Source organism: Flavobacterium caeni, from assembly GCF_900101895.1.
Lineage (GTDB): Bacteria > Bacteroidota > Bacteroidia > Flavobacteriales > Flavobacteriaceae > Flavobacterium > Flavobacterium caeni.
In genome coordinates this window covers 121,764-237,106 of sequence record NZ_FMVF01000005.1, presented here as the reverse complement: position 1 = coordinate 237,106, position 115,343 = coordinate 121,764, and the positions used below count along the sequence as shown (strand labels likewise).

General features: G+C 49.4%; 111 protein-coding genes and 1 tRNA gene (2 of these 112 cut by a window edge). 30 read left to right on the top strand and 82 right to left on the bottom strand.

Annotated elements, in window-relative coordinates; translation table 11 throughout:
- The 3 genes from BLP55_RS06680 to BLP55_RS17395 form a co-directional block, all read right to left on the bottom strand.
- Window positions 1-856, bottom strand: partial view of a PAS domain-containing sensor histidine kinase gene (locus BLP55_RS06680; protein ID WP_091141551.1) — the 5' end (the start) only. Its footprint begins 1,064 nt before the window's first position; only the first 856 of its 1,920 coding nucleotides appear in the window; it begins with the start codon at window positions 854-856; the stop codon falls past the left edge of the window.
- A gap of 89 nt (window positions 857-945) precedes the next feature.
- A complete protein-coding gene (locus BLP55_RS06675; RefSeq protein ID WP_091141550.1) occupies window positions 946-1,488 on the bottom strand; it encodes a DUF4199 domain-containing protein in 543 nt (180 codons plus the stop codon).
- A 108-nt stretch (window positions 1,489-1,596) separates the two neighbouring features.
- Window positions 1,597-2,052: a response regulator transcription factor gene (locus BLP55_RS17395; RefSeq protein WP_091141549.1), complete on the bottom strand. Its 456-nt coding sequence runs from the start codon at window positions 2,050-2,052 to the stop codon at window positions 1,597-1,599.
- Between the two features lie 586 nt (window positions 2,053-2,638).
- On the opposite strand from BLP55_RS17395, the gene BLP55_RS16970 reads away from it, so the two are divergent.
- The 14 genes from BLP55_RS16970 to BLP55_RS06605 all read left to right on the top strand — a co-directional run bounded on the left by BLP55_RS16970 (window position 2,639) and on the right by BLP55_RS06605 (window position 14,367).
- Complete coding sequence (locus tag BLP55_RS16970) at window positions 2,639-2,794, top strand: hypothetical protein (protein WP_170826806.1); 156 nt, start codon at window positions 2,639-2,641, stop codon at window positions 2,792-2,794.
- 57 nt (window positions 2,795-2,851) lie between these two features.
- On the top strand, window positions 2,852-3,316 hold the full coding sequence (locus BLP55_RS06665; protein ID WP_091141548.1) for a DinB family protein: 465 nt from the start codon (window positions 2,852-2,854) through the stop codon (window positions 3,314-3,316).
- On the top strand, window positions 3,313-3,819 hold the full coding sequence (locus BLP55_RS06660; RefSeq protein WP_091141547.1) for a DUF6438 domain-containing protein: 507 nt from the start codon (window positions 3,313-3,315) through the stop codon (window positions 3,817-3,819). Before BLP55_RS06665 ends, BLP55_RS06660 begins: the two co-directional genes overlap by 4 nt.
- Before the next feature lie 84 nt (window positions 3,820-3,903).
- Window positions 3,904-4,341 carry a hypothetical protein gene (locus tag BLP55_RS06655; protein WP_091141546.1) on the top strand — a complete coding sequence of 146 codons (438 nt, stop codon included), beginning with the start codon at window positions 3,904-3,906 and terminating at the stop codon, window positions 4,339-4,341.
- A gap of 3 nt (window positions 4,342-4,344) precedes the next feature.
- Window positions 4,345-5,067, top strand: coding sequence for an alpha/beta fold hydrolase (locus tag BLP55_RS06650; protein ID WP_091141545.1), 723 nt, complete (start codon window positions 4,345-4,347; stop codon window positions 5,065-5,067).
- A 273-nt stretch (window positions 5,068-5,340) separates the two neighbouring features.
- A complete protein-coding gene (locus BLP55_RS06645) occupies window positions 5,341-6,249 on the top strand; it encodes an EamA family transporter (RefSeq protein WP_091141544.1) in 909 nt (302 codons plus the stop codon).
- 118 nt (window positions 6,250-6,367) lie between these two features.
- A complete protein-coding gene (locus tag BLP55_RS06640; RefSeq protein WP_091141543.1) occupies window positions 6,368-7,717 on the top strand; it encodes a sensor histidine kinase in 1,350 nt (449 codons plus the stop codon).
- 81 nt (window positions 7,718-7,798) lie between these two features.
- Complete coding sequence (aqpZ, locus tag BLP55_RS06635) at window positions 7,799-8,545, top strand: aquaporin Z (protein ID WP_262494177.1); 747 nt, start codon at window positions 7,799-7,801, stop codon at window positions 8,543-8,545.
- 61 nt (window positions 8,546-8,606) lie between these two features.
- Window positions 8,607-9,206, top strand: coding sequence for an alpha-ketoglutarate-dependent dioxygenase AlkB family protein (locus tag BLP55_RS06630; RefSeq protein WP_091141541.1), 600 nt, complete (start codon window positions 8,607-8,609; stop codon window positions 9,204-9,206).
- A 36-nt stretch (window positions 9,207-9,242) separates the two neighbouring features.
- Window positions 9,243-10,079: a sterol desaturase family protein gene (locus BLP55_RS06625; protein ID WP_091141540.1), complete on the top strand. Its 837-nt coding sequence runs from the start codon at window positions 9,243-9,245 to the stop codon at window positions 10,077-10,079.
- Between the two features lie 98 nt (window positions 10,080-10,177).
- Window positions 10,178-10,456: a TIGR03643 family protein gene (locus BLP55_RS06620; protein WP_091141539.1), complete on the top strand. Its 279-nt coding sequence runs from the start codon at window positions 10,178-10,180 to the stop codon at window positions 10,454-10,456.
- Window positions 10,457-10,562: 106 nt separating this feature from the next.
- A complete protein-coding gene (locus BLP55_RS06615) occupies window positions 10,563-12,386 on the top strand; it encodes a M61 family metallopeptidase (RefSeq protein ID WP_091141538.1) in 1,824 nt (607 codons plus the stop codon).
- Window positions 12,387-12,493: 107 nt separating this feature from the next.
- A complete protein-coding gene (locus BLP55_RS06610; RefSeq protein WP_091141537.1) occupies window positions 12,494-13,219 on the top strand; it encodes a DUF4369 domain-containing protein in 726 nt (241 codons plus the stop codon).
- An 86-nt stretch (window positions 13,220-13,305) separates the two neighbouring features.
- Entirely contained in the window at window positions 13,306-14,367 is a 1,062-nt protein-coding gene (locus BLP55_RS06605) for an Ig-like domain-containing domain (RefSeq protein WP_091141536.1), read from the top strand.
- A 688-nt stretch (window positions 14,368-15,055) separates the two neighbouring features.
- Here the strand turns inward: BLP55_RS06605 and BLP55_RS06600 are convergent.
- From BLP55_RS06600 to idi, 6 genes are all read right to left on the bottom strand, one after another.
- Window positions 15,056-15,129, bottom strand: a tRNA-Thr gene (locus BLP55_RS06600).
- A 79-nt stretch (window positions 15,130-15,208) separates the two neighbouring features.
- The gene (locus BLP55_RS06595; RefSeq protein ID WP_091141535.1) at window positions 15,209-15,475 is read right to left on the bottom strand and encodes a hypothetical protein; all 267 of its coding nucleotides are present in this window, start codon (window positions 15,473-15,475) and stop codon (window positions 15,209-15,211) included.
- Window positions 15,476-15,522: 47 nt separating this feature from the next.
- Entirely contained in the window at window positions 15,523-16,491 is a 969-nt protein-coding gene (locus tag BLP55_RS06590) for a type I phosphomannose isomerase catalytic subunit (RefSeq protein ID WP_091141534.1), read from the bottom strand.
- Window positions 16,481-16,759, bottom strand: a complete 279-nt coding sequence (locus tag BLP55_RS06585; RefSeq protein ID WP_091141533.1) for a hypothetical protein — start codon at window positions 16,757-16,759, stop codon at window positions 16,481-16,483. Before BLP55_RS06585 ends, BLP55_RS06590 begins: the two co-directional genes overlap by 11 nt.
- A 30-nt stretch (window positions 16,760-16,789) precedes the next feature.
- Window positions 16,790-17,200 (bottom strand): 6-carboxytetrahydropterin synthase, encoded by a 411-nt coding sequence (locus tag BLP55_RS06580; protein WP_091141532.1) that lies wholly within the window; start codon window positions 17,198-17,200, stop codon window positions 16,790-16,792.
- Between the two features lie 66 nt (window positions 17,201-17,266).
- Window positions 17,267-17,794, bottom strand: a complete 528-nt coding sequence (idi, locus tag BLP55_RS06575) for an isopentenyl-diphosphate Delta-isomerase (RefSeq protein WP_091141531.1) — start codon at window positions 17,792-17,794, stop codon at window positions 17,267-17,269.
- Window positions 17,795-17,954: 160 nt separating this feature from the next.
- Between idi and BLP55_RS06570 the strand changes: the two genes are divergently transcribed.
- From BLP55_RS06570 to msrA, 4 genes are all read left to right on the top strand, one after another.
- A complete protein-coding gene (locus BLP55_RS06570; protein WP_091141530.1) occupies window positions 17,955-19,385 on the top strand; it encodes an MBOAT family O-acyltransferase in 1,431 nt (476 codons plus the stop codon).
- 1 nt (window position 19,386) lies between these two features.
- Window positions 19,387-20,343 carry a hypothetical protein gene (locus BLP55_RS06565; RefSeq protein ID WP_091141529.1) on the top strand — a complete coding sequence of 319 codons (957 nt, stop codon included), beginning with the start codon at window positions 19,387-19,389 and terminating at the stop codon, window positions 20,341-20,343.
- 80 nt (window positions 20,344-20,423) lie between these two features.
- Window positions 20,424-20,933: a peptide-methionine (R)-S-oxide reductase MsrB gene (msrB, locus tag BLP55_RS06560; RefSeq protein WP_091141612.1), complete on the top strand. Its 510-nt coding sequence runs from the start codon at window positions 20,424-20,426 to the stop codon at window positions 20,931-20,933.
- A complete protein-coding gene (msrA, locus tag BLP55_RS06555; protein ID WP_394331917.1) occupies window positions 20,930-21,529 on the top strand; it encodes a peptide-methionine (S)-S-oxide reductase MsrA in 600 nt (199 codons plus the stop codon). The genes msrB and msrA overlap by 4 nt, the downstream gene beginning before the upstream one ends.
- A gap of 350 nt (window positions 21,530-21,879) precedes the next feature.
- Here msrA and BLP55_RS06550 read toward each other — a convergent pair whose 3' ends face one another.
- Window positions 21,880-23,439 (bottom strand): NAD(P)/FAD-dependent oxidoreductase, encoded by a 1,560-nt coding sequence (locus BLP55_RS06550; RefSeq protein WP_091141527.1) that lies wholly within the window; start codon window positions 23,437-23,439, stop codon window positions 21,880-21,882.
- Window positions 23,440-23,774: 335 nt separating this feature from the next.
- Between BLP55_RS06550 and BLP55_RS06545 the strand changes: the two genes are divergently transcribed.
- A complete protein-coding gene (locus tag BLP55_RS06545) occupies window positions 23,775-24,008 on the top strand; it encodes a hypothetical protein (protein ID WP_091141611.1) in 234 nt (77 codons plus the stop codon).
- A gap of 85 nt (window positions 24,009-24,093) precedes the next feature.
- Here the strand turns inward: BLP55_RS06545 and BLP55_RS06540 are convergent, their stop codons facing one another.
- Entirely contained in the window at window positions 24,094-26,289 is a 2,196-nt protein-coding gene (locus BLP55_RS06540; RefSeq protein WP_091141526.1) for a RecQ family ATP-dependent DNA helicase, read from the bottom strand.
- Window positions 26,290-26,407: 118 nt separating this feature from the next.
- On the opposite strand from BLP55_RS06540, the gene BLP55_RS06535 reads away from it, so the two are divergent.
- From BLP55_RS06535 to BLP55_RS06515, 5 genes are all read left to right on the top strand, one after another.
- Window positions 26,408-27,373: a KpsF/GutQ family sugar-phosphate isomerase gene (locus BLP55_RS06535; protein WP_170826805.1), complete on the top strand. Its 966-nt coding sequence runs from the start codon at window positions 26,408-26,410 to the stop codon at window positions 27,371-27,373.
- Window positions 27,373-28,212 carry a twin-arginine translocase subunit TatC gene (tatC, locus tag BLP55_RS06530; protein WP_244503431.1) on the top strand — a complete coding sequence of 280 codons (840 nt, stop codon included), beginning with the start codon at window positions 27,373-27,375 and terminating at the stop codon, window positions 28,210-28,212. Before BLP55_RS06535 ends, tatC begins: the two co-directional genes overlap by 1 nt.
- Window positions 28,205-28,555 carry a carboxymuconolactone decarboxylase family protein gene (locus BLP55_RS06525; RefSeq protein ID WP_091141525.1) on the top strand — a complete coding sequence of 117 codons (351 nt, stop codon included), beginning with the start codon at window positions 28,205-28,207 and terminating at the stop codon, window positions 28,553-28,555. The genes tatC and BLP55_RS06525 overlap by 8 nt, the downstream gene beginning before the upstream one ends.
- Before the next feature lie 219 nt (window positions 28,556-28,774).
- Complete coding sequence (lptB, locus tag BLP55_RS06520; protein WP_091141524.1) at window positions 28,775-29,515, top strand: LPS export ABC transporter ATP-binding protein; 741 nt, start codon at window positions 28,775-28,777, stop codon at window positions 29,513-29,515.
- Window positions 29,515-29,733, top strand: a complete 219-nt coding sequence (locus BLP55_RS06515; protein WP_091141523.1) for a DUF5808 domain-containing protein — start codon at window positions 29,515-29,517, stop codon at window positions 29,731-29,733. The genes lptB and BLP55_RS06515 overlap by 1 nt, the downstream gene beginning before the upstream one ends.
- Before the next feature lie 330 nt (window positions 29,734-30,063).
- Here BLP55_RS06515 and BLP55_RS06510 read toward each other — a convergent pair whose 3' ends face one another.
- Together BLP55_RS06510 and BLP55_RS06505 are read right to left on the bottom strand one after the other, a co-directional pair.
- The gene (locus BLP55_RS06510; RefSeq protein ID WP_244503430.1) at window positions 30,064-30,900 is read right to left on the bottom strand and encodes a glycoside hydrolase family 25 protein; all 837 of its coding nucleotides are present in this window, start codon (window positions 30,898-30,900) and stop codon (window positions 30,064-30,066) included.
- 44 nt (window positions 30,901-30,944) lie between these two features.
- Window positions 30,945-31,649, bottom strand: coding sequence for a CDP-alcohol phosphatidyltransferase family protein (locus BLP55_RS06505; RefSeq protein WP_091141521.1), 705 nt, complete (start codon window positions 31,647-31,649; stop codon window positions 30,945-30,947).
- A 162-nt stretch (window positions 31,650-31,811) separates the two neighbouring features.
- On the opposite strand from BLP55_RS06505, the gene BLP55_RS06500 reads away from it, so the two are divergent.
- Window positions 31,812-32,882: a putative type IX sorting system protein PorV2 gene (locus tag BLP55_RS06500; RefSeq protein WP_449403948.1), complete on the top strand. Its 1,071-nt coding sequence runs from the start codon at window positions 31,812-31,814 to the stop codon at window positions 32,880-32,882.
- On the top strand, window positions 32,882-34,480 hold the full coding sequence (gene lnt, locus BLP55_RS06495) for an apolipoprotein N-acyltransferase (protein ID WP_091141520.1): 1,599 nt from the start codon (window positions 32,882-32,884) through the stop codon (window positions 34,478-34,480). The genes BLP55_RS06500 and lnt overlap by 1 nt, the downstream gene beginning before the upstream one ends.
- On the opposite strand, the gene BLP55_RS06490 is transcribed toward lnt, so the two are convergent.
- The 20 genes from BLP55_RS06490 to BLP55_RS06395 all read right to left on the bottom strand — a co-directional run bounded on the left by BLP55_RS06490 (window position 34,481) and on the right by BLP55_RS06395 (window position 54,779).
- Window positions 34,481-35,878, bottom strand: coding sequence for a sugar transferase (locus tag BLP55_RS06490; protein ID WP_091141519.1), 1,398 nt, complete (start codon window positions 35,876-35,878; stop codon window positions 34,481-34,483).
- Between the two features lie 51 nt (window positions 35,879-35,929).
- A complete protein-coding gene (locus BLP55_RS06485) occupies window positions 35,930-36,937 on the bottom strand; it encodes a glycosyltransferase family 4 protein (RefSeq protein ID WP_091141518.1) in 1,008 nt (335 codons plus the stop codon).
- A complete protein-coding gene (locus tag BLP55_RS06480; RefSeq protein ID WP_244503429.1) occupies window positions 36,900-38,270 on the bottom strand; it encodes an O-antigen ligase family protein in 1,371 nt (456 codons plus the stop codon). The genes BLP55_RS06485 and BLP55_RS06480 overlap by 38 nt, the downstream gene beginning before the upstream one ends.
- Complete coding sequence (locus tag BLP55_RS06475) at window positions 38,249-39,322, bottom strand: glycosyltransferase family 4 protein (protein ID WP_091141516.1); 1,074 nt, start codon at window positions 39,320-39,322, stop codon at window positions 38,249-38,251. The genes BLP55_RS06480 and BLP55_RS06475 overlap by 22 nt, the downstream gene beginning before the upstream one ends.
- Window positions 39,319-40,437, bottom strand: coding sequence for a glycosyltransferase family 4 protein (locus BLP55_RS06470; RefSeq protein ID WP_091141607.1), 1,119 nt, complete (start codon window positions 40,435-40,437; stop codon window positions 39,319-39,321). Before BLP55_RS06470 ends, BLP55_RS06475 begins: the two co-directional genes overlap by 4 nt.
- 65 nt (window positions 40,438-40,502) lie before the next feature.
- Window positions 40,503-41,645, bottom strand: coding sequence for a glycosyltransferase family 4 protein (locus BLP55_RS06465; RefSeq protein WP_244503428.1), 1,143 nt, complete (start codon window positions 41,643-41,645; stop codon window positions 40,503-40,505).
- Window positions 41,642-43,036 carry a hypothetical protein gene (locus BLP55_RS06460; protein ID WP_091141515.1) on the bottom strand — a complete coding sequence of 465 codons (1,395 nt, stop codon included), beginning with the start codon at window positions 43,034-43,036 and terminating at the stop codon, window positions 41,642-41,644. The genes BLP55_RS06465 and BLP55_RS06460 overlap by 4 nt, the downstream gene beginning before the upstream one ends.
- Window positions 43,033-43,731 carry an acylneuraminate cytidylyltransferase family protein gene (locus BLP55_RS06455; protein WP_091141514.1) on the bottom strand — a complete coding sequence of 233 codons (699 nt, stop codon included), beginning with the start codon at window positions 43,729-43,731 and terminating at the stop codon, window positions 43,033-43,035. The genes BLP55_RS06460 and BLP55_RS06455 overlap by 4 nt, the downstream gene beginning before the upstream one ends.
- Window positions 43,731-44,891 carry a UDP-N-acetylglucosamine 2-epimerase gene (gene neuC, locus BLP55_RS06450; RefSeq protein ID WP_091141513.1) on the bottom strand — a complete coding sequence of 387 codons (1,161 nt, stop codon included), beginning with the start codon at window positions 44,889-44,891 and terminating at the stop codon, window positions 43,731-43,733. Before neuC ends, BLP55_RS06455 begins: the two co-directional genes overlap by 1 nt.
- Window positions 44,888-45,934, bottom strand: coding sequence for an N-acetylneuraminate synthase family protein (locus BLP55_RS06445; RefSeq protein ID WP_091141512.1), 1,047 nt, complete (start codon window positions 45,932-45,934; stop codon window positions 44,888-44,890). The genes neuC and BLP55_RS06445 overlap by 4 nt, the downstream gene beginning before the upstream one ends.
- Window position 45,935: 1 nt before the next feature.
- Window positions 45,936-46,604 (bottom strand): acylneuraminate cytidylyltransferase family protein, encoded by a 669-nt coding sequence (locus BLP55_RS06440; RefSeq protein WP_091141511.1) that lies wholly within the window; start codon window positions 46,602-46,604, stop codon window positions 45,936-45,938.
- Window positions 46,597-47,238, bottom strand: coding sequence for a CatB-related O-acetyltransferase (locus BLP55_RS06435; protein WP_091141605.1), 642 nt, complete (start codon window positions 47,236-47,238; stop codon window positions 46,597-46,599). Before BLP55_RS06435 ends, BLP55_RS06440 begins: the two co-directional genes overlap by 8 nt.
- A 60-nt stretch (window positions 47,239-47,298) precedes the next feature.
- Window positions 47,299-48,306: a glycosyltransferase family A protein gene (locus tag BLP55_RS06430; RefSeq protein ID WP_091141510.1), complete on the bottom strand. Its 1,008-nt coding sequence runs from the start codon at window positions 48,304-48,306 to the stop codon at window positions 47,299-47,301.
- Between the two features lie 12 nt (window positions 48,307-48,318).
- Window positions 48,319-49,278, bottom strand: a complete 960-nt coding sequence (locus tag BLP55_RS06425) for a glycosyltransferase family 2 protein (protein WP_091141509.1) — start codon at window positions 49,276-49,278, stop codon at window positions 48,319-48,321.
- Window positions 49,275-50,309 (bottom strand): TDP-N-acetylfucosamine:lipid II N-acetylfucosaminyltransferase family protein, encoded by a 1,035-nt coding sequence (locus BLP55_RS06420; RefSeq protein WP_170826804.1) that lies wholly within the window; start codon window positions 50,307-50,309, stop codon window positions 49,275-49,277. The genes BLP55_RS06425 and BLP55_RS06420 overlap by 4 nt, the downstream gene beginning before the upstream one ends.
- Window positions 50,310-50,521: 212 nt before the next feature.
- The gene (locus BLP55_RS06415) at window positions 50,522-51,799 is read right to left on the bottom strand and encodes an ABC transporter ATP-binding protein (RefSeq protein ID WP_091141507.1); all 1,278 of its coding nucleotides are present in this window, start codon (window positions 51,797-51,799) and stop codon (window positions 50,522-50,524) included.
- The gene (locus BLP55_RS06410; protein ID WP_091141506.1) at window positions 51,800-52,663 is read right to left on the bottom strand and encodes an ABC transporter permease; all 864 of its coding nucleotides are present in this window, start codon (window positions 52,661-52,663) and stop codon (window positions 51,800-51,802) included.
- A gap of 80 nt (window positions 52,664-52,743) precedes the next feature.
- The gene (locus BLP55_RS06405; protein ID WP_091141505.1) at window positions 52,744-53,316 is read right to left on the bottom strand and encodes an acyltransferase; all 573 of its coding nucleotides are present in this window, start codon (window positions 53,314-53,316) and stop codon (window positions 52,744-52,746) included.
- Between the two features lies 1 nt (window position 53,317).
- Entirely contained in the window at window positions 53,318-53,710 is a 393-nt protein-coding gene (locus tag BLP55_RS06400) for a MaoC family dehydratase (RefSeq protein ID WP_091141504.1), read from the bottom strand.
- A 1-nt stretch (window position 53,711) separates the two neighbouring features.
- Window positions 53,712-54,779, bottom strand: coding sequence for a DegT/DnrJ/EryC1/StrS family aminotransferase (locus BLP55_RS06395; RefSeq protein WP_091141503.1), 1,068 nt, complete (start codon window positions 54,777-54,779; stop codon window positions 53,712-53,714).
- Between the two features lie 152 nt (window positions 54,780-54,931).
- Between BLP55_RS06395 and BLP55_RS06390 the strand changes: the two genes are divergently transcribed.
- Window positions 54,932-55,669, top strand: a complete 738-nt coding sequence (locus tag BLP55_RS06390; protein ID WP_091141502.1) for a tyrosine-protein phosphatase — start codon at window positions 54,932-54,934, stop codon at window positions 55,667-55,669.
- A 9-nt stretch (window positions 55,670-55,678) separates the two neighbouring features.
- On the opposite strand, the gene BLP55_RS06385 is transcribed toward BLP55_RS06390, so the two are convergent.
- The 36 genes from BLP55_RS06385 to recR form a co-directional block, all read right to left on the bottom strand.
- A complete protein-coding gene (locus tag BLP55_RS06385; RefSeq protein ID WP_091141501.1) occupies window positions 55,679-58,060 on the bottom strand; it encodes a GumC family protein in 2,382 nt (793 codons plus the stop codon).
- 15 nt (window positions 58,061-58,075) lie between these two features.
- Window positions 58,076-58,837, bottom strand: a complete 762-nt coding sequence (locus tag BLP55_RS06380; RefSeq protein ID WP_091141500.1) for a polysaccharide biosynthesis/export family protein — start codon at window positions 58,835-58,837, stop codon at window positions 58,076-58,078.
- 51 nt (window positions 58,838-58,888) lie between these two features.
- On the bottom strand, window positions 58,889-60,829 hold the full coding sequence (locus tag BLP55_RS06375; protein WP_091141499.1) for a polysaccharide biosynthesis protein: 1,941 nt from the start codon (window positions 60,827-60,829) through the stop codon (window positions 58,889-58,891).
- Window positions 60,830-60,898: 69 nt separating this feature from the next.
- On the bottom strand, window positions 60,899-62,041 hold the full coding sequence (locus BLP55_RS06370; protein ID WP_091141604.1) for a DegT/DnrJ/EryC1/StrS family aminotransferase: 1,143 nt from the start codon (window positions 62,039-62,041) through the stop codon (window positions 60,899-60,901).
- Between the two features lie 2 nt (window positions 62,042-62,043).
- Entirely contained in the window at window positions 62,044-62,841 is a 798-nt protein-coding gene (locus tag BLP55_RS06365) for an FkbM family methyltransferase (RefSeq protein ID WP_091141498.1), read from the bottom strand.
- 1 nt (window position 62,842) lies between these two features.
- Entirely contained in the window at window positions 62,843-63,490 is a 648-nt protein-coding gene (locus BLP55_RS06360; protein ID WP_091141497.1) for an HAD family hydrolase, read from the bottom strand.
- Window positions 63,490-64,458, bottom strand: coding sequence for an ATP-grasp domain-containing protein (locus BLP55_RS06355; protein WP_091141496.1), 969 nt, complete (start codon window positions 64,456-64,458; stop codon window positions 63,490-63,492). The genes BLP55_RS06360 and BLP55_RS06355 overlap by 1 nt, the downstream gene beginning before the upstream one ends.
- A complete protein-coding gene (locus tag BLP55_RS06350; protein ID WP_091141495.1) occupies window positions 64,458-65,063 on the bottom strand; it encodes a sugar transferase in 606 nt (201 codons plus the stop codon). The genes BLP55_RS06355 and BLP55_RS06350 overlap by 1 nt, the downstream gene beginning before the upstream one ends.
- The gene (locus BLP55_RS06345) at window positions 65,063-66,208 is read right to left on the bottom strand and encodes a glycosyltransferase family 4 protein (RefSeq protein WP_170826803.1); all 1,146 of its coding nucleotides are present in this window, start codon (window positions 66,206-66,208) and stop codon (window positions 65,063-65,065) included. Before BLP55_RS06345 ends, BLP55_RS06350 begins: the two co-directional genes overlap by 1 nt.
- Window positions 66,205-67,158, bottom strand: coding sequence for a polysaccharide deacetylase family protein (locus BLP55_RS06340; RefSeq protein WP_091141493.1), 954 nt, complete (start codon window positions 67,156-67,158; stop codon window positions 66,205-66,207). The genes BLP55_RS06345 and BLP55_RS06340 overlap by 4 nt, the downstream gene beginning before the upstream one ends.
- A complete protein-coding gene (locus tag BLP55_RS06335; protein WP_091141492.1) occupies window positions 67,159-68,205 on the bottom strand; it encodes a GNAT family N-acetyltransferase in 1,047 nt (348 codons plus the stop codon).
- Between the two features lie 37 nt (window positions 68,206-68,242).
- The gene (locus tag BLP55_RS06330) at window positions 68,243-69,346 is read right to left on the bottom strand and encodes a glycosyltransferase (protein ID WP_091141491.1); all 1,104 of its coding nucleotides are present in this window, start codon (window positions 69,344-69,346) and stop codon (window positions 68,243-68,245) included.
- Window positions 69,343-70,224, bottom strand: a complete 882-nt coding sequence (locus BLP55_RS06325; RefSeq protein ID WP_091141490.1) for a glycosyltransferase family 2 protein — start codon at window positions 70,222-70,224, stop codon at window positions 69,343-69,345. Before BLP55_RS06325 ends, BLP55_RS06330 begins: the two co-directional genes overlap by 4 nt.
- On the bottom strand, window positions 70,224-71,327 hold the full coding sequence (locus tag BLP55_RS06320; RefSeq protein ID WP_091141489.1) for an EpsG family protein: 1,104 nt from the start codon (window positions 71,325-71,327) through the stop codon (window positions 70,224-70,226). Before BLP55_RS06320 ends, BLP55_RS06325 begins: the two co-directional genes overlap by 1 nt.
- A 123-nt stretch (window positions 71,328-71,450) precedes the next feature.
- Window positions 71,451-72,569: a glycosyltransferase family 4 protein gene (locus tag BLP55_RS06315; RefSeq protein WP_170826802.1), complete on the bottom strand. Its 1,119-nt coding sequence runs from the start codon at window positions 72,567-72,569 to the stop codon at window positions 71,451-71,453.
- Window positions 72,566-73,291 carry a glycosyltransferase family 32 protein gene (locus BLP55_RS06310; protein WP_091141487.1) on the bottom strand — a complete coding sequence of 242 codons (726 nt, stop codon included), beginning with the start codon at window positions 73,289-73,291 and terminating at the stop codon, window positions 72,566-72,568. The genes BLP55_RS06315 and BLP55_RS06310 overlap by 4 nt, the downstream gene beginning before the upstream one ends.
- Window positions 73,288-74,406, bottom strand: a complete 1,119-nt coding sequence (wecB, locus tag BLP55_RS06305) for a non-hydrolyzing UDP-N-acetylglucosamine 2-epimerase (protein ID WP_091141486.1) — start codon at window positions 74,404-74,406, stop codon at window positions 73,288-73,290. The genes BLP55_RS06310 and wecB overlap by 4 nt, the downstream gene beginning before the upstream one ends.
- Window positions 74,399-75,394, bottom strand: a complete 996-nt coding sequence (locus tag BLP55_RS06300; RefSeq protein WP_091141485.1) for a polysaccharide pyruvyl transferase family protein — start codon at window positions 75,392-75,394, stop codon at window positions 74,399-74,401. Before BLP55_RS06300 ends, wecB begins: the two co-directional genes overlap by 8 nt.
- Window positions 75,395-75,407: 13 nt before the next feature.
- Window positions 75,408-76,682: a hypothetical protein gene (locus BLP55_RS06295; protein WP_091141484.1), complete on the bottom strand. Its 1,275-nt coding sequence runs from the start codon at window positions 76,680-76,682 to the stop codon at window positions 75,408-75,410.
- Between the two features lies 1 nt (window position 76,683).
- Window positions 76,684-78,192 (bottom strand): lipopolysaccharide biosynthesis protein, encoded by a 1,509-nt coding sequence (locus BLP55_RS06290; RefSeq protein WP_091141483.1) that lies wholly within the window; start codon window positions 78,190-78,192, stop codon window positions 76,684-76,686.
- Window positions 78,193-78,213: 21 nt separating this feature from the next.
- Window positions 78,214-79,479 carry a glycosyltransferase family protein gene (locus tag BLP55_RS06285; RefSeq protein ID WP_091141482.1) on the bottom strand — a complete coding sequence of 422 codons (1,266 nt, stop codon included), beginning with the start codon at window positions 79,477-79,479 and terminating at the stop codon, window positions 78,214-78,216.
- Window positions 79,476-80,606 (bottom strand): dTDP-4-amino-4,6-dideoxygalactose transaminase, encoded by a 1,131-nt coding sequence (gene rffA / locus BLP55_RS06280; RefSeq protein ID WP_091141481.1) that lies wholly within the window; start codon window positions 80,604-80,606, stop codon window positions 79,476-79,478. Before rffA ends, BLP55_RS06285 begins: the two co-directional genes overlap by 4 nt.
- A gap of 116 nt (window positions 80,607-80,722) precedes the next feature.
- The gene (locus BLP55_RS06275; RefSeq protein WP_091141480.1) at window positions 80,723-81,352 is read right to left on the bottom strand and encodes an acetyltransferase; all 630 of its coding nucleotides are present in this window, start codon (window positions 81,350-81,352) and stop codon (window positions 80,723-80,725) included.
- Window positions 81,349-82,293: a glycosyltransferase family 2 protein gene (locus tag BLP55_RS06270; RefSeq protein WP_091141479.1), complete on the bottom strand. Its 945-nt coding sequence runs from the start codon at window positions 82,291-82,293 to the stop codon at window positions 81,349-81,351. The genes BLP55_RS06275 and BLP55_RS06270 overlap by 4 nt, the downstream gene beginning before the upstream one ends.
- Complete coding sequence (locus BLP55_RS06265; protein ID WP_091141478.1) at window positions 82,290-82,922, bottom strand: HAD family hydrolase; 633 nt, start codon at window positions 82,920-82,922, stop codon at window positions 82,290-82,292. The genes BLP55_RS06270 and BLP55_RS06265 overlap by 4 nt, the downstream gene beginning before the upstream one ends.
- On the bottom strand, window positions 82,922-83,899 hold the full coding sequence (locus tag BLP55_RS06260; protein ID WP_091141477.1) for an ATP-grasp domain-containing protein: 978 nt from the start codon (window positions 83,897-83,899) through the stop codon (window positions 82,922-82,924). Before BLP55_RS06260 ends, BLP55_RS06265 begins: the two co-directional genes overlap by 1 nt.
- Entirely contained in the window at window positions 83,878-84,708 is an 831-nt protein-coding gene (locus BLP55_RS06255) for an NAD-dependent epimerase/dehydratase family protein (protein WP_091141476.1), read from the bottom strand. Before BLP55_RS06255 ends, BLP55_RS06260 begins: the two co-directional genes overlap by 22 nt.
- Window positions 84,705-86,594: a DCC1-like thiol-disulfide oxidoreductase family protein gene (locus BLP55_RS06250; RefSeq protein ID WP_091141475.1), complete on the bottom strand. Its 1,890-nt coding sequence runs from the start codon at window positions 86,592-86,594 to the stop codon at window positions 84,705-84,707. Before BLP55_RS06250 ends, BLP55_RS06255 begins: the two co-directional genes overlap by 4 nt.
- A 3-nt stretch (window positions 86,595-86,597) precedes the next feature.
- Window positions 86,598-86,966, bottom strand: a complete 369-nt coding sequence (locus BLP55_RS06245; protein WP_091141474.1) for an EamA family transporter — start codon at window positions 86,964-86,966, stop codon at window positions 86,598-86,600.
- Window positions 86,966-88,012, bottom strand: coding sequence for a dTDP-glucose 4,6-dehydratase (gene rfbB / locus BLP55_RS06240; protein ID WP_091141473.1), 1,047 nt, complete (start codon window positions 88,010-88,012; stop codon window positions 86,966-86,968). The genes BLP55_RS06245 and rfbB overlap by 1 nt, the downstream gene beginning before the upstream one ends.
- A 17-nt stretch (window positions 88,013-88,029) precedes the next feature.
- Window positions 88,030-89,304, bottom strand: a complete 1,275-nt coding sequence (locus tag BLP55_RS06235; protein WP_091141472.1) for a nucleotide sugar dehydrogenase — start codon at window positions 89,302-89,304, stop codon at window positions 88,030-88,032.
- Window positions 89,305-89,319: 15 nt separating this feature from the next.
- The gene (locus BLP55_RS06230) at window positions 89,320-90,711 is read right to left on the bottom strand and encodes a UDP-glucose 6-dehydrogenase (protein WP_091141603.1); all 1,392 of its coding nucleotides are present in this window, start codon (window positions 90,709-90,711) and stop codon (window positions 89,320-89,322) included.
- A gap of 26 nt (window positions 90,712-90,737) precedes the next feature.
- The gene (locus BLP55_RS06225; protein ID WP_091141471.1) at window positions 90,738-91,715 is read right to left on the bottom strand and encodes an SDR family oxidoreductase; all 978 of its coding nucleotides are present in this window, start codon (window positions 91,713-91,715) and stop codon (window positions 90,738-90,740) included.
- Window positions 91,715-94,192, bottom strand: coding sequence for an exopolysaccharide transport family protein (locus tag BLP55_RS06220; RefSeq protein ID WP_091141470.1), 2,478 nt, complete (start codon window positions 94,190-94,192; stop codon window positions 91,715-91,717). Before BLP55_RS06220 ends, BLP55_RS06225 begins: the two co-directional genes overlap by 1 nt.
- Window position 94,193: 1 nt before the next feature.
- Complete coding sequence (locus BLP55_RS06215) at window positions 94,194-94,982, bottom strand: polysaccharide biosynthesis/export family protein (protein WP_091141602.1); 789 nt, start codon at window positions 94,980-94,982, stop codon at window positions 94,194-94,196.
- 73 nt (window positions 94,983-95,055) lie between these two features.
- Window positions 95,056-95,676, bottom strand: coding sequence for a recombination mediator RecR (gene recR, locus BLP55_RS06210; protein ID WP_091141469.1), 621 nt, complete (start codon window positions 95,674-95,676; stop codon window positions 95,056-95,058).
- A 187-nt stretch (window positions 95,677-95,863) separates the two neighbouring features.
- Between recR and BLP55_RS06205 the strand changes: the two genes are divergently transcribed.
- Window positions 95,864-97,357, top strand: coding sequence for a sodium:solute symporter (locus tag BLP55_RS06205; protein ID WP_091141601.1), 1,494 nt, complete (start codon window positions 95,864-95,866; stop codon window positions 97,355-97,357).
- A 101-nt stretch (window positions 97,358-97,458) separates the two neighbouring features.
- On the opposite strand, the gene BLP55_RS06200 is transcribed toward BLP55_RS06205, so the two are convergent.
- The gene (locus BLP55_RS06200) at window positions 97,459-97,821 is read right to left on the bottom strand and encodes a CoA-binding protein (RefSeq protein WP_091141468.1); all 363 of its coding nucleotides are present in this window, start codon (window positions 97,819-97,821) and stop codon (window positions 97,459-97,461) included.
- A gap of 144 nt (window positions 97,822-97,965) precedes the next feature.
- Here BLP55_RS06200 and BLP55_RS06195 point away from each other — a divergent pair, with 144 nt between their 5' ends.
- Entirely contained in the window at window positions 97,966-98,595 is a 630-nt protein-coding gene (locus BLP55_RS06195; protein WP_091141467.1) for a MarC family NAAT transporter, read from the top strand.
- A 5-nt stretch (window positions 98,596-98,600) separates the two neighbouring features.
- On the opposite strand, the gene BLP55_RS06190 is transcribed toward BLP55_RS06195, so the two are convergent.
- From BLP55_RS06190 to BLP55_RS06175, 4 genes are all read right to left on the bottom strand, one after another.
- Window positions 98,601-98,909 (bottom strand): hypothetical protein, encoded by a 309-nt coding sequence (locus tag BLP55_RS06190; RefSeq protein WP_091141466.1) that lies wholly within the window; start codon window positions 98,907-98,909, stop codon window positions 98,601-98,603.
- 191 nt (window positions 98,910-99,100) lie between these two features.
- Window positions 99,101-100,357: a T9SS type A sorting domain-containing protein gene (locus BLP55_RS06185; protein WP_091141465.1), complete on the bottom strand. Its 1,257-nt coding sequence runs from the start codon at window positions 100,355-100,357 to the stop codon at window positions 99,101-99,103.
- A 19-nt stretch (window positions 100,358-100,376) separates the two neighbouring features.
- A complete protein-coding gene (locus BLP55_RS06180; protein ID WP_091141464.1) occupies window positions 100,377-101,783 on the bottom strand; it encodes an HmuY family protein in 1,407 nt (468 codons plus the stop codon).
- A 1-nt stretch (window position 101,784) separates the two neighbouring features.
- Entirely contained in the window at window positions 101,785-103,971 is a 2,187-nt protein-coding gene (locus BLP55_RS06175) for a TonB-dependent receptor plug domain-containing protein (RefSeq protein ID WP_091141463.1), read from the bottom strand.
- Between the two features lie 119 nt (window positions 103,972-104,090).
- Here BLP55_RS06175 and BLP55_RS06170 point away from each other — a divergent pair, with 119 nt between their 5' ends.
- Window positions 104,091-104,987, top strand: coding sequence for a DUF6607 family protein (locus BLP55_RS06170; protein WP_091141462.1), 897 nt, complete (start codon window positions 104,091-104,093; stop codon window positions 104,985-104,987).
- A 66-nt stretch (window positions 104,988-105,053) separates the two neighbouring features.
- Here BLP55_RS06170 and BLP55_RS06165 read toward each other — a convergent pair whose 3' ends face one another.
- The 8 genes from BLP55_RS06165 to eno form a co-directional block, all read right to left on the bottom strand.
- Window positions 105,054-105,494, bottom strand: a complete 441-nt coding sequence (locus BLP55_RS06165; protein WP_091141461.1) for a GNAT family N-acetyltransferase — start codon at window positions 105,492-105,494, stop codon at window positions 105,054-105,056.
- A 31-nt stretch (window positions 105,495-105,525) separates the two neighbouring features.
- A complete protein-coding gene (ctlX, locus tag BLP55_RS06160; RefSeq protein ID WP_091141460.1) occupies window positions 105,526-106,461 on the bottom strand; it encodes a citrulline utilization hydrolase CtlX in 936 nt (311 codons plus the stop codon).
- A gap of 203 nt (window positions 106,462-106,664) precedes the next feature.
- Window positions 106,665-107,585, bottom strand: a complete 921-nt coding sequence (locus BLP55_RS06155) for a dimethylarginine dimethylaminohydrolase family protein (protein ID WP_091141459.1) — start codon at window positions 107,583-107,585, stop codon at window positions 106,665-106,667.
- A 156-nt stretch (window positions 107,586-107,741) separates the two neighbouring features.
- On the bottom strand, window positions 107,742-109,964 hold the full coding sequence (locus BLP55_RS06150) for a C25 family cysteine peptidase (RefSeq protein WP_091141458.1): 2,223 nt from the start codon (window positions 109,962-109,964) through the stop codon (window positions 107,742-107,744).
- 121 nt (window positions 109,965-110,085) lie between these two features.
- Window positions 110,086-111,771: a T9SS type A sorting domain-containing protein gene (locus BLP55_RS06145; RefSeq protein ID WP_091141457.1), complete on the bottom strand. Its 1,686-nt coding sequence runs from the start codon at window positions 111,769-111,771 to the stop codon at window positions 110,086-110,088.
- Window positions 111,772-111,774: 3 nt separating this feature from the next.
- A complete protein-coding gene (locus BLP55_RS06140; RefSeq protein ID WP_091141456.1) occupies window positions 111,775-113,127 on the bottom strand; it encodes a hypothetical protein in 1,353 nt (450 codons plus the stop codon).
- A gap of 239 nt (window positions 113,128-113,366) precedes the next feature.
- Entirely contained in the window at window positions 113,367-114,650 is a 1,284-nt protein-coding gene (locus tag BLP55_RS06135; protein ID WP_091141455.1) for a citrate synthase, read from the bottom strand.
- Window positions 114,651-114,821: 171 nt separating this feature from the next.
- Window positions 114,822-115,343, bottom strand: partial view of a phosphopyruvate hydratase gene (gene eno, locus BLP55_RS06130; RefSeq protein WP_091141454.1) — the final stretch only. The gene runs 774 nt beyond the window's last position; 522 of the gene's 1,296 nt are visible here — the last part of the coding sequence; its start codon lies off the right edge, out of view; the stop codon is at window positions 114,822-114,824.

Sequence of the window (115,343 nt, the reverse complement as noted above, 5' to 3'; positions counted from 1 at the left end):
AATTGAGTACCGAATTGAGAAACGATTGCGACCGTTCGAGCTCCTGCGTACGGATCCTGACCATCGACTCGAGTGCATCGGTGAAATCCTTTTGGTCGTGGATGTCCATGCAACTGCCCACATAGCCCGTGAACTGATCGTCTATGTCGTACCGCGGCACGCCTTTGTCTGAAATCCAGCGGTATTTGCCATCTTTTCGGCGCAACCGGTATTCCATGTAAAACTCTTTGCGCGCCTCGAAACTGGTCTTGGAGATACGCTGACAACGCTCGAAATCGTCGGGATGCACGCCTTCGGTCCAACCCTGGTCGACTTCCTGCGCCAACGTCCTTCCAGTAAAATCGAGCCAATTTTTGTTGAAGAAATAACAGCGGTTGTCGGTCCCGGACATCCAAATCATGACGGGCGCCGTATCGGACACCACCTTGAACAAATCCTCGCTTTGCTGGCGAAGCTCCTCGGCCTGCCGGATACGGGCCTCGTGTTGCCTGGTATCGGTGACATCCTCTATGGCCAAAAACAAGAGCGTCGAACCGTCTATGCGATCTGCAAATTGCCTCGCGTTGAGCAACAACGAATACCTTCGGTCTGCGACGGCAAGTTCGAGCGCATAATTCTCGACACCAAAGTTTTCGGACAATACGCGCGAAAGCAAATCCTTGAGCTCGGGTATGGCCCACGAACGGTCGGCAATTTCGAACAGCGAACGTCCTTCGACCGACTCGCCTGTATCGCCGAACAATGTCACGAAATGCATGTTGGCTTTGCGGATGACGTAACCCCCATCGAGGACCAGGATGGGATCATGGCTGGCAGCAAGTAACGTTTCGAGGTATTCCTGCGTGTAATCGGTCATGGTTTGAGCATTCCTTCGTTGGCTCTAATTAACGAAATTTTCCGCAAACCGAAAGCAGCCCGTACGTTAAATTTAAGAAAAAAGGAAGCCTAAGCTTCCTGGATCGTGGCGCGGTTGCGTTTGAGTATCGCGGCCGTGATAAGCGAGACGAGCAATCCGATGGGAAACACCTCGAGATAGGTCATCCAAACCACGTTGACGGGCTGGCTGTACATTTGTTTGGCCCATTCCATCTCGGTGGCCTGCGCTTTCAGTTCTGCAGCCGATGCGCCGGTGCTTTTGGCCTGTTCGATGGCCGCGGCCGCGTACTTGTCCATAAAATCGGGCATGAAATTATAGTACACCACAAGCCAGGTGACCACGTAAAACGTCGAAGCGATCAGGCTGATCAGCAAACCGATGCCAAAGGCGCGCCCAAACGCCACCACGCCACCATTGATCTTGTCGCGGTAATTCTTGACCGCCACAAAAATGAACGAGAACGCCACCAGCATGCCGGTGTAGCCGATGATCATGCCCCTAGGGCCCAAGGCCATCATGTTGTCGCAGCCCACGGCCAACATACTGGTGGCCATCCAAAGGCTGACGATGATTCCTGCGATTAATCCGTTGTTGAGAATAACTTTTTTCATGGAAATGTATTTTTATTGGTTTAAGCCACAAAGTTGAATCTTTGCCCCGCGAAAACGGTCATACTTTGGTATGATTTGACTTGTTTTGTTTGCTTTCATACTTTGGCATTACGGGATCAGCCGCAGCCGTTTGCCCTTTTCGACAGCCTGCGTACGGCGCTTGACGTCTAACTTTTCGAACAACCGTGCGCCATGGGTCTTGACGGTAGGCAACGACACAAACAGCCGTTCGGCGATTTCTCCGTTGCTGAGGCCTTGGGCCATGAGTTGCAACACCTCGAGCTCTCTTTTACTGATGCCCATCGCTTCGCAAGCCGATGCATCAAAATTAAATTCGAGCGGTTTTTCCTTCTCGACCACAATCGTTTTGGGCTTAAACAACTTGATGGCCAGCCAAATCCCGAGCGCCATAAAAAGTACGGCCGAGATGGCGGTGTAAATCTCGAATCCGTGCGCGAACACCAGGTACCTGATTTCGAGAAAGCGCAAAACCAACAAAAGTGCCGCGAGCGCCAACCCGTAGTAAACGATTTCTTTGTATTTGGAAAAACCCGTTTTTTGCATGCCCCAAAAGTAAAAAATCGGATGAATTTTGCCGATAAATTTTGTCTATACACATGCAATCTACGTGACAAGGCAGCCGTCTGCAGAATCTAGCTATCCACTGTCCAAAACAAGCGATATGACAAATTATGTCATTAATTTAAAATCAGAACAATCTGTTTAAAATAAATCCATTAAACAATTGAAATCCAGTACGCAAATATATTCTAATCAACTTAAAACTTTAATCATTATTTTGCGCCGTCGCTCACAAAAAAACACACGATCCAAAAATAAAATCACACCTAAATCAATCGAAAAAAAAGCAAATTTTACCTTCCAATCCTAAAATTAAAAACCCGTACCATGAAATGATACGGGCTTTCAAAATAATAGAATCTAACTTCTATTTATCGTCTTCGTGTTGCTTGAAGATGATGTTATTTAGGTCAAATTTACGATGCCCATCGCGGCAACGGCTTACAGAATTATAAGAATTTCTTACACAATGTCAACCTCAAACCACCGCATAAAAGATGTAAGAATTCACGGCAAACTTGTAAGGCCGACGTAAATCTTTGCCATACCTTGTCTAAAATTGATTGTTATGAAAAGTACGAATTTCTTCAGGACGGTTCTGGCCATGTTTTGCATTTTGCTGGCGCTTGGCTGCGCGACCAACAAAATCAAAGGAACGGCATCGGACAAATCGGGTACCAACGGCGCAACAAACGGCACGGGTAAAATCGCCAAAGGGCTTTGATCGCAACAAAATTTTTTTGATGGGTATTTTTAGTTAAATTGCTCGTGAAAAAATACCATGGATTTCCAGAAACAATACGATCTTGTACGGTCGTCGCGCAAGGTGTTGCTCGATTACTGCGCCACGCTGACCGATGCCGATTTCCTGGCAGCGCACCCTGCGTTTGGCCGGGGCAGTGTACGCGACTTGCTCGTGCACAACGCCAACACCTACCAATGGTGGATCGGGACGCACGCCTTGCAGGGAAGGCCCGACTTTACCGACAAGGATTCGCTGACCGATATTGCGCAGGCCGTGTCTGTCTTTGATCAAGTCGATGTGTTCGTGGTCGAATTTTGCGAACGGTTTAAGGACGACCCGACGGCAACCCTACCCGCCTCGTTGGGCGAGAAAAAATTCCTGTCGACGCCGATCGAATTGTTCACCCATGCGATAACCCATGAATTCCACCACAAAGGACAAATCCTTTCGCTCACACGGCAATTGGGTTATGTGCCGATAGACACCGATATCATCCGATGAAAAACTGTATCGCCCTTTGCTTACTCGCGCTCACGCTCGGTGCTTGCCGATCGGCCAAAGAATCGTTCGCGTTCGAGAAAATCGCGTTCCATTCGGGGCCTTGTTTTGGCGTTTGTCCGAGCTATCATCTGGAAATCCGCAACGACCGGTCGGTTTTGCTCAAAGGCGATTCGCTGTATGGCAAGCGCGGCAACCACCAGGATTTGGTTCGCGTAGGTTATTTTAAGGGCAGAATCGCCGACACAAGTTATGTCAGATTGCTCGAAGACCTGCGTGCGATAGGCCTTGATACCGTACAATTCAAAGGCCCCGATTGTTGCGATGCGCCCATGAAGACGCTGATTGTTTATTACAACAGCAAACGCAAATACCTGCGCGCGATGTTTCCGCCCGACCATGCGCGGGCATTGCTCTCGACGCTAACCGGAATCTACAAGAACACGCGGTTTGATCGTGTCGGTGAGCGGTTTGAGATCGAATTCGACAGCATCCCGCGCAAGTAAAACGAAACCCGCAACTCTTTCCGTAAAAACTGTAACGTTACGCCCGACAAATTTGCGAACTTTACCGAACCAAAAACAAATGCCATGGAACTATACGCCAACCTGACACACGAACAACGGGAAAAACTACAACAATTCCCGGCCTTCATTTCCCTACTGGCCGCCAACGCCGACGGCCAATTGGACGACCAGGAAAAACAAAAAGCCATCGATTTGGCGCACATCAAGGACTACGACAACAAGGAACCGTTGCTGGCCCGTTATTACCAGGACGTACGCGAAAACTTTGCCCAACAACTCGACCGGTTGGACGCCTTGCTGCCGCGCGACAAAAAACAGCGCGAAGAAGCCATCAAATACCAGCTGACCGAAATCGAAACCATTTTGGGTGTGCTCGGTTCGGCATATGCACAGGCGATGCGCCGTAGCATGCAGTCGTTCAAGGAATACGTCTCGAACGCGCACGACCATGTGTTGGAGCATTTTTTATTCCCGTTACCCATCAAAGGAATTACCCAATAGCCTATGCAACTCGTCAAAGGAAAAGGAATCGTACTGATCCACGGCGCGGGACTGGGCGCGTTCATCTGGCAAGACATGAAGCTGGACTGGCAGGTGCTGCGCATCAATTTCCAGAACCGCGGCAATGGCCCTGCCAACACCGGATTGCATTACAAGGATTATGTGGAAGAGGTCGTGCAGCAAATAGACAACTGGACGGTAGACCAGATCGTAATCGTAGGCCATTCGATTGGCGGATGCATCGCGCTCAACATTGCGGCGCGCTACCCAGGACGCGTCATCGGGTTTATCGGCATCGCGGCGGCCATCCCGGCAAAAGGCGGTTCTTTTGTCTCGTGTCTGCCTCCGATGAAACGGTTGCTTCTACCGTTGGTGATGCGGATTTTCGGCACCAAACCACCCGCCGCTACCATCAAAAACGGGCTCTGCAAAGGATTGGACGACGAACAAACCGCCAAGATTGTTTCACGCTTTACATTTGAGTCGCGCGAATTGTACCTCGAGGATTGCGAAGGCAAAATCCCGAAGATTCCCCGAATGTACATCCTGACCACCGACGACCGCGAAATGCCCGCCGAAACGCAACGCCAAATGGCCAAAAACCTCAAGACCAAAGACATCTCGAAAATCGATAGTGGCCATTTACCAATGCTTCAAGAGCCGTTCAAGTTGTCGCACCTGATCAACGATTTTTGCAAAAAACTGGACACGCAAAAAAGGGAATAACAAGATTGTCATTCCCTTTTTCTTTGATTTGATCTTTTCGCGGGTGATTCGGAACACCGACGTTGTCTCAAATCGTTTTTGTTGATAAAGTAAAAAAAGCTGGTTGTGTTGCGTTTTTGTCTCTGGTACAAATATTTAACATTGTCCAAAATTTCGGTTTACATAATTCCCGACAATATTTATACGATTTCCATTTTATTGCGCAAACCCTTAAATCGTCGAATTTTTTAGTCGGTATTATTCGCGTATCTTTGCCCGCTTTTTATCGTTCCCATGACAAACAATCAAATTCTCAAAGGCGTATTTCTCGTCGGATTTGGCGCCACCAGTTACGGCATGCTCGCCACGTTCGTCAAACTGGCCTACCATGACACGGGTGTTTCGGGGTTGCCCTTTACCCCTGCCGAGGTCATCGCGTCGCAATTCATCCTTGGTATCCTGGCGATATTGCTTTTGAACGCCATCGGCAAAATCAAAAAAGGCGATGCCGTGGTCAATGCCTCGCCGCGCGAAATCATCCAGCTCATGGTGGCCGGGACATCTACCGGACTGACGAGCATTTTTTACTACCTCGCGGTCAAATACATCCCGGTTTCGATTGGTATTGTCCTGCTCATGCAAACCGTATGGATGGGCGTGCTGCTCGAAATGCTACTCGAAAAAAAGCGGCCGTCCAACATCAAACTAATGGCCGTCGCGGTCGTGTTGCTGGGAACGGCACTGGCCACCAACCTGATCGACAGCACGGCGCAGCTCGATTGGCGCGGCTTGGTGCTCGGGCTACTTGCGGCGGCATCGTTCACCACGACCATGTTCACGGCCAATCGTGTCGCGGTGGGTGTTTCATCGGCGCAGCGCAGTTTGTACATGTTGCTCGGCGGCGCGGTGATGGTCTTGATTTTTGCTCTGGCCACACAGCACACACCGTTCAACTACGACATTTTTTACAAATGGGGCATACTGCTGGCGCTGTTCGGCACGGTGATCCCGCCGCTTTTGATGAATGCAGGATTTCCGCTGACGGGCATCGGGTTGGGCAGCATCGTCTCGGCGCTCGAGTTGCCCGTATCGGTCATGATGGCCTATTTTGTACTCGACGAAAAAGTGATCGGTTTGCAATGGCTTGGCATCGCGCTCATCATTGTGGCCATCGTGATGATGAATGTGCGGTTCAAAAAATAGCTTCTTTTTGGTTGAACGGTTGTAAAGGTTTCCGTTTGTTTTGTAATGCCACAACCGCTTCAATGCCTAATTTTGCGCCTACGCGCCCGCCTGGGTTGCCGTCCCAAATACCACAACCATGAAAAACCTCACGCTCAAGAACGCGCTCGACGCGACCTTTTTGACCATACTGGTCGTTTTTTCTATTTTGGTCTATTCGACCTGGAACCGCGCCCAATTGGTCAAACAAAACCGATTGTCGGTGAACCGGACGAGTAACATCAACGACTTGCTCGAAAAAATACTCTCCAGTACGATCGATATTGAGACCGGAACGCGCGGTTTTACGATTACGGGCGAACGCGACTATCTTTCGGTTTATGAAGACGGGAACCAAAATGTTTCGATGTGGATCGATTCACTCAAGAACATGACCGAGGGCGATACGGTGGCCGTGCACCACATCGACACACTGCAACGACTGATCCAGCACAAGAAACAAATCAGCGCGCTGACCATCAAGGCGCGGAACGAGCAAGGCATGTCCGCGGCGGCAGAGCTGGTCAAGAAGGGCAAAGGAAAAGAAATTATGGATTCGATACGCGACCGTGTCCTTGCCTACCAGCAACAGGAATTGCGGTCCTTATCAGCCAATTTGGCGCATACCGAGGCCAACGTAAGGGCACGCAACCTCAACTTCATCCTGTTTGCCGGGATCACATTTTTGAGCCTTTTTGCGGCCTATGTACTGTTGCGCCGTACGACCAAAGCATTGCTGCGCGACAAAATCATCCAGGAAAACCTGATGGACGAGCTCACGTTCCAGAACCAACAGCTCAACGATTTTGCGAGCATCACCTCGCACAATTTGCGTTCGCCCGCCTCGAACATTACCGCGTTGGTGGCCTCGGCCGACGAAAACAGCACCGTCGACGACTACAAGATGTTGTTCGACATGCTCAAAAAGGTAGCGCAAAACCTCAACGAATCGCTCAACCAACTCATGGAAGTGCTGCACATCAAACGCAAATCGGTAGAAAAGGAAATGCTCGCGTTTGCCCCGCTTTTCGATCGAACTGTCGATTCCCTGCAGGGCGAAATCCACCGCTGGGAAGCCACCATCACGGCCGATTTTTCGCAAGCGCCGCAAATCACGTACTCGAAAATCTACCTCGACAGCATCCTGCACAATTTGATCGGCAACGCGCTCAAGTACCGCAGCCCCGAGCGCAAACCCATCGTCAAGGTCTGGACGGAGCAAAAAAACGGACACACTTACCTGCACGTGTCCGACAACGGGCTCGGCATCGACCTGGCCAGACACGGCAGCAAACTCTTTGGTATGCACCAGATTTTTCACAAACATCCCGAGGCCAAGGGCGTGGGGCTTTTCATGACCAAGACGCAAATCGAGAGCATGAAAGGGAAGATTTCGGTGGTGAGCGAACCAGGGATGGGCAGTACTTTTACGGTGATGTTTGGAAACTAACTGTTGATTACTTATTCATTTTCAATCGTTTGCTTTTTAAATCCGAACGCATAATTTGTTATTTTTGATAAAGACCCTCGGATCTACCGTTGCGTCGTTAACCAAAAAACAAACCTCATGAAAACATTTGCAGCAGAATTCCTCGGAACGTTCTGGCTTGTTTTGGGCGGTTGCGGAAGCGCCGTCTTGGCTGCCAATTTCACGTCAGACCCTTTTATCGGTATCGGTCTTGTGGGCGTATCGCTTGCTTTCGGTTTAACGGTACTCACCATTGCGTATTCGCTCGGACGCATTTCTGGCGCGCACCTTAACCCCGCGGTCACCATCGGGCTTTGGGCCGGAGGACGTGTCGAAACCTCGACCGTGTTCCCTTATGTGGCCGCACAAATCCTGGGCGGTATCTTTGGCGCCGGCGTGCTGTATGCGATTGCGACGGGCAACGGCAGCGCCATAGGTGATTTTGCCGCCAACGGCTACGGCGACCATTCGCCGGGCAAGTACGATATGATGTCGTGTTTCGTGACCGAATTCGTAATGACGTTCATGTTCATCATCATCATTTTTGGCGCGACCGAAAAAGACCGTGCCAGCGGGGCGTTCGCAGGAATCGCCATTGGCCTTGCGCTGACATTGATCCACCTGATCAGTATTCCGGTGACCAATACATCGGTCAATCCGGCGCGCAGCATCAGCCAGGCGGTGTTCGTACAAGGTTGGGCGCTCGAGCAGGTTTGGCTGTTCATCGTGGCCCCTATTGCCGGTGCTGCCGTGGGCGGTTTGGTTTACAAGGGATTGTTGCGCAAGACCGATTTTGAAACAGACGACTAACCACAACAGGTGACCAAAAGCAAAACGGCGGAAAGTTCCCGCCGTTTTTTTATTTTTGCTTATGTCGCTTTTTGAATTTTCCCCTGTTGTTTTTGATCTTCCAGATGCCGATGTCCAATACCACCCGAATTGGCTTTCGGCCGATGTGGCCAACGATTGCTTCAACCGATTGCATGCCGATACGCCTTGGCGGCAGGACGACATTACGGTGTTCGGGCGTCAGCATGCCCAACCCCGACTGACGGCACTGTACGGCAACGAGGGCAAGCCGTACGGCTATTCGGGCATCGTGATGCAACCCAACCGGTGGACACCGTTGCTCGCACACTTAAAGGAACAAGTCGAGGCGGTTTGTGGCGTGCATTTCACGACCGTACTGCTCAATTGTTATCGCGACGGACGCGACAGCAACGGCTGGCACGCCGACAACGAAAAAGAACTCGGGCGCGATCCCGTTATCGCATCGCTGAGTTTGGGCGCGGCGCGTTCTTTTCACCTGCGTCACAATTCGGGCGATTACCCCACCCAAAAAATCCTGCTCGAACACGGAAGCCTGCTTTTGATGCGGGGCGCAACGCAACACCACTGGAAACACCAAATCCCCAAAACGGCCAAACCCGTCGGGCCGCGCATCAATTTAACATTTCGCACCATCAAGTAAATAGGAAAAAAAGTACATTTGGTTCAAACCTTTTCCATGGATTCGATCATCGCCTACTTCTCGACGATCCCGTCTTCGCACCGCGCGGCTATCCTGGCCGGCGGTATCGCCTTTTTCTGGTTGCTCGAAAGTGTCAGGCCGATGGTTTCGTTCGACTACCGCAAATGGCACCACGCGGGGATCAACATTTTTTTCACGCTGACGACGATTGTCGTGAACTTTGTGCTCGCCTTTGTCTTGTTGATGGCCGCCGATTACGCCGTGGCCCATCGTTTTGGTATCCTGCACTGGCTTCCAGAAATGAACGTCTGGTTGTATGCAATCCTGGGTCTTTTGCTGCTTGATCTCATCGGGGCCTATCTCGCGCACTGGGTACAGCACAAGGTTGCGCCTTTGTGGCGTTTTCATTTGATACACCACACCGATACCTGGATCGACACGACATCGGCCAACCGGCACCACCCGGGCGAGAGCGTGATACGTTTTGTTTTTACGACGCTGGGCGTGCTCGTGGTGGGCGCTCCGATGTGGATGGTGTTCCTGTACCAATCGCTTTCGGTGGTGTTCTCGCAGTTCAACCATGCCAACATCGCCTTGCCGCCTGCGGTCGACCGCTTGTTGAGCTGGGTGATCGTGTCGCCCGACATGCACAAGATACACCACCATTACAAACTGCCGTACACCGACAGCAACTACGGCAACATCTTCTCGATCTGGGACCGGCTGTTCGGCACGTTCAAGGTCCTGCGCAAACAAGACATCGTGTATGGCGTAGATACGCACATGGCGCCGCAAGAGCACAACAGCTTGCGAAACCTGCTTGGGATCCCGTTCCAGAAAAAGCGAAAAGCCACGCCGCCCGAATCGTCTTAAAAATTTTCAGGGCGCTTGAAAAGTGATTATTTTTTTTACTAATATTGGCTTGGAAATGCAACATTTGTCTAAAAATTATCTGAATTGATTTTCACCTAATGAGAAAGAACAAAAGAATCGAGCTGACCCACGATCAACAACAGCGGCTCGTTACCTTGGCATTGGAAGAACGCAATCCGTTCGAAATTATCAAAAAGGAATTTGGATTGTCTGAGCAGGAAGTGCTCGAAATCATGAAACGCAAATTGACCGCCGACCGCTTCGAACTCTGGAAGAAAAAGGCGCAGGCAAGCAAACCCAAACCCAAACCGGTCAAGTTCGATGACTTTGACGACGAGCTCGACGGCAAATACTACATCAAGAATAAAATGGATTGACAACTCCTTCGGGGGTTTTTTTATTGTTAATCCGATACTAAAAACCAGGCGCGTACTGTAACTATTTTATACATTCGCACACAGATTCAAAAATCCTAAACACCAGATGAAACAACTGATCCTGACGGCCGTTATGGCCTTTTTCTCGCAACTGGCCGCGGCGCAATCGGCCGATGTCAAAGTAGCCATCGACCTCAATACGGTCAAGGACGACAAAGTGATGGTGACCGTACATCCGCCCAAGATTAATGCCGCAGAGGTATCCTATAAAATCCCGAAGATTGTTCCCGGAACCTACGCCGAGGACGATTATGGTAAATTCGTAGACAACCTCAAGGCCTACGACGCCAAAGGCAACGCGCTGGTGGTGGCCAAGATGGACGACAATTCCTGGACCATCCGCGAGGCCAAAAAACTCGCCAAGATCACCTACTGGGTCAACGACACCTACGACATCGAGGACACGCACGATGTGTTTTCGCCTGCAGGGACCAACATTCTCGAAGGCCAAAACTTTTTGCTCAACATGCACGGGTTTGTGGGGTATTTCGACAACCTGCTCGCGGTGCCGTATCAGTTGACCGTGACACATCCCGCAACGTTGTGGGGCGCAACCTCGATGAACGATACCGATGCGTCCGACACCAAGGATGTTTTTGCCGTTTCGCGTTATGCCGAACTGGTCGAAAACCCGATCATGTATGCCAAACCCGACTACACGACGTTCAAGGTAAACGACATGGAAATCATGGTGGCCGTATATTCGCCTACGGGTGTGTTTACCGCCGAAAGCATCACGCCCGATTTGAAGCGCATGGTCGAGGCGCAAAAGAAATTCCTCGGCAGTTTCAATTCGACCAAAAAATACAGCGTGTTGTTGTACCTGACCGATGTGCAAGGCCAGGACGCACGCGGATTCGGGGCTTTGGAGCATCCGACGGCCACCACGGTGGTCATGCCCGAGATGATGCCCGCCGACCAACTGGCCGAACAGCTCAAGGATGTGGTGTCGCACGAGTTCTTTCACATCGTGACGCCGCTGAGCATCCACTCGAAGGAAATCCACTTTTTTGATTACAATGCGCCCAAAATGTCTGAACACCTTTGGATGTACGAAGGCGTGACCGAATACTTCGCCAACCTGTTCCAGATCAGCCAGGGGCTCATCACCGAAGACGAATTCTACACGCGCATGGCGGGCAAGATCGCCAATGCCTCGATGATGAACGACACGATGTCGTTTACAAAAATGAGCGCCAACGTGCTCAACAAGCCGTACAAAGACCAATATTTGAACGTGTACGAGAAAGGCGCGCTCATTGGGATGTGCGTCGATATCATCATCCGCGAAAAATCGGGCGGACAGCGCGGGATTTTAGACCTGATGCAAAAGTTATCGGTGGCCTTTGGCCCGAACAATCCGTTCGACGACAGCGCCTTGTTCGGCAAGATTGTCGAACTGACCTATCCCGAAGTCGGCGAATTCCTGCAAACGTACGTGGCCGGCGAAACGCCCATACCCTACGACCAGTTTTTTGCCAAGGTGGGCGTGACGCAAAAAGCGACCAAGGTGCCCGGGAACCCGTTCCTCAAGGGCCAGATGCCGTACATCACCGTGAATCCGAGTACGCGCGAAATCGTGGTGTTGCCGCAAATCGAGTTGCCCGAATTCTATACGTCGTTGGGCATGAAAGGCGGCGATGTTTTACAGGAAATCAACGGGACGGCCTACAACCTCGACAACATTTACGACATGATCATGGGCAGCCAGACCTGGAAAGAGGACGATGCAATCACAGTCAAGATCAACCGCGACGGCGAAACCAAGACGCTCACGGGCAAAATCAAACTGCCGTATGAAGACGCGACCACGTGGGAAGCCTCGGACAAAAGCAAGGAAAAATTGCGACTGGCCTGGCTGAAAGGATAAATTTTTAAACGCTTTACTTCAAGAGCCAAAACTGTTTTTTCGAGGAAACGGTCTTGGCTCTTTGTTCGTTTTGCCCGATTCACTACTTTTGCCGTCAAATCATACACATGAAATTTTCGCTGTTGTCGCTCATGGCCGTGCTTTTGCTCGTCGGCTGTCAAAAGAAAGAATCCGATAAAAACCTGCACATCACCGGCCATGTCAAAGGCCTGATGAAAGGCACGTTGTACATCCAAAAGATCGTCGACACGTCGCTCGTGGCCATCGACACGATCAAGATCGACGGCAATTCGGAATTTTCGAGCGACTTTGACATCGACTCGCCACAAATGTTTTACCTGTTCCTCGACCGCGGCGTGACCAACTCGCTCGACAACAACCTGCCGTTTTTTGTCGAGCCGGGCAACATCAGGATCGAGACCGAACTCGACAGGTTCCTGTCTGGGGCAAAGATCACGGGTTCGAAAAACAACGAAAAGTTTGAGGAATTCAAAAAGGTAAAATCGCGTTTCACCGACCAGAACCTCGAACTGATGGAACAAAAACTCAACGCCTACCGCTTTAACAACAACGCTAAACTCATCGACAGTTTGGAACGTATGCAGGATGCCAACCTGAAACGTCTTTACCTGTACACGACGAATTTTGCGATCAACAACAAAGACCTCGAGGTGGCGCCGTATTTGGCTTTGGCCGAGATCCCGAACATCCACCTCAAGTACCTCGACACGATCCAAAAATCGATGACGCCCAAGGTCGCGAAATCGTTCTATGGTAAAAAGTTGATCGAATTTTACAAGGAGCGCCAATCGGCAGAGCAAAAACAGCCGTAACTACCTGGCTTGTAAAAAAATAGTTGTTTTGGTAGGGTATTTTTATTTAGGTTTGTTACACATAAAACACTCAAAACAACCCTTTTATGAAAAACCAACTATTACTCCTGGCGTCTTTCGCGCTGGTGTTCGCGGGCTGTAGCAGCGACGAAGAAACCATGCCGACCCCTGCCGCACCCGAAGCGGCCACCTACAAAATCATCAACAACGGAAATGGCGGCGTCACGACCGTTTCGGACGAGGCCGATGCCGCATCTTTGCAAATCGCGCAGGCCATCCCGTCGGTATCGGGACGTGTGTATCCGTCGAACATGCCGATCGTGTTCTTTCTCGACGACAAGATCCTGTTGAGTTCGATCACGACCGAATCGTTCATCGTCAAGGAAAACAACGTGGCCAAGGGCGGGACAATCTCGGTCAACGAAGCCTCTAACGGTTTTGCGATCTTTACGTTTACCCCCAAACACGCGTTCAAGCCCAATGCGGCCATCGACATCATCCTGACCACCGACCTGAAAGACGACGGTGGCAACGGATTCGACCAACAAGTCAGCTACAATTATACGACATCGGCTTTGCAACCGGCCAGCTTTGACACCAACGGCGGTTTCGAAAACGGTGCCGATGGCGTGAACTTCATCGGCGACGGTAACATCATGACCTCGCCGCAGGGCTGTATGGCACCGTTCGAGGGCAGTAACTTTGGCGCGATTTCTACGGGCGACCATTTGATTTCGGCCGATGACGCGATTGGTGGCGCTTCGAGCGTGATGATCGTGGGGCCTATCGCCGAACCGGTATCGTCGATTACTTTCAACTACAACTTCCTGTCGGCCGAATTCCAGGAGTATGTGGGCAGCGTGTACGACGATTCGTTTGTCGTGATCGTGTATGGCGACGACGGCGCGTATACCGAAATGGTGAACAGCGTCAATTTGATCGGGCTCGACGGCAATACGCAATGTACCGGATTCCCGGGTATGGCCGATGCGGGCGACGAATATTACGGCGCTACGGGATGGCTCAACAAGACGATGAGTTTCCCGAGCGTGGGCGCGAACGCGCACGTTATTTTTATCGCGACCGATGTGACCGACCAGATCTTTTCGACCATCGTCGGGGTCGATGACGTGAGTTTCGGCAATTAAGCGAGACCGTTCAATTTATTATAACGCCACAAGGATCAACTTGTGGCGTTTTTGTTTGTGTTGATTCGTAAATTTGTTAATGGTAGATTTTTACTTCGTACAGTTCGCCCTTCGGGCTCGGGTCTGTAAAGGGATGAAATTTTAAAAGGGTATTTTTCGCTTCGTAGGGAAGAGGGCAATGAAGGTTATTCCCAACAAAATATTTCGGATACTTGTATACAGAAAATCTGTACATTTTGTTAAATGTTGATAAATTGTATGCATTACCCCCGAGCAGTCGAAAAACGCAACCAAGCGTCAGAACCCGACTAACGTCAAAAATTTGTCAGCCGCGCACCCCATCTTCTATTGCTAGAAAAAAATTTAAAGCACATAATCCATCCCAAAGCAAATCTTCAAAAAGAGTTACTGCGGCGCCAATAACCCAACCGTGTTGTGACAAAATGATATTTTATGTGAAAATGTCACACCAAATACTGTGACATAATAACATTTTGTGCAAACATGTCACACTAAATATTGTGACATAATGGTATTTTGTGTGAATTTGTCACAAAGCAACCTACTGTTGGCGCGGGATGCCAAGAAACGATCATGTCGAAAGAAAATTATACCGATGCGAAAGGCACGTCGGCAAAGGAAAGTTTTGTCCAAAAAAAAAAACCACCACGAATGTGATGGTTGATTGAGCCGATAGAGGGACTCGAACCCACGACCTGCTGATTACAAATCAGCTGCTCTAGCCAGCTGAGCTACACCGGCGTCTCAATATGCTTGCAAATATAGAAGCGAAAATCAGATTTCCAAAATAAATTTGCAGTTTTTTAGCGCTTGGAAACCCTTACAGCGCGTTGATCTTTTCAACGAGTTGATTGGCAACTTGTTCCAATTCGGCATGTACTTGCTTGAAATGCGCCTTTTTGTTTTCGACGTTTTTCGCGTTCACTTTTGCAATCAGGTTGTCGAATGCCTTGATGGCGTCGTCGATCACCGCATTGCTTGCATCGGTTGGCTTTCCGGTTGTCGACATCTCATACAAATACACCGCCTCGATCAAATCGCCCAACACATAATTGATGTCTTTCTTCAAATTTCTAACGTTTGCCATTGTCTTTGTTTTTAAAAGTTGCTGCAAAATTAAGCATAAACTTTGGGTTATGAAATATAAATTTCGAGCAGGGAAGCCTGTCCTTTAAGCGTAAATGTCTTGACCGATGCGGGAACCAACACCGTATCGCCTGTTTTGTACCGGTAATTTTCACCGTTGGTCTCGATCTCGAAACCGCCCTCGACGCACATGTACACCGTAAACGAGGCGCCGTCCTTTTGCACCGTCGCCTGGCCGTCGAGCGGCAAATAGTTGGTCGTGAAGTAAGGACAATCGACCATGGCGTTCGACGCGTTCGGGTGCTTGCTGTATTGTTTTTGCGTATCGGTCAAATCGTAGTTGATCGCGTCCAAAGCCAAATCGACGTGCAGCTCGCGCGTATTGCCCTGCGCGTCGCGTCGGTCGAAATCGTAGATGCGGTAGGTGATGTCGGAGGTTTGCTGGATCTCGGCGATCACCAACCCCGCGCCAATGGCATGTACCGTGCCCGTCTCGAGGAAAAACACGTCGCCTTTTTGGGCGCCTACCGTGTGTAGCAAATCGAGGATCGTCCCGTCTTCCAGACTTTTCAGGTATTCTTCGGGCGATGATTTCTTTTCGAAACCCACAATGATACGCGCATCGGCATCGGCCTGCATCACGTACCACATTTCGGTTTTGCCGAACGAATCGTGCCGCTGTTTGGCCAAGGCATCGTTCGGATGCACCTGGATCGACAAATCCTCGCGCGCGTCGAGGAACTTGAACAGCAGCGGAAATTGTTTGCCGAACCGCGCATGGACTTGGGTACCGAGCAGCTCATCGGGATAAGCCTCGAGCAATTCGGTCAGCGATTTTCCCGCGTAAAAGCCATTCGAGACCACGCTCACATCGCCCTTGACGTCCGACAGCTCCCAACTCTCGCCAGTAATCGCCGACGGAATCGGCTTGTTGAACATCGACTTTAGTTTGGTTCCGCCCCAGATGCGCTCTTTGAGGATGGGGTCGAATTGCAGTGGATAGGCTTTAAAGTTCATCTTGGGCTGGTTGTTTAACGGTCCGCGTGTCCAGTTCTTTTTGGATGGCCTGCTCGAGCGCTTTGTTGCTCTTCGAATTCCTGACGATGACATAAGTCAGGATGAGCGGAAAAAACGTAAAGAACCCAAAACCCTTGGTGGTCGCAGCATACACCACGATCCCGATCGTGAATCCGACCAGCGCAGCATCGATGATTTTGTTGGTCTTTAGCTTTTTGAGTTTTTGCGTCAGTTCCTGTTCGCTGAGTTCGCTCCAGTTGGATTCCATGGTTTTATTTTGGGTTATCGGTTCGATTGTTTATTGGCCGCGGTACGATACGAAATTTCGCGGTGTTTCATACAAGACCACTTCGAGTTCGTGTTCGCTTTTGACGCGCTTGCGGAGTTTGTTCCAAATGACCACGACGATGTGCTCGGCAGTTGGGTTCAAGTTCGCAAACTCGGGTACATCGAGGTTCAAGTTCTTATGGTCCAACGGCAGCTCGACTTCTTCGTAGATGTATTGCGCCAGTTCTTTGATGTCGATCACATAACCGGTCTCGGGGTCGATTTCGCCCGTCACGCTCGCGATCACTTCGTAGTTGTGTCCGTGAAAATTCGCGTTGTTGCATTTGCCGAACACCGAATCATTTTTCTCCATCGACCAATCCTTGCGGTACAAACGGTGCGCGGCGTTAAAGTGCGACTTTCTACTGACAGTAACTCTCATCGTTCAAATTGGAATTTGGAATTTGGAATTTGGTGCTTGGTACTTGGAATTTGGAATTTGGAATTTTCAAATAGTATGTTCCTCTATATAATGATAAAACTCGTCAAATATGATCCGGAACCACACCGTGTACTTTTCGGGATGGTCCTGCATGTCTTGCTGTATGTCTTCGATGGCCATCCATTTCCAATCCTCGACCTCGTCGGGGTTGATGTTGGGCGCCTGGTCGTACCGGCCGATCATCACGTGGTCGAGCTCGTGCTCGGTAAGCCCGTTGTCGAATGGCGCCTTGTAGATAAAATGGAACAGTTCGGTGAGTTCGGCCGTAAAGCCCATTTCCTCGAACAGCCGTCGTTTGCCCGCCTCTACGTTCGATTCGCCTTCGCGCTGGTGGCTGCAACAGGTGTTGGTCCACAACAACGGCGAATGGTATTTGTGGTGCGCGCGTTGCTGAAGCATGATTTCGTTGCGGTCGTTGAGGATAAACACCGAAAACGCACGGTGCAAAACCGCCTTTTGGTGCGCCTCGAGTTTGGGCATAAGCCCGATTTGCTGGTCTTGTTCGTTGACGAGGATGACGTTTTCTTCTTTCATAGCCGTTTCAAAAGTACAAAAAAACAGCGTCTGCCAACAGCGATCTGTACGAGATAAACCACTACGGCGGGTTAATTTGACCGCGGTCTTTCGCCAAACGTCAAAAAAGTCCTATTTTTGCGCACGCCGAAGCAGATGTAAGACGCCCGGCCACAGACACATGCTTTTCAATTCCATCGCGTTTGCCATCTTCCTGCCGATTGTTTTTGCGCTCTACTGGTTTGTGGCGCACAAAAACCTGAAGTTCCAGAACTTGCTGCTGCTGGCCGCGAGTTACTACTTTTATGCGTGCTGGGATTACCGCTTTTTGTTCTTGCTGATTTTTTCGACGTTGCTCGATTACGGCACGGGCCTTCAGATGCACCAAGCCAAGAGCGAGCAAATGAAGAAATTCTGGTTTTGGTTGTCGATATCGGTCAACCTCGGGTTTTTGGGCGTGTTCAAATACTACAACTTCTTTGTGCAGTCGGCCGCCGATGCGTTGTCGGCCTTTGGCGTGCAATCGAACTTTTGGACGCTCAACGTGATTTTGCCCGTCGGGATTTCGTTTTACACGTTCCACGGCTTGTCGTATGTGATCGATATTTACAAAGACCGCATCAAACCCGAGAAAAATTTTATCGACTATGCCGTCTTTGTGAGTTTCTTTCCGTTGCTCGTGGCCGGGCCTATCGAACGTGCGACGCACCTTTTGCCGCAAATCCAAACCAAACGCATCTTCAACTCGGCCCATGCCGCCGACGGTTTGCGTCAAATCTTGTGGGGTTTGTTCAAGAAACTCGTCATCGCCGACAATTGCGCAGAGTATGCCAACATGGCCTTTGGTCCGGGTGAACATTCGGGCAGTACGCGCATCTTGGGTGTGGTGTTCTTTACGTTCCAGATTTACGGCGATTTCTCGGGCTATTCCGACATCGCGCTCGGAACGGCAAGGCTTTTTGGTATCGACCTGTTGCGCAATTTTGCATTCCCGTTCTTTTCGCGCGACGTTTCCGAATACTGGCGGCGTTGGCACATTTCACTGTCGTCGTGGTTCAAGGATTATTTGTACATCCCACTGGGCGGGAGTCGTGGCGGGACGTGGATGAAAATCCGCAACACCTTCATCATTTTCCTCGTGTCGGGATTCTGGCACGGCGCGGCCTGGACCTATGTGTTCTGGGGATTTTTGAATGCGTTGTTCATGTTGCCGTCGTTACTTTCGACCAAAAAACCCGATCCCGATATCGTGGCCAAGGGCCGTATTTTTGCCACGCCCAAGGAAATGGGCCAGATCCTGCTCACGTTTGCACTCACCGTGTTCATGTTCATTTTCTTCCGCGCGACCGACATGCACCACGCCTTTGAATATGTGGGCGAAATACTGTCGGCATCGACCTTTACCAAGCCGTTCGGCATCCGCAACGAAGTCGTTTGGCTGCTTTTGGCCTTTATTTTTATCGAATGGATGGGACGCGAAGACCATTATGCGCTCGAAAAAATCGGCGTAAAATGGCCCAAGCCGCTGCGACTCGGGTTTTACTACCTGATCATGGCCGTGATTTTCATGTATGCGGGCTCGAGCCAGGAATTCATTTATTTCCAGTTTTAAGATGAAAAGGTTTCTGATCAAATTCGTGTTGTTTTTGCTGCCGATAGGGCTATTGGCCTACGGATTGGACGTTTTTATTTCATCAAATCTGCGCAAATCCACAGGGTTTACCAAGGGCGAGATGACGGTGTGGAGCGACCTGTACGACAAAAAAGTCAATTCTGAGATACTGGTCATGGGATCGTCGCGCGCGTGGGTACACCTCGATGCGAAAATGATCGGCGACAGCCTGCACACCAGCGCTTACAACTTGGGTATGGACGGCCACAACTTTTGGATGCAGGACTTTCGTTTCCAACTCGCGATGCAGCAACCGGTCAAACCCAAAGTGGTCATCCAATCGATCGATGTCTTTACGCTTGCACGCCGCAAGGACTTGTTTTATTCGGAGCAATTCCTGCCGTACATGCTGGGCAACGATTCACTGCAAAAGGTCACCCAGAATTTCATCGGCTACGAAAACTACGACTTCCACATCCCGCTGATCCGTTACTACGGAAAAGGCAAGGCGATGCTCGAAGCGTTCAAGATTGCGTTGGGCGGCAAGAACGAACCGACGCGCATCCGCGGGTACCAAGGCCAACTAATTCCCTGGACCAACGAACTAGAGGAAGCCAAAAAACGCATGAACCATTTTACGGTCGAGATGGAACCGCAAACCGTGGCGCTGTTCGAACGGTACATCCAATTTTGCAAAGCCAGCGGCATCCAGCTTGTTTTTGTGTACAGTCCGGAGTACATCGAAGGGCAGCAATTCATCGCCAACCGCAAACAAATGATTGATGTATACCGGAAGTTCGCTCAAAAATACAGCATCCCGTTTTTCGACTATTCGACCGACCCGATCTCTTACGACCGGAATTACTTTTACAATGCGCTGCACATGAACAAGTTCGGCGCCGAAAAATTCACGGCAGAATTCATCCAGGATTTGCGCACGCTCGACCTCAAGTACTGACAAACTTTTGTTAATTGTGCGCGCTTTGGCAACCCGGCGGCGATTTGCTTTGTAATTTCAACCGAATTTTGCGAGCAACCATGAACCGACTTCCCCTTCTCTTGATGTGTATCGTACTGACGGCCTGCGGACGCGCGCAAGAGCCGAAAGCCGTACCGGTCCAAAAATCGAACCCTTACTATTCGCGTACCGACACCAAAAAACTCAAGGTTTCCGACGCCGAATGGAAAAAAGTACTCTCGCCCGAACTGTACGAAGTATCGCGTTTGGCCGGCACCGAGCGCGCCTTTACCGGCAAATATTGGGACACCGATACCAAGGGTACGTACTACTGCGCGGCCTGCGGCAACAAGCTGTTCGAATCGACGGCCAAGTTCTCGAGCCATTGTGGCTGGCCCAGTTTCTTTAAGCAGGATAACAAGAACAGCACCTACGAAAAGTCCGACCTTTCGCTGGGCATGGACCGTATCGAAGTGTTGTGCGCGCGTTGCGACGGACATCTCGGCCATATTTTTGACGACGGGCCGCCGCCCACGGGCAAACGTTATTGTATGAATTCGGTCGCGCTCGACTTTGAACCCAAAAAATGATGAAGCAATTTTGGCTGTTGATGCTGTTGCCGATCGGGATGCTCGGCCAGCAAAAGAAAAATCTCGAAACCATTACGTTGGCGGGCGGCTGCTATTGGTGCGTCGAGGCGATTTATGAAAACCTCAACGGCGTGCAATCGGCGGTGTCGGGCTACGCGGGCGGAACCAAGCCGAATCCCACGTACGACGAAGTCTCGACCGGGACGACAAACTATGCCGAAGTCGTGCAAATTACGTATGACCCGTCGGTGACCAACCTCGACGAAATCTTCAAGGTTTTCTTTACCGTACACGACCCCACCACGCTCAACCGGCAGGGCGCCGATGTGGGTACGCAATACCGTTCGGCCATCTTTTACAAAAACGACCTCGAAAAAAAGGCCGCGCAGCAAATCATCGCCGCGCTAAAAAAGGCCAAGGTCTACAACCAACCGATCGTGACCAAGATCGAGCCGCTGGGCAAATTCTACAAAGCCGAAAACTACCACCAAAACTACTACGCGAACAACAAAAACCAGCCCTACTGCCGCGCGGTGATCCAGCCCAAGATGGAAAAGTTTGAAAAGGTTTTCAAGGACAAATTGAAGAAAAAATAATCTTTAGCCGCAGATTCGTTTGTGGCTTTTTTTGGGCGTGCCGGCGCATGGGACTGTGGGTGACATTAAAATTTTTCGGGCGCCGTCGGGCTGTCCGCGCTACGCGGTAGCTTGCTTCCATCCCTCACGCGAGCGTGCCGAAGGTAGGAATTTCCGATTCATAAAGGTATTCGTCGAGACCGACAAATCCGCTAAAACTTTAACATTTTTTACAGATTTTCTGTAACCAAGCCACGGTTTTATTTTTTAGGGATAAACCTACTTTGCCCCCTACCCTAGCGCCAAGATACGATTTTAAGATAAAAGTCTTTTACAGAAAAACTGTATATCTGAATAGGCAACAAAAAAATCTATTTCAAAGCCTCCGCAATCTTGAGCGCACACTTCTCGCCATCGATCGCCGCCGAAATGATCCCACCCGCATAACCCGCACCCTCGCCGCACGGATACAGCCCTTTGATTTGCAAATGCTCGAGCGTCTCGTTATCGCGCGGAATACGTACGGGTGAAGAAGTACGTGATTCAGGCGCATGCAAAATTGCCTCGTTGGTGAAATACCCGCGCATCGATTTGCCGAACTCGGAAAAACCCTGCCGCATGATTTGCGTCAAAAAGCCCGGAAAAACTTGCCCTAGTTCTACCGATGTCGTGCCTGGCACATAAGAGGTTTTAGGAATATCGGCCGACACCTTGCTTTGCGCAAAATCAACCATACGTTGGGCAGGAACCCTTTGCGTCTCGCCCGCCAAATGCCACGCTTTTTGTTCGATGGCTTTTTGAAATTCCATTCCAGCCAAGGCGCCGAATTTGGCATAAGGTTTAAAATCTTCCAACTTCAATTCGACTACAATCCCTGAATTGGCGGTCACCTGATCGCGTTTCGAAGGCGACCAGCCGTTGGTCACGACTTCGCCTGGACTTGTCGCGCACGGTGCAATCACGCCGCCAGGACACATGCAAAACGAATACATGCCGCGTCCTTCGACCTGTTTGACGATCGAATACGGCGCGGGCGGCAGGAACTCGCCGCGAAAATCGCAACTGTATTGGATTTGGTCGATGAGTTGCTGCGGATGTTCGGCGCGCACGCCCAGTGCAAACGGTTTGGCTTCGATCAGGATGTTTTTGCGGTCGAGCAGTTCAAAGATGTCGCGTGCCGAGTGGCCCGTTGCAAGTATCATTTTGGACGCTTCGATGGTATCGCCATTTTGCGTGACGATGCCTTGCACTTCATTATTCTTGACAACAATATCGGTCAGTTTGGTACCAAACAGTACTTGCCCGCCACGTTCGATGATTTTCTCGCGGATGTCTTCGATGATCTTGGGCAATTTGTTGGTCCCGATGTGCGGATGCGCCTCGATCAGGATTTCGGTCGAGGCACCGAACCCCACGAGCAGCCGCAGAATCCGGTCAACGTCGCCGCGTTTTTTGGAACGCGTGTAGAGTTTGCCGTCGGAATAAGTACCCGCGCCGCCTTCGCCAAAACAATAGTTCGAATCTTCGTCTACGGTATGGTCGCGGTTGATGGCCTTGAGGTCGCGACGTCTGCCGCGTACGTCCTTGCCACGTTCGATGACGATGGGTTTGAGCCCGAGTTCGATGAGTTGCAAGGCCGCGAACAAGCCAGCCGGACCCGCGCCCACGACAATGACTGCTTGCTTATTGGAGACATTCGGATAATCGGGGAGCTCGATTTTTTGTTCGGCGATGGGTTCGCCTTTGAAGAAAATCTCGAGTTTCAGGTTGATCTTGATGGCTTTTTGACGCGCGTCGATCGAGCGTTTGAGAATGACCGCGTGCTGGATTTCATTGGGCGACACACGAATGAGTTTGGCGACGTGTTCGCGGATCAATGAATCGTGTGCGGCCGTCTCGGGCGAAACCTGGATGAGCAGTTCTTTGGGCATGGGGCAAAGATAATTTGGAAATTTGAAAATTTGGAAATTTGGAAATTATTTTCCGGTGGTTGCGTGAAATTTGAAATTAAAACGCGGAAAATGAATTTGAAAATGTTAGCGCATTGTCTTCGCGTGAGGGATTGCAGCGGAAATCCTTTTTTGATTAACGGAACGCGGTGAAGGAAATTAAAAAAGATTGCCTCACCAATTTAATATTTTAATTGGTGTTCGGTCTGTTCGCTATCGCTCGGGTGCAGCGAAAAGCCTGACGGCGCACTACGAATTTCGATCGGTGCAAAAATATGTTCCGCGCCGGCACGCCCAAAAAAAACTACCTTTGCACCATGAGACAAATCAAAATGATCTGGGATTTTCGCGGACCGGCTGCGGCCAAAACCGCCGAACACCATGAAATCCATCTGCGCGAGTACATCGCGATGGAAAAACTACCACTCGAGATTACGGGATTCAAAGCCGTGAACGAGATGCACGCGGTTGCGTTTATGGTGGTCACCGATGCAGAGATGGTACAAGTAAGGGACGCTTTAAAGCCACACCGCGCAGAACTCTATACTTGAAATTCCAAAATCCAAATTCCAAATCCCAAACCTCCTAAGAACGTTTGGAATTTGGAATTTGGTGCTTGGAATTTACTTTTTCTTTTTAGTTTGCGACTTCAGAAATAAACTTAATCCGCATAAACCGCAATTCATCGATGTCATAATCGCCGTCGAATTCCTTGAGTGCGTCTTCGATACGGTCTGATTCCGATTCCATGAAATAGTCGTGGATTTCCTCTTGTTGTTCGTCGTCGAGCAAATCGTCTACCCAATATTTGATGTTGAGTTTGGTGCCCGAATAGACAATCTGTTCCATCTCCTTAATCAGCGCGTCCATCGTAAGTCCTTTGGCCGACGCGATATCGGTAAGCGCGAGTTTGCGGTCGATGCTCTGGATGATGTAGAGTTTGTTGGCAGAATTGGCTCCCGTAGATTTGACGACCAAATCGTCCGGGCGGATGATGTCGTTTTCCTCGACATAGCGGCTGATGAGCTCGACAAAATCCTTGCCGTACTTCTTGGCCTTGCCCTCGCCCACCCCGTGTATGTTGGTCAGTTCTTCCATGCTCGACGGATACTTGAGCGCCATGTCTTCGAGCGACGGATCCTGGAACACTACAAACGGCGGTACGCCCAGTTTTTTGGCGACCTTTTTGCGCAAATCGCGCAGCATGGCCATGAGCGCCTCGTCGGCGGTACCTGAGGATTTGCCCGCAGTGACAATGCTGTCGTCGTCGGACTCGCCATATTCATGGTCTTCGCTCATCATAAACGGTTTGGGATGCATGATGAAATCGAGTCCTTTGTCGGTTACTTTTAGGATGCCGTAGGTTTCGATCTCCTTGCTCAAAAGCCCTTCTACAAGCACCTGACGGATCAGCGCCTGCCAGTGGCGTTCCTCTACATCGGCGCCCGCGCCAAAATACTCGTGTGTATCGGTCTTGTGCGCCTTGATCACGGCATTGACACGACCGATAAGCGTAAAGATGATTTCCTTGGCCTTGTACAAGTGCTTGGTATCGCGTACCACCTTGAGCAGCTTGACCACTTCGTCGGTGGCTTCGCGTTTGGGTTTTGGATTGCGCACGTTGTCGTCCATATCGGCGCCTTCGCCATTTTCGGTATCGAACTCCTCGCCAAAATAGTGGAGCAGGAACTTACGACGCGACATAGACGTTTCGGCATACGCGACCACCTCCTGCAACAACGCAAAGCCAATTTCCTGTTCGGCCACGGGTTTGCCCGACATGAACTTCTCGAGTTTCTCTACATCTTTATAGGAGTAATAGGCCAAACAATAGCCTTCGCCGCCGTCGCGACCCGCACGACCGGTTTCCTGGTAATAGCTTTCGAGCGATTTGGGAATGTCGTGGTGGATTACAAAACGCACATCGGGTTTGTCGATGCCCATGCCAAAGGCGATGGTGGCCACCACTACATCTACGTCTTCCATCAAAAACATGTCCTGGTGTTTGGCGCGCGTCTTGGCGTCGAGCCCCGCGTGGTACGGGACTGCGCTGATGCCGTTTACTTGTAACACCTCGGCAATCGATTCGACTTTTTTGCGGCTCAGGCAATAGATGATGCCCGATTTGCCTTTGTTTTGTTTGATGAAGCGTATGATATCGGCTTCGACCGACTTGGTCTTGGTGCGTACCTCGTAGTACAGATTCGGACGGTTGAACGATGCCTTGAATACGTTGGCACCTGCCATATCGAGGTTCTTGAGGATGTCTTCCTGGACCTTGGGCGTGGCCGTGGCCGTGAGCCCGATGACGGGTACGTTGCCCAATTGCTTGATGATGTGGCGCAGGTTGCGGTATTCGGGACGAAAATCGTGGCCCCATTCCGAGATACAGTGCGCCTCGTCGATCGCGACAAACGAAATCGGGACGTTCTGTAAAAAGATGACGTATTCTTCCTTGGTCAAGGATTCGGGGGCTACGTAGAGCAACTTGGTGATGCCCGACGAAATGTCGTTTTTGACCTGCGTGATCTCGGCCTTGGTGAGCGACGAGTTGAGCACGTGTGCGATGCCGTTCTCCGAAGAGAGGCTGCGGATCGCATCGACCTGGTTTTTCATCAACGCAATCAACGGCGATACGACGATGGCCGTACCCTGCTGCACCAGCGCGGGCAATTGGTAACACAACGACTTGCCGCCGCCGGTGGGCATGATCACGAACGTGTTTTGCTGGGAAAGGATGCTTTTAATGACCTGCTCCTGAAGGCCTTTGAACTGGTTGAAACCAAAATACTTTTTAAGTTCTTTGTGTATGTCAATTTCGCTTGTGCTCATTCGGGATGAAGTGGTATTCTTTTGTTAATCGTAATTGGAGTAATGGTATTTTGCCTAAATTTGCGACACCTAAAGATACTACTTTCTTTTTGACATACAAATTTTATAACACGCTGTTTTGACCTCAAAAGAAAATATCCTCGCCGCCGCCAAAAAAGCGATTCTTTCGGAAAGCGCGTCCATCTCAAAACTCGTCGATTTTGTCGATGCCGATTTTGCCACCATCGTAGAAACCATCTACCACGCCAAAGGAAAATTGGTCGTGACGGGTATCGGCAAGAGCGCCATCATCGCGCAAAAAATCGTCGCGACGATGAATTCAACGGGAACACCATCGGCATTTTTACACGCGTCCGAAGCCATCCACGGCGATCTGGGCATGGTGCAGGACGGCGATGTCATCATTTGTATCTCCAAAAGCGGCAACAGCCCAGAGATCAAGATCCTGGTCCCGTTTCTCAAACGCCACGGAAACGTATTGATTGGCATGACGGGCAACGTGACCTCGTTTTTGGCCAAGGGATCGGATTATATTTTGAACACCACCGTAGACGCTGAATGTTGCCCGAACAACCTCGCACCCACCAACAGTACCACCGCGCAACTTGTCATGGGCGATGCGCTGGCGGTTTGTTTGATGGAGATGCGCGACTTTAAGCCCGAGGATTTTGCGATGTACCATCCGGGTGGTTCGCTCGGCAAAAAACTGCTGCTGCGCGTGGGCGACATGCTCGACCGTACGCACAAACCAGAGGTATCGCCCGAGGCTTCGATCAAGCAGGTCATTGTCGAGATCTCCGAAAAACGTTTGGGTGTGACGGCCGTGGTCGAAAACGGCAAAATCATCGGTATCATCACCGATGGCGACATCAGGCGTATGCTCAGCGAGCGCGATTCGTTGGCCGGCGTGACCGCACGCGACATCATGACCCAAAATCCAAAGATGATCCATTCTACCGATATGGTGGCCGATGCGCTCAACCTGCTCGAGGACTTTTCGATCACGCAACTGATCGTCGCCGACGACGGGGTGTACCAAGGCGTCGTCCATTTGCACGACATCCTTAAAGAAGGTATTGTGTAATGGCGAAGGAAAAAAAGAACATCAACGAAATGTCGTTCCTTGACCATCTTGAGGAATTGCGCTGGTTGCTCGTACGTTCGACCATTGCGGTGCTCATTGCCGCGGTGGGCGTCTTTTTTGTAAGCGATTTTATCTTCGACAAGGTAATCTTTGGCCCTACCGACGCCAACTTTATCACCTACCGCAGTTTTTGTGAACTCTCGCAGTACGTGGGTTTTAAGGACAGCATTTGTGTCGAAAAACTCGATTTTGTGATCCAGAACACGGCCATGGAAGGCCAGGTGAACATTTTTATCTGGATTTGTATTGCAGGCGGATTCATCGCCGCGTTCCCTTATATTTTGTGGGAATTGTGGAAGTTCATCGCGCCGGCTTTGTACCCAAAAGAACGTAAGAACGCGCAACTTTTTATAGGTGTTGCGTCGATTTTGTTCTTTTTGGGCGTGTTGTTCGGCTATTTTATCGTCATTCCGATGTCGGTCAACTTTTTCGCCGGATTTCAGGTATCGAGCGTGGTCAAGAACGAATTCAACATCGACTCTTATATTGGATTGGTCAAGACGTCGGTACTGGCCAGCGGGTTGTTTTTTGAGATGCCGATCGTCATCTATTTCCTTACGCGCCTGGGCTTGGTGACGCCCATGTTTTTGCGCAAATACTGGAAATGGGCCGTGGTGATCATTCTGGTCGTGGCCGCGATTGTCACGCCGCCCGATGTGGTAAGCCAGATCATCGTGACCTTGCCGATGCTCGCGATCTACGAATTATCGATTGCATTGTCGAAAATGGTGTACCGAAAAAGATTGAAAGAAGAACAAAGTTTACAGAAAAATGGCTGATCTCGTACAAGAATTCAACGACTACCGTTCCAAGATGAACGAAAAACTGCTGGCCGATAACAACTTGGTCATCAAACGCATTTTTAACCTAGACACCAACGCCTATGCCGCGGGCGCGCTCGACGTCAAGACCAAGGAACTTTTAGGGCTTGTGGCCTCGGTCGTATTGCGTTGCGACGATTGCATCAAATACCACCTCGAAACCTCGCACAAGGAAGGCATCTCGAAAGAAGAAATGATGGAAGCCATGGGCATTGCCACCTTGGTGGGTGGTACGATCGTGATCCCGCATTTGAGAAGGGCGTATGAGTTTTGGGAAGCCTTAGAAAATGAGGCAATTTGAAAATTTGGAAATTTGAAAATGCCAAACTGGATTTTGCAAATGATCTTTAAACTATGTCGAACAAAAATCAATTGGTGATTTGAAAATGCCAAACTGGGCGTGGAAATTAATCGTTAAGTTATACCAAACAGACACCAAAAAGTTATTAATTTGTACCGAATTTGAAAATTAACGGAATCATTTCATTCCCAAATTTCCAAATTTCCAAATTTTCAAATTATGATCCTAAGAGCAGACAATCTGGTCAAAACCTATAAAAAACGTACGGTCGTCAAAGGCATTTCGGTAGAGGTCAACCAAGGCGAAATCGTGGGGCTTTTGGGGCCAAACGGTGCCGGGAAAACGACGTCTTTTTACATGATCGTAGGACTGGTCAAACCCAACACGGGCAACATTTGGCTCGACGATATGGAAATCACCGACTTCCCGATGTACAAACGCGCGCAGTACGGCATCGGATACCTGGCGCAGGAAGCGTCGGTGTTCCGCAAACTCAGCATCGAAGACAACATTTTGAGCGTCCTGCAACTTACCAAGCTCACCAAGGAGGAACAGGAAGCCAAGATGGAATCGTTGATCGACGAGTTTGGTTTGCAGCACATCCGTACCAACCGCGGCGATTTGCTTTCGGGCGGCGAACGCCGTCGTACCGAAATCGCACGCGCATTGGCCACCGATCCTAAATTCATCCTGCTCGACGAACCGTTTGCGGGCGTAGACCCCGTAGCGGTCGAGGACATCCAGCGCATCGTTGCCCAGCTCAAGAACAAGAACATCGGCATTTTGATCACCGACCACAACGTACAGGAAACCTTGGCCATCACCGACAAAACCTATCTGATGTTCGAAGGCGGCATCCTCAAGGCGGGTGTTCCAGAAGAGCTTGTCGAGGACGAAATGGTACGTCGTGTGTACCTTGGCCAAAACTTCGAATTGCGCAAAAAGAAACTCGAATTCTGATGGAAACCCCGCAGGAAAAACAATGGCGCGAAAACCCCGACAACTGGATTTGGGGCATGTTCTATTTTAACCGCGAAGACAAGCGCATGTTGCCGCCCAAACGCACGCCGTGGATGGGTTGGACGGTAAATTTTGCGAACCGTAAATCGGTGTTGTTTTTTGTGGGGATGATGGCGTTTTTTGCGATGGTGGTGTACCTGATCGGACGCGGCCGATAGCTCTGGTCGCTTTACCGGTTTTCTGTGCGCTTTTTTGGAATCTACATAGAAACTGTTCGGAAAAATATGTCGCGGTACGTTGCGATGGCACGCGTCGAAACACCTCCTTCGCGTAGCAAAATAAAATTGCTGCCATACCCCGACCGACATCGTTTAACATCCGCAACCGAATTCCCTAGTTAGGATTAAAACTTTAACAAAAAGTACAGATTTTCTATAGAAAAGTGTCAAAAATTATTCGTTGGGATATACTTCCAATGCCCCCTTCCCATGTCACGAAGCTACACTAAAAATCCATTCAATCGTTACAGAAAATCTGTAAATTAAGCGCTAATTGATCGTCAGATAGTGAAGCTGTTTGGGCGTGCCATTGTAAATATTGACGTCTACGTTGCCCAAAATCCCTTCCACCGAAGCACTTTCGGTAAACTGCCAGAACAGCCAGTCGTCCTTGATGTCCTCGACAAAAAAGTTGTAGTTGGCGATCCAAAACGTGTAGTCCTTGAATTCTTCTTTTAAGAACGCGTCGTAGTATTTTTCGCCTGTATAAATAATGGGCCGCACCTTGTAATGTTTGTCTACCTTGTCCAGCCAACGCCTGAGCCCTTTTTTGAGGCTGTCGACAGATTGGTGCTCGGGCAATTTCTCGATATCGAGCACGGGCGGCAAATCGCCGGTTTGCAGTTTGACGGTCCTGATGAAATTCTCGGCCTGCTCGATCGAATTTTCGTTCGGGCGGTAATAGTGATACGCCCCACGCAATATTCCCTTTTTGCGCGCCGCGGCCCAATTGTCTTTGAAACAGGTGTCTTTGGCGTCCTTGCCCGCCGTCGCACGGATGAACACAAATTGCAGTAAAAATGTATTTTCTACATATTGCACCTTGCTCCAATCGATCTGGCCCTGGTACTGCGACACGTCGAACCCGATGACCTTTTCTTCGTACTTGGTCATAAGCTGGTAATTGCGTACATCGCTGATGCGCTTTTCTTCGGGCGTTTTTTGTTTGTGGATCTTGTGCGATTTGAACCCGAGATAGTACGCGAGCCCATCGCGGTAATGGTAAATCGCGCCTGCGATGAACAAAAGAATGACGCTGCCAATCAAAATCTGCAACCTGGCGCCGCCCCAAAACGCAGACTTCTTTCGCCTGGTGGGTTTGCGCATGCCTGCATTTCGTTTTACCGGACGCTTTCTCATGCTCCAGAAAACTATTTCTTCCCGAATTTATTGTGCAGTACCGAAAGCAGGATGTACAACATGATCACCAACGGAACACCAGCAAAACCCAAGGCGAGCAAAAGCAAAAGCGATAGGGCAAGGAACACCACTTGCAAGGCGTTTTTCTTTAAACTGAAATCTTTGACCTTGAGCGAAAACAACGGAATATCGGCGTTAAGGATGTAGGCGCTGAACAACGCAATGGCCAGCAAAATACCGTGATCGGTAAGTGCTTCGATGACAAAAATCGATTCGGTGTCGGCCAACACCAACGGCAAACTCATGATGAACAACGCATTGGCAGGCGTGGGCAACCCGATGAACGAATCGGTCTGACGCGTATCGATGTTGAAATTGGCCAAACGATAACATGAACCCAACGTGATTACAAAACCCAACAACGGAATCCAGTCGAGGTTCCAACCCGATCCGCCTTTCATGAGCTGGTACATGACCAATCCGGGCGTGAGACCGCTGGTGACCATATCGGCCAACGAGTCGAGCTGCAACCCGAGCGGGCTCGACACCTTGAACATCCTGGCGAAAAAACCATCAAAGAAATCGAGAAAAATGCCCGCACAAACAAACAAGAACGCCAGCGTAAAATTTTCGACCATCGCATAAGTGACGGCAATACAACCGCAAAAAAGGTTTCCGAGCGTGATGGCGTTGGGGACGTGTTTCTTGATGTTCATTTGTAAATGTTGAAAAACAAATTTAGCACAATAACTCCAACAGATGTGCGTTTTTTAGTAGACTTTTTACAGCGCCCCTTTTCTTTTGACCAAACGTGCCGCAAGCGCAGAAAAATTTATATTTTTGGCAGGATTTATTGCAAACCCCGTAACACGCCTATTTTGAGTAAAAAAATTGCGTTTCTTTTCTTGGTTTTGACGGTGGCATTGGGCCATGCGCAAACGGTCAGGAAGTACTCCAACGAGTTCATGAACATCGGGGTCGACGCCGCGGCGCTCGGGATGGCCAACGCCGTGACGGCAAGCACGATGGATGTCAATTCGGGGTATTGGAATCCGGCGGGATTGGTGCAACTCGAAGACAAGCAGGTCGCGCTCATGCACGCGAGCTACTTTGCGAATATTGCGGCTTATGATTATGCGGCTTTCGCGACACCCATAGACGACCGTAGCGCGTGGGGTATCTCGGCCATGCGTTTTGGTGTCGATGATATCTTGAACACCACCGAACTCATCGACGACCAGGGCAACATCGACTACAACCGCATCTCGAAATTCTCGACGGCCGATTACGGTTTTGTCGTATCGTATGCGCGCCGGTTGAAGGTGCCGGGCTGGCAATACGGTATCAATGCCAAAGTCATCCGACGTATCATCGGCGATTTTGCGAATTCGTGGGGATTCGGGATCGACGCCGGCATCCAGTTCGAACGCAACGACTGGAAATATGGTTTGATGCTGCGCGACATCACCACCACCTACAACATCTGGAACATCAACGAAGAGGAATACCAAAAAATCAAGGACGCCGTGCCGGGCGAAAACCAGGAACTGCCCGAAAGCACCGAAATCACGATGCCCAAGGCGCAGCTCGGGATCGCCAAGAAATTTGAATTCCACTACGATTACACGTTGCTTGCCGCGGTAAACCTCAACATGGAATTTGCCGAAACCAACGATTTGATTTCGACAAGTTTTGTTTCGATCGCGCCCGCCATAGGGTTTGAAGGTGGCTATACCGACCTCGTGTTTTTGCGCGCGGGCGTGGGCAACTTCCAGCAAATTACGCAAATCGACGGATCGGGCAAACTCAGTTTCCAGCCCAACATTGGTCTTGGCTTTAAATACAAAGGCATCCAGATCGATTATGCGCTGACCGATTTGGGCAACCAAAGTGCCGCGCTTTACTCGAACATCTTCTCGCTCAAGGTCGACTTGGGCATTTTCAGGTGATGGATTTTTTGAAGAAACCACTCGCGCTGTCTGCGCTTTCGGGATTGTTGCTCGCGATGAGCTGGCCCACATATGGCTTTCCGTTGTTGATTTTTGTGGCGTTCGTTCCGCTGCTGTTCGCCGAATTTAAACTGCGCCAAACCGCCCGCAAAGTAAAACTAAAGATTTGGGCCAACGCCTATTTGACCTTTTTGCTTTGGAACCTGATCACGACCTGGTGGCTGTTTTATGCCTCGGCGGTCGGGATGTTGTTTGCGGTGCTCGTCAATTCTTTGTTGATGAGCGTTTTGTTTGTGGCCTATCATGTGGTCGCCAAACGGATGCCGCGTTTTTGGGCGCTTGCCTTTTTTGTGGCGTTGTGGATTTCGTTCGAACGTTTTCACCTTGGCTGGGACTTTTCCTGGCCGTGGCTCAATCTCGGGCATGTTTTTGCCGATTATCCGCAGTGGATACAATGGTACGAATACACGGGCAGTTTTGGCGGGTCGCTTTGGGTGTTGCTCGTCAACGCGTTTGTGTTCCATACCGCGATGGCGACAGCCGACCACTCGGCGCGCAACGTCTTCCAAAACGTATTCCCCAGGTTTGTGGCTTTTGTGTCGATCCCGATCGTGGTATCGCTGTGGATTTACCATACCTACGAGATCCAGGGGCTTACCAAAGAAGTCGTGGTGCTGCAACCCAACGTAGACCCATACACCGAAAAGTACGACACACCGAACCTTGAAACCACCAGGGGGTTGCTGGCGCAGGCCGATGCCGTCGTCAGCCCCGAAACCGAGTTCATCATCGCACCCGAAACCGTCCTGGCCGAAAGCGCGCCGTTTGATCATTTTTACTATTCGCCGGGTTTTCAGATGATGAAAAACTACCTTGCCAAACACCCAAAAGCCGAGTTGTTGTGGGGCATCGATACCTATCGTTTTGTATTGGACTCTGCCAACGTACAGCCGTCGTCAAACCTATACAGACCAGGCGTTTGGGTCGATTTTTACAACGCGGCCCTGTTCGTCAACCACAAGCCCGATTTTCAGAAATACTACAAGTCCAAGTTGGTCGTGGGCATCGAGAATCTGCCCTACAAAACTGTGCTCGAACCGCTGTTGGGTAACTTTATGCTCGACCTGGGCGGTACGATTTCGACCAAGACCACCCAACCGGACCGCACGCCTTTCCTATCGGACGACGGGACCAAAGTAGCGCCCATCATTTGTTATGAATCGGTGTATGGCGAATACGTCACGGGGTTTGTGAACAACGGCGCCGATTTTCTGGCCATCATCACCAACGATGCATGGTGGAACGAAACCCAGGGCCACAAACAGCACTTGACGTTTGCAACCTTGCGCGCGATCGAAACACGACGCGACATCGCACGCAGCGCCAATACTGGTATTTCGGCTTTCATCGACCAAAAAGGCGACATTGTAAGCCGCACGCAATACAACGAAAAAACGGCATTGCGCGGCCGTGTGCACCTCAACAAAAACCTGACATTTTATGTGCGTTACGGCGATTACATCGCGCGTGCCGCCATCGCTACGCTGTTCGTACTACTGCTGGTGGTAGTCTTGAAAAACAGAAAAGTGCGGTACTGATTACTGTCCGCGGTAAAACAGAATGGTGCTGAAGGTCTTGAGCACGATGTTGATGTCGAGGAAAATACTGCGGTGCTTGATATAATACAAATCGTATTGCAACTTGATCAGGCTGTCCTCGATGGTTTCGCCATAAGAATAATTAACTTGCGCCCAACCGGTTAGCCCGGGCTTGATCACGTGGCGTGTTTCATAAAAAGGCATCTTTTCGGCGATTTCGCTGACGAACACCGGCCGTTCGGGACGCGGCCCGATGACGCCCATGTCGCCCTTGAGGATGTTGATGAATTGCGGGAATTCGTCTACACGGGTCTTGCGCAGGAATTTGCCGAAGGTGGTGATGCGCGCATCGTTGGTGGTTGTAAACACGGCGCCGTCTTTTTCGGCGTTCTTGACCATCGTCCGGAACTTCAGTATCTTGAACACCTCGCCGTTCTTACCCACCCTATCTTGCGTGTAAAAAAGCTTGCCGCGGTTGCCCAACAGGTTACCCAAAAGGATGAGCGGCAACAGCGCGACCGTGAGCAGGAACCCGCACAACGACAACACGATCTCAATCAACCGGACTACGAGCAAATACAAGTGGTTTTGGTTGCTTCGGCTGAAAGGAAAATACCTGTAAAAATCCTGCGCGACATACTGCACGGGAATGCGTTGCGTGATGCTCTCGTATACCTGCGTGTATTCGCGGATGATGTATCCGTTCTCGAGCAAGTGGATGAGTTGGTTGTAGATGCGTGCCGAAATGGCATCGGACTTTTGCGAGGCCACTACCACTTCCGACACCGCATGGTCTATTACAAATTGCTCTAACGTGTTGGCAGGGACCGCAGTAATCGAGTGCGCGGTCGACATCGGACTTTGCGACGCACTATCGGACTGCACGAACCCCATAACTTTGTAATGCGGATCGGCATTTTCGAGCGCGCTGACCAGTTCGGCAACCTGTTCGCCATCGCAAATGAGGATCACTTTTTTGATGAAGCGACCTGAGGCCAGAAAATGTACGTAGATCAATCGCCAAATGAGCAACGATGAAAGTACAGCCACAAAAAAGTAAAAAATCTGCAAACGATTCGAAGGCAACACCGGTGTGTAGATTGGCGTCAAAAGGTAAACCAACACCGTAGTAGATGCTGTGAGTATTGTACTTTTTACAATTTGAAACTGGTGACTGGCGACCTGTAGGTTGTACATTTCAAAAACGGTGCCGATCAAGGTGATGTAAAACCCAAGTACGATGGTCCAGTAAAAGTTACTGGTAGAAAATTGAAAATAACTGAAATTAAAATAATTGCCCACAATGTACAACGACAGCAGCACCCAAAAAATATCGAAGATCCGCAAAAGGATTTTGCGTTCCGATATCTCGAAGTGTATTTTCTTGTGTTGCATCATTTGCACTGGAAAAGAGTCCGCAATTTAGCAAATTATAGTAGAATTCTTAAATTAAATTAACACTTCTGCCCACTGGTGTTTAACCTGCTCGAAATCGAATCCCGAAGCAACGACGGCAGCGTTTTGTGTGAGCCGCGCAACCAAATCCGGTTCCGATAGCAGGCGTTTGATGGCATTAACCATCGCATCTGTATCGGCATCGCCCACCAAAAGCGCCGTTTGTTCGTGTTCCAGCAAAAACGGTATGCCGCCCACATTGGTCGAAACAATGGGCATCCCGAGCGCCATTGCTTCTATGACACTGACCGGCATGTTGTCGAAGTGGGTGGTGTTGATGAAGACATCGAAAGACGCCGATAATTTGGTCCATTCGGACTTCGAAAGCCGGCCGGTAAACTGCACCGGAAGCCCTTGATTTTTAGCAGATCGCTTGACCTTTTCTAAATGACCTTCTTTGTCCGGGCCTACCATACACAATGCAGCCTCGGGATAAGTGGTGCGCAATTTAGCAAAAACAGCGAGTGCCATTTCGGGGTTATAGATGGGTGAAAACGATCGGACCCAAAATAAACTGGGCGCAACTTGCCTGCGTTTTTGAAACGTATAGTTCTTGGTTTCGATGGTGTTCGGGATGTGTACGACGTTGAATCCTGCTGCCGAAAAAGCCGTTTCGAGATACCGCGAAGGCGCGACGTTTATGTGCGCATGCCCAAAGATAGCCCGACACAACTTTGGATTTCTCTCTAAGCGGCGTGGCAATTCTCCGCCATGGAGAATGGGGATATACTTGCGGCGCATCATTCTCGCCAGCTGACTGACCGCAAAAGCATACCAAAAATTACTGGTGCTGTAGGTATCGATCAAAATGTAGTGTGACCAAAACCCATGGCGCAGCGTCTTGACGATCATATCGAGCAGCCGCAAAGGTTTGCTTTTTACCGAAGACGCGTACCGTACAGCAATTCCTTCGTTGGCCAACAGCGGCCCGAGGGTCTCGATGTTCGTCGCCGTGTATCCATGGTTAGTCAGTTTGTTGCCTATGTAAAGGATTCTCTTCATCTCGGTAAACTTTCAAAATGGATAACGCATAGATAAAAGCAGGCGCAGCCAGTCGCATCGCTGCATGGCTTATGGTGAGCGCCCAAAACACCAAAAAACAAAACACAAAAAGATTCGACCGGTTATCTATGTACAAAACCAACGGTGTCACAATCAGGATCAACATCGACATAATCCCCATGGCGCCATGCTCGGCAAGCATGCGCGTTAGTTCGTTGTGCGATAACTTCCCCATGCCAAACATGTCGCCACGAATTCGAGCGCTTTTTGCCACACCTACACCGAAAAAGGGATTCTGAGCAAACATAACCAAGTCAGATTTCATGATATCTTCCCTTCCCGACAATTGACTTTCCTTTACCCTACCCGAAGCATCTTGATTGGCATACCGCTTTTCGATCATCCCTCCGGTCTCGACACTGGAATAACTCCACAACCCACCAAGAATCATTAGAAAAATTACGATCAAAATGTTCAATTTAATCCTCCCTCGGTTGTTGAGTTTAATGTAGACGACAACCAAAAACACCAAAATCATAATTATGGCAGTCATAATGCCGCCACGCGAAAACGTAACCAATCCGCGGTAAGTGACCCCCAGGAATACCACCAAATTGACCGCCAAAACCAACTTCGATTTCGAAAAAAGTACAAGGCGTACAAAAAGGATGAATATGCCCATTCCTAGCATAGTAGATACCTGATTGGGACCAAATCCACCAGAAGTCTCAAAATTAGAGGATGTTCCGGTAACAACATCCCTGATGTTCGGTGTATAAAAAATCAAGTAGACGGCAGTAGTTATGATGGGCATTGCCATTAGCGCCAACAAATCGTTGATGGCTTCGAAAGAAATCTTGCGGTTATACATGTACAATGCAGAAATACCCAAACAAACCGGGCCGGAGATGTTAAAAGAAATTGATTTTCGCAAACTCTCGTCGAAATCGATGACCTGGGTAGAAATCAATACCCCAGGGACCAGCAACACCAAAAAAACCCAGTAGGCGACGGCGTTTCGGGAAAACCCTTTGAAATACATCGCCATTAAAAGAAACAGGATGACGGCGTATTTTGAAAACTCGTACACGGGATTCCCATCTGTCATCCGCAGCAATACTTCGCTACCAACGGCATAGGCGCTGACAAACAAAGCTTCATGGTTTTTGTTTCGCGTCTTAAAAACGTAAATGATGCCAAAAAGGAAAATCAGTACCCCGTATATTTTTGCGACAATAGGCAACAAATAGATCAATCCGCCCAAAACAACATGCGCCGCGATCCAGTATAAATATTTTATGTCTTTTTCTGCTAACATATTTGCTTCATCCATTGAAGGTATTGCGACAGCACCACTTCCTCGGCGTATTCTGCATCGATGGTATGTTTCAGCGCGGCACCATAAGTTTGTCTCAAAATTGGGTTATCGATCAATCGCACCAAACCATCAAGAAACGCAGTCGTATTGCCGGATGGAACCATTAGCCCGTTTTTTTGATCGTGAACGACGTTCGGTATTTCGCCGACACTGGTGACCACTACCGCCTTGGCATACAACCCATATTCGAGCAACGAAACGGGCAAACCTTCATAAGACGACGCGATTACCGCTATTTCTGCCTGACCGATGATATGGCCCGTATCGGTCCTGAGGCCATAAAGATAGACGGTTTCCTGCAAATCATGCGCTTGTATGTATGCTTTTAACTGTTTGGCGTATCCATCGTTTTTATCTGCACCTACCAAGTGAAAAGACCATGTGGGATGCGTTTGCTTTATCTGTAAGGCCACCTCCAAAAGCATTTCGTGGTTCTTGGGATGCCTTAAATTGGCCAAATACACAATCCTCTTACCGGTCGTTCCATGTAGCAAGGTGGTTCCCGGCGTCGTGTCGGTCACGGTAAAATTGGGTAAATAAACGATCTTTCGCACTGGTAAATTTATGCGGCTCCATTCGAGCAACCGTTGGTTTACCACAATTATTCCATCGAAAAAATGCGAACACAGCCACAAAATTTTATTTTGCCATTTGGACTGATTGTCCCTGTCGCCGTTGTGATCATGCCAAACAACACCAACCCTTGGCAGCATCATTTTGAGCAGGATTGCGGTAAAAAAAGAACTCCCATGGGCATGGATCAATCCCACCTGATGTTGGCGGCAATACGATCGGAAACGTCGCATTGATTTGAAATCGATGCTACGGCGTTTGCCCAGAAAAAAGTAGTTCACATCGGGTGCAATGTCGGTTTTAAGCACGCCTTCGCGGCGCGTTGCGACAAGACCGGAAAACGCAATTTCCGACGCAAGCGCATTGGCATAGTTTACCGCCATGCGTTCGGCACCGCCCGCCGATAAGGAATCTATGAGCTGCACAATCCTCATCCCTCGAGCAATTTTTGAATGCTTTCTTCAAATTTATCCAGCGTGTATTCGCGCGACCATGTCATGGCAGCCGCTACTTTAGCGTCATAGGAGCCCTGGTTTTGCAACAACGATTCAACGGCCAACGCATCGTGCTCCAAGGTCATGTCCAAAATCAATCCTCGGTTTCCGCCGTCGAGCATAAACGGCACGCAGGAAACCGGCGTAGAAATCGGAAGACAGCCCCAAAACATCGCTTCGGCCACCACCTTTGGCCATCCTTCGCTACGGGAAGGCAACAATAAAAAGTGAGCAGACTGGTACGCGTCTTTAACTGCTATCGCCGACTGGTTCCCCTGTAGCTTTACGAAAGATTCGAGGTTGTTTTTTGCAATATATTGCGCCAAGGTATCTCTTTCGACGCCCTCACCATATACATCCAAGGTTACATTGTGCCCCATCCTTTTTAAATTTTCGACCAAAGAAATGGCATACAGCGGGCGTTTGCCTGGACTCAACGTCCCAACGAACACAAAGCGTACGCCGTTTTCAAAACGACGTGGCGGTGTCGAAACCTTGTCTGCTTCGCGGTAACTGGCTGTAAAAAAAGGCTTGATATTGGCGGTACTGTTGGGCCAATCGCCGTATACCAAAACCTGCATGTTGCGTGTTAGGAAGGTGTTCGACAAAAGCCAGCACTGCAACCTGTAGCTCCAAGGCTGTTTCGACTTCGGATCCCAATTGCCCGCATATTTTGCGGTCTTGGTTTTTCCCGGGAAAAGCATTTGAACGACACAACCCACTAAACCTACATTCCCTGGACAACGCAGGTGGATGTGATCGGCTTTTTGCATCACGCGGAACACTTTCCAGAAAATCAACGGCAACAAAAACAAACTTCTCGCACAACCCTTGACCGTCAACAAGTCGAATAACGGAACTTTTGTAAAGTCAACATTCCGGTGTGCATAAGACAAGTTGATCGGGTTCTCCCGTTGAACCGATAGGGGCGCAGCAATCAGCACTTGGCTTGCATACTGGTTCCACAAATCCATCTCGCGTACGTAGGGGCCGTAAGCAAAGAAATTCCCGTCCTTTAATTGGTGAACGACATGGGTGATGATGGCGAACTTCAAACTTTTCTTTTTAAGGGCGTAAAGATATCCATAAATCTTCAACCGCGCCAATAGCCGCAGCTACTTTAGAGCGATTTGTAAAACGCCAGATTGAGTCCAACAATACGATCTGGACTGTATTTGGTCAAGGCCGAAGTGCGCGCACGCTCAGCCATGGCATCCACTTCGTCTGGATTGTCGAAAACCCACTGAATTTTCTGAGCGATGTCTTCAGGACTGTGTGGATTGCAAAGCAACCCGGTTTGACCATCGACAATGGTTTCGGGACCCGGGCCCAGCGCCGAAAAAACAACGGCTTTTTTCATCAGCATCGCCTCGGGTACCACCAGTCCTTGGGTTTCCATATGCGAGGGAAATGCGCATACATGGGCCTCGGCATACTTTTCCGGAAGGTGTAAATGGCTTATCGGACCGTGAAAAAAAATACTAGCAGCGGCAGGTCCCAGTGCAGGCAATTCACGGTCTTGAAGCATTTTAACATACGAACTTCCGTCGGGGAAAAACCAGTCCCTTCCATAAATATGCAACGTCGCCGCCGGAAACGCCTCCTTAACATGTTCAAAAGCTTGGACGAGTTGCCGCACCCCCTTTTTCTCACATACCGTTCCCGCAAAAACAATACTTTTATCCACGGCTGCTTTCGAAATCGGACGAAACAAATCTATATTCACTGGATAATTGATTGTTTCTACCGGCTTACCTTTATAACTCAGATACTTGGCGGTATGTGTTTTTACATATTCCGAAACGGTAATGAATGCATCGGCCTTAGCGAACGAACGCTTCTCTTGAAAACCTTTCCAAGGATCAATGCCCCGGTTTTCTGCTTCGCTGAAAAAATGATGTCCCCCGTGTGTGCGAATGACGTATTTGACTCCTTTGATTTTATTAAGAAATGCCAGTCCAAGTTCGGCCGTCTCGACAACCGTAATAGGGTTTTGACGATGAATTTCTGCAATAGTTTTGTTGATGGTTCGGGCATTGGCCCACCAAGCAAAGCCTTTAAGGTGTCGTCTGGGCAATCGGAAGACATGAATATCGTCGGCGGACTCATATTCACGGTTTTGTGTATAATTGATGCCAACAACGCTCACGCGAACCCCTCTTTGGACAAGTTCCTTAGCGATCGTTTTGACGAAACTGCCGATGCCGCCGTGCGGGAAACCTTCTTTCGGATACTCGTCGGTTACAAAACAAATGTGCATCATGACAGCCCAAAGATAGTATCGTTCAACAATGCTTTAATATTCTTTGACGCTACTTCGAAATCACCGATAACTTTTGCCTTCCATGCTTCCATACTCTTATTTTCGCCCGATGTCAGCGCAAGTGCCATCGTATCGACAATTTCATTGGCCCCATTAAGCCAAAAAACTGCCGTCTTATCGGGCATGCTTCTAAAGTGCTGAAACCGATAAATGGTTTCGACAGACCAGTTTGGATTATGTTTATCCGCTTGGTCGTAATTGATGAACACCGCAGGTTTTTTGAACATCGCAAAATCAAAAGCCATGGTCGACCCAACATTCACGACAACATCTGAATAATATGCTGTACTGACCAGCAAATCCACATCCTCCATTTTGGCAAAAGTGCTGGTCCATCCGCCCTGAGCAGAATACCAGAGGGGCTCCGCTACTTTTATCAACCCATCATAGGCAGACACCACCTTGTCAAACCGGCCCGAAAAATCAACTGGGCACCGGCGGAGCAAAATCTGCCATTGCGAAGCCAACCCATGATCGACGATGGCTTGGGCGATATCTTGCAGGTATTTCGGATCGTCTGGCGAAGTCAACACATCGTCGCCCGAAAAACAGATGATTTTTTTGTTTGGATCGAGTGCGTACTTTTCGAAAAACTTTTTCTTGTCGATTAGTCGGCTCGGATCGGCATAAAACTCAAATTGGGGGGTTCCGGTAACGAAAACCTTTTCCTGTGGAATTTCGGGATAAAACAAAGCCATTTCGCGTTTCATGTGTTCCGACCAAACGAAATACTTGTCGGCCCATAACGCCATGCGGGCCTTGGGCAAATTGTCCCACGAAAAAATAACGGTAGCCGTGGGAATACCAAGATCGCGCGCGGCAGCGAAAACAGTGGGCATTTGAAGTCCGCGCTGGTGTAAGCACAAAAGCATCGCGGGCCTTGATCGTTCGAGTATATCACGTGTTTGACGGTAAAAAACGTTTTTTCGCAAAGCTTTCTGGTACCGCCTCTCCAAATTTAGTATAGCGTCATAGCGCTTTATCCAACGGGCCCCGAATTCGACGGCGCGATAAAACACTTTCAGGGCTGGTTTGCTGTGATTCTTTCTCCAGGTCGACAATATGGTCGGATTGTCTAAATGTCGCGCATTATGGTGCAAGCGTGAAAGACAAATCAGCTCACGAAGAAATTTCTCGGCAACAGACTCTTTGTAGTTTGGAAGCTTGATCGCCGATTGAAACTTAACCTCCTCACCAATGACCTCGAGCGTCTTTGAATCGAAAGTATGCATCAAGGTAAGCTCAAACTCATTGGTCTTAAAAACCTCAGAATATAAATAATTTCTGACACCGACACCGTCGGGTAAAAGGGCAAAAACTTTCTTTTTCATGACATAAAATCTCCGTTGTCCAGCCATTGTTGGGCCTTGTCCCAGTCGGCCTGTGTATCGATGTTGACATGGAAAGTCTTCGACTCGATGTAGCCAATCTTGTTGCCAAAAAGGGAGCCCGCTCGTATCACATCGGACTTTGTCAAGTATATGCTGCCGTCCCGATAATAGGCCTTGGGCAACTCCTGCCTTCTTGTAATGATCTGGCTTTCGCCTGTCGCCAACCGCAAATTTTGGTTGTCTCCTACTTCGAAAACCCAGTGCGGATTAAATTCATGAGGGACTTCGCGAACCGAAACCAACGAATCGGCACCCGTTGCACAAAACTTCGCAATGGCCTCGTCGAGAAAAGCTGTGGTTCTGAAAGGACTTGTCGCCTGCAACAGGCAAATTGCATCAAACCTTTCGCCTTGAAGCGCATAAAAATCAAGCGCGTGTTGCACCACTCCTAATGTGGGCGCTGTATCGGTAGCCAATTCTGCCGGTCTGATGAACGGCGCGTCAAGCCCCATCTGTTTAGCAACGGCAATGATATCAAGACTATCCGAAGACAGGATTAAACGATCAAGCATGGAAGATTGCAATGCCACTTCGGCGGTATAGTGCAACAAGGGTTTGCCTCCGAGCATCTTTATGTTCTTGTCCGGAATACCTTTAGAGCCGCCGCGTGCCGGAATGATGCCTAATATCTTCATCAATAAGTAATCGTTTTGTGAAATTTCAAGGGAAGCTTTTTGAGCAAATCGGCGATATCGCTTCCTGCATTGCCTCCGCCATACACATCAGACACAGGTGATTTACCTTGGCTAAAAACCGTTTGTACTGCTTTGACGATAGCTTCTCGGCTGTAATCAACATCAATAACATTATGGCCTCGATCACGTTTGTTTTGTCGGGATCCTATGTTAATGACGGGAACTCCCATAAAAGCACATTCACGTATTCCCACGCTCGAATTCCCAATCAATCCGATGGCGTGATCAAGCAATATCAAAAAATCGTCGCTTTCCATGTTCTTGAAAAAGTGAACATTCGGCATGAGATGCTTTTCGCGAAACGCTCGTATACCAGCCGAAGTACCGTCTGCGCCCGCATCGACGTTGGGCCAAAACCAAAGTGTCGGCATGTCGAGCATTTTAATCGCCTCAAGGGTTTCCTCGATGTGCAATCGCGAATGCCTGTACTCGGTAGTTACCGGATGCTGCATAACAACCAAGTACCCTTGTGACAAGTCGGGCTTGGCACCAACCCCTCCGTATTTTTCGTAAGGATCGAACTCGATCGCATTCCCGTTGGTCACTCTTTTGGCCAAGTCAATCGACGGACAGCCTGTATTGAAAACCGAATCGGGTTCTTCGCCCAACGCAATGACACGCGAACGCGCATTTTCGGAGGCCACAAAATGGTAGTCGGCCAATTTGGTGATTGAATGCCGTACTTTTTCGTCGATATTCCCAGTCACTTCTCCGCCTTGAATGTGCGCCAACGGAATGTTCATATAGGCCGCCGAAATGGCCGTTGCCATGGTTTCGAACCGATCTGCCACGGTGACCACTATATCTGGCTTAAGGTTGTCAAACACGGTCGACAACTCCAAAATACCAATACCGGTAGTTTTGGCAGCGGCAGTGAGATTTTCGCCCTCGAGTACATTGAAGACCTTTGCCGCGATGTCGAACCCATCTTTCTCGATGTAATTTACGGCAGAACCGTATCGGTCCAACAACGCAGATGCAGCCACAACAAGCTGCAACTGTAATTGGCTATGGTCACGAATCGCCTCCAAAACCGTTTTTACCCTGCTGTAGGATGGCCTAGCGGTAATTACCACGCAGATATTTCTAGATTCGGTCATATCAAATCTTCGGGATTAAGAAAATCCCACTTTTTTTTGTCAAATTTAAGCGTTTTGCCAATAACTTCTTTGAATTTTGATGCCGCGATGCCGTACCCCTTGGGCTTTTTCGCTTCGAGATCCTCAAACGTCAGGATATGGCCCAGAGCCAAATCTTTATTGATGGCCAAAGATTTCTCAAATATTTGCTTGAGCTCGGTAAACGCGTCATTGTTCGTCTTGTCAATAGGATGCTGCATCGCCTTTCCTATCCTACGCACGGCATCGACCAATTGACTTGTCTCGGTCAGCGTTAAAGATGACATGGAATCGGGGCCAAACTGGCGTCGGTCGAACGCCACGTGAAATTCGAGTACCGATGCCCCCAGTGCCGTTGCCGCTATACAAGTCTCTATTTTTGCCGAATGATCCGAATAGCCAACCGGCACACCATATCGTTCGCACAATGCGCCAATCATGTTCAACCCGTATTGTTCCGGCATTGTAGGATAAGCAGTAGTACATTGCAGAATGGAAAACCTTACATTTCGCTCGCGTAGGAATGAAACGGTGGCGTCGAGTTCGGCATAACTGCTCATTCCTGAAGACAGCAAGACCGGCTTTTGGGTTCGGGCAATTCTTTCGAGAATAAGAAAATTATTGACCTCTCCCGATCCTATCTTGTATCGCCCGACCCCAATTTCCTCAAGCCAATCTACGCTCAAGTTACTGAATGGAGAACAAAGGAACTCCAGACCTACCGCATCGCAGTGTTCTTTGAGGCCTTTCCATTGATCTAGGGTAAAACCCATTCGGCGCCAATAGTCCATTCGGGTCTGATCTTCAAGCGAAAACTTGACACGAAACGGCTCATGAATGCTGCTCTCGGCGTCGGCAATGTGCATTTGAAATTTGACCGCGTTTACGCCCGTCGAAGCGAGCGCGTCAATGTAGGCGTGGGCTGTTCCCAAGCTTCCTTCGTGGGCCTGGCCTATTTCGGCAATGACAAAAGGTGTATCTTCAAGCTCTACTTTTCGACCTGCAATAGAATTAAAAGCACTCATATTATTCTGTAAATATCTTTAAAAGGAACGCTGCATACGCGAAGTCGTCGGCGGTGTCTATATCGACACGACCAAACGGATGTTCGACTACAAACGGAATTGCATCGCTACCCATGATCATCCCGTCGAGAATTCGCCGCGAACGGCTAATATACGACAATCCGTCTTCAAAATACAATGGGGCCAAATCCTGGCTGCGCTGCCCCGGCTCGTAATTGAACTGCACGACCATGTCGCCTTCTATTTCACCTAATTTATCGTGGTTTCGGCCCACCGTGAACAGGCTGTCTTTGCCACACTCATGGCAACAAACGAAGGCCTCCTCGAACAGTTTTTTTGGACGCAACGGATTGCTCGGCTGTAGCAGCGCCACATCCGTTGCTTGGGTTTGGATGGTGTCGAGCACATGCCCGAGTACGGTAACGGTGGGTTCGTGATCGCCCGACAGCGCCTCCGGGCGCGGAATTACTTTGGCCCCGTGCCTTATGGCTGTTTCGGCTATTTGTCGGTAGTCGGTAGATACGTAGATTTCTGAAATCAACGACGGGTTGGCTTTTGCGTATTGAATTGAATGTGCGATCAGCGGTGAACCATCGAGGGGTTTGACGTTCTTGCCCGGAAGTCTTTTTGAGCCGCCGCGCGCAGGGATTATGGCAATGGCCTTATCCATAGATGGTCGAGGCGGTTTTATAATCCTTAAAAAAAAGTGGTTTGATTTTTTGTAATTCGCCGTCGGAAAGATCCCACCATTGCAGCGCTTCGATTTCGTCGATGATGGCATCGGAAAAACGCTTGCGGATAATTTTCGCCGGTACGCCACCTACAATCGAATACGGTGGCACATCTTTGGTAACAACCGACCCTGCGGCCAGAATGGCGCCGTTTCCGACGGTCACATTGCCCGTAATTATTACATTGTGTCCTATCCAAACGTCGTGCCCGATATTGACTTTCTTGACCTCTTTCAGTTCGAGCAACTCACCGTCAAAAAGGCTGCGGTTAATATAGGTAGACAAATGACTGATCGGGTGGTTGGTGGTATGTATCGCAACATCGCCGCCAATCTGACAATACTTGCCTATAGTGATGTCGCCCGAAAGAAAATTGTTATACCCAAGGGTGGTGCGGTACCCTATCTCGATTTTTCCCGAAAAGTTGCATCGGTCCGCCAGTTTGTTCTCACCGCCGAACCGAACGTTTTGAAGCCCCCGAGAAAAACCGCTGACACTAGCCCCATTGCGTTGTTCGACAGCATTCAGGAAGTAGTATAAGACTTTCTTGGTAAACCTTCGGAATCCCGACATTGACTGGTGGTTTTTTTTGAAAATCAAAAGTAAGCGAAATCAGTCAGAAAACCAATAACCCTAGTACTTTGTCGCCAGATGCGCGGGCAATTTTTTGAAACGGTAAAAAACCTTGCGTTTAAAATAGGTATTCGCCAACAGTCGTTTGAATATCTTATTGACAAAGAAAAGCCATACGACATTTGCGTTTCGAACCGGCGCAAGTTGCAAAGAAGGCACCTGCGGTTTTTGGGCCCAACGGATTTCTTCCATCCAAGGCTCGTCTATATTGCCCATGTGAAAGGCGTAATTCTCGGTGGTGGTCAGCCGCCAAAGATCTTTCTTGACCGCCAAACCGTCCAGATAGCCTTCTGTGTTTCCGCCAAGAAGATACCGCTGATAGGTTTGTATTTCATCAAAAATAGCTTTGCGGTACGTTGCCATGAAATGACCGGTTCCCACAAGCGCATCGGTACCATCGGCGGCCTGTATGGCGAGGCTTCTTTCGAGCAATTCGGCATCGATGGGCTTCCACCCGATGCTCTGATGAAAATGTTGGATCGAGGCGGGATCCTTTACGCGAACAAAACGCAATCGGCTGTCAAAAAAATGCGCTGCAATCAAGTTTTCACAGCGGTAATTGAGCACCTTGAATTGCGGCACCACCCCCACGACGCCCGCCTTGGGAAACGACTGGAAAATGTCGTAGGTGGCCTTTTGCCATCCCGAACAAAACAAAACGTCGGCATCTGAAATGGTCAGCAATGGGATACCGTTGCCCGAAAGCCCCTTGATGATGGCATTGGCTTTTCCTATGTTTTCGGTATGGATGACTTCGTGGATGCGTCCTTCGGCCAAAAGCGCATCGAGATACTCGCGTACAAACTTGTCGCTACCGTTGTTGACGATCGTGACAAAAGTTTGATCGTGAACCGTAGCCAGCAAGGAACGTATGCATCTTTGAAAAATCACAAAGCTGTCTTTGAAATAACCTTCCTGGTTTGGAATATACACCGGAATTACCACCTGATGCTGGTAGGCCGACGGTTTGATTCCGACATCTTTATGTGGGTTGAATCCTATCCGCATGTCAACTATTTGTCAGCCAATGATTTTCTTGATTACCGCAGAACCCAAAAGATCTCCTTTTCGGGTGGTGCGCGTGGCTTGCATCAACAAATATATCACAACTGTTTTGAATTTACCCAAATCGGGACGCAGGCCGTTCAAAAAAACCGATAACGGCACAAAAGTGACACCCTCGAACAATAATTTGTGGTAATAAATGGCCGATTGACGCATCAAGAAAATACGTGCTTCGGTTTCAAGCAAAGCGCGGTGGTCGTTGAGTGTTGACCAATAAACCGCAAACTTGTTTTGCAACCTGCGTAAAGGATCGGCTTTTTGCCCTTGTTGGATCGATGCCTCATGGATGCGGCGCAACGATAGCGATTCGTTTAAGAATAGGCCTTGGGGATTTCCCGTCAATACGGCCGAGAAAAAATGGAATTCCTGCCCAGACCGCAGCGACTCATTAAAAAACCGATTGTCAAATAACCCGCGTTTACCCAAAAAATCAATCGTTCCCCAAAAAACGCGGCCTGAAACATAGTTGCATTGGTTCAAATCGTGTCGCAGGTTGGCATCAAATGCGGGCTCTTCGGTCATGCCATCGGCCTGCATATTCTTGAATCGGGCGACAGAAAATGCCATTGCTTCATTTTGCAGCAAGACGTTCAATTGTTTTTCTATTTTACCGGGTAACATCAAGTCGTCGCTGTCGAACCAAATCACAAACGCACCAGTACTTTTCTCAAAACCAAAATTGCGGCAAGCATTGGCGCCTTTGGGTTTGCTTTCTGGACGATCGTAATAGTGTATCCGGACATCTTGCGCAACGTAGCGCCGCATGACCTGCGCCGTATCGTCGGTTGAAGTATCGTCGACCACGATACACTCCCAATGGGTATAGGTTTGGGCGATAATGGAATCGAGCGTTTCGCCCAACAAGCCAGCCCTGTTGAAAGTGGGAATGATGATGGACACTAAAGGTTCTTTCATTGTTGTTTTTTAATGACTTCCTCGGTGACAATTTCGAGCAATCGAGTCGTTTTTCGATCAACGGCAGCCTCACCATACACTTCAAAAAGAATACGACGGTTACTACGCCAGGTTTCCTCTTCGATACTGTCAAGCCCTGTAGCCGACAACCTTTCTGTCGAAAAAACAGTAAGACCAAGTTCCTGAAAAAATTCGTACACTGTACTTTTGGGGTTGATAAAAATTTTTGCGCCCCATGCCCCCATAACTATGATATTACCCACCGCTTGTTGTCGTACATGGTTGAAAATGGCCACATTGCAGCTGTCCAAAATCGCATTGTACTGTTCCATTTTAAGAAAATCGCTCAGCGGAATGAAGTGGTCTCCGAGTAATTCAACGCCCTTCTCTATGACAAATGCCCGATAATTGGCCGACCCACCGTAACTCAAGGGCACAAAAACCTTTCTCCCGGAAAGATCCATGCGCGCCAATTGTTCAAAAACTTCGACATGGTTGTTGCTTGGGTCGGCAGAATTGCCTACCAAAATGTTTTGCGCCGATAGTACATGGTCTTCGATTTTGTTTTGCAGGAAATATTCAAGCGTGCCGTAGGTGAATGGCGCATACCGGGCCGGCGCACCTATTTGCTGAAACAACTGGTATTCGTTCGGAACGACCGGAACAAATACATCGACGGCTTGCGTTGCTTGATAAAAACGTCCAAAAAAATAATGTTGCAGCAATGCTTCGATTTTCCGGGGAACCCATTTTTTTGGCAAATCGATGGCTTTGTAAAGAGCAAATGTCCACTCGTTGACCATCAGTCTTTGTATTCGCGCAGACCATTCCCGTCCTTTCAGCAAATACCGTTTCGTAGATTTGCCATACAATTTCCTGTTGAACAAAAACCAATTATTGTAAAGGTCGAAACCCCACGAAAACCAAACCTTCACCATATGATCAGGCGTCGAAAGCACCAGGTGTTGCTTTTGGGTATTGAGCGCATGAAAAAAAACAGCTTTTATCTGACTATCATGCAATACTTCCAAAAAATCGGAATGTGTTGAAGTTGGATCGAACAGGAGCGGTTTTGCAAACGTAGAACGCACATGTTTAAACGGCCCGGGTTGCGATTGCAGCACATAATAGTCCGAGCCTCCAGGGTATACCGATTCGAAGCGGGCGATGGCGATGTCGATGAATTTGTCGTCATCGAAAATGTGCACAATCCTGAAATCTATTGACAGGGCTTGGCCGCTACTTATTTCCCGTTGATCTGCCATTCGAAACGAGGTTTGATATAGCCCGGCTCTCGTCCCATAAAGACACCCATCTCCCGCTGCCCGTCGACAACGGTAAAGGTCAGAATGTCGCGTTCCGAAAAAATAGACTTTCGTTTGTCACGAACAACAAAAAGCGCGAGGTTGAAATTTCCGGATTGGAAAAAATGAGCCGGAAAACGACAAACGATTTGGTTTCGCCCGGACTGTATCTTGGCCGATTCCTCGGTGTGGTGAAATGAAAACAATGGTTCGCCCAACTCGTTGTACAAATGAAACGTCAAATGGTACCTGTCGGCGTCGGATTCGTGAAACGTTATCTCAGTAGAAAGTTCTATCGGCAGGTCTTCGGCTATCGGTTCATTGACGGTCTTTTCTAAATTTCGCACACTCATTTCGTGTAAAGAAAAAACAGGTGTCTGGAATTTTTTATCAAAAACGACCTTGTTCATCGTTTGAGCGCCTCCTCCGCCCAAATAATAGGCAACGGCTTGTTCGGCACCTCCGTTGAATTTTACCGATCCGTTTTCGAGCACTATGCCTTTGTTGCACAGGCTCTTTACTGCCGCCATGTTGTGGCTCACAAACAATACTGTCCGGCCTTCGCCTTTGCTGATGTCGCCCATCTTGCCAAGACATTTTCTTTGGAATTCGGCGTCGCCTACGGCCAGCACTTCATCAAAAATCAGAACCTCGCTTTCGAGGTGCGCCGCGACAGCAAAAGCCAAACGCACATACATACCGCTTGAATACCGCTTGACGGGGGTATCGATGTAACGTTCTACGCCCGAAAACGCAATAATTTCGTCCAGCTTTCGCGTGATTTCCTTTTTTCGCATGCCAAGGATGGCGCCATTGAGATAGATATTTTCACGTCCTGAAAGCTCTGGATGGAAACCAGTCCCCACTTCCAAAAGACTCGCAATCCTGCCTTTGATTTTGATTTGGCCAGAGGTGGGCGCCGTCACACGAGAGAGCAATTTGAGCAAAGTACTTTTACCCGCGCCATTCTTCCCTATGATGCCAACGGCATCGCCCTGTTCGATTTCAAAGTTCACATCGCGTAACGACCATACGATATCACTTTCGCCTTTTACGCTACGGTCGTTGACCTCGCCTATACGTAGAAACGGATCTTCTTTGCCCCGCACCTTGGTCACCCAAAGGCGTTCCAGATCGCGTGAAAGGGTCCCTGTTCCTATTTGTCCTATTTGATAGGCTTTGGAGAGATGCTCTACTTTGATGACAGATTTACTCATCTATATCGTATCTACGAAGTTCTTTTCGGTTTTATTGAAAATTACGGTTCCAAGTGCGAGGATCACCACGGTCACCAGCACCGAATAGCCGAAGCTTGAAAGGGTAAATTCGCCCCTGCCGAGCAAACAAAACCGGAAAGCCTCGATAATGCCCGTCATTGGATTGAGTTCGATGAGCCAAGCATAATCCTTGAATTTAGTCTTGGCCTCGCTCAGCGGATAAATCACGGTTGTCCCATACATGAGCAGTTGTACCCCAAAGGTAACCAGAAAAGTAAGGTCTTTGTATTTGGTGGTCATCGCGGTGATGATCAACCCTATTCCAAGGCCGAGCAATGCCATCGTCAGCAAAATCACGGGGAGGAACAATACGGCCGAAGTGACTTCAAAATTAGCGCCGTTGATTCCAAAATAAACCATCATCGCCACCAAAAGCAAGAACTGCACACCGAACCGCACCAAATTGCTCACTACGATGCTCAACGGCATGATCAACCTCGGGAAATACACTTTGCCGAAAATATTGGTATTGTCTTTAAAAACGGTGCTGGTTTTGGTAAGACACTCGGCAAAATAATTCCAAGCAGTGATGCCCGACAAGTAAAAAAGAATGTGCGGTAGTCCGTCGGTGCCCATTTGCGCCAAATTCCCAAAAACGAATGTAAAGACGAGCGTCGTAAAAATGGGCTGGATAAAAAACCACAACGGCCCTAAGATGGTCTGTTTGTAAAAGCTGACAAAATCGCGCTTGACAAACATCAATAGTAAATCGCGGTAACGCCAAAGGTCACGAAGGTTTATCTCAAAAAGCGATCGGTGTCCTTTGATGACAAGGTCCCACTGATCGCGCTGTTCGTTATCCATCTCTGAGGATTTTCCAGTTGGCTGCTCTTTCACGCCAGCAAATATAGCAATTAACTGGGTTTTGGTTTAATAAAATTTGATCAACGGCGATTTTCCTGCGCCAGTAAATCGGGAACAAAATCCATCATGGCCTTGCTGCGCGGCTTGATGAACTTGATCGGTGAGCCAATATAAATACCCCAAGCATCTAGGTTTTTGGTCACCAACGACAATGCGCCTACTGCTGTTCCCTCGGCCACGGTAACCCCAGGAAGAACAACGGTTCCGGCCCCAATCAATGAATAGGTTTCGAAAATAACCGGACGGTTGTCTACGTTCTTGAATTGGTCGGGAATCGTCGGGCCAACCAGAAAATTCCCCGAGTAATCATCGCTACTGGAATACACGGCGCTTTTCGAACTGATTCCGACGTAGTCGCCCACGCGAATCAATTCGGCCCCTATCAGGGAAACATAACACGCGATGTGTACGTAATTGCCAAACTCAATCCCGCCCTCTCCCGCCGAGATGATACAAAAATCGTCAATGCGCACGTGCGACCCTAACTTGATCTTACCGGGATTATAGACCGAAGCCTTGTCTGAAATCTGCACGTTGGCGCCCAATTCGGCGAAGCCCATTTTCTCTAGGATTTCCCTGCTCAAATAACCCATATCAATATTTTTTTAGCCTCGCCATCCCGCTGATTACGGTTTGCCCATTTTGGTTGATGGCCAAGGTCTCGATGAATACATGCTGCTTTTCGTTGATGGCCGTTACAGTGAGTATGGCCGTGATTTCGTCGTCGTAAAAAACAGGAAGTTGGTATTTTACGTCGTGGCTCAGATACACACTGCCCGGCCCTGGTAATTCGTTGGCGAACAAAGTTGTGATGAGTGTGAGCACAAGCGGGCCGTGCACGATGGGTTTGCCGAAAATCGTATCCGCCGCATAGCCGGCATCAAAATGAACCGGATTGAAATCGCCGGTCAGCTCTGCATACGCGCGAACGGTTGCCGCATCGAATATACGACTCACCTTGACTTGTTGTCCTACTTCTATGCCCATGTCAAGAATTAATGAGGTTACAAATTTGTTGTAGTGTCTGGTTTTCCAGCCCTACATACAGCGGCAAACACAACACACAAGCGGCAACCTGTTCCGAAATCGGCATTTCTGTTCCTTTGGCATAGGCCACGGTGTTGAGCGACGGATAAAAATACCTGCGCGGAAAAATCCCTTTTTCATTGAGCCTTTGTTGGACGGCCCGCAGCGCAGTTTCGCTTTCAAAAATGATCGGGTAATAACTATAGTTCCAATCGGTATTTTCGCGAATCTTGATGGTCCGTACTTTCCCGAAATCGAGGTTTTGCTCATAGAATGCAACCACCGCTTTTCGCGCGGATAAAACTTCGGACATATAAGGCAACACGCTAAGTCCCATGGCCGCTTGCAGTTCAGAAATTTTTCCGTTGATGCCGAGCCCGTGAAAATCGAGTGGTCCGTTGTGGCCAAAGTTGTGGCTGTAAAACATTTGATGGGCGACGTTCGGATCTTTGCAAAAGAACGCACCTCCTTCGGCTGTATGAAACAACTTGGTGGCATGAAAACTACACGTGCTGATATCGCCAAAATTAAAAATGGATTGGCCTTTGTATTTTACGCCAAAACAATGCGCGGCGTCGTAGATCACCATCAATCCATGTTTCTTGGCAACGTGTTCAATGGCCTCAACCGCGCAAGGGTTTCCGAAAACATGGGTCGCCAGGATGGCCGTGGTTTTATTTGTGATGGCCGCTTCGAGCTTGGTTTCGTCGATGGTCAGGTAGTTGGGATCGATGTCTACAAAAACCGGGGTACAATGCTCCCACACAATAGCTGCCGTGGTGGCCACATACGAAAACGGCGTGGTGATGACTTCGCCCCCGCGCCCAAACAGTTTAACGGCAATCTGCAATGGAATCGTGCCGTTGTTGGTGATGACCATTTGGTTGACGCCAAGATACGATTTGAGCTTGTCCTCTAGTTCGAGTACCAATTCACCGCGATTGGTCAACCATTGGTTTTTCCAGGCGCGAGCCACCTGTGCTTCATATTCTGCCAGCGGCGGCAGAAACGTTTGGGTAACATTTATCATAATAGTTTTGAAAGCTCAAGGACAAATATAGCAATTAACCCATGTGTAAAAAAAAGATATGCTGGTATTGTTCCTTTATTCTACGCAGAAAGGCCAAACCAATTGCATCGACACCGCATAATGTGTACTTTTGCAGTGACTAATCTAATGTCTTGCTACATTTTTTCAACAAAAAACCCTACCTCAAAGACCTGATTCCCCATGGGCATCTGGACTTTCATTCGCATTTGTTGCCGGGCATAGATGATGGCGCGAAAACAATCGACGACACACGGCATCTTATTGCCGCGCTGCGCGAAATGGGAGTCGAACGTTTTATCGTCACACCTCACATTATGAAGAATGTATGGGAAAACTCAGAGCAGAAAATTCTAGACAACCTTGCACAAACACAGCAATCGTTGTTGCGAAACGGCATCGATATTCCGATTCGTGCGGCGGCAGAATACCTGATGGATGGTAGTTTTGTACAACATTTCAGGGAGCATCCATTGTTGACCGTCAAGGACAACTATGTGCTGGTCGAGATGTCGTATCTCAATCCGCCCATCCAGCTTTACAACATCCTGTTTGATTTACAAGTAGCGGGCTACAAACCTATTTTGGCCCATCCGGAGCGTTACTTGTTTTACCACGCCAACTTTTCGGAATACGAAAAACTGAAAAACGCAGGCTGTGTGTTCCAGATTAACTTGCTGTCTACCGTGGGTTATTATGGCCCGGAGGTGGCCGACGTCGCCAAAAAATTGCTCAGCAGGGGCATGATCGACTTTGCTGGATCCGACGTGCACCACAAAAACCATGTCGCAGGTTTTTCAAAAAGGGTAACGCTCTCCGACCCAAAACCATTGGCCGAAGCGCTGGAGCACAACAAACTTTTTTGGTGGTAGTACCTCTGCTTATTTCTTTTTGACGAATTTGCGCAGCCAGTGCTCTTTTTCCTCCTCTACGCCATAGCCGTAACCGTAGCCATAGCCGTAACCATAGCCATAAGCCGAACTCTTCTTCCAAATCGTGTCGTTGAGTACGATGGCCATATTCGGCAATTTGTTTTCGCGGTAAAGCGTTTCGGCCACCTTCAAAAGACGCTTGTCCAAATAATTGGCACGCATCACATAGATAAAGGCATCGGCGTTTTTGGCGATCAAAAGCGTGTCGGTGACTACGCTTACCGGCGCCGTATCGACAATGATGTAGTCAAATTCGCCCTTGAGCTGATCAAAAAGCACATCTACTTTCTTGTTCATCAGCAATTCCACCGGATTGGGCGGAACCACACCCGAAGGCAAAACATACAAGTTCTCGTAGTTTGGCTCCTTGATGATGTAATCGTGGATACTCTTCTCTTTTTGCGAGAGGTAGTTGGTGAGTCCTTTGGGCGGAAGCTTGATGTATTTGTCGATCTTCGGATTTCTCACATCGAGCCCGATAAGCAACACCTTTTTATCCGAAAGCGCGATGGTTGTCGCGAGGTTCACCGCAAAAAACGTTTTTCCTTCCTTGGGTAGCGTAGAGGTGACAAAGACCGTCTTGGCACGTCCTTCGGTCACGCCGCCCAGCATGAACTCGAGGTTGGTGCGCACAATCCTGATCGCCTCGGCCGAACTCGAACGGCTGTTGGTGTTGATGATTTCGTCGCTGGTCACTGAACTTGGGATATCGCCCAAAAACGGAATCGTTACCTTGCTGTCTACATCGTGTCGCGACTTGATTTTGGTATCGAGCATATCGCGTATGTAAATCACCAGAATCGGGATCAGCAACCCAAGCGCAAGCGCCGCCAAAAATATGATGTTCCTGTTGGGCGAAACCGGCGATTCGGCCGCCATGGCCACATCGATTACCTTGGTGTTGGCTGGCGTAACGGCCAGCGAAATCGCAATTTCTTCGCGTTTTTGCATCAAATACAAATACAGCGCTTCCTTGATTTGCTGCTGTCTTCCGATGATCCTGAATTCCCTTTCCTGACGTGGAATTTGCGAAATCTTGCCCGTATTGAGGTTGTTCTGGCGTTGTAAATCGGATTTCTTGATGTTGAGCGTCGACAACGCGGTATTCAAACTGGTCTTGATGTTTTCCTTCATCTCCTCGATGCGTTTGTCGAGGTTAACCACCGATGGGTTTTTGAGCGTTCCGGTTTTGATCAAACGGCTCCTTTCGAGCACCAAGGTATTGTGTTCGTTGATGAGACTGCCCGTGTTGCCCTCGGTAGGCATGATGTTCACCGGTACCAGATCGCCTTTGTTGATGTTCTGCATGTAGTCGATCAAAGACAACACAATCCTGATTTGGGTTTCTACCTCGACGAGCGCCTTTTCGAAAAAGGCCGAGTTTTGCAGATACAATTCACCTTCAGAAACAATATCGGTCACCCGGTTGGATTGTTTGTAACTGGCCCCTTGCTTTTCTACATCGCCCAATTCGTCAGAGATCAGCTTGAGTCGCTCTTCGATGAATTTCTCGGTATTTTGCGAAATGAAATTCTTGTCGGCGATGGCGTCTTCGTTGTAAATCTGGACGATGGTGTTGAGCAAATCGATGGCTTTTTCCTTGACCGGATCGACGAGCGCGAGTTCCACCACGCTGGTATTTTTACCCATGGCCGCTATCTGCAACGCGCCCTTGTACCTGTAGGCCACATCCTTAAGCTTGTTAAAACGGATGTTGATCTCAAACGATTGGTCGGCCTGTTTTTTTGCAAACGCCTTGCGCACGATCATCTTGCAATATTTGAGCTGAACTACTTTGTCGTAACCATACTTCCCAAGGCTTTTTTCGGTCGCGTCAAACAACTCGAACTGGTCGGGCGAAACCGATTTGAGCACATAGGAAGCCCGTTTTTTGTAATACAGTTCGCTGGTAGGGAAGAATTCGCAAACCACCGGCTTGTCTTTGTATACTTCTACGGCCTTGACGCGTCCTTCGGTAAAATAAGTGACATTGAGGTTGAGCCGCTTGATCGCGTTCTCGATAACGGTATACGACTTAATGACTTCGAGTTCGTTGTCGACATTGCTTTTGACGCCTTTGACGAGTCCCATGTCTTCGAACGCCGACAATTCCGATTGCACACCGCCCTTTCGTTCATCTTTGACCAGCACAATCGTAGAGGCCCTATACAAAGGAATGGTGTAGCGCAAATAGATTCCCGCCAGCACCAAACAAACCAACACGCTCACCAAAAACCACTTCCATTGCACGAGGTATTTGTCTATTTGTTCGCGCAGGTTGAGGCTTTCGTCCGATACAGATTCTTTGCTTAAAGGGGAAGTAGGTTCCATTCAGTATTTTTTAGATTATCGGGTCAAGACAACGATGATCGTGACCAGCAGCGACAAAGAAGAGAACCAAACGTACACGTCGGGGCCAATGACCGACGCGTTCACCCTGGTTTTATTTGGTTCTACATACACCACGTCGTTTTGGGAAAGGTAGTAAAATGGCGAGTTAAGAAAATCGGGGTTGGTGATGTCTACCCTATTGTATGTTTTCTTGCCTTCCTTTTCCCTGACGATGAGCAAATTGTCACGGCGTCCATAAATGGTAAGATCGCCCGCCATGCTTAACGCCTCGAGCAAACTGATCCGTTCGCCTACTACATTGTAAGACCCGGACCGCGCCACTTCGCCAAGCACCGACACCTTGTAATTGACGATACGCAAATTCACGATAGGGTTTTTGACGTATTCTGAAATGGCGGCTACGAGTTTGATGTTGGCCTCGGTACGTGTGAGTCCGCCCAACTTGATCTTGCCGATGATCGGAAAATCGATGTATCCGGAGTTGTCGAGCAGGTACGTCTTTAGCCCGCGGTAGTCCGAATCACTACTTTGGATGTCGGGCAAGTTAAACGGGGCCGCGATTTCTTCGCTTTCGGTGCTCACCACAATACTGAGAAGGTCGTCGGGCTGCAACGTGGGCTCAAATTGGGCCGCTTCATCATAACTTTTCGCCTTTTCGATATCCTGCATGTACACGATTCTCTTTCTCGACGCACAGGAAAAAAGCAACATAGAAAAAAGCAATAACAGCAGGCTTTTGTTCACGACGGATCTCATACTCGGATTTTAGGTTGCAAAGATAGTGTTTTTAGGTTTCGGGCCAAGCAATCACTTGTCAAGCGTTTGGAAAATCGAATTCATGCTCTTGAACTCGGGAACTATTTTTTTCATCTTGGCGACAATTTCCTCGTTGCTTATCGCCGAGAACGACGAGATCAGGTCCATCAATGTAAGGTTGGCCGACTCAAAGTCATCGCACACGTCTTCGGCAATCATGATTTGTTCGTTGTACGTCGGCAATGTCTTGGACGTGTCGTTGAGCAATTCTTCGAACAGTTTTTCGCCCGGTCTGAGCCCGATGATCTTGATCTCGATTTCCTTGTCGGGCGTGAATCCTGCCAGTCGGATCATTTTTTTGGCCAAGTCGATGATCTTGACGGGCTCGCCCATGTCAAAGATAAAAATCTCGCCGCCTTTGCCCATGGCGCCCGCTTCGAGCACCAGCTGACAGGCCTCGGGAATCGTCATGAAATAGCGGATGATTTCGGGGTGGGTGATCGTTATCGGACCGCCTTCTTCGATTTGCTTGGTAAACAGCGGAACAATCGAGCCGTTAGACCCCAGCACATTCCCGAAACGCGTAGTGATGAATTTGGTGACGTGCTTTTTTTGTTTGGCGCGCTTCTCGTGCAACGCCTGGATGTACTTTTCGGCAATACGCTTGCTGGCGCCCATCACGCTGCTCGGGTTCACGGCCTTGTCGGTCGAGACCATCACAAAGCGCTCCACATGGTATTTGACCGCCAAATCGGCCAGGTTCTTGGTACCCACCACATTGGTCGAAATCGCTTGCGACGGATTCTCTTCCATGAGCGGCACATGTTTGTAGGCGGCCGCGTGGTACACAACGTCGGGCTTGTATTGATCAAACACCCGTTCGATGGCGGCCTTGTCGCGTATGTCGGCCAGGATCGAAGTTACTTGTATGTTGTCGATGTCGTTGATTTCCAGCCCCAGCATGTGCAAAGGCGTTTCGGCCTGGTCCAACAGCAAAATATGCAACGGCTGGAAACGGATGACCTGTCTCACGATCTCGCTGCCAATCGAACCCGCAGCCCCCGTAATCAAAATGGTTTTGTCTTTGAGTTGCGACGAAATCGAAAACGTATCGAGCACAATCGGTTTGCGCCCGAGCAAATCTTCGATGTCAAAATTCTTGAGTTTGGTCGAAATCTGTTGCTGGTCTTCCCAATCGCTGATGAGCGGCACGGTAAAAACCTTGTAGTTGTATTCGAGACATTCCTCTACAAGCGAAACCGTTTCTTCTTTGGTGAGGCTTTTCTCGGCAATGATGAGCGCGTCGGCTTTCATAGAACGCAAAATCACCTGTATCTTTTTGCTGTAGTTCAGGATGGGCAGGTTCAGGATGCTTTTGCCGGTACGTGTCGGGTTGAACTTGTCGACAAACCCTACCACGCGAAAACGTCCGGGAGTTTCGGTGCGAAGCGCATTGGCCACCGAAATCGCATTGGCATCGGCACCAAAAATGACGGCGTTGACGAGCTTTTTCTTGTCTTCGAAATGCATGTACTGCTCAAAGAAAAACTTGACCATGATGCGGAACAAAAACAACAACAGGAAAGAAACCACGTAACTCAGGAACAGCCCCGTGGTCAGGAACACCTGGTGTTCGAAAACAAAAATCGACGAATAGTTGAGCACGAGCATTACCAAGTAGGCCGTAGTGGTCGAAACGAGCAACTTGACCCCATCGATAAAGGTCGAATGCCTGATGATACCGGCATAGGTGCGGTATATGAAAAAACAAACCGCGTTCACCGCCACAATGATCGAGACGCGCGCCTCCAGACTCAAAGGCCCCGAAAACTTAACGCTCAAACTGTAGACGATCAGTTTCGAAATCAATACGGCTACGAATACGATAAAAACGTCGATCAGGAAAATAATCCACCGCGGCAAATAGCCCAGGTTGTGGAATCTTTCCTTAAACAACTTTTTCGTGATGAAGTCAAAAATATAGTTTATCATTTTTTTCCCGGCTCGCAACTGTTATCAAATCTAAGTAATTTTTAAGATTTTTATAACATTTTTTGCGCGTTATTTTTCAAAGAAGGTTTCAATTACGGTCGCAATACGTTGGCGTTCGGCATCGGTCAGGTTCGAACCCGAGGGCAAGCAAAGCCCATCTTCGAACAACTGCGCGCTGACATTGCCACCATAGTAAGGATATTTTTCGAATATCGGCTGCAAATGCATCGGCTTCCACAACGGACGGCTTTCGATGTTGCCGGCTTCGAGCGCCAAACGCAAATGCTCGCGTGTTTTGCCGCCTGTTTGCAAAGGGTCGACGGTAATGGCGCTGAGCCAATGGTTCGAATGGTAATCGGCCGTGGGCTCATTAAAAACAGTCACCCCTTCGACATCCTTGAACAAATCGACGTAAAAATCGTGCATGCCGCGCCGCAACGCAATGTGGTTGTCCAAGACCTCCATTTGCCCACGTCCGATGCCCGCACAAATGTTGCTGAGTCGGTAATTATAGCCGATGGACGAATGTTGGTAATGCGGTGCATTGTCCCTGGCTTGCGTGGCCAAGAACACGGCCTTTTCCTTTTCTTGCTTGGTGTGGGCCACCAACGCCCCGCCGCCCGAGGTGGTGATGATTTTGTTGCCGTTGAACGACAGCGCGGCCAGCGCACCAAAGGTGCCACAAGGCTTGCCTTGATAAGTACTGCCAAGGGCCTCGGCACTGTCTTCGAGCAAAGGAATACCGTATTTTTCAGCAACCGCCGTGATTTCATCTACCTTAAACGGCATGCCGTACAAATGCACGCCAATGATTACCTTGGGTTTTTTGCCTTTGGCGATGCGGCTTGTAATGGCTTCTTCCAAGGCTTTAGGGCAAATGTTCCACGTGTCGGGCTCGCTATCGACAAAAACAGGCGTCGCGCCTTGGTACAAAATCGGGTTGGCCGAAGCCGAAAACGTAAAACTCTGGCAAATCACCTCATCGCCAGCCGTCACGCCCAACAGGATCAGCCCCAAATGGATGGCCGCCGTACCCGAACTTAGTGCCGCAATGTGCACGCTTTCGCCAAGGAATTGCTCGAGGTCTTCTTCAAAACCCGCCACGTTTGGCCCCAATGGCGCGACCCAATTGGTGTCAAACGCCTCTTGTACAAATTGTTGTTCATTGCCGCCCATGTGTGGCGAGGAAAGCCAGATTTTACTGTTGCTCATGATCATGCTTTGGGTTTGAAGAAAATATTTGGGGTTTTTTTGGCTTTGTAGTCGGCAAATATACCAATTTCCTCGAGCCTGTCGTTGTAGATGGCGTAGCCTTGTGTGTAGAAAAAATCGAAAATCTTGTCGGCATCGGCCTGGATCTCTATCATGAGCGAAGGTTTGGTCTTTTCGATTGTTTGTTTGAACCCTTGTACGACGTTCCACTCAAACCCTTCGACATCGATCTTGACAAAATTGGGAAAGCGCATCGCTCCGTCCAGATAACTGTCGAGCGTGACCACATCGACGGTTTCGGAAATCGTCTGTGCATCTGTTTCGGCCGATTGCTCTCGACTGGTCATAAAACCTTCGAACTCAGGAACAAACGAGTTGTTTTGGCCCGAGATCGGGTCGATGTAAAACGTAAGCTGCTGGTTGACATCGCCCGCGCCTTTTTTGACCACCGAAACAATGCTGCCCAGATCGCCCAAAAGCCTGATGTTTCTTTCGAGGTATTTGGCATTTTTCTCGCTGGGCTCGAATACGTCGACCTTTCCTTGTTTACCCACCAAATCGGCATACAAAGTCGAGAAATAACCAATGTGCCCGCCCACTTCGAGCACGTAATCGCCCGGCTTGACCCAAGACTGGAAAATCTTGATCGTATTGGCCTCACGGTTGGCGCCATGGTACCAATAACCTTTGTGATTGTACGTGTTGAGCGAGAACTTCCTACCGGTGTAATGGTGCTTGATGGTGGTATCGAACGCCGTCGCCTTAACGATCTTAAGTACCACTTTCCTTAGTAATCCCATCTTATTTTTGGTTTAGAATGTCAATGAGTTCGGTTAGCGCGTGAATCTTCGTCGCAGGTAAATATAACACTTCTTTCTCGAAATCTTGCTTGTGGATGTTCTGGCCGTCGTCGAGCAGGCATACGGTGGTCCAGCCCAACGCATTGGGTGCGACAAAATCTTTGGCGATGTTGTCGCTGATGTAAAAGTATTCCGCCGTTTCAAATTGCGCAAAAATTTCGAAGTTACGCCGGTCGGGTTTGGCCGAGCCGAATTCTTCCGAAATCACGATCAAATCGAACAAATGCTCGATGTCGAGCGCGCGGATCTTGTTGCGTTGCGTCACCGAAAACCCATCGGTCACAAGTCCCAGATAGTGCCCGTCGTTCTTGAGCTTGATGAGCAAATCGCGGCTGGCCGACAACGGATCGAACTTAGGGAAATGGTTCCGGTACAAATCTTTTAGCTCGGCTTTGACCGCGTGCGCATAACGCTTTTCGAGGTTCCCGAAAACGTCTTGTTTGTCTTGGTACCAGCCAAACATTTCGCCAAACAACCCATCATTTTCGGGATCAAGGTGCGCGGCTATTTCGGCAAACGCCGACTTGAGGTAATCGATTTCCTTGACCAAAGTATCGTCGAGGTCGAATACGATCGTTTTCTTTTCCATCAATGCGAATAATTGTGAACGAGCACTTCGTCGTCGTAGCGCAGCATCATCAGATTTTCTTCCCAGCCTTCAAAAACCGGGATGTGTCTTTCGCCAAGCAAATATTCCTGGATGATCCATTTGGGGAAATTGCCGCCCGCGAGGTAACTCAGCGGATAGCCGCCGCCAAAACGCGGGTTGATCTCTATGCCGTAAATGTGGTCGCTTTCCTTGTTGACAAAAACCTGGAACGTGATGCACCCGCGAAACCCTGCGATGTAGGACATTTTCTTCCAAATCTCGTGGATGAATTTGGTTTTTTTGGTCACAGCCTTGTTCACCTCGCCGTCGCGCACCTCGATGCGTTTGCGCGGGATAAAGCACTTGAGTTCGCTGTTGCGGTCGTAATACAAATCGATCGTATACTCGACATGCTGTTTGTGGTCGAGGTATTCGAGGAACATCAATTTGTCGTTCGAAAAATGGTAATCGGTGAGCTGCGACGCTTCCTTGATGATGAAATTGTCGACGCTTCGGCTGCCGTCGATGGGTTTGAGGTACAACGGCAGGGTATAATCTTGCTTGTCAAACTCGCGCGCGGTCTGGATGCCATACCCTGCAAAAAAATCGTGGGTCTTGCGTTTGTCGCGAAAAATCTTGACGATCTCGAAATCTGAAATCACCACTTCGATGCCATTCATACGAAACAAATCGATGCTCTCCGACAAAATGAGCAGTTCGGTATCGATGGTCGGCACGATCAATTTGATGTCGTATTCGCGCGCCAACCGAAGCAAATCCTGTATATAACCAGGTTCCGAAACGCGCGGCACCCGAAAAAAATCATCGGCCACCATGCACGCCGACGACAATTCGGGGTGCGCATCAGAGGCGATGACTTTGCCGTCGGGAAACACCTGGCGCAATTCCTGTTTGAAAAACCGTACGAGCGACACGCGGCGTCCCGCAGATGTAATCAAGATGTTCATTAGTTGTATCCGTTAAAAGGTTCGGTCATCTGTGCATTCTCGGGGTTGATACCCTCGGATTTGATGACTTTTTGAATCGTTTTGAAAATGATCTTGCAATCGAGTAAAAACCCGATGTTGTCTACATACCAAACATCGTAGGCGAATTTCTTGTCCCACGAAATCGCATTGCGGCCATTGACCTGCGCCCATCCCGTAATGCCTGGACGCACTTCATGGCGGCGCGCCTGGAAATCGTTGTACAGGTGCAAATAGCCCGTCAGCAAAGGCCTCGGACCAATCAGGCTCATGTCGCCTTTGAGTACGTTGAGCAGTTGCGGAATCTCGTCGAGTGAGGTTTTGCGCACAAACGCGCCGGCCTTGGTGAGCCGCAACTCGTCGGGCAGCAAGTTGCCGTCGGTGTCTTTTTTGTCGTTCATCGTCTTGAACTTGACAATCTTGAAAATCTTTCCATTTTTGCCCGGACGAAGCTGAAAAAAGAACGGCTTCCCGTCGTTGGCAAAATACAAAAACACCGCCACGACCAGCAAAACGGGTAAGAACACCAGCAATCCTACCAGCGCGCCCACAAAATCGATCATCCGTTTAAAAAAAAGCCTGTACATTATTTCAATTTTCGGTATTCGTTCAAAATGGCCTCCCAAACGACCTGTTGCTCGTAACGCGCGACAATCATTTCCCGTGCGTTTTTCTGCATCGAAATGTATGACTTTTTATCCGATGCCAACATTGTCATTGCGTTAAATATAGCGGTTTGGTCCTTGACGGGAATGATGGTTCCGTTGACGCCTTCTTCGATGATTTCGTTGCAGCCGTTGATATTGGTCACGATCGACGGCAGTCCCATGGCCCCGGCTTGCAGTACCACATTCGGGAAACCTTCGCGGTAGGTCGGGAACGCCAGCGCCCGCGAAATGGCGAGGTACGGCCGTACGTCTTTCATGAAACCCGTGTGTACGATACCGTCGTGCCGGTTGATTTTTTCGAGCGTTTCGGCGCGCAATGGATCGAGTTCCGATTCGTAATCGCCCACGAGCAAAAGCCGCACGTGGGGCTGCTGCTGGTGCAATTGGTCAAACGCCGCGACGAGTTCATTGATGCCTTTGTCCTTTACGAGTCGGCCGACGAAAATGAACACAAAATGATGGTCGGTAAACCCGAGTTCCATCCGGAGTTCTTCGTTTTGTTGTTCCGAAAAATGCGCCGGACTGAAATGCGCGGTGTTGATGCCGTTCGAGCTGCCGTTGCCGATGACTTTCAGTTTCGAAGCCGCGCAATAACCGTTTTGGACGATGATGTCACGCAACCCGCTCGAATTGGGATAAACCCCTGTGGCGCATGCATAGGTCAGCTTTTCGACCGAATCCAGCACCTTGCGTTTGGCGCCTGTGGCTTCGAGCAACGGCAATCCCGCCACGGTGTGCAAACGATGCGGAACACCCGCGAGTTTGGCGGCCAACATACCGACGATGCCGGCTTTGGGCGTATGCGTATGGACGATTTCGGGCTTTTCTTTGCGAAAAAAACGGTACAATTCCCAAACAGATTTTAAGTCTTTGAGCGGCGTGATCTTTCGCGTCATCTCGACATGGAGGTATCGGGTTCCTTGCGATTCTGCGACGCGCTTCAAATGTGGCGCATCCGACGAAATGATGGTCACATCGTAGTAACCGGTCATGAAACGCAGCTGGTTTTCGAGCAGTTTCTCGAGCGAAATCGGGACGGTCGTGATGCGTACAAGTTTCTTCATCGGCACATTTCGATCATGGAAGCCGACCCGAAACCGAATTCCGTTTGCAATTGCTGGAAATATTGAAGGATTTCTTCCAAATAACGAAGATTTTCATCGGTCGAATACCCAAAATTATGCGGATGCCACCACAAATGGTACCCGCGTGCGTTTTGGGCCGCATGCCGCATTTCACTTTTGATGCGGTTCATTTTCATGCCCTGTACAATCTTTTCCTTTTGGGTATAAGGCCGAAGGAATCGGCTCGCGGGCTGCAACAGTATACCGTCGTCTTTCATCGACTGGGTATCGAAAGTAAGCGTTCCGCTGATGGGCAAAAGTGTATCGAACGCACGCGCAATCGGTGCAATTTTCGAGGCCGTATTCCAAAACCAAACATCGGGGTTGGTGCGCACGGTACGGATCCCGTAGGTTTTGGCCACTTCGAGATAGTGTGCGTTGAATTGGTTTCTCGGATACACCAGCGATTGCAATTCGACATTAAAATTGGCCTTGGCGATTGTTTGCGCGGCCTGTAAATCCTGTGCAAATTGCGCTTCGGTTTGGCCCGATTCATTGCAATAGTAGTGCGCAAAAGTATGCGTTCCGAGTTCCTGGTGCGGCGTGTCGAGGATTTTTTGGATCAGCGATGGCGCGTAATGGTACGGATCGTCGGATTCGTCCTCGCCTACTTGGCCGTTGTCGATCAAATTGTAGTAGGACAAACTCGGATTTTTGTACGTCGGCCTGTCTTTCGGACAAAATTCGAGCAACTGTTGTTTGTTCTTTGCGAACAAAAAACCGACGGTGGCCCAGGTCGCGTGGATGCCGTACTTCTCGAACATTTGCAACACGACCGGAATACTTTGCCGCGTCGCATCGAAGTAACCGCGCATGGTGTGCAGGTCCCATTTTTCGGCCGCACCCCAATGCAGTTCAAAATCGAGCGATATGACAAACTTGCCCGGCATCTAAACGGTATCGGAATCGGAATAACTGAGGTACCAGTTGCTGCGCTGGTTGGTGAGCGGCGCACATTTCTCATCGAACGTACACACCCCGAAATGCAGTTCAATCGGACGCAGCTTCTCGGGCAAATCAAAAAAGGCCGCGCTTTTGTAGGCCCCAAAATTAGGGGAATGTGCAAAACACCAGCTCAGGATGCAATCGGCTTTGTGCTTTTTGATGTCGGCGATGGCGTAGTCGAGCAGTTGCTTGCCCACTTTGGGCCTATCGGTATCGTAAATCAACTCCATGATATAAGCCACCGAACCCGCGTGCTTTTGCTTGACGGTATACACCACAAGCCCGCAGTAGTGGCCTTGCGCGTCATGACAATGTGCAATTTTGTAGTGTTCATTTGGCTTTTGCACATAACGCCAGTTCAAATAGGCGGCGTCCCGTTGTACGGCCACGGGAATATTCTTGGAAAACTTTGTCCAGAGTGCATCGGCGGCTTCGGGAAAATGATTTTGCTCGGCAATGCTGAAATTCTTGTCTTTCGTATAACCCGACCACGACAAATTGACGTTCGGCAACCATTTCAAGAACTTGATCCGGTCTGAAAAATACTTCGAACGCAACGGCTTCATCAAAAACGGTACGGGATCAAGTACCTGCCAGTCGAGCTTCTTGGCGAATCCGTGGATCGAATTGCCGTTCGGAAATCCATATACGAGCGCTACACCGTTGTTTGCGGCATTTTTGTAGACGCTTTTCGCGAGGTTGATGAACAGCCCTTTGCCGCGGTAATCGACATCGGTGATCGTATCGAGCGATTGCGTGCCTACGGATACCTCTCCACCAATCTTAAATTTCACGCACGAAACCGCGTAAATCGCCGCGGCCTTTTGCTTTTCGGTGTCGAATGCAATGTCGACATAACCCGTCTTTTCGGTATTCTTGAAAAATTGCCATTCGATGTTTTCGGCGCGTTTGGGGCTACCGTTCGTATCAAAGCAGGCTTTGTAGATACCGATCGTATCTGGATTGAGGTGATAGTTGGTCAGACTTTCCATGGATTGATTTTGAAGCGCAAATGTAAACAATTCCGATTTATCGGGTTTTCAATTCGCGGTATAAATTGAGGTAGGCGGCCACCATCTGCCGCATACCAAACTGCCGAACGTGTTCGAGTCCTTTTTGAATGAGTGCCGATTGCAGTACGGGATCGTTTGAAATCGCAAGGATTTTACGGGCCAGTGCTGTTGGGTTTTGTTTTTCAAACAAAAAGCGGTTGTCCGGGACCACGTCGTTGATGCCTTGCACATCGGTTCCCAGGAACGGCCTGCCGCTGGCCATGGCCTCGAGCGTCACGCCCGAAAGGCCTTCGTAAAGCGACGACAATACATTAATATCGGAAGTACGCATCAGCTGCGGGATGTCGTTTCGGAACCCCAAAAAATGAACCCTGTTTTCCAAACCCAGTTGTTGGGCCAATCGAAGTGATTGCTCCATTTCGGGGCCATCGCCGGCAAAAAACAACGCGAAGTTTTCGGGCAATTCCCTTAGCGCCATGATCACGGTTTGTTGGTCTTTGGGCGGCGCGAACCGCGAAGTCATGAACAGTTTGACAGCAGACGGCCGTTGGAATTCGGCGGCAAAAATAGCTGCTTCGCCCTGCTGCGCCACATGGAACCGATCGAGATCGACGCCGTTCTTGATCTGGTGGATTTTAGCCGCTAGCCCAGGGAAGCGCTTTTTGAGCATCGCCTCGACGTTTGGCGAAACCGCGACAATTGCGTCGTATTTTTGATACACCCATTTTTCGATCGGATTGAGCCAGGCCTTGTTGCTGCGTCCGTTCGAATTGCTGTGTTCGGTAACAACAAGAATCGGGCATTTTTTAACGAACCGCGCCGCTACAGAAACATAGTACAGACACGGAAACAAATGCACATGAAACACATCGAAACCGCCCGAGCGCAGCAATTTTGCGATCTGAAAAAAGTACGATAGTTTTTTGAAACCACCTGTTCCCAAAGTGACGACTTTGATCCCTGCCGCTTCGACCGTTGCAATATAGGTCGGCTCCTCTAATACCGACGACAATTGAATGATGGTAATGTCGTGCCCGGCACCGTACATGGGCAGGCTGTCGACGAGCAATTTTTCGGCGCCCCCTTTCCCGAGGCTCAGGCAAAGGTGTGCGATTTTCATCGGGCGGCGGTTTTGTATCGGATGTAAAAGTTGAGCAGCAAACCAAAGGGAAGCGCCGCAGCAACGAGCAACGGTTTCTTGGCCTGCGCCAAAAGTGACGCATCTTTGGTAAAAATAGCCGAGGAAACCAAATGCACAGCGCTGATGAACTTTTCCTTCAACCCGCGGTTGGATTGGATTTTTAGCAGGCGGGCATAGGCAAACCCCCGCGGATTTTTTTTGTATTGCCGCAGGATGTTGCGCGAAGAACCGTCGGCCAAATATTCGACAACCACAAGCGGCTCATTGACGGGTTTGAGCACATAATCGCGGTCGATCATCGCATACAATGTCCCGAGCGGCACAAAATTTTCGCCGGGGAACAACGGATACGGCGGATATTTCCGTACCACTTCTGTACGGTACACCAATTTCTTGTCGCCGTGTGCTTTGTGGATCAGGTACAAATCGGTCAGGGTCGATTCGGCCAGGCCATCGGGCATTTTTTCGCCCATGACCTTGCCCGACTTGTCGATGTCGAGCCCGACGATTCCGGCAAATTTTGGATCGAGGTCCCGCGTATGTTCGATGATTGCCGCAATCGCGCCATCGGGCATGTAGTCGTCGGAGTCGATACAGGTGTTGAATTCGGTCCCGATGCGTGCATATGCGGTGTTGTGCGCGCCATGCATACCTTGATTTTGTTGGTAGACGTAATCGATTTCGATTTGGTTCTCGGCCTTCCAGCCTTCGACCAACGCCTGGGTGTTGTCGGATGAGCCGTCGTCGATGATCATCCAGATAAAATCACGCGGGTTTTGTTTGACCAAACTTTCGTAAAGCTGGTGCAGGCAATAAGCGCGGTTGTAGGTGGGCGTAAAAACGGTAATGGGCTTCATTAGTATTTGGCTAATACGATGTTGAGCAAATAGGTAAAGGCAAAATAACACAGGATGATGTTGCCTATGATAAGGTGCTGTTTGGTAAAAAACTTGTTCTTGAGCATCGGATAAATGATGACAAGGCCGAGCATGAACCACGACAGGAACGCGAAACGGTTCGAGAAATTTGCGCGGATGACCAGAATCCAAAACGCATTGGTGATCAGGTAGGTATTGACCAATTGCAAGTAAACCGCGTCCTCAAATTTGCGTTTGTAGATAAAATACCAGCCCGCATATACGCCCACGCCGCTGTACAACAAAAAGTCCCAACGGAACCCGCTGCTGCTGAAACGGTCGACAAGGTCTTCGTTTTCGATCAGGTAATTCTTGAGTTTTTCGTCTTCGGCAAAACCCAAATTCAAAAACAGCGTTTCCCAGAAACCGCCGAGCGCCAGCGACAACGGAATCGCCGCGAACCACGCCTTGAAATAAGTTTTCGTGTCCTGGTAATACATGGCCGCAAGGTAAGCGCCTGTAGGGATCAACATCGATTTATGGAACAAGATAGCCAGCAACATGATGCCGAATTTGGCGTACTTGTTTTCGGTGACAAACACGAAAAGGAAAATCGAGGTCGCCACGGCATTGCGCAGTCCGTTGGTGGCCGCGCCCCAAAACGAGAGCGAAATCAACAGCATGAAAAAACCGTAAAACCAATAATCGGCGAACAATTTTTTCGAGACGGTATAAAAAGGAAAAATGTACAAAAAGGCGATCGTCAGGAAGAAAAACTGTGGCATCATCACATAGGAGCACAGTTTCATGAAAATCTCAAAACCGATGTCCTTGCCTTCGAGCACCAGTGGCGCCCCTTCTAAATAATTGACGAAGTAAATGTTGTACATCCCCATGTCGCCAAAGTGGCTGAACGTAATGGGGCGCAAACCGATGAAAATAATCGAGAACGCCAGCAATACCTTTCCGAAAGTGCTTTTAACCCGCAGGTTCTGCCCGTTTTCAAGCGCAACGTTTCTCGATTGCAGAAAAAAGACCACTACAAAAACCAGCAGGATATTGTAAAATACGTTGTCGTATAATGCAACCGGTATGTTGATCATGCAATGATTTTTTTAGGGTTGAAAGGCATTAGAAGGCAAATGTAGCGAAATTGTGTGCGGTTGGCAACCAAAAACAAAAAAGCAAACGGGTTGCGGGTTTTGCTGTCTTTTTGCGGTGGCATTTTAAAATTTGCCGCGGACGAGCGCATCCCAAAGTGCCATGACGGTTTCTGGCTTGAAACGCGCCACATTGGTTTTTGCTTTCGCGGCCATACCGCGTCGCTGTTCGGGATTGCGCATTAAAAATAGTATTTTTTCGGCCAAGTCTGCGGGATTTTGCGGCAACGCGAACAATCCGTCCTCATTTTCGGTCAAAATTGCGCGCGGCCCGTTCGGACAATCGAACGCCACGACGGGTACGCCGTGCAACAACGCTTCGAGCAGCACCATCGGGAAATTGTCGACGCGCGAAGGCAACGCATAGATTTCCGATTCGGATAATTTTTCGCTCACGCGGTCTGTGGCGTGGTTCAAATGCACGGTATGCGCGAGGTTTTTGTCGGCCACCAACTTTTCGAGTGCGGCGCGCTGTTCGCCTTCCCCAAAAATTTCGAGTGTCCAATCGGGATGTAATGCATGGACGGTTTCCCAAGCCTCGATGAGCAAATCGTAACCTTTTTGGTGGCTCATCCGCCCCAGCGAAATGACCTGTTTTTTCTTCGGACGGTCGACGGGCTGCTGCTCAGGGTCGAAAAAATTAGGAATCACGACACCGTTTTTGAGCTCGAAATAATCGTGTTCCTTTTGGCTCAAAAAGACCACGGCCGTGTATTGTTTTTCTACAAAATCGATCAAAAACCGTTGCAACTTTTTCTTGATCTTGACCCAGGCCGAACCTTGTTCATACCCCAGTTGGAACCCGTAATGCGAGGTGTGGTATTCGTAATAAATCGGATAGCCCTTGGCGATGTAAGGCAGCGCAAACCGTATCCAGCCCAGCGTCACCAAAAAAACAGCATCGGGCTTGAACGATTGGATTTCGCGTTTCAAAGCCGCATAATGCTTCGGGAATTTCAATATATTTTTGGGTGAAAAATAACTGCCCGGCGCATAACCCACGTTCAAATCAACGTGCGACACCTTGCCCGATAGCGGGTAACAAACCGGCTTGCCATTTTGCTCCGAGGTCACCAACCGCGTTTCGTATCCGTACACATCGGCCCAATAGTTGAGCTTTTGCGCCGTGATCTTCTCGGCCCCGCCGTGCAGGTGCATCTGGTCGATGACGTAAAGGATTTTCATCGGCGTTTGACGAGGTCGATAAAAAACTGGATGTTCTTGTACCCAAAGACATTCATCGCCTTCATCTTGAAGATGTTGCGCCATTTTTTATGGAACGGGATCCACGATTTGGCGAAATGGTGGATGCAATAGCTGTTCTCGGTCAAATCAACGTTGCCCGTGACGTAGCTTTTCGGACAAAAATAATCGTTCGGATAAAACGCCACATAACCCTCGATTTGCTGGAATTTGTTGTTCATCACAAAACCTTTGGCCTTCATCATTTGGGTGATGATGTAGGTATTCGAGGTGGTTTCGAGCGTTCCGTCGGGTTTGACGAACGGTTTCTGGTCGTAGTAGGCCAGCAACTCCTTGACCCATTTCCCGCCCTTTTCGCTGGCCATCATGCCCGTGGGCACATTCTCGGGATTCTCGAAACCCGAAAAGGCCGCGTGGTGCAAAAAGTCGTCATAGCTGCGCAACGCCTCTACATCGGTATCCATGTAAATCCCGCCCATCTGGTCGAGCGCATACAAACGGCACACGTCTGAAATGAACGCAAACTTGCGGTTTTCGAGCGCTTGCTTGGCAAAAATGAATTCGTCGAGCGGAAAATTACTTTCATTCCACTCGATGATCTGGTAATCGGGCAAATGTTTCTTCCACGATTCAAGGCATTTGACGGCCAACGGCGGCAACGGATTCCCGCCAAACCAGCAATAATGTATAATTTTAGGGATCATAATTCGGCTTTGAGGAATTCGACGATACGCTGGCTGGCCTTGCCGTCGCCATACGGATTGTGCGCCCGCGACATTTTTTCGTACAAGGCATGGTCTTCGAGCAGCACAAAAGCTTCGCGCGCGATTTTATCGGCATCGGTCCCGACGAGCTTGACGGTTCCGGCTTCGAGCGCTTCGGGCCGTTCGGTGGTTTCGCGCATCACGAGCACGGGCTTGCCGAGCGACGGCGCTTCTTCCTGCACGCCCCCCGAATCGGTGATGATCAGGTACGATTGTTTCATCATCCAAACAAATGTCGGGTAATCGAGCGGCTCTATCAAATGGATGTTTGCATGGCTCGACAGCAACGCCTGTACGGGTTGTTGCACATTCGGGTTCAAATGCACCGGATACACGATTTGTACATCGGCTTGTTCGGCGATGTGCGCGAGCGCCTTGCAGATGTTCAAAAAGCCGTCGCCAAAATTCTCGCGGCGGTGTCCTGTGACGAGGATGACTTTTTTAGAGAAATCGATTTGCGTTTCGAGCTCGGCAATCTTGGGGTTCGAAAAACGATTTTCGAGTTTGTCGACCGTCCACAACAGCGAGTCGATCACGGTGTTGCCCGTAACGGCTATGGCTTCGGGTTGGATGTGTTCGTTCAGCAAATTTTGCTTCGAAACCGGCGTCGGTGCAAAGTGAAAATCGGCAATACGGCCCGTAACCTGACGGTTCAGTTCTTCGGGGAACGGCGCATATTTGTTGTAGGTGCGCAGCCCAGCCTCGACATGGCCTGTTTTGATCCCGCGGTGAAATGCCGCCCACGCGCAAATACTCGACGTGGTGGTGTCGCCGTGAACGAGCACCAGATCGGGTTGTTCGCTGGCAAGCACCTCATCCATTTTGGTAAAGATGCGTCCGCTGAGCGCATTGAGCGACTGGTTGGCCGTCATCAAATCGAGGTCAAAATCGGGCGTGATTTCAAAAAAATCGAGCACCTGATCGAGCATCTGACGGTGTTGCGCGGTCACGCATACCTTGACGTCAAAATCGGTTTGGCGCAACGTGTGTACGAGCGAGCACATTTTGATGGCCTCGGGGCGTGTCCCGAAACAAACGAGTATTTTTTTAGCCATGCGCGGGTTGGTTTTGCAACGCGCCGATGAACTCGCGGCATTTGGCCTTGAGCGGCTCGGCCAGCGCGTGGTGTTTTTCGAGGTTTTTGACGACCGTATTTTTGTTGACCTTGCCTTCGAGTCCAAAGTTCGAAGTCCATTCTCCCGTCTTGGTGTTGACATCGATGCGGTTGAACAATTCGAGGATGCCGTCGAATCGGCACGAATCGACAAAACTGTCGAACCCGTTGACAAAAATCACCGGCGTCCCCATCGCAAGGCAGGGCAAGGCGCAGTGGATGCGCGAAGTGATCACGAGTTTGGCCTTGGCGTATTTGCGCAACAAATCTTCGGCCATCGCAAATTTCTGAGCGTCGGTGTATTTGCCGGCCGGCGGTTCCTGGTTGACATGGATGGCCGATTGCAACAAATCGGCATCGATGAAATTCGCAACGTGTTTTTTCTTCTTGCCGAGTTCAAACACGCTGCCGTTTTGGATCGAGCGCAAAAAGCGCTTGGTATGGTAGGTCACTTTTTCCCATGTCGGGTAGCTGTACAACGGATCGACAATGTAAATGTCGTCGCCTCTTTCTGAATCGTCGACTTTGTAGGTGTCGAGCGTCAGCGTCAAACAGCCTGTAAAATACGCATCGATGCCTTTGGCCTTGAGTGTATCGGCCGAAAACTGGTCACGACACCCGATGGGCTCGTGCTTTTTGAGATAGGCGATCCCTTTCTCCGAAAGCATGTAAGGCGCCGCCGTATTGTTCATGTGGAACGATACGAACAAAGGCGCGATGTCGTCGGCGGGTACCCAATTGTGGATGTTGTGTGTAAACCATCCGTTCATGATGAGTTTGATCTTATCGCCTTGGTAATCGGCCAATTTCTCGCGGTTGAGCAACTGGTCTACCTGGGGCAGGTATTGCTTGGCGGCCAAACTCTGGATGTTGTCGCCCACATTGAAAAACTTTTTGTTTTCGTCGTATGTCAGTAATCCGTATAGCATTGTTTTGCGGTATTTACAATTTTCTCCTGATTTTTAGGTAGGCCTGGAACAACTTGGGAAATTTGCTGATGATGACGTATTTCACTTTCTTGGTCGCGACCTGCTTGTCTATGTTTTTGTTGATCAAATCGGCAATGGGCAACGCCGCAAAGGTACCAATATTATTTTGGTCGCTCAATTGGTCGTTGATGACAAAAGGATGGTCGGATGCCCGGGCCTTTTCCTGCAAACACCGCCATTCATACGCCACTCCCGTGGTCATGATGACATTTCCTTTAAAATTTTTCAGGATCAGGTCGTAAAAATTTGCCGGAACCTTGAACCCATAATCGTTCGGATTTTCGCCGCACAGGATAAACCCAAGCATGGTGCGCTGGCATTTTGGGCAAACGCTACAATTGTATCCTTCGCGAAATTCGGCATAGCACACGCGCAACTTGACATAATGCCCTGTTCGCTTGGCAAAATCGACGATGTTCTCGATCTTTTGCGTACGTCGGAACTCAAAGCCATCGTGGATGACCTGGGTATTGGCCCATTTCATCTGCTCATCGGTTTCGGAGGTCGAGCCCCAGCCAAAACTGACTTCGCCCGTGTTGGACGACGCGATCAAAATGGTGCGGATTCCGTTGAGATAGCTCAACGGTGCGATCAGGCTGATGAGCGCCATCCCGTGTTGGATTTTGCCCCACCAACCCACATCGACAAGCAAATCGACTTCGTAGGAATAGAATTTTTGAAGGTTCGACGTCACATAGCACAAACGGTCGTCGTTGATGATTTTTTCTTCGCGGTTAAACCTTTGGAAATCGGCCCAGCGCTTGGTATCCGAAATATCGATGTCGGCACCCAACACCGAAACCAAATAGGGATTGAAGTCGAGATTCCGCGTCACCGATTCGAACGAATCGAGTCCGCCGCTGAACAAAATCGCGCGCTCGTCTTGCGTGATTTCGTGCGTTACCAAACGTTTGGCGTGTACATTGGCCGGTTTGATCGCAGGAAAGTGTTTTGAGAACTCGGCCTTAAGATTTTGAAGCGAATCATAAAATGTGGCGTCGAGTTCGTCTACGTATACGTCAAAACCCACAAACCACGCAATGGGCATGATGTTCGCCAAAAAAGGAATCACCGCAATGGCTACCGGAACGGCGCTTACATCGCGGTCGTACGTCACAAAAAATGGCGCGGCCTTTTTGAAGTATTTCTGGAACGAGGCGTCGATGTTGTAATCGTATACAATCGTCTGGCCTTGGTTTGAAAAACGGGTCTCTTTGAGGGTAATCATATCACTCTTTACGCAAAAACGATGGAACGGATTCGTTGACTAACTTGACTTCATCGGCATTCATCCCAAATTTATACATCATCACCAGGTAAATACCCGAAAAAGCAACCATCTTGACGATCAGGTTGGTCCAGCCATGTCCCGGAATCCAATCGACGAGGTAACCGAGCGCCAAAATTACGACAAAAGTCGGGAACAACCGATGCTGCAACGCCTTAAAAAACCTAAAAATATCGAGGTGCATCACGCGTTGGTAGTAGAAATTCATGATGATTTGGCTCAAAATCCATCCGCCTGTAGAACCGATACACAACCCCAACAATCCAAAGTCTTTTACAAAAAAGGCACCTGCGATGGTTCCGATCAAGATCAACGAAATGTAGGTCAGGGCCTTGAACGAGAACTTACGCCGGGCCTCGAGCATCGAATTGGCGAAAGATTGCACGAGCGGCAAGGTATACGAGCACATGATGATGAGCGCAATCGGCCATGCCAGTTTGTAGGTTGGGCCTACCCAAAGAAGAACGAATTGCTGGCCGTACAAAAGAAATCCGCCCAGGATCATCAACAAAGTGAGCAACGAGAAACGTCCGATGCGGATCATCATCGAGGTCAGTTCTTCGGACGATGCTTCGAGCACCGTCATCTTGGTGGCACGCGGTAAGAATACGCCAGAGATGGCCGTAGAGAAAGCGCCATAATAGGTCCCGAGCATGATCCCGACGCCGTAGACGCCGATCAGCGTGGTCGAGATCCCGAGAAAACCAAGTACGATTTGGCCGCCCCGCCACTGGAATTGACCCACCATCGCAAAGATGAATATCCAAACCGAATACGAAAAAATTTCCCTGACCAAAGGCGACTGAAACTGATGCAAACGGAACCGCGCCTTGAGTTTGCCCAGGACATAATAGCCGTTGAGTCCAATCACAAGCAGGTTCATGACGGTATCGAGCACGACAATAGACACCGCATCGCCGCCCCAATACAGCAACGCGACCACCATAAGCGAACGCACCACATACTTGGCGATGTTGAGCGCACGCGGAAAAACGAAATGTTCATAGGCCGAACTAATGGCCGTAAAAGCACCGCCCGGCAACGTGATCGAAAGGTTGAAGATCAGGATACCGAACATCAGCTTGGCCTTGTGCATTTCTAGCGCCGTGAGGTTCGGGAACATCGATTCGAGGTTAAGATACAACGCCACGCCCGCCGCCACGATGGCCGCCGCTATGCCGCCATAGATGAGCATGGTGGTCGCCAAAAAGTTCTCTTCGGATGGGCGGTCCTGTTCGGCGCGGTATTTCGCGACAAAACGCACAATGGTGTTGCCGAGCCCCAAATCGAGAACGCTGATGTAGCCCACGAGCGATCCGATGAGCGTATACAAACCATACTCCGAATCGCCCAATTGACGGATCATGTAAGGCGTAAGCAACAACCCGATCCCGTTGGTCAGGATGATGGTGATGTAGGATAAAAAAGCGCCTTTCTTGAGTTGGCTCATCGTTTGTTTTTTCTAAAGAAACTAGTATTCGTAGATTTTTGTACCGCCGACGGTCACGATCTGGACGGCCTCGGCGTCTTTGATCTTCTCGAAACTAAGCACGATGTGTCTTTCGAGAAATGCGGGGCTCGTCTTGAAGGCATACCCGTAGCCCGCTTCTTTCAAGGCCGGATTGCGGTAATCATTGAGCACGTACAGGTAGTTCGTGGTCCCTTTGAGGTAAACGGTACTGCCTTCGGGATAATAGCGCGCCAGGTCGTCGGCGATGTCTTGTTGGGCGAATCCCTTTTCGGTATAGGTGGCCAGCCGCAACGCGAGAAATCCGGTGGCGACAACCAACGGCACGTGCAGCGCCCAAATATTAACCTCTTTGGTCTTCCAATTCATCGCAATGAGCAAGATGACGTACGGAAAAGCATTGAGGAAGTAGTGCTGGAAATGCTGGACGACTACGGGCAACAGCGCAACGACCGCGCCTACGACCAGGGCCAACTGCTTTTTGTCGCGAAAATCGGGCTTGAGCAATACGAGCGGCACGCACATCAGGAAAAATACTTTTCCCGCATTCAAGAATCCGAACAGGGTTTTGGTTTGGGCGATGTTGCGCTCGCCATAACCTTGCCCGGTAAGTTGCGAGACCAAATCGGCGAACGGAACCTGCTCGACGCCGCAATAGTACGCAACAAACAGCACCACGGGAACCAATCCGCCAAAGGCAAACCGGGCGAGCTTCCTAATGCGGTCGTCTTGGTAAAAAATCAGCAACGCAAACGGTACAAAATTGAGCAGCCCGTATTGTTTACAAAAAAACGTCAGCGCGAGCAAAAAGCCGGAAAACCAATACTTCCCATCGACCAATTGTTTGTAGGCGAGCAACATGAAAAGGATGCCGTATACTTCAAGGTTGATGTAACTGCCGTCTGAACTCAGGACACATATCGAAAAAAACAGACAAAGCATGATGGATTTTCGTTTGTCGAGCCCCATTTGCAGCACCAAACGGTACAACACCAGCACCGAAAGTGCAGTCACCAAATACTGAAAAAGCACCAGGAAAAAGTAGGGCGGCTGGCCCAGGGCTTTAAAGACAAGCGCGTTCGCATACATGGCCAGCGGGGTGTAGGACAACACGATGTCCTTGTAAGGCACCAAGCCATGACCCATATCGCGCGCCATCGACAAGTAGAAAGGCGCATCACCGCTCACCGGCGACAGCATCACGCCCGCGGCCAACAACAGCAAAAGGACGCATCCCCATACCAGCAGCACATTGGTGGTTATCCTCATGTGGTCATGCAATGGGTTATCTTTTGGATTTGCTCGTCTTCAAGATCGTAAAACAGCGGCAGACGAATCAAACAATCGCTGTAATGATCGGAATAATCCAGCGCCGCGCCGTAGTGCTTGTCTGCATAAAACGGGCTCTTGTGCAGGCTCAGGTAATGGAACACGCACCAAATCTCATTGGCTTTTAATTTTTCGATCAACGCCGTGCGCTGGTCCAGGTCTTTACAAACCAGGTAAAACATGTGTGCGTTGTTGGTCGCATAATTGGGCACATGCGGCAGCTGTACGGCATGGGCGCGTGCCCAGCTTTCGAGTTGGGTGTAGTATTGCTCCCAAATGTGTTTGCGCTTGGCCTGGATGGTATCGAGTTCCTCGAGTTGGGCCCACAAAAATGCGCTGATGATTTCTGACGGAAGAAACGAACTGCCCATATCGACCCAGCCGTATTTGTCTACCTCGCCGCGAAAAAACGACGAACGGTTGGTGCCTTTTTCCCAAATGATCTCGGCGCGGTTGGCAAATTGCAGGTCGTTGATGGCCAGCATCCCGCCTTCGCCCGAGATGATGTTCTTGGTTTCATGGAACGAAAAGGCCGCAAGGTGCCCAATCGATCCCAGCGCACGTTTGACGCCGTCTTTACCTGTATAAAAACTGTCGATGGCCTGCGCGGCATCTTCTACCACAAACAGGTTGTATTTGTCGGCCAAAGCCATGATCTGGTCCATATCGCATGCCGTTCCAGCGTAATGCACCGGAACGATCGCCTTGGTCTTGGGTGTGATCAAAGCTTCGATCTTGCTCGCGTCGAGGTTGGGATTGTCGGGTGCCGAATCGGCAAAAATAATCGTGGCCCCGCGCAACACAAACGCATTCGACGTACTCACGAACGTATACGACGGCATGATGACTTCGTCGCCAGGTTCGATGTTAATCAGCAGCGCGGCCATCTCGAGCGCATCGGTACACGAAGTGGTGAGCAGGCACTTTTTGAAACCGTATCTTTTCTCGAAAAAATCCTGGCACATCTTGGTATACTTGCCGTTGCCCGAAATCTTGCCGGTGCTCACGGCATCGTACATATAGTGCGTCTCCTTGCCTGTCAAATGGGGTTTGTTGAATGGAATCATCGTAGTAATCTGAATTTTGGTCTTGAGGACGTATTTTGCTTTCTATGTAAAACGGTAAAATAAACAATGCATCGGAATCGCCAAAGCAATCGCCGCGAAATGGAAGGTCCTGTCCATCAGCGCACGAATTTTTGAGGATTGCCCACGTAAAGCCCTGCTTGGTCGATGTTTTTGATCACGACACAGCCGCCGCCGATTTGCGTATGCGAAACAATCGAAATGTTGTCGATTACCGTCGAATTGATGCCCAAAATGCACTGCTCGCCCGTACGCACAAAACCCGCTACGGCCACGCGTGGCGACAAAAAGCAGTGTGGGCCGATAACGGTGTCGTGGGCCACCGTGCAAGCCACATTGAGTATGGTATTCTCGGAAATAACCGCATGCGCATCGATCACACAACCCGGATAAATCACGCAGCCATCGGCCACGGTAGCAGTCGGATCTGTCCAAACCGTCGAATGGACGATTTTGCCGAACGGAACTTTCCCGTTGAATTTTTCGAACAATTGCGCGCGTACTTTCAAGTGTTTGTAGCCAATGCCGATCAGGATTTCGTCGAACTGCCCCGCCGCAAATGCCGACGCGATGTCGTCGGATGTTCCCAAAACGGGAAACCCCGCTACGGATGGTTCGGTAGTGACATCGTCAAAAAAAACGACCGCTTGGTAGTGCCCGTCGGCCGTCGCGTAGTGCGCGATTTGCTGGCCCAAATGTCCCGAACCGATGATGGCAAGCGTCTTCATACGTTTTCATGCTGGTTGATGTTGACGAATTCCTTGACCGAAAACAACGGTCGGTTCTTGGCCTCTTTGTAAATCCTTCCGATGTACAACGACACAATACCCAAAAAGAACAACTGCAACCCGATGCCTACCACGATGACCGACACCAACGATGGCCAACCGGCCTGGAAATCGATGAAAAACCACTTGGCGATGGCAAGCCCGGCCAACGCGAGAATTCCTAAAATCACGAACAAAAATCCGAGACGGACTGCAAATTTGAGCGGCAATTCCGAAAAATCGAAAATCGCATCGAACGCAAGTTGCATTTTCCGCCGGAAATTGAACTTGGATACGCCGGCAAACCGCTCGCGCTGGTCGATCTCGAGCGTGGTGTAATGCATGCCTACCTTCATGAAAAGGCCTTCTACGAACCTATTGGTCTCTTTGTATTGCAACAAATTCTGCGCAAATTCCCTGGTAAACATACGCATGACGGCAATGCCTTTCGGGATTTCGAGCCCGGTGTATTTGTTGAGCGTTCCCCAAAAAACCTTCGAATAAAGGCGGTTGAGGAACTTGTCTTTTTTTTCCTTGCGGATGCCCCACACCAAATCGAAACCTTGTTCGATGGTTTCAAAAAATCGTGGGATCTCATGCGGCGGATCCTGCAAATCGGGATCCATGTACAAAATATAATCGCCGGTCGCATAGGTAAAGGCAGCCGTCGCGGCAAAAGCCTTCCCGTGGTTGTAGGACAGCACCACCATTTTGATGCGCGGGTTGGTTTTGGCTTGCTCTTTAAGGATGGCGACGGTTTGGTCCTTGCTGCCGTCGTCTACAAAAACGTATTCATAGTCTACGGGCAACGTATCGAGTACGGCCTTGGTTTCCTTCAAAAATTGCAGGATGACCTCTTGTTCGTAGTAGACCGGTACGGCCAAAGATATTTTTTTCCTCATAGCCACTTGTTTAGATCGGTTAAGGAATCGATACGATTTTGTTGTAGCGGGAAATGCCCGTCGCGGTCGATCAGCAATGTCTTCATACCAAGCTGCAGTGCGGGTTCAAGATCGAGTTTGATCGAATCGCCAACATAAATGATTTCGCTCGCCGGAATACCGATTTGTTGCAAAGCCTTGCCGTAAAAATCGAGCGACGGCTTGGCCACGCCCAGTTCTTCCGACACAAAAACATCTGAAAACTCGACATCAAAAAACGATTTCAGTTTCTCCTTGAGCGTCGAATTGAAATTAGAAATAATCCCCACCGGAACCTCGATTTGCTCCAGAAACGTCGTGTCGCCGAATTTCTCCCACGGCAAATACGAACAGCTGGCGAAAATCGCGTCGAGCATTTCATCGGTGGGCAAAATCCCCAACGAATACAACAGCTCGCGGTTAAAATGACGGTAAAAATCGGCATTGGTGCGGTCTGGGAAAAAAATCGCCTCCGACAGCAACTTGTGGTTTTTCTTGAGCGTTTGCGGATCGACCAAAAAACCATACTGCCGCAACACCTCCTCCATCTTTACATACAGCGAAGGTTTGTACAGCAACGTGCCCGCAACATCGAATAAAACGTATTTCATCAGTAAACGATATGTCCTTGTTGGTTATTGGTCAGTGTTTGTTCGTTTGTGGCGTTCGGATAAATCACGTCGTAAAGCAATCGGATGGCTATGCCGTCTATGGTGTGCACGGCGTCGGGTTGTTCGTCGAACAAATATTCCTGCAACGTGTATTTTACATCCTGGAAGCCCAGATTATGTCGTATCGAATTGGTACCCGATATGCGGCAATTGACCTCAAACGGAATAATGGTGCCGTTTGCATCGACTATACTCTGCAGGTTCAAACTCCCGCGCAGTCCGCCGGCGGCGATCATCTTCGACAAAATCGGCTCGAGCGCCGCGTCGAATTCGCGCACCACTTTTGATTTAGACGTCGCGCCGTTGCTCAGTTCGCGTTCCATCGTGAGCAGGCCGTGCAGGCTGCCGTCTTTTTTGACATAAAAAGCAGTGGTGATTTCGCGTCCTTTGTGCAGCGGTTGGATCATGCAATCGTCGCCAAATTGTGTCGGGTTGGCCGGATTGATCAAAATACCCCGTGAGCCCCTACCCTCGCGCGGCTTGAGGATGATATCGGTTTGCGAATGGTCGTAATCCTTGGGCAGCCATGATTTCGCGAACGGAATGCCGAGCGACTCATGGTATTGGTAGGTCAGGTATTTGTCGAGGTATTTTTGCGCGGTGTCGGCATCGCTGGCCACCACTACGGCGTCTATCTGGTCTTTGAATCGCGACAGATAGTAGATTTCGTAATCGGTGGTGGGAATCACCAAATCGACTTTTTCATCACGCACGATCTTGGCCATGGCCGGAATGAAAGCCGCGTCGTACGAATACGGCACCGCATAGGTCGCATCGCACAAATGGTTGCCGGCGGTAAAACCCGAAACATCGGTCCCTACGATGCGAATGTCGCGTCCCAGCGACCGTATGTTGCGCAAAACGCCCTGTCCCACATTGCCGCCCGTACCGGTAACTAGTACTGTTTTTTTCTCCATTCGATGTACGATTTGATGCCCGATTCAATGTTGGTTTCGGGATGCCAATTTAAGGTATTTTGTGTAAAGCTATTGTCATATTTTACCGAAATCGACGTATCGTCGTTTTGGTGAACGATTTGGGCATTTGTAGCCGATGCCACGATTTGCGCGATTTCGAGGTTGGTGAATTCCCAGTTCGACACGCCCAAGAAAATGGGTTGGTGCCACTGCCCTTTCTCGATTATCGTCTGGATGAGCGAAACGGCATCGTCGATGTGGAAATAATTTTGCTTGCGCGCGCCCGTCCCCCAAACCGTGATCGTTTGTTTTTCAAGGGCTTGCGTCACATAATTCGGGATAAGCGTGTTGGGTTTCATCCCGATACCGTACAACGATGACAGCCGGATGACCGCCGATTGCCTTTGTTGTAGCACCAAGTTTTCGGCATCGCGTTTCGATTGGGCGTAGTCGGTTTGCGGATTCGGCTGCGTATGCTCGGTAATTGTTTCACAGGCCGGGCCATAAACCGATGCCGTCGAAATGTAAAGATGTTTGGCGTTCGGGAACTGGTCGAGGATACGCTCAGTGGCCACAATGTTGCCGTCGTACAGCGTTTCCTTGTCGAGAACAGTCGTGCCCGAGGAAACGGCGGCGTGGCAGTGGACGATGACATCGGGCGCAATTTGATCAAGCCGATTGAAATCGACCACCGGAAAATCGACCTTCACGCCCGATGAACTGATCCCGAACACTTCAAAACGGCTGCCCAAGAACGTGGCCAAATGCCTGCCCAGGAAACCGCCTATTCCGCTGACCGCGACTTTCATTTTCTTTGTTTTTCGGCCTCGAACACCGCCTTCATTTCAGGCGTCCAGGTAAATTGGACATCGGTTGGGGTCATGGCGCAAGTACCTGCGGGTTTCCATGGCTTTTCCATTTGACGGTGTAAAAAATCGTGCTCCCAATGATCGGTGGTTTCAATTTCCTTGACGTAGATGGTGTAATTCGATTGGTGCAACCCATTCTCATGCGCAAAATAACGCAGGTAACGGCTGACCGCCTTTTCGTATTTCTCGGCCGATATCACCGGCGCGGCGGTACGGAAAGTATGGTTTACCCACATCGACCCGTTGGCGTAGCTGTGGGTGACCATGCCGTTGTCGTCGAGCAAAGGAACACGCTTTTGGTTGGTCTTGCACACGATCTTAAAAATATGGTTGTATCCGTCAAAGTGAATATTGTACATAAAAACCGGATGCGGCGTCAGGCCAAGGTACTTCTTGACCGGTGCGTGAACAATCCCATTGGCCTGGTTCAATGCCTTGCCCACAACGGTTTGGTTGATCTGCCGGTCGATTATCGGGCACACACTGATAAACAGCAACTGTACCGCCAACGCAAAAACCAACAGCCATTTCCAGAATTGCTTGGTCAGGTTGAGCTGGTTCCAGCCTTTGACCAAAAAGTCGTCGGTTTCAGACACAGGCTGCGCAAATTCGGGCATCAGGCAATTTTCGCTCGTGCATCGCTCGGTGAGTCGGTTGCCCGCCACATAACGGTACACGCGTTTGCCAAGGTGCGAAATGCCGGGAACAGCCAACAACAAAGCGATCGGATACGTGTATCCGAGGTGCTTGGTCAGTTCGATGTACGCATCATACCCTACCGATACTTTACCTTTTTGATCGACGCCGTGGATGTTGATCAGCAGCGTCTCTTCGTCGATGCCTTTGAGTGCAGGCTCGTTGGCGGCATAACCTTGCACCGTGATACAACGCACTTTGTTAAGCACGTCAAAATGCTTGATGATGACCACCACTTTGTTGCACAACGGACATTCGGCGTCGTAGTAAAAATCGAACGATTGTTTTTTGCTTTTGAACTTGTTGGAAATCCAAAGCCAAAATTCGTTGGGAACCATCAGAAAATACAACACCACCGCCGTCAGCGCAAACCACGGAATCGGATAAGCGATCAATATTCCCAAATGGAAAAAGATCCCCAAAAGCAAAAACGGCACCCTGAAGCGCTTGAACCAAAACAGGAAAATAAAGATGGTCTCAAAAAAGACCACGAGATAGCCCAGAAATTTCACGAGCCATTCCTGGTTGAGCACCAGGCTGGTATCGGTCCATACGACATGCGGCAAACTCGACGGCAGCCACATACCCAGCCCGTCCATCCACATGGGGCTGTCTACCTTGCGGAAAACCGAATCGAAATACACGAGTGCAATCCCCAAAAAAACCGGCGCGAGATAGTTGATTTCCAAAACCTTTCGGTCTACTTTGTAAGGTCTCCCGATGTTGGTGTACTTGACTTTTTCGATCAGGCTGTCGAGCGAGAACACGCGCGAAACCGGCATGAACATCATCAAAAAGTTGATCCCGACATAGGCGTAGAACACGTGGTACTCAAAATTGATCGCCGAGCTGAACACCACCACGGCAAAAAGGTAATTGACAATAGTGGTCACCCGGGTAAACAAGCCCAGGAACAACATCGCGATAATGACAAACCAAAAACCGAACAAATACCGTACGTCAAAGTCGCCTACGTAATTAAACGGCTCCGCATCGTATATCAAATTCCTGAACTTGAACAGCTGCAACACCTCACAGAACAGCACCGCGGCATAACACATGCGAAAAACCGACAACCCGATGGCATCGACTTTGGTGTCCCACAATTTTCGAAAGGCTTGCTTGATCATACTTTAGAATTTAACGGTTACTATGGTTCCGGCAATGATAAGGGCCAATCCGGCCAGCTTCCCGATGGTAAAAGTTTCGCCCAGAAAATAAATCCCAATGACAAAAACCAGCGCCGGGGCCAAGCTCATGAACGGATAGGCCTGCGTGATCTCGAACTTGGTCATGGCCGCCATCCAAAACAACGAAGCGACAAATGCCGAAGCGAATCCCGAAAAAATAAACGGATCAAAAAGCAACTTGACCAAGTACCAAACCTTATCGAGGTTCGATTCGGGCAATACGATTTGCAGGTTGCCGAGCCGCCACTTGAGGATGATTTGCCCGTAAACGGTAAAAACCAACGTTCCCAGTATGTACAGGTAGCCGCCCATCAATGGTATTGCTTTTCGTAATATTTTTGATAGTCGCCCGAGGTCACGCTGCGGAGCCATTCTTCATTGGCCAGGTACCAGTCGATGGTTCTCTCAAGTCCTTGCTCGAAAGTAACCGATGGTGCCCATCCGAGTTCCTTGTTGATTTTGCCCGCGTCGATCGCATAGCGCAAATCGTGTCCCGGACGGTCCTTGACGTGCGTGATGAGTTCGCGCGACGAGCCTTTTTCGCGACCGAGTTTTTCGTCCATCAAATCGCAAAGCAACCTGACCAAATCGATGTTTTGCCATTCGTTGAACCCACCGATGTTGTACGTTTCGCAACACGCGCCCTTGTGGAATACCAAGTCGATCGCGCGCGCGTGGTCTTCGACAAAAAGCCAATCGCGCGTGTATTTGCCGTCGCCGTATACCGGAAGCGGTTTGCGGTTGATGATGTTGTTGATGAACAGCGGGATCAATTTCTCGGGGAAATGATTCGGCCCGTAGTTGTTCGAACAATTCGTGATCACATACGGCAAATGATAGGTTTCACCGTAAGCGCGTACAAAGTGATCGGAGCTGGCTTTCGAAGCCGAGTAAGGCGAATTCGGATCATAAGGCGTTTCTTCGGTAAACAATCCGGTTTCGCCCAAGGTGCCGTATACCTCATCGGTAGAGATGTGGTAAAAACGTTTGCCTTCGAAATTGTCTTTCCAGATGCGGCGCGCGGCGTTCAATAAGTTCATCGTCCCGATTACATTGGTCTTGACAAACGCCAACGGATCGGTGATCGAACGGTCTACATGCGATTCGGCGGCCAAATGGATGACGCCGTCAAACTGGTGCTTGTCGAACAAATCATCGATGAACGCAGCATCTACGATGTCGCCCTTGACAAACGTATAATTGGGTGATTGGTCGATGTCGGCAATGTTTTCGAGATTGCCCGCATAGGTAAGTACATCGAGATTAAAAATCTGGTAGTTCGGGTATTCGGTCACAAAGCGTCGCACGACATGCGATCCGATGAATCCTGCGCCTCCCGTGATCAGTATTTTTTTCATGTTCTAGATTTTTGGCGTTATAAATTGCCGTCTACATTGGCGAGTACGCCTTTTACGTCGTACAAAATCGATTTTTCCTTTCGCAGTTTTTCGATGTCGAGCGACAAAAATTCGTTGTGCGCGACCCCCAAAACGATGGTGTCGAAAGTTTCGGCGGGTATTACATTGGTCGTGACAAGACCATACTCGTGCATGACCTCGGCCGGATTGGCCCACGGGTCATAAACGGTCACGTCGGTTTCATAATCCCGCAGCGCGCGAACCACGTCTACGATCTTGGTGTTGCGCACGTCGGGGCAATTTTCCTTGAACGTGAATCCGAGCAACAAAATCTTCGAACCGTTGACCTTGATGCTTTTCTTGATCATGAGTTTAACAACCTGCGATGCGACGTATTCGCCCATCGAGTCGTTGAGCCGTCGGCCCGCGAGAATAATCTCGGGATGGTAACCCGCCTCTTGCGCTTTTTGCGCCAAGTAATACGGATCGACGCCAATACAGTGGCCGCCCACCAGTCCGGGCTTGAACTTAAGGAAGTTCCATTTGGTGCCCGCGGCTTCGAGTACGGCATGCGTATCGATGCCCAAAATGTTGAATATTTTTGCCAATTCATTGACAAACGCAATGTTGATGTCGCGTTGCGAATTCTCGATGACCTTGGCCGCTTCGGCTACCTTGATCGATGGTGCGAGGTGTGTTCCGGCAATAATCACCGACTTGTACAGCGCATCTACTTTTTGCCCGATCTCGGGTGTAGAACCCGCGGTGATCTTGAGGATTTTCTCTACGGTATGCTCTTTGTCGCCAGGATTAATGCGTTCAGGAGAATATCCGACAAAGAAATCAACATTGAACTTTAAACCTGAAACTTTTTCGAGCACCGGCACACATTCGTCTTCGGTCACGCCCGGATAAACGGTCGACTCATACACGACAATGTCGCCTTTCTTGAGCACCTTGCCTACCGTTTCGCTCGACTTGTATAAAGGTGTCAAATCGGGGCGGTTGTTTTTGTCGACGGGTGTCGGAACCGTGACGATATAAAAATTGCAATCTTTAATGTCGTCAAGGTTGTGGCTGCAATACAATCCTTTCGTTCCATCGGCCGACGATTTGAGTACGGCCTGAAGGTCTTGGTCGCTCACTTCGAGCGTCGTATCGGTGCCCGATTGCAATTCGGCTATCCTTTTTTGGTTGATGTCAAATCCCGTAACCGGATACTGCGTCGCAAAAAGTCGCGCCAGCGGCAAGCCTACATACCCGAGTCCGATGATGGCAATTTTGGTGTCCATAAATTTTTGTTTGGGTTATGACCCGATCGATTGGTAAATGAATCCTATTTCGCGCAACTTGGCTTCGTCGAGCAAATTGCGTCCGTCAAAAACGAAGGCAGGTTTTTGCATGTTGTCGTAGATGCGCTGCCAGTCGTAGGCCGCAAATTCATCCCATTCGGTCATGATCGCGATCGCATGGGCATGGTGGCATGTCTCGTATGGATCTTCGAAAACCGTTACTTTTTTGCGGTTCTTCTCGACGTTTCTGGTTTTCAGATAATCCAAATCGGCATACACCTGATCGGCATCCACCTTTGGATCATAAACTGCAATGTTGGCCTGCTCGTTCACCAAATCGTCGGCAATATAAATCGCTGCCGATTCGCGCGTGTCGTTGGTGTCTTTTTTGAACGCCCAACCCAGGAATGCGATTTTCTTGTCGGCTACCGTATTGTACAAAGTCGAGACGATGTTGTTGCCGAACCTTCTTTTCTGGTGGTCGTTCATGATGATGACCTGCTCCCAATAATCGGCCACTTCCACCAGTCCGAAAGACTTGCAGATGTACACGAGGTTCAGGATGTCTTTCTGGAAACACGACCCTCCGAAGCCTACCGAAGCTTTCAAAAACTTAGGCCCGATACGGCTGTCCATACCAATGGCGCGTGCCACTTCGTTGACGTTGGCACCCGTTTTCTCGCACAATTCCGAGATGGCGTTGATCGACGAAACGCGTTGCGCCAAAAAGGCGTTCGCCGTCAGTTTAGACAATTCCGACGACCAGACGTTGGTGGTCAGGATTTTTTCGCGTGGCACCCAATGGGCATAAATATCGACAAGGGTTTGGATGGCCTTTTGCCCTTCTTCGCAGGTTTCTCCACCAATCAATACACGGTCCGGATGCAACAGGTCTTGTACGGCGGTTCCTTCGGCCAAAAATTCAGGGTTCGACAAAATTTGGAACTGCACGCCGTTTCCGGTATGGTTCAAGATGCTCTTGATGGCCTCGGCTGTACGTACGGGCAAGGTCGATTTCTCTACGACGATTTTATCGTCTTTGGCGATACGCGCGATTTGACGCGCGCAAAGTTCGATGTATTTGAGATCGGCCGCCATGCCTTTCCCCGAGCCATAGGTCTTGGTTGGCGTGTTGACCGAAATGAAGATCAACTGGGCTTCATGTATGGCCTTTTCGACTTCGGTAGAAAAAAACAAATTGCGTCCGCGCGCTTCACCCACGATCTCGCCCAAGCCGGGTTCATAGATCGGGATGTTGTTGATGTCCTTGTCGTTCCAGGCCGCAATGCGTTCGGCGTTCAAATCGACTACGGTTACTTCAATGTCGGGGCATTTCTGTGCGATGACGGCCATCGTAGGGCCTCCAACGTAACCTGCGCCAATACAACATATTTTGGTCACTTTCATGTTCGTGGTCTTATCGTTTTTTTGGGCTACCTGAGGTTGTTCCAATACCATTTTACTGCTTCTTTTAATCCTTGTTTTATTGAAAATTGTGGGTCGTAACCCAGCAATGTTTTTGCTTTTTCGATGCTGGCCAACGAATGTGGGATATCGCCTGCGCGGTTGGGTCCGTGAACGATGGGCACCTCGGCAATTGCGGCATCGAATTCCGACAAATATTCCTTGAGGTACGCCACGAGGTTGTTGAGCGTGTTACGGTCGCCAAAAGCCGTATTGTATACCGTATTGACTGCATCGGGATTGCGTGTGGCCAACGCCAGTGCGTTCATTTGGATGACGTTGTCGATGTAGGTAAAATCGCGCGAATAATTGCCATCGCCATTGATGACGGGACTTTCGTGCTTCATGAGCTGCATTACGAATTTCGGAATCACCGCGGCATAGGCACCGTTCGGGTCCTGCTTGCGTCCGAAGACGTTAAAATACCTGAGCCCGATGGTTTCCAGGCCATAGGTTTTGCTGAAAATATCGGCGTAAAGCTCGTTGACATACTTGGTGATGGCATAGGGCGACAAGGGCTTGCCTATCACATCCTCTACTTTCGGCAGACTTTCCGAATCGCCATAAGTAGACGAACTGGCTGCATACACAAAACGCTTGACTTTTGCATCGCGGCTTGCGATGAGCATGTTCAAAAATCCAGAAACGTTGACGTCGTTGCTCGTTATCGGGTCGTTGATCGACCGCGGCACCGAGCCTAACGCTGCCTGGTGCAGTACATAATCTGCGCCTTCGACGGCGTGCTGGCAATCGGCTAAATTTCGGATATCACCTTCAATCAGCGTAAACTTTGGGTCTTTAATGCATTCGGTCAAATTGTGGCGGTGACCCGTTGCAAAATTGTCGAGACAAACCACTTCGTGCCCTTGGTCGAGAAAGTACTCGCAAAGATTCGACCCGATGAATCCCGCACCACCTGTAATCAATATTTTAGACGGTATCCGCATTATTTTCGTTTGAGCTTTGCCATTAATTTTTGCCAAAATGTTTTAGGACGCTCCTCTTCATGGTAACCGCCCCCGTATGAACCTGCGCCCCCGTAACCATAACCATAGCCATAACCGTAACCATAGCCATAACCCGTTCCATACCTGGCCTTGCTTTCATAGCCATTGAATACAATGCTGATGTTGTTCAGTTCGCCGCGTTTCTGGTGGTTGTTGAGCAAATGTACCATGCTTTTCTTGGTGTAATTTTGGCGCATGACGTAAAGCGTTACATCGGCATACTCGGCCAATTCGATGGCATCCGAAACCATTCCCGCAGGAGGGGTATCCAAGATGATGTAATCGTAACGTGTCTTAAGTTCGCGCATCATCTCGCGCATGGCGTCGGAGATGATCAACTCCGATGGGTTAGGCGGAATAGGTCCCGAGGTAATCACATCGAGATGTGGAACTTTGGTAGGCTGGATAATTTCGTCGATGGTCTTTTGGCCAATCAGGTAGTTGACCACGCCGATGTCGTTCGAAATATCGAAATCGTCAAAAATCTTCGGTTTGCGCAAATCGAGCCCGACAATCACTGTCTTTTTCTCGCTCAAGGCAAAGACCGTAGCGATGTTGAGCGAGCAAAACGTCTTGCCTTCGCCCGAAATCGAAGAGGTGAGCATCAGCGTCCTGGAACCATCTATTGCCTGCTTCTTGTACAGAAACTGCAACGAGGATCGAATGGCCCGGAAAGACTCCGACAATGCCGACTTGGGCCGTTCGAAAACCGCCAGGTTGCTTCGCGTTGGTTTTATCCCGATCACGCCAATCAATGGAATCTTGGTGAGTTTTGTAATCTCGTCGGTACTCAAAATGGCATTCTCGACAAAGAAAATTGCAAAAATACACAACAGCGGAACGATCAACCCCAAAAAGAAAGCCAGGATATAATTGATACTCGTGTTGGGCCCTATCAAACCTGCCCCAATATCCTTGGCGGGATCGATAAAGTGGATGTCCGACAGGTTGGCCGCTTTGACAATTTCGGCCTCGGAACGTTTTTGCAGGAAGGTGTTGTAAATGTTGTCGCTAAGGTCGTGCTTGCGTAAGATTTTGAGGTATTCCTGTTTGTCTTCGGGCAACTTGCGGATCTGTCCTTCGATCTCGGCAATCTTGTTGTTCACCAAAGAGAGGTCGTACTGAAGCGATGTGCCGGCCGATGCGATGTTCTCTAGCAACACTTTCTTGACCGCTTCCATTTGGCTGTCGAACTCCCTAAAAATCTTCTCGCTCTTGACCGAATAAGCCAATTCCGATCGTTGCATCGAAAGCGAGATGAGCTTGGACACGTTCGAGACGATGTTTGGATCTTCGATCCCGGCTACAGTTGGCGCGGGTAATCGCGAATAGTCGACGCTGTTTCGCAAATAAGACTTAAGCGAGTTGTAGTAGGCGATTTTACGTAAGATCAAATCCCTTTGGGTATCGTGCTTGAGCAGTTCTCCCGTAATCGCCGTACCTCCTTGTTCGATTTCGACAATGTTATTGTTTCGGTTGAAGTTCTTGAGTTCGTTCCCTGTTTCCTTGAGTTGGTCTGCCATCGACACCAACGTCGAATCGATAAAGTCGATGGTATTGGTGGCAAATTGGTTCTTGCGATCGAGCTCTTTCTTGATCAACATGTCGACCGTCGAATTCAGGAAGTGGGACAAGCGCTTCTTGTTTGGTCCTTGCATCGACAAATTCAAAATGGATGCCGCCTTGGCATCAATTTCTACTTTAATGCCTTGGTAATGGGCTACCGTGGTGTCAAAATCATTGAACCTGACAAAATATTCGGCATTTTTGTACGTCCCTGGGTTTTCGTTGATCAACAATGTCCAATTCAAAAACGGCAGCGATACGGGTTGCCCGACCTTGAACTTTTGTGAAAAAACACCCGGCGCCACCGAAACTTTGCTTTTCGTATCGTCGGCATAATGCACAACGCTTACTTTTTCGCTCTCAAAATTGATGCTAACTTGGTATTCGGTTTCGCTTAGAAACTTAATATCTACCAAAGTTCCCTCTACTTGCCCTTTTTGTTTGTCAAGTATCAATTTGAACGGAACTTCCCCATAAACGTCCTTGTAGTTGTAGCGCGCTTTTTGCAGGTAATCTACATAAAACTCCAATTTGGAAACCACGGTTTCATTGTGCGATCGAGAACGGAGCGAAGTCGAAATACTTTGCACCTGGTCTGAGGTTCCGCCCCAGTTGAATACCAAACTGGTCGTAGAGGTAAAAAATGGATTGTTCTCTTCCTTGACGGCCACGGTCGTGTACAATTCGTAAATCTTTTGCTTTCGGATGTTCACTTGATAGGCAATGGTGAACGCCACAGCAAAACTGACCAGGAACCATTTCCAGTACCCGATTATTTTAATCAAAAAGCCTTTGAAGTCAAAATTACTGCTTCCGCCCTCGAAAAGTGAAAAGTCTTTGGTATCGATCATACTATCGGTTTAAAAGCAAAAGCGTCGTGGTGATTAAAGTAAGTACAGAAAGGATGGTCCCTAAAGATTCGATTCCTGTTCGCCCTGTTCCCCATGATTTTTGCGGTAGCGGCTTGACATAAATGTAGTCGTTAGAACGCAGGTAGTAGTACGGGGATTGCATCGCCTTTACATCGGTCAAATCGATGTCATGCATCTCGGTACCATGCGGAAACTGCCTGATCACCGTAACATGGTGCCTGTCGCCTGTTACAGTGATATCTCCAGCATTGGCGATGGCTTCAAGTATGGTTGCCGAATCGCGGTAAAGAATCTTCGAACCGGGCGCCGACACTTCTCCGTTGATGGTATACCGTAAACCCGAAAGTTTGACCGTCACAAAAATATTGGCCTCTTTGTTGAAATATTCCTCCAACAATTTGGCTTCTATTTTTTGTCGTACCTCATCTACTGTCATCCCAATAACACTGATTTCGTTCAGGATCGGCATCCGGATATTGCCATGGTCGTCTATCACATAACCATCAAAGTATAGCAGGGCCTCGTTTTGTCCCGATTGTGTCGCCTCTTTGGTTTTGAAAATAGCGACCAATTCGGGATCGATGGCCTTGATGGTAATCGTAAGGATGTCGTTGGGTTGCAAACGGTAAGGCTTGGCCACCACAGGGTTGATATTTTGGATGGTGTCGTTCTTGTCTTTCTTTTGCAGGTATACGAGGTCTTTGGTCGGTACGCAAGAAGCAGAGAAAAGCGCGACGACGGCCAATAAAATCAGTATAGTTTTGTTCATGCGCGGCACAAAATTTAGCAAACAAAGATAGTTTTTCATTTATAAATACAAAAAAGAACGCCGTTAAATTGATTTAATTGTTTTTGAGCGCGTTCTCGAACGGAATCCTTTGCAGAATCGAGCGCCCAAGCGTAACTTCGTCGGCATATTCGAGCTCGTCGCCTACGGCAATGCCGCGTGCGATGGTCGACACCGTGATGCCGCTTTCTTTGATTTGCTTGTAGATGAAAAAATTCGTCGTATCGCCCTCCATGGTTGAGCTCAGCGCAAAAATTAGCTCGCGGACGCTCCCCGATTTGACTTTATCTACAAGCGGCGCAATGGTCAGCTGGCTGGGCCCTATACCGTCGATTGGCGAAATCTTACCCCCCAAAACGTGGTATATGCCGCGAAACTGCCGCGTATTTTCGATGGCCATCACGTCGCGAACGTCCTCGACGACACAAACAACACCTTGGTCGCGCGAACCATTTGCGCAAATCTCGCAAACTTCGGTGTCTGAAATGTTATGGCAACTTTTACAAAACCTGATGTTTTCGCGCATACCCACAAGCGCTTCGGCCAGGAAAGACGTTTGTTGCGCAGGTTGCCGCAACAGGTGCAATACCAGCCTGAGCGCCGTCCGCTTTCCAATACCGGGCAATTGGGCCATTTCGTGCACGGCTTTTTCGAGTAGTTTCGACGAGAATTCCATGGTGCAAAGGTAGGTAAAAGAGTCGTAAAGTCTTAAAGTCATAAAGTCGTAAAGTCTTAAGGCCGTCTACCCCGTTGCTCCCATCCAACCTCAAAAATTCCTCCACTCATAACATTGTTACTAACTACCTTACTCGAAAACCAACAAACCAACATTTTTTGCTATTTTGTCGGTCAAAATTAACGCCATGACCGCGACCGCCATACTCACGCTTATCGTCATCTACTTCAGCATCTTGTTCGTGATCTCGCATGTCACGAGCAAGAAGAATTCAGACAACGACGCTTTTTTCAAGGCCAACAAAAATGCCAAATGGTATTTGGTGGCCTTTGGGATGATCGGGACGGCCTTGTCGGGCGTGACGTTTATTTCGGTGCCGGGACAGGTGGGTTCGCCCGAGGTGCAGTTCAAATACTTCCAGTTTGTACTCGGGAACGCCATCGGTTTTATTTTGATCGCCAAGGGTTTGCTGCCGCTGTATTACCGCATGAACCTTACCTCGATTTACGGCTACATCGAACAACGGCTCGGACACGTGTCCTACAAAACAGCGGCTACTATTTTCCTGATCAGCCGTACCATCGGGTCGGCGGCGCGTTTGTACCTGGTCGTGTTGGTGTTGCAACGCTATGTATTCGACGAATTTGGGGTGCCGTTTTGGGCGACGGTGTTCGGGTCGCTTGCGCTTATTTTTGCCTACACTTACCGCGGCGGGCTCAAGACCATCATTATCACCGATACGTTGCAGACGTTGTTCCTGGTATCGTCGGTTGTTTTCACGATTTTCTTTATCTGCAACAGCCTCGATTACAGCCTTCCGCAGGCGTTCGAAGCCGTCAAGGAAAGTAACTATTCGAAGATTTTCTTTTACGAAGATTGGCTCAAGGGCAACTATTGGATCAAACAAATCCTGGGCGGGATTTTCGTCACAATAGCCATGGTGGGGCTCGATCAGGACCTGATGCAAAAAAACCTGAGTTGCAAAAACATCGGCGAGGCGCAAAAAAACATGTTTACGTTTACGGGCATTTTTGTGGTGATCAACCTGTTTTTCCTGAGCGTGGGCGCGTTGCTTTACCTGTACGCCGAAAACCACGGCATCGCAATCCCGATGGTAGACGGCAAGCCCCGAACCGATTTGCTGTTTCCCGAAATCGCGTTCAACCACCTGAGTTTGATTCCAGCCATCGTGTTCTTGCTCGGGCTCACGGCCGCGACTTTTGCCACCACCGATTCGGCGCTTACCGCACTCACGACTTCGTTCTGCGTAGACTTCCTCGGGATGGACAAGGCCGAAAACCAAGGAAAAAATTCGGTCCGTACGCGACATGCCGTGCACATTGGATTTTCGGCGCTGATGTTTGTCGTGATCCTGATCATTTACCTGCTCAACTCCGATTCGGTCGTGGCCATGATCTTTAAGATTGCCGCGTATACCTATGGGCCGCTGCTCGGGCTCTACGGGTTTGGATTGTTTGTCAAGACCAAGACGGTCAAGGAACGCTGGGTGCCATTGGTGTGCATCTTGGCTCCTGCCCTTACTTTTGCGATCAGTTCGTATTCCAGCACATGGTTTGGCGACTATCAATTTGCCGAGGAGCTGATCATCGTGAACGGTGCGCTCACGTTCTTTGGATTGTGGCTCATCAGCAAACCCGCCGACCGGGAAACGCGATTCTAGTTATTTCAATTTTTTATTGTTATTACTTATTGTTATTTTTTATTCCTTCTTTGGTAGCTTTTGTAGCACGGGACGCAATAAATAATAACAATAAAAAATAATCAATAATTACCGACGGCCAGCATCACCAACGTACAGGCCACTTCCATCCCGATGTTGTTCGCGCGCAAGAGCTGATACAATTCTGGGTTTTCGGTACCCGGATTAAAGACGACGCGGTTGGGTTTGAGCGACAGGATGTAGTCGTAATACGCCTTTTGGTTTTGCGGATTCAGGTAAAGTGTCACCGTATCGATGTCCTGGAACGGAACGGCTTCTTTGTGGATCTTGACGCCAAAAACTTCGGTTTCCTTATGCCCGACGGCTTCTACCGGATGGCCGTAAGTGGTGAGCCTGTTGATGGCCATGTACGAATAACGCGCCGGATTGGCCGATGCGCCCAGGACGAGGGTTTTCTTTTTCATATCGCAGATGTTCCCCTAAAATTACTACCTTTAGGCTGAAAGTTTCTTAATTTCGTCGTAAAAAATGTTCGCGAAAACATAATCTGCGCATGACGTTAAGTTGACTTGCGGTTCGAACCCCAAACCTAATTTTGCACAAAAACCATGGAACTTTTCATCTACTTGTTTGCCGCATTGTTTTCTGTCCTGAACCCCATTGGCACCGTACCGATATTTGTAGGCCTTACGCAGGACGACTCCAAAAAGGAACGCTCGCGCATTTCGCTCTGGACGGCCATCAATGTGGCGATCATTTTGCTGATTTCGTTTTTTGTAGGGCAGTATGTACTCGCATTTTTTGGCATCAGCATCGACGCGTTGCGCATCGCGGGCGGGATGATCATCGTGGGATCGGGGTTCTCTTTGCTGTCTGGTAAATTCAAAAAGACGCGCGGCATCAACAAATCGGTCGAAACCGAAATCCAAAACCGCAACGACATCGCGCTCACGCCCTTGGCGATGCCCATGCTGGCGGGCCCGGGCTCCATTTCACTGTTGATTGCCTTTTACCAGGAACACCACACAACACAAGAAATCATCTGGTCTTGTGCGGCCATCCTGACCGTCGCGTTGGTGATTTTTGTCATTCTGCGCAGCTCGCACTACCTCGCCAAGATATTGGGCGGGTCGGGCATCGTGGCCATCTCGCGCATTGTTGGGTTCATCGTCATCGCCATTGGCGTTCAGTATATTGTGAGCGCCATCGTCAGCATCATCAAAGGCAATTTGATGTAATCAATTCACAACAGGATAAACGTGATGTCATCGTCTCCCTGACGGATGGTACCCACCAGCTCTTTGTTGAACGATTTGCGAATGGCCGCGAGCAACCGAGGTCGAATGGTTTGCGTCGGCTTTTCGACATTCAACTTGACATAGACCAACTTGTTGCGCATGGCCTGCGTGATGGCCTCTTTATGGGGCAGATGAAATGCCGCGGAATGGTACTCCGTATCGGAATTGGCCAACCGTTGCATAAAATGATTGAGTTCGTCGTGAAACGGAATCTCGAATTCGCATTTCAACTCTATGAAAGAATGCGGCGTCATTTTTAGGTATATTTGGGATGATAAATATACGATTTGCGAATGTAACAGCCTAACAATATTCGCATTTTTTACCACAAGATTTCCACAACCTGTTCAAATCAAAAAAGCCCCTCTTCCCAAACGGGCCGAGGGGCTTTCGCTCAAAACAAAAATAAACGAAACATTAACTGGGTAAACCCAATTATTTCGGTTTATTGCAAGACGATCTTACGCGTCGCAGTGTAGTCGCCCGATTGGAATTTCAGGACATAAACACCGTTGTTCAATTGACCCAAATCGATCGATTGGTTAAAGAAACCGGTAGCCGATTCGAGGGTTTGCTCGAATACTTTCGCGCCTGTGATGCTGTAAACACTTACTGTATTTTGTGCACCGGCAGTCGCCAAGTCGTATACAATGTTGATTTTCTTGTCTACTGTTGGATTCGGATACACACCAAATGCATTGTTATTGCCGAAAGTCTCGGTAGCCAACAAGCTGGTCACGTCTTGATGGTTAAACGTGATATTACCGGTGCTGCTTCCTGCAAACGAATTGAAAGCCAAGCGGTATACTGTATTGTTCGGCAATTTCACATAGAACGCCTTGTCTGTAGCGATTGAATACGTAAAAGTGGCTTGGTTAAAAGTCTTCCAGTCGTAACCGATTTGGTTGATGTCTTCAACATAAGTCAGCCCGCCGCCGAGCAGTGGATCTGGCATACCAGCAGGTTCGATGTTCTCGGCCACCTGTACGTTCGGCGCGTGGAAAACACCGGTCACGTCTTGCCAGAAAGACCCGTCACCAAAATAGTCGGTTTTGTATTTGGTGAAAGTGATGTCCCAGTCGGTAGTGGCAGGCTCGGCAACTACAGCCGTAGCATTCTCGAGCGAGTAGTAGTTGAAACGGTTGGTCGGGTTGGTCGCGTTAGGCAATACCACTTGCTGGTCTGCGCCCCAAGCCGATCCGTCCCATGTGGCGTAAGTAAACGTATAACCACCAAAGAAGTCGTCGATCTTGAACTTGCGGAAGGTACCGTTGGCATATTTCAACACAAAAACCACAGCGCCGGTAACGTGGTGGTTGCCCGGGTTGTATTCGCCCCAGCCGTAAGTAGCCGAACCTTGGTCGAATGCACCCAAATCCCACTGCGTTTCGCTGTTGTACAGACGTGTCCAGTTTGCGATTTGTGTCACATCGATGGTAGCCCAATCGGCAATGTTCGAAGAAGCATCATACACTTCGATGTTTCTAGCGTCGTTGATACGCGTGCCGAAAGCAAATGCGCTGGTACGCAAGAAAGCCACATCCCAAGAAGCGTGCGGGTATTCGTTGTTGGCTTGGGTCGGCAATTTGTAGTATACCTGGTTGGCATAACCAGAACCCATAGAGATCGATGCATTGACGACCTGCGCCTGCGCCGTAAATCCGGTCAAAATGGCCGTTAACAAAAGTAATCCTCTTTTCATGGTGGTAAGTATTAAATGATTATGGTAATAATTTATATTCAAATTTTGGATAGCCGCGCTCGCCGCCTTCGCTCAAAAAGCCCAGCATGCGGATCTTGTAGTAATTGCCGTCGATGTCCTTGAGCACATAAAAACGATCGGCATAGGCCGTGCCCGAAAACACATCGCGCCAATCGGCACCAATCACGCGCTGGTCGTCCTGGAGCAACGCATCGTTTACATTGGCCTTGGTGAAATTCGCAAAAGTAACCGTCGGCTCCGACACGTTTACGCGGTACACCTTGACGCCTGCCCTGAGGTTGTTGAGCACAAAATCGGAATAGCCGTAAGAGCCAGCGCCCGCAATCACATTGGTGAATACCGTAAAACACAAATCCCACTTGGCTTTTTCGGGTTCAACGAGCACCGGTTGGTTGGTGTCGAAACTAAAAAACGTAAAATTGTAGGCCGCGTCTTTTGGGATCGAGATCTCCTGGTGCGTTGTGCTGTTCAAATTGGCATACTGCAAACGATAGCCCTCGCCTTCGCGCAGGATACGGATTTTTTTCCAGCCTCGCGCATCGCCCGTAATGGCCACGCTACCCGCCGGAGGAATAGTGTTCCCCACCTTGTAACCCAGGTTCACCAGGTATACTTTGTTGTCTTCGTCGTTGGCCGATATTTCGTCGATGGCGGTCTCGAGGATGTTCCCATTCGGCGCATCGATGTAATTTTCATTTTCGGGATCGAACGTACCCACGGCCACCTGGCTCTGGAAACCCGATACGCTGGCCGGCGTTACCGCGTCGATGTCGGTCACGTTCAAATTGCGCGCCGCCATGTAGATCGAACCATTGATGGTCACGCGAAAATGATCGCCGCCATAAAAGCCCAAATCCCAAATATCACGACGGCTTTCGGTGGTCATTTCTTCGCTCAAATCGACAAACACCTGGTTGCCTTGGTTGGGCCCACCCACTTCCGACACGAGGATCGCGCCCAGCGACGCGCTAAACGTCATCTGCGTAAGTGTATAACCTTGGATGTTCGAGAATCCGGCGTAGTCTACACGCACGACTTCAAACTGTACTTTCTTGACCAAATCGGCATCGTCATACGGCAACATCAGGTTGTGGTAGGTAAACGACACACGGCTCTGGCCCACAGTAAAATCGAGTGCGATCAAGTTATCGACAGCCTCGGGCGTGGTCGAAAAATCGACGCCGTAGACGCTCTGGTCGGGCGTTACCTTGAGTTGGATGGTACCCGCCGCTTCGGCCGGTTTAGAAAAAACGAGTGTAATTTCTTGGGGGGCATCGTCGGAATATTTGTAGGATTCGCGTTCGAATCCGGCCACGAAAGGCAATGCCTCTACATTGTCTTCGGGTTCACAGCCCGGCAACAAAACGGCCAACAGCAATAAAACGGAGTATATCTTTGCTTTCATATTAAAAGTTGAGTCGGTAACGTAATTTCATGAAATAAGAACGGCCATAACCCAGCATGACGCTGCTCGAGGCTGCCGTATGTGTCCCGCCGCCATCGGTACTGGTGTTGACCTGCGTGATATCGAGCAGGTTGCGCGCGCCAATGGTAAGCTCGAGCGTACGGTTCAAAAACGGTTGCATGATCGACGCGTCGAGCCACGTGAATTCGTTTTGACGACCCTTGACGATCTCGCCCGTAGACGGCACCTGGATGAACTGGTACTGCGGCCCGGTGTATTTGAGATAGGCCGAAAAAATCGTCCCGGTCTTGGCCAGCGTATGCGACAGGTTGGCGTTGTATTGCATCGCGACCAGATAATCGTCGGCTTGTTCGCTCGCGCTCAAGATGTCGAGCACCTTAGAAGTACCCGAAACCGTCACGCCCGCGTTACCTGACCAATTGCGGTATTGGAAACCGGTGGTGAGCGTACCGCCATAGGTGCGGAACAAGTCGATGTTGTCGAAAGTAAAAGCGAGTTTACCCTCGTCGTTGGTATAGGTGATTTGCTCGATGCGGTCACGTACGTCGAGGAAAAATCCGTTCAAACTGGTACGGAACAAAGCCCCCGATTGCGAAGCGAACGTCTTGTTGAGGAACAACGAAACCGAAGTCCCTTGCTCTGGCTTGAGGTTGGGGTTGCCCTGGCTGTCGTGGTTGACATCGACAAAATAAGTATACAATTCCTCGTAGTTCGGGATTCTTGGCGCAGTACCCACCACGGCACGCAACTGATAGCCTTTGCCCAAATCGTAACGCGAACTGAGCGAGAGCGCGGCCTGCGTATCGAACTGCGACGAGAACATCACACGCGCACCCGGACGCAACGAAAACCGTTTGGTGAAATTGATCTCGGTCGAAGCGAACGCGTCATAAGATCCTAGTCTTTTTTCAAGACTGCCGTCGAACAGCACCCCGGTCAGGTAAGACAAATGACCCGTGATTTCGCTGATCTCGTACCCCACCTGAAAATCAATCGTTTCGTTCTTGAGGAAGTTGCTGAAATTACCGCGTGAATGAAAACCTTCGCGCGATTCATACTCGGTTTTTTCGACGTCGTATTTTTGGCGCTCGCCGATGCGGTACTTGAACGTCTCTACATTGCGCTCCTGTTGCTGGAACGAGGTCGAGATGTCGTAATCCATGAAAGAAAACTTGCCCGTCGCGTTGAAATGGTGAAAATAACGCGTCGAGATAAACGTGTTGTCGTCGAACGTCACCGGATGGATCGTCCCGGTTTGCGGTTGCGGATTCTCCTGTACATTCTGCGAGTAAAAATCGGTGCTCTCGTCAAAGAATTCGAACTTGTAGAAAAAGGCGTGGTTGTCAAGGTTGTACCCCAAAAACGCCTTGGCATTCACCTGGTCTTTCGGCAGCCAGCGGTAGCCGCGTTGCCCGTCGTTGTACAAATGGTCCTTGCCCTGGCGGTCATCGAGGAAGCCCTTGAAATAATTGGTGGTGACCATCGCATTGGCATACAAACGGCTGTTGATGTTGTGGCCGATCTTGAGCGATTGGATGTGGCGCCCGCGCTTCATCAGGCTGTATTCGTCGCCCACGGTTTCCTCTTGGATGAATGGCGTGATTTCCCACTTGGATTTGCCGCTTTTCTTGGTAATGATGTTGATGATGCCCGAAATGGCGTTGGCCCCATACTCGACACCCATCGATCCTTCGACGATTTCGATTTGCTGGACGTCGTCGAGGTTGATTTGGGTCAAATCGGTGTTGTTGCCGAGCCCTTCGTCGTTGATGACCGGAATGTTGTCGATCAAAATCTTGAAATACTGCGCATCAAGCCCAAACAAACGCACGCTCGATTTCCCTGAAGATGCGCTCGGGATGATGTTGATGTTGAGCTGCTGGTTGAGCAAATCGGCCAGGTTGTTGCCCGCCTGACGGTCGATGTCGGCACGCGAAATCACCTTGACCTGGTAAACCGATTTGTCGACCGACTGTTTGCTGTACTGCCCGGTGATGACCACCTCGTCGAGCGGCTTGGCTTTGCGGATCGTATCGTTTTGGGCATGTGCGCCCGATATCGTCAGTAAAATAAATAAGGAGTAATGTTTGGTTGAGGGGCGAACGCCCGCACACACTGGCGCAGTTGGAGCGAATCGGTTAAAAAAGTGACGTAAACTTGAATGCATTCCTTATTTAGACTAATTACAAATTGTAGATAAAAATTTTTGCAAATATATCCTTTATTTTTAATTGTTCTAAATAAATATTGTATTTTTGCCGAAGAATTTTAACATCCAATCCCCTAATGAAAAAAAGTATTTTTGCGGCCGTCGTCATGTTGCTGACTGCCACAGCCATTGCTCAAGACAAAAAGAAAGAAGACATCAAAGCCATCAAGGCCATGTGTGGTTGTTATGAGGTAAAATTCAATTTTGCCGAAACGTTCCAGACCAGCAAGGACGAAAAATACGTGCCGTCTAAAACCAAGTACGACCGCGGATTGGAATGGGTGGAACTCGTAGAGGACACCCCGAACAAAATCGTCATGCAACATTTGTTGATCGTCAGCGACACCATGATCGTCAAACACTGGAGACAAGACTGGGAATACGAAAACACCCGTTTTTACAACTTCTTTAAGGACACAAGCTGGAAATACCAAACGCTGACACCTGCGCAGGTCAAAGGCCAATGGACACAACGCGTGTTCCAGGTAGACGACAGCCCGCGCTACGAAGGTACCGCTACATGGGTTCACGTAGACGGACGTCATTTTTGGGAAAACACCACCGATGCCCCGTTGCCGCGCCGCGAGCACACGATCAGAAACGATTACAACGTCTTGAAACGCACCAACGTACATGAAATCGTAAAAGAAGGCTGGATCCACGACCAGGACAACATCAAGATCCAACGCGACGATGCGGGCGCCGATACGGTCATCGCACAGGAAAAAGGCCACGACGTTTACACCAAAGTAGCCGACTCGAAATGTGTGGCCGCGCACAAATACTGGGCTACGCACAAAGGCATGTGGAAAAACGTACGCGACAAATGGGCGACCGTTTTCGCAAGAAACAAAGACCTCAACCTGTACAACAAAATAGAGGGCACCTCATTGTTCATGAAATTGTTCGACGTCAAGGCCGATGCGCCAAAGACCGAAACCGACAAAATCATCGACAGCTACATCAAAGGATAATTAGCTTGTTTCATACGAAAAATCCCGGATGCCGATGGTGTCCGGGATTTTTTATTGGTCTGTTGCTCAAATCTTCATCTGCAAGATGGGATAGTCTTTTCCGGCGCTGTCTTTTTCGGTTCGTCCACATACGACGAAGCCACATTTCTCGTAGAATTTTACGGCTTTTAGGTTCTGCTCGTTGACGTCGACTTTGTTGGCCTGCCATTCGACCAACGCGAATTCCACGAGCCGTTTGCCCAAGCCTTTCCCGATATGATCGGGGTCAAGGAACAACATCTCGATTTTTGTGTCGGCCACCCCGACAAATCCGACTACGCGGTTTTGATCGACCACACAAAAAACAGGAAACGAATTGAAATCAATATGCTCAACAATTCCTTTAAAATACACAATGTCTGTCGGATCCAAAAAATCATGCGTCGCGCGAACCGAACGCTCCCACACATCGACCAACTCCTTCTTGAAACGGTCTTCGTAAGGTACTATCGCAAATGGTACTGGCATGCCGAACCCAATTTATTTTGCCGATAACCGATCAATTCCTCGGCAGGAAAATCTCGGCCATCATGCATCGCGCGCTTCCGCCGCCGCAGGCTTCGATCGTGTCGAGGCTCGAGCTTAGGATGGTCGCGTGTTTTTCAAGTTTCGAAATTTGATCCTTGGTCAAACTTTGGTGTGCCGCGGTGCTCATCACCAAATAACGACGGTCGTCCGAGCCGCGCACTTCGAGCATGTTGCCCGCAAAATTATTGACCTGGTCTTCGGTAATCAGGATGATTTCCTTGTTGTCTTGCTTGAGGTTGTCGAGCACGTTTTTGCGCTCGACCTTGTCGTCGATCGAATCGGCGCAAATCACGGCAAACGTTTCACCCAGACACATCATCACATTGGTGTGGTAAATCAGCTTGCGCTCGCCGTCGACGGTTTGGAACGCCTCGAAAATCACGGGCGCCAAGTCGAAATCTTCGCAGAATTCGATGAACAATTCCTCGTCGGCGCGTGGCGATAAGGCGCAATAGGCCTTGCCGTTGGCGCGGTCGAGCAATAAACTCCCCGTTCCTTCAAGGAAAAAGCCGTCTTGCTCGGCCTCGGTATAGTCGATGATGTTCTCGATCTGGAAACCTTTGTCTTCCAAAACATCGAGGATTTCCTCGCGGCGTTCCTTGCGCCTGTTTTCGGCAAACATCGGATACAGCGCCACATCGGCGTTTTCGTGGAACGACACCCAGTTGTTCGGGAAAATCGAATCGGGTGCATCGAGTTCTTTCAAGTCATCGACAACCGTCACATCGACACCCACCATGCGCAGCTTTTGCACAAAGGCATCGAATTCTTCCTGCGCACGCGCGTTGACTGTTTCGGGCGAAAGCCCATCGAGTACTTTCTGGTAGTAGTTGTTGACGGCCGTTTGTTCGTTCATACGGAACGCAACGGGCCGGATCATCAATATAGCGTTGGTGGTTTGTTTCACTTTTTTATTTTTTATTCTTTATTGTCATTTTTTATTGGCGTTCCCTTACGGGTCGGGCTTTGCGCTGCAATCCCTAACGCACATCTCACAAACGGCGATTTCAATCATTAGATAGAGAATTGTCCGCGCATTGCCATTATTTATTTTTTATTGCTTATTTTCTATTTACCGACGATCCAATAAATAATAAAAATAAAAAATAATTAATCCCGAACGAGCGGCAAAGTCGAACACCGCAACAATCCCTCCTGCTTCGCAATCTCGGCATACGGAATCTCTTCTACTGTAAAATCGTGCTCGCGCAGCCATTGGTTCAGGCGTGTGAAATTCTTTTCAGACACCACCACGTCGGGCGCGATCGAAAACACGTTCGAGAACATGTGGTACATCTCGTCGCGCGTGATGTGGAACAGGTTGTCCATCCCAAAAATATCGACAAGCTGTTGGTACTCGGCCTCGTTGCGGAAACCGCCCTTGTAAATGATGGCCTTGTTTGTGCCTACGGGCTGGAAACAGCAGTCGAGGTGCAACGCGTTGTCGCGCGCATCGGCCCACGACTTGACCAGGTCGAACGTGAGGATCTTTTTGTGCGGGAACAAATCTTTGATGTAGTCGATGCCCGCCTGGTTGGTACGCGCGGTCTTGACCTGGGCGTAATCGGCGCCGCGGTAGGTGCCGATAAAAATATAGTCGTTGTACAGGATGACGTCGCCGCCTTCTATGTGTATCTTTTCTTTGTCTACGATGCGCTTGACTTTGGCCGGGTCGATCTGATCGATCACATACTCGATGGCTGGAAATTCCTTGTCGCGTTCGGGCAGGATGCCCGCCTCGATGATGATGTCGTCTATGACAAACGCGATGTCGCGCGTAAAAATCTGGTTTTCGTTGGCCACGAGTTCGGGACGGTAGACCTTTACGTCGTATTTTTCGAAGACTTTGTTGAAGGCTTCCATTTCGGCCACCATGTCGGCTTCTTTCGGATAGGTACCCGCGAGGATGTGCTCTAAGGATTTGGGATCATAGGCCACGCTTGCCTCGGGTGTCGGGCCATTGCTCAAGGCTGTTCCGAGCACCACCGCACGCAGGCGCGAGGTTTCATTCTTAACATTAAGGGATAGCATAAAAAAAATATTAGGGCCGGCTTACCGACCGTCGGCAAATATAGCAAAAGACAACCGAATCCGAAAACGTTATCGCCGTTAGGTTTGGGTTAAGTCACATCAAAAAAGCCTTCCTACTCGGAAAGCCTTTTGATTGATCTATCGTTGCTTGATGGTTTATTCGATGATGAACTTGTGCGCTTTTTGTTGGCCGTCGACTTCGATCGTCAAGACGTAGATTCCCTGCGAAAGCTGGGAAACCGGAATACTGTAATGAACACCCAAGGTTTCGTTGGCCGTCCACAACAGCCTGCCGTTTACATCGACAATACGCATTTGGGCCGCGCCATTTACCTGTCCTTTGTTCAGGATATGCAATTGGTGCGATGCCGGATTCGGGTAAATCGCAAATTGGCTTTCAAACGCAGCGACTGCGAGCGCCGTCGTGTTGACGATGCCGCGGTACGGCTTCTTGTTCGCCTTGGTCAAGGTCACTTTGAGCGCGCTGTCTGAAAAAAGTGCGGGGATGGTCGCGTCGAAATGGCCATCGGCGATCAGCCCCGTCGTGAGGATTTCGTTGTCCTGCACGATCGAAACCAGGGCGCCCTCGGTATCGGACGCAATGTCGAGCATACCGCCCGCGAGCGAAATGGTCGGCGCGTGTGTGGCCGTGATGTCGGTGGTGACTTTGTCGCGGAAAATGGTAGACGCGTCGCCAAAAAACACCCATGTTTGCATCACTTCTTCTGAAGTATTGCTTTGGTTGTAGGCCTCGAGCATGCTCGCCTGTCCGTTGTAAAACAAGCCACCCAGCGATGTCTTGACGTTCTCGAGGTTGCTGCGCGTGATGAGCTCGGCCATTTCGTCCTGGGTTTGCATCGGCTCGGCCCACGCCATCAATATCGACGAACCGCAACTGGCGATGGCACCCGCCGGCGTATTGTTGTTGGTTTTGTTCAAAAATGCTTCGCACAACGACGTGCCGCCCACATAGGTACCGTTGTTGCACGCCACCGACACCACAAACGGATACTTGCCGTTGTTGGTGAGCAGGTTGGCTTGGGCATTGGTGTAGTTTCCGGTAGACATACCTTCGTTCCAGCCGTGCCCCGTATAGTTGAACAACCCTACGCCCGCGTTGACCGCCGCGGTAATGTCCTGCGCATCGGGGCTGCCGTTGCCGTCGCCTTCGCCGTGCGAACCGTCGTAAAATTCATGCACCTCGGCATAGCCGTACTCGATCAGTTTTTGGCCGATGTGGCGCAAATGCAGCCAATCGGGCTCGCCATCGTCGCCATAACCGTCGCCCTCGTTCGACCCGATCCCGAGCGCCCGCGTCATCCAGTCGCCCGCAAGCGGATTGGTTTCGTATTCGATCGTGCGCGACACCTGTGTTTGCACTTCCTCTGGTGATCCCGAAAAACGCCCGACCAGCAGTTCGGGGTACATATCGGCGCCGTCCATTTGGCCGTAGTAGCTGTCGCTCCACAATTCTTCCGAGCCAGGGCTTCCGTAGGTATGCGACGGCAAATCCTCGAAATCGCCCACGAGTTGCACATAGGCCAGGTTTGAATTGGCCAGGTAGGCGTTCTTGATGTAGTTCTGGATCTCGGCCGACGTTTCGCCCGCTTCGGTCACATAGGCCATATTGACATTGATGCCTTTTTCGATCTTCCAGTCAATGTATGGTTGCAAGGCCGTCATGTAATCGGAGGGCGTGATGACCAGGATTTCACCTTCGTCGGCAATGGGCTGGTACTCGGGCGCATTGAGGTAATGGTTACGATAAACCGAAGCGAATACTGCGGTCTTCGTGCTGCCGCTTGACAACTTTTCGTTGGTGCCTTGTTGCGCCGCATCGGTCGAAACCGTGACGGTGATGTTTTTGTAGACGCGCAATTGGTGCGTGACCGGATTGTATTGGTACGGATAAAATGTCACGGTGACGCCACGTGTGTCCCTGAAAACATAAGGTGTCCCGGCCTTGGCCAATGCACCTGGAAAAAAGGCATCGGTGTTGTAGGCCGCACCAAAATGCAACGGGATGCTGGCGGGGTTGACATTTCTTTTCAAGCTCCCTTTGGACGGCGCGACATGAATGTTGTCGAACTCCGCATACGAATCGTATGCAATGTCGATCGTGACGTTGCCCGTATTGGGAATGATCAGCGATTCGGAAACCATCGGCAACGCAGGCGCATCTTTGTCGAGCATGAGTACGGCATCGATGCCCGAAAAATCTTCGTAGGCCGCACCGTTGATGGTGGTTTGTGCAGAAACATACGGCGCTGTGGTATTCTTGATTCCCAATTGCGCAGGATGACTTGAAACGAGTTTGAGCTCTTGCGCGTTACCGGCCCACGTGATCAAGGCGGTCAGGAGGAGGTATTTTTTGGTCATAGCGTGTTTTTTAAAAAACTTTCTAAATGTAGTGAAAATTTTGTTTTATGTAACACGTTTACAATTAGTTATGTGAACATTTTTGATGAAATGAAAAAGCCCCGCATTGGCGGGGCTTGGGTTAGTTTTTGATGAATTTGGTTTGGAGGATTTGGCCGCTCTGGGTTTCGATTCTCACAATGTAGACCCCTTGCTTGAAAGCGGTAACGTCCATCTCTTCAAGACGAGACAATTCATTCTTGACGAAGACCGTCTTGCCGTCTATCGACAGTATTTGCAGCGAAAGTATTCTATCATGGCATTCGATTGTCAGCATTGCCTTGACAGGATTGGGATACAATTTTAGCGATGGTGCTGTTATTACATCTTTGGCTGGTTGCCCCGCCGAGTGATTCCCAGAAACGGCAGGCCGATAAACAAAACTATCGCTGCACCCTTCTATGTAAGCAACGAAACCGGCATCGTGGTTTGTCTCAAAATCAGGCAATAGCTCGATAAAATCGCCAGCGTGATAAATGCCAATCACATCGGGCCCGTCAAAAAAATCACGACTCCGGATCCATTGCAGGCGTTCGCGCTCGACTGAATCAACATAATTTACTTCAGATGTCAGCGTCCGTACGCAATTCTGCTGGTACACCCAAGTCGGTAAATTCGCCGCGTCGCCACTGACCGCACCAACATCGGTGGAATTCGGCAAAAAGTTGTAGTTGGGCCATTCGGGCTGGTCGATCACGCTCAGGAAAGGATCAAACATCTGGTAGTAAATCCTGCCGTCGATGCCTCGCTGCGGAATCCTTCCGTCTGCATTGTCGAGAATAGTTTCCTTGGTAATATTCCATTCGCGACGGTCGGGGTCAAACACTACGCCGCCCGACACGGTCATCCCATCGTAAAACCGATGCACAATATTTCCACTTTCCGAAAATTCGGCACCGGCCATCTGAAAAATCTGCGCATTTTGCGGCCCCACTATTTCACCGAGGTTATTGATCAGTCCAGTCTGATTGTCAAAAAACCCGATAAATAATCGTCCATTGAACACGCCGTTTTGCGTCTCCGAATAGCCGATGAGCATCCTGTCACTATTCATCGACATTTTCATCGGCCCGTTGACACTCGTCACGTCAATACCGCCCGAAGGCCAAATGTGGTTAAGTGCCGGCAACGGTGAAATTCCCGCAAGTATCGGCAAATGTATGCCTTGATCATCTACCAAATAGGAAAGGAGTCGGCCTCCATGCTCCACAACAATCCAGTAATCGAGTCCATTGCCGTGCGCAGCGGTGGTGATTTTCCCGAAATTGAAAGGATGATTCTCGTCTATCGCGATACCGTTCAAGTCGCGAAACGATAGGTTCATGGTCCCGGGCACTACATCGCCTAGTGCGCCAAGAGACATATCGACCAGTGCATAGCGTAATCCGTTTTGCTGTGCGAAGATGTTTTGGCCTACCGAGATGGCTACTACAAAATACTGGTTGGCGTCGGCAGGATTGGGAACGATTACGATATTCTGCGAGAAGTCGCCTCCCTGACCCCTAAAGAAATTGCCGTTTGGCATCACGATATGGTTTCGCTGGTAAATAGCATTGCCGTCAGTATAAAACAGCAAATTACCATCGCGGTCGGAAACGGAGGCTGTCGACAGACTTGTATTTGAATTTAACGCTGAAAGCTGTGGAACTACCATGCCGTTGTTAAAATCAAGCCCCCCTTGGTTGGCCAACGCCCAATTGGAAAATTGCAGGTTTTGTGCGAAAGCCTGACCCGCAAAAAGTGCAAATAATAAGGCTAAATTTTTCATCGCTTACTGTTTTGCCGATTGCTTTATCAGTTGTTCCATCTGCTCCTTAAGCGCGGCAAGTTCTGTTTGCTGTGATTGCAATTGACGCGATTGGATTTCGATGGTCTTGTTTTGATTGATCAAGTGCAGCGTCAATTCTTCGATTTTTTCCATCTGTTTGGCTTGCATTTCCCCTAGGTCAAGCCCGTTATTTGCCAGGTCCGTTGCCGATGGGATGTTTGGCAAGTGTTTGTGCTTTCGGATAAACGCGTCGACCTCGTCCAGTGGCATGAGTGTATAATTGTCCCCAAAAACATAATCTGCCCAGTTGTTTGGATTTCCATTACGCAGGGCTACTTTGACCCTCTCCGTCAAAACACCACCTTCTACGTATAGCCTATAATTTCCAGTTTCGGTAGGAAAAATTGCATCTGAACCTATATATATCCTACCATTTCGCTCGCTGCTCCGTGTGTTGAACCAAATGTTGTTGTCTTTCATGTCTACATTGCGGATGTGATTTACCGTATTCGTAATCGCGCCATCGTTAAGATAGATGCTGGTATCTGGGCCACCCACGCCGCCTGTAACAATTTTTTCAAGAATTACGTCGCCGTTGGCATTTACCGTGAGAAACTTTCCGTTCGTATTGTTCTGAATATTGGGCGTATTGGCGTTAAGATCCATGAATCGCAAGCCCGAAGTATTTGCAGATACAGCATTGATTTGTGTGTTTCCGTTGATTCGAAAAAGGTCATTATCAAATTCTCCATACAACAACGGATTATTGGTCCCCCAGTTATCAATCATCAATCGGTTATTGAGTGGCCCTGAAAGTCCCGTGGCCACCTTATTGCCAATCAACACATTGCCAGATGCTTGGGAAATCCATTGGCCCAGCCCATCGCCTATGGCAACATTTCCATCACAACTACCTTCTGGCCCGTCGATCCCAACTAATGTTCCATAACCCATGATAATATTGCCGTTACCATACTTGTTGGACTCCATCGCTCTTCTGCCAACCACTACATTTGAATATCCGGTCAAATTCCCGAGCAATGCCTGATCACCGAAAGCACAATTATATCGTCCCGTTGTGTTGTTGTAAAGTGCATAAGTTCCAAATGCAGCATTATAACTGCCTGAACCACCACCATGCGTACCGGTATTAAAAAGTGAAAACGCGCCAAATGCGGTATTGGCCACTGTAGTGTTGTTGTTGAGCGCCCCGTAGCCAAAGCCGGAACTGTTGTTGCCGTCCAGCGGCGTTCCGATGTTGGCGCCGGCGGCGACGCCATAATAAGTGTGGGTTTGTTGTCCGCTTACAGAAGCGGAACAGATTGCAAATAATGCAATCAATGGCATTGTTCTCATATTAGATTATTTAAAGGTTACTAGATTAAAACAAAACCTCAAGGACCAATCACGCCTATGCGCAAAATGTCCTCAAATAATCTGGCGAAAAAACAATAGTGGCCCAAAGGAAATTTGGGGTGGTGTGGTGCATTAAAGTTATAGAATAAAACCTAACGTTTTACAAAGCCGCGTACCAAATCGTAAAAAAAACAAAAAGCCCTGCAAATGCAAGGCTTTCATTATAAGCAATTTGATTTTTATCGCTTGTCCATATCCACAAACGGACGCAACGGGTGGCCGGTGTAAATCTGGCGCGGACGGCCGATCGGTTCTTTGTTGACACGCATCTCTTTCCATTGCGCGATCCAACCCGGCAAACGGCCGATGGCGAACATCACCGTAAACATTTCGGTCGGGATGCCCAACGCACGGTAAATGATGCCCGAATAGAAATCGACGTTCGGATACAACTTGCGCGACACGAAATAATCGTCCACCAATGCCGATTCCTCGAGTCTTTTGGCGATGGCCAACACCGGATCGTCTACGCCCAAGGTGTTCAACACTTCGTCGGCGGCTTTTTTGATGATTTTGGCGCGCGGATCGAAGTTCTTGTACACGCGGTGCCCAAAGCCCATGAGGCGGAACGGGTCGTCTTTGTCTTTGGCTTTTGCGAGGTATTTGTCGGCGTCGCCACCGTTCTTTTGGATTTCCTCGAGCATTTCGAGTACGGCCTGGTTTGCACCGCCGTGCAATGGTCCCCAAAGCGCCGAAACACCCGACGAGATCGATGCGAACAGCCCCGCATGCGACGAACCTACCATTCTTACGGTAGACGTCGAACAGTTTTGCTCGTGGTCGGCGTGCAGGATGAACAATTTATCGAGCGCGTTGATGACGGTCGGGTTGATTTTGTATGGCCCCGTAGGCAACGCAAACATCAACTGCATGAAGTTTTCTACATAACCCTTGGTGTTGTCGTAGTAGTTGAGCGGATAGCCCATCATCTTGCGGTAGGTCCAGGTCGCGATCACGAGGAATTTACCCATCGTTTTGCAGATGGCCTCGTACATTTCCTTTTCGTTATCGACGTTGACGACTTTGGGATTGAACGCCGTAAGTGCGCTTGTGAGCGACGCCAACACGCCCATAGGATGTGCCGTTTTCGGGAACCCGTCGATGATGTTTTTCATCTCTTCATTGACGAGCGTATACTTTCTAATGTCATTTTCAAACTGCTCCAGTTGTTTCTTGGTGGGCAATTCGCCGAAAATCACCAAATACGAAACTTCAAGGAAATCGGCTTTGTCGGCAAGGTCTTCGATCGCATAACCGCGGTAACGCAGGATGCCCTCTTCGCCATCGAGGAATGTGATGTCGCTCTTGCAAACGCCCGAATTCTTGTAACCTGGATCCATTGTGATGGCCAACGACATGTCGCGGAGTTTGCTGATGTCGATGCCTACTTCGTTCTCGCTCCCGACAATTACCGGAAACTCATACTTCTTGCCATCCAATTCTAATATTGCTGTTTTTGACATAATTATTGGGTAGATTAATCTTGGAATAATAATTTAACAAATCTAGGGAATTTAGAATCAATAAAAAAAAGAATATGGCAACGAATTCGTTAATTTTATTATAAATGACGTTGGATTTTGGGGTATAAAAAAACCCGACGCAAGTCGGGTTCTATCTAAAATCAAAAGGAATTACTTTTTAACCTTAAACGCCTTCAATCCCGGAAAATACGCCGTTGTACCCAACTCCTCCTCGATGCGGAGCAATTGGTTGTACTTGGCCATACGGTCTGAACGCGACGCCGAACCGGTTTTGATTTGTCCGCAGTTTAAGGCGACCGCCAAATCGGCGATGGTGTTGTCCTCGGTTTCGCCCGAACGGTGCGACATGACCGAGGTATATCCCGCATTGTGCGCCATGTTGACCGCGGCGATCGTTTCGCTCAGCGTACCAATTTGGTTCACCTTGATCAAGATCGAATTGGCGATGCCTTTCTCGATACCCTTGGCCAAACGCTCGACATTGGTCACATACAAATCGTCGCCCACGAGCTGCACCTTGTTGCCGATCAAATCGGTCAGGTATTTCCAGCCTTCCCAGTCGTCTTCATACATGCCGTCTTCGATCGAGATGATCGGGTATTTGGCGGCCAGATCGGCCAGGTATTCGGCTTGCTCGGCCGACGTACGGATCTTGCCGTTCGGCCCTTCGAA

Coding starts and splice junctions, on each gene's coding strand:
- BLP55_RS06275 (WP_091141480.1), bottom strand. CDS start 81,352: ATGAAGACGCTTGCCATCATCGGTTCGGGACATTTGGGCCAGCAAATC.
- BLP55_RS06315 (WP_170826802.1), bottom strand. CDS start 72,569: ATGAAAATCCTTTACGTCATCGACCAGATGCACCTGCACGGCGGGGCC.
- BLP55_RS06345 (WP_170826803.1), bottom strand. CDS start 66,208: ATGAAGAAACTTGTACGCATCACGACCGTCCCGATTTCGCTCGAGAAA.
- rfbB (WP_091141473.1), bottom strand. CDS start 88,012: ATGAAAAAAATACTGATCACGGGAGGCGCAGGATTCATCGGATCGCAT.
- BLP55_RS06295 (WP_091141484.1), bottom strand. CDS start 76,682: ATGATTACCCTCAAAGAGACCCGTTTTTCAAACCAAGGCCAGACGATT.
- rffA (WP_091141481.1), bottom strand. CDS start 80,606: ATGATTCCATTCAACAAACCCCATTTGACAGGCAAGGAGACGCACTAT.
- BLP55_RS06665 (WP_091141548.1), top strand. CDS start 2,852: ATGGATTTCCAGAAACAATACGATCTTGTACGGTCGTCGCGCAAGGTG.
- BLP55_RS06430 (WP_091141510.1), bottom strand. CDS start 48,306: ATGCGGATAGGATTCAACCCACATAAAGATGTCGGAATCAAACCGTCG.
- BLP55_RS06200 (WP_091141468.1), bottom strand. CDS start 97,821: ATGAAAAAGAAAACCCTCGTCCTGGGCGCATCGGCCAATCCGGCGCGT.
- BLP55_RS06570 (WP_091141530.1), top strand. CDS start 17,955: ATGCTTTTCAATTCCATCGCGTTTGCCATCTTCCTGCCGATTGTTTTT.
- BLP55_RS06255 (WP_091141476.1), bottom strand. CDS start 84,708: ATGAAAGTCGCGGTCAGCGGAATAGGCGGTTTCCTGGGCAGGCATTTG.
- BLP55_RS06300 (WP_091141485.1), bottom strand. CDS start 75,394: ATGCTATACGGATTACTGACATACGACGAAAACAAAAAGTTTTTCAAT.
- BLP55_RS06375 (WP_091141499.1), bottom strand. CDS start 60,829: ATGATAAACTATATTTTTGACTTCATCACGAAAAAGTTGTTTAAGGAA.
- BLP55_RS06245 (WP_091141474.1), bottom strand. CDS start 86,966: ATGGGCGGCTACCTGTACATACTGGGAACGTTGGTTTTTACCGTTTAC.
- BLP55_RS06220 (WP_091141470.1), bottom strand. CDS start 94,192: ATGATCGATACCAAAGACTTTTCACTTTTCGAGGGCGGAAGCAGTAAT.
- BLP55_RS06175 (WP_091141463.1), bottom strand. CDS start 103,971: ATGCATTCAAGTTTACGTCACTTTTTTAACCGATTCGCTCCAACTGCG.
- BLP55_RS06515 (WP_091141523.1), top strand. CDS start 29,515: ATGGAAACCCCGCAGGAAAAACAATGGCGCGAAAACCCCGACAACTGG.
- BLP55_RS06335 (WP_091141492.1), bottom strand. CDS start 68,205: ATGGAAAGTCTGACCAACTATCACCTCAATCCAGATACGATCGGTATC.
- BLP55_RS06550 (WP_091141527.1), bottom strand. CDS start 23,439: ATGCCCAAAGAACTGCTCATCCAGGTTTCGCCCGAGACGGCCGCACAC.
- tatC (WP_244503431.1), top strand. CDS start 27,373: ATGGCGAAGGAAAAAAAGAACATCAACGAAATGTCGTTCCTTGACCAT.
- BLP55_RS06320 (WP_091141489.1), bottom strand. CDS start 71,327: ATGATCAACATACCGGTTGCATTATACGACAACGTATTTTACAATATC.
- BLP55_RS06505 (WP_091141521.1), bottom strand. CDS start 31,649: ATGAACATCAAGAAACACGTCCCCAACGCCATCACGCTCGGAAACCTT.
- BLP55_RS06675 (WP_091141550.1), bottom strand. CDS start 1,488: ATGAAAAAAGTTATTCTCAACAACGGATTAATCGCAGGAATCATCGTC.
- lptB (WP_091141524.1), top strand. CDS start 28,775: ATGATCCTAAGAGCAGACAATCTGGTCAAAACCTATAAAAAACGTACG.
- BLP55_RS06660 (WP_091141547.1), top strand. CDS start 3,313: ATGAAAAACTGTATCGCCCTTTGCTTACTCGCGCTCACGCTCGGTGCT.
- BLP55_RS06385 (WP_091141501.1), bottom strand. CDS start 58,060: ATGGAACCTACTTCCCCTTTAAGCAAAGAATCTGTATCGGACGAAAGC.
- BLP55_RS06625 (WP_091141540.1), top strand. CDS start 9,243: ATGGATTCGATCATCGCCTACTTCTCGACGATCCCGTCTTCGCACCGC.
- BLP55_RS06155 (WP_091141459.1), bottom strand. CDS start 107,585: ATGCTATCCCTTAATGTTAAGAATGAAACCTCGCGCCTGCGTGCGGTG.
- BLP55_RS06475 (WP_091141516.1), bottom strand. CDS start 39,322: ATGAGGATTGTGCAGCTCATAGATTCCTTATCGGCGGGCGGTGCCGAA.
- BLP55_RS06590 (WP_091141534.1), bottom strand. CDS start 16,491: ATGAACTTTAAAGCCTATCCACTGCAATTCGACCCCATCCTCAAAGAG.
- BLP55_RS06620 (WP_091141539.1), top strand. CDS start 10,178: ATGAGAAAGAACAAAAGAATCGAGCTGACCCACGATCAACAACAGCGG.
- BLP55_RS06650 (WP_091141545.1), top strand. CDS start 4,345: ATGCAACTCGTCAAAGGAAAAGGAATCGTACTGATCCACGGCGCGGGA.
- BLP55_RS06360 (WP_091141497.1), bottom strand. CDS start 63,490: ATGGAAAAGAAAACGATCGTATTCGACCTCGACGATACTTTGGTCAAG.
- BLP55_RS06195 (WP_091141467.1), top strand. CDS start 97,966: ATGGAACTTTTCATCTACTTGTTTGCCGCATTGTTTTCTGTCCTGAAC.
- BLP55_RS06465 (WP_244503428.1), bottom strand. CDS start 41,645: ATGATGCACATTTGTTTTGTAACCGACGAGTATCCGAAAGAAGGTTTC.
- BLP55_RS06605 (WP_091141536.1), top strand. CDS start 13,306: ATGAAAAACCAACTATTACTCCTGGCGTCTTTCGCGCTGGTGTTCGCG.
- BLP55_RS06170 (WP_091141462.1), top strand. CDS start 104,091: ATGAAAAAAAGTATTTTTGCGGCCGTCGTCATGTTGCTGACTGCCACA.
- BLP55_RS06405 (WP_091141505.1), bottom strand. CDS start 53,316: ATGGGTTATTTGAGCAGGGAAATCCTAGAGAAAATGGGCTTCGCCGAA.
- msrB (WP_091141612.1), top strand. CDS start 20,424: ATGAACCGACTTCCCCTTCTCTTGATGTGTATCGTACTGACGGCCTGC.
- BLP55_RS06435 (WP_091141605.1), bottom strand. CDS start 47,238: ATGTCGGGATTCCGAAGGTTTACCAAGAAAGTCTTATACTACTTCCTG.
- BLP55_RS06400 (WP_091141504.1), bottom strand. CDS start 53,710: ATGGGCATAGAAGTAGGACAACAAGTCAAGGTGAGTCGTATATTCGAT.
- BLP55_RS06615 (WP_091141538.1), top strand. CDS start 10,563: ATGAAACAACTGATCCTGACGGCCGTTATGGCCTTTTTCTCGCAACTG.
- BLP55_RS06340 (WP_091141493.1), bottom strand. CDS start 67,158: ATGCCGGGCAAGTTTGTCATATCGCTCGATTTTGAACTGCATTGGGGT.
- BLP55_RS06640 (WP_091141543.1), top strand. CDS start 6,368: ATGAAAAACCTCACGCTCAAGAACGCGCTCGACGCGACCTTTTTGACC.
- BLP55_RS06180 (WP_091141464.1), bottom strand. CDS start 101,783: ATGAAAGCAAAGATATACTCCGTTTTATTGCTGTTGGCCGTTTTGTTG.
- BLP55_RS06135 (WP_091141455.1), bottom strand. CDS start 114,650: ATGTCAAAAACAGCAATATTAGAATTGGATGGCAAGAAGTATGAGTTT.
- BLP55_RS06350 (WP_091141495.1), bottom strand. CDS start 65,063: ATGTACAGGCTTTTTTTTAAACGGATGATCGATTTTGTGGGCGCGCTG.
- BLP55_RS06480 (WP_244503429.1), bottom strand. CDS start 38,270: ATGGATGAAGCAAATATGTTAGCAGAAAAAGACATAAAATATTTATAC.
- BLP55_RS06440 (WP_091141511.1), bottom strand. CDS start 46,604: ATGGATAAGGCCATTGCCATAATCCCTGCGCGCGGCGGCTCAAAAAGA.
- BLP55_RS06150 (WP_091141458.1), bottom strand. CDS start 109,964: ATGACCAAAAAATACCTCCTCCTGACCGCCTTGATCACGTGGGCCGGT.
- BLP55_RS06380 (WP_091141500.1), bottom strand. CDS start 58,837: ATGAGATCCGTCGTGAACAAAAGCCTGCTGTTATTGCTTTTTTCTATG.
- BLP55_RS06250 (WP_091141475.1), bottom strand. CDS start 86,594: ATGATCAAGCAAGCCTTTCGAAAATTGTGGGACACCAAAGTCGATGCC.
- BLP55_RS06205 (WP_091141601.1), top strand. CDS start 95,864: ATGACCGCGACCGCCATACTCACGCTTATCGTCATCTACTTCAGCATC.
- BLP55_RS06355 (WP_091141496.1), bottom strand. CDS start 64,458: ATGAACATCTTGATTACATCTGCGGGACGCCGCGTGTCGCTCGTACGG.
- BLP55_RS06145 (WP_091141457.1), bottom strand. CDS start 111,771: ATGAAAAATTTAGCCTTATTATTTGCACTTTTTGCGGGTCAGGCTTTC.
- BLP55_RS06580 (WP_091141532.1), bottom strand. CDS start 17,200: ATGAGAGTTACTGTCAGTAGAAAGTCGCACTTTAACGCCGCGCACCGT.
- lnt (WP_091141520.1), top strand. CDS start 32,882: ATGGATTTTTTGAAGAAACCACTCGCGCTGTCTGCGCTTTCGGGATTG.
- BLP55_RS06185 (WP_091141465.1), bottom strand. CDS start 100,357: ATGAAAAGAGGATTACTTTTGTTAACGGCCATTTTGACCGGATTTACG.
- BLP55_RS06285 (WP_091141482.1), bottom strand. CDS start 79,479: ATGAGGATAACCACCAATGTGCTGCTGGTATGGGGATGCGTCCTTTTG.
- BLP55_RS06630 (WP_091141541.1), top strand. CDS start 8,607: ATGTCGCTTTTTGAATTTTCCCCTGTTGTTTTTGATCTTCCAGATGCC.
- BLP55_RS17395 (WP_091141549.1), bottom strand. CDS start 2,052: ATGCAAAAAACGGGTTTTTCCAAATACAAAGAAATCGTTTACTACGGG.
- BLP55_RS06510 (WP_244503430.1), bottom strand. CDS start 30,900: ATGCGCAAACCCACCAGGCGAAAGAAGTCTGCGTTTTGGGGCGGCGCC.
- BLP55_RS06190 (WP_091141466.1), bottom strand. CDS start 98,909: ATGACGCCGCATTCTTTCATAGAGTTGAAATGCGAATTCGAGATTCCG.
- BLP55_RS06540 (WP_091141526.1), bottom strand. CDS start 26,289: ATGAGCACAAGCGAAATTGACATACACAAAGAACTTAAAAAGTATTTT.
- BLP55_RS06525 (WP_091141525.1), top strand. CDS start 28,205: ATGGCTGATCTCGTACAAGAATTCAACGACTACCGTTCCAAGATGAAC.
- idi (WP_091141531.1), bottom strand. CDS start 17,794: ATGAAAGAAGAAAACGTCATCCTCGTCAACGAACAAGACCAGCAAATC.
- BLP55_RS06415 (WP_091141507.1), bottom strand. CDS start 51,799: ATGAGTAAATCTGTCATCAAAGTAGAGCATCTCTCCAAAGCCTATCAA.
- BLP55_RS06330 (WP_091141491.1), bottom strand. CDS start 69,346: ATGAAAATCGCACACCTTTGCCTGAGCCTCGGGAAAGGGGGCGCCGAA.
- BLP55_RS06365 (WP_091141498.1), bottom strand. CDS start 62,841: ATGGGATTACTAAGGAAAGTGGTACTTAAGATCGTTAAGGCGACGGCG.
- BLP55_RS06445 (WP_091141512.1), bottom strand. CDS start 45,934: ATGAGTGCTTTTAATTCTATTGCAGGTCGAAAAGTAGAGCTTGAAGAT.
- BLP55_RS06310 (WP_091141487.1), bottom strand. CDS start 73,291: ATGATCCCTAAAATTATACATTATTGCTGGTTTGGCGGGAATCCGTTG.
- BLP55_RS06595 (WP_091141535.1), bottom strand. CDS start 15,475: ATGGCAAACGTTAGAAATTTGAAGAAAGACATCAATTATGTGTTGGGC.
- BLP55_RS06425 (WP_091141509.1), bottom strand. CDS start 49,278: ATGAAAGAACCTTTAGTGTCCATCATCATTCCCACTTTCAACAGGGCT.
- BLP55_RS06325 (WP_091141490.1), bottom strand. CDS start 70,224: ATGAAGCCCATTACCGTTTTTACGCCCACCTACAACCGCGCTTATTGC.
- BLP55_RS06230 (WP_091141603.1), bottom strand. CDS start 90,711: ATGAAAGTGACCAAAATATGTTGTATTGGCGCAGGTTACGTTGGAGGC.
- BLP55_RS06490 (WP_091141519.1), bottom strand. CDS start 35,878: ATGATGCAACACAAGAAAATACACTTCGAGATATCGGAACGCAAAATC.
- BLP55_RS06460 (WP_091141515.1), bottom strand. CDS start 43,036: ATGAAAAAGAAAGTTTTTGCCCTTTTACCCGACGGTGTCGGTGTCAGA.
- neuC (WP_091141513.1), bottom strand. CDS start 44,891: ATGACCGAATCTAGAAATATCTGCGTGGTAATTACCGCTAGGCCATCC.
- BLP55_RS06645 (WP_091141544.1), top strand. CDS start 5,341: ATGACAAACAATCAAATTCTCAAAGGCGTATTTCTCGTCGGATTTGGC.
- BLP55_RS06215 (WP_091141602.1), bottom strand. CDS start 94,982: ATGAACAAAACTATACTGATTTTATTGGCCGTCGTCGCGCTTTTCTCT.
- BLP55_RS06545 (WP_091141611.1), top strand. CDS start 23,775: ATGAGACAAATCAAAATGATCTGGGATTTTCGCGGACCGGCTGCGGCC.
- BLP55_RS06165 (WP_091141461.1), bottom strand. CDS start 105,494: ATGCCAGTACCATTTGCGATAGTACCTTACGAAGACCGTTTCAAGAAG.
- BLP55_RS06395 (WP_091141503.1), bottom strand. CDS start 54,779: ATGATAAATGTTACCCAAACGTTTCTGCCGCCGCTGGCAGAATATGAA.
- BLP55_RS06485 (WP_091141518.1), bottom strand. CDS start 36,937: ATGAAGAGAATCCTTTACATAGGCAACAAACTGACTAACCATGGATAC.
- wecB (WP_091141486.1), bottom strand. CDS start 74,406: ATGGCTAAAAAAATACTCGTTTGTTTCGGGACACGCCCCGAGGCCATC.
- BLP55_RS06410 (WP_091141506.1), bottom strand. CDS start 52,663: ATGGATAACGAACAGCGCGATCAGTGGGACCTTGTCATCAAAGGACAC.
- BLP55_RS06585 (WP_091141533.1), bottom strand. CDS start 16,759: ATGGAATCCAACTGGAGCGAACTCAGCGAACAGGAACTGACGCAAAAA.
- BLP55_RS06260 (WP_091141477.1), bottom strand. CDS start 83,899: ATGGAGAAAAAAACAGTACTAGTTACCGGTACGGGCGGCAATGTGGGA.
- BLP55_RS06370 (WP_091141604.1), bottom strand. CDS start 62,041: ATGAGCAACAGTAAAATCTGGCTTTCCTCGCCACACATGGGCGGCAAT.
- BLP55_RS06655 (WP_091141546.1), top strand. CDS start 3,904: ATGGAACTATACGCCAACCTGACACACGAACAACGGGAAAAACTACAA.
- BLP55_RS06140 (WP_091141456.1), bottom strand. CDS start 113,127: ATGAGAACAATGCCATTGATTGCATTATTTGCAATCTGTTCCGCTTCT.
- BLP55_RS16970 (WP_170826806.1), top strand. CDS start 2,639: ATGAAAAGTACGAATTTCTTCAGGACGGTTCTGGCCATGTTTTGCATT.
- recR (WP_091141469.1), bottom strand. CDS start 95,676: ATGGAATTCTCGTCGAAACTACTCGAAAAAGCCGTGCACGAAATGGCC.
- BLP55_RS06455 (WP_091141514.1), bottom strand. CDS start 43,731: ATGAAGATATTAGGCATCATTCCGGCACGCGGCGGCTCTAAAGGTATT.
- BLP55_RS06265 (WP_091141478.1), bottom strand. CDS start 82,922: ATGAAATACGTTTTATTCGATGTTGCGGGCACGTTGCTGTACAAACCT.
- BLP55_RS06235 (WP_091141472.1), bottom strand. CDS start 89,304: ATGGACACCAAAATTGCCATCATCGGACTCGGGTATGTAGGCTTGCCG.
- BLP55_RS06290 (WP_091141483.1), bottom strand. CDS start 78,192: ATGAGCCAACTCAAGAAAGGCGCTTTTTTATCCTACATCACCATCATC.
- BLP55_RS06225 (WP_091141471.1), bottom strand. CDS start 91,715: ATGCGGATACCGTCTAAAATATTGATTACAGGTGGTGCGGGATTCATC.
- BLP55_RS06565 (WP_091141529.1), top strand. CDS start 19,387: ATGAAAAGGTTTCTGATCAAATTCGTGTTGTTTTTGCTGCCGATAGGG.
- BLP55_RS06270 (WP_091141479.1), bottom strand. CDS start 82,293: ATGAGGAAAAAAATATCTTTGGCCGTACCGGTCTACTACGAACAAGAG.
- BLP55_RS06610 (WP_091141537.1), top strand. CDS start 12,494: ATGAAATTTTCGCTGTTGTCGCTCATGGCCGTGCTTTTGCTCGTCGGC.
- msrA (WP_394331917.1), top strand. CDS start 20,930: ATGATGAAGCAATTTTGGCTGTTGATGCTGTTGCCGATCGGGATGCTC.